Genomic DNA, 107,217 nt, shown 5'->3' on the forward strand with positions numbered 1-107,217 from the left:
ACCGCGTCCGGATCGCGCTCCTCGACGGCCGCCAGCAGTTCTTCGGTTGGGTCGCCGTCGCGCACGTCGATCTCGGGCGCCGCGGCGGCGAGCCGCGAGCGGGCGACGTTGGCGGCGTCGTCTGCATCCCTGTTCGGCACGTCGGCCTCGCGAACGCCGACGACCGCCACGCCGTCGTCCGGATCGAGCCGCCCCTGGAGGTAGTCGGCGGCCGCGGCGGTGACGTGGACCGACGAGGTAGCGACGAGGTAGTGCGTCACGGGCGCGAGTCCGGACCGTACCGGAAAACCCGTTTCGAGCGCGGCGAATGCTGCGGGATCTCTGGCTGGCGCTCCGGAGGGCGCCGACCGACTCATTTATGTCCGGTGACCGCCGCAACCCGTAGCGTGCGCGTCGAGAACAGCTTCATTCCGGTCCGGGGCGTCGGCGAGAAGACGGAGCGGTCCCTGTGGGAGGCGGGCGTCACCCACTGGGACGACTTCCGCCCGGACCCGGTGGGCGAGACGACCGCCGAACGCATCCAGTCGTTCATCGACGAGGGGTACGACCGACTGGCCGACGGCGACGTGACCTACTTCGATCAGGCGTTCCCGAACAGCGAGCAGTGGCGGCTCTACGACACCTTCTCCGAGGACGCCTGCTTCTTCGACATCGAGACGACCGGGCTGGACCACCACCGGGACAGCGTGACGACCGTGAGCTTCCACCAGGGCGGCGAGACGGAGACGCTGGTCCAGGGCGACGACCTCAGCGCCGAGTCGCTGCGGGCGACGCTGGGCGAGGCCGACCTGCTGGTGACGTTCAACGGCAAGCGCTTCGACGTCCCCTTCCTCGAGGAGTCGTTCGGCGTCGACCTCGACTGCCCGCACCTGGACCTGATGTACACCTGCAAGAAGCTGGACCTCTCCGGCGGGCTCAAGGAGATCGAGCAGTCGATCGGGATCGAGCGGGACCGGCCCGACATCTCGGGCCGGGACGCCGTGCGCCTCTGGCGCGAGCACGAGCGGGGCGTCGACGGGTCGCTGGAGACGCTGATCGAGTACAACCGCGAGGACGCCGTCAACCTCCGGACGCTGGCCGACGAGGTGACGGCGGCGCTGGACGAGCGCGTGTTCGTCGGCTGATTCGGACTGTCGTCGGTCAGTGCCGGTACGACTGCCCGACGCCAGGCTGTCGAACCGATCCACAGCGACGCCGGTCCGAATCACCCCTCCGTTTCGGGTGGAAACCGACGCCGTCGGAGCGGCATCGACCACTGGACGCTGGCGGGCGGAGCGACAACGGCGCTGCGACCCCCTCGTTTCGGGTGGAGGCCGCTCGAAACAGCGCCCCGTCAGACCGGGCCGGCCCGGCGGCGGACCGCCGCCGGTCGCAGGACGTGGATCCGACCGGCCAGCATGCCGAGCAGGAAGCCGGAGAAGTGGGCGACCAGCGCCGCCCGCGGGCTGGCGGTGGCGAGTGTGACCGCCACGGCGACGCCGGCCAGCAGCGCCACCTGGGGGCGCGGCCCCAGCGACACGCCGCCGAGGACCTCCTCCGTCACGCCGTTGCTCGCCAGCAGGTAGCCGAACAGCGCGAACACAGCGCCGCTGGCGCCGAGGACGCTCACGCGGGCGTGCATCCCGGGGACGAACGGACCCAGCGTCGCCGAGACGGACACCTGTGCGAGGCCCGCCAGCGCACCGCTCGCGAGGAAGAAGGCGTGGAAGCGCGTCGACGTGGTCCGCCGCTCCAGCAGCAGGCCCGCCAGCGCCAGGCCAGCGGCGTTGGCCACGAGGTGCGAGGGCGAACTGTGGGCGTAGACGGCCGTCACGACCGTCCACGGGCGGACCGTGACGGGCGCCGACAGGGTGAACAGCGACCGGGCCGCGGGCGGGCCGGCGACGAGCGTCACGACCTGCTGGAACGCGAACACGACGACGAGGACGACCAGCGTCGTCACCGTCGGGCTGTCGGCGAGGCGACGACCCATACCGGAACGTGGTCCCGAGACGACAAGAAAGGTCGGGTCAGCCGCGGATGCGGTCGATCCGCAACGCCTACCTGAGCCCTCGCCCAGCCGTCGCACATGAGCTTCGAGGACGCCGTCGCCGACGCGTTCGCGGACGCCAGCGCCGACGACGAGACAGCCGAAGCCGCCGCCGAGCGCATCGCCGCCTTCCGCGAGGACTGCGAGGTCGACCTGCCCGCCGAGGACGTCGCCGACCGCATCGACGCTGCTCCCTACGACGACTTCGCGCACGCCTGCGACTGGCTGGTGGGCCACCTCGCCGCCGGCGTCGACGGCTGCACCGACTCCCGCGAGTACCGCCTGGCGGGCTTCGGCGAACTGGCCGCCGACCCCGAGCAGGGCGCGTGAGCGACGGCGGCACCTACACACTCCTGATCGAGCGGACCGCCGGCGACTCCCTGTCGGTCGGCGCGCTCGGCGAAATCGAGTTCCCCGCCGGCTGGTACGCCTACACCGGGAGCGCCCTCGGTCCGGGCGGCTTCTCGCGGATCGACCGCCACGAGCGCGTCGCCGCGGGCGAGCACGACGCCCGCCACTGGCACGTCGACTACCTGCTGGGCGACCCGGACAGCCGCCTCAACGGCGTCGTCCGGTCGCCCGGCGCCGACGCGGAGTGCACCGTCGCGCGGGCCGTCGACGGCGACGCGATTCCCGAGTTCGGCTGCTCGGACTGCGACTGCGACTCGCACCTCGCGTACCAAGCGGACCGCGCGGCGCTGGTGGAGTCCGTGGAGCGAGCGCACCGCGAGACCACGAGCGAAGCGAGTGGTCTCGGTTAGAGCGAGCGGGAGTGACCGACGGGAACGACACGCGAGCCGCGAGGCCGAGCGCTAGCGAGGCTTCGGAACGAGCGAGCGGCAGGAACGCTAGCGGCCGCGCTTCTCGTCGGCGTCGGCCAGCGCCGCGTCACGGAGCTCCTCCTCTTCGGCCGTCTCGACTTCGAGGTCGGGGACCTCGGTGGGGTCGCCGTCCTCCAGCGCGACGAAGGTGAAGTGGGCGTCGGTAGTCGGTTCGCTCTCGCCGGTCAGCGGGTCCTCGCGCGCGGCGCGGACCCGGACCTTGACGCTCGAGCGGCCGTGGCCGTAGACGTAGGCCTCGATGAGCGCGTTCCCGCCGATCGGAATGGGTCGCTTGAAGTCCAGGCCGTTCATCCCGGCGGTGACGCAGGCCGCGCCGGCGAAGCGCATCGCCGACATGGCGCCGATCTCGTCCATCCACTTCATCACGATGCCGCCGTGGGCGGACTCGTAGTTGTTGGCGTGGTTGGGCTGGACGCGATGGCGGTTCTCGATGTGGGTCTCGGAGAGCGTCGGCATGGTCGGTCTTGGGCCGAGCCGCGAAAAAAGTCGTCGGCGGCCTGACCCGCCACGAGTGACTCGGGTCCTCGCTGAACGCGTCCGGACTCTGCGGGCCCCGTCTGTCCACGTACTGGATAGCCGTCCTATCCGTGGATATCCAGCGTGTCCGGGGGGAGGATCGCTTGCCCCTCCCGTCCCGCTCTCCACGCTGACCGCTTCAGAGGGGCCGCGAAGCGTCCCCTGCTGGGATCGAATCCACGGTAACCGGCCGAACTGCCGCCTGCGGAGAAAAATCGAGTGCGCGCGGTCAGTCAGGCCTCGATCCGTTCGACGCCGGGCTCGACCTCCTCGGTCTGGAGCTCCGTGTCCTCGTCGTCGCTTCCGCCGCGGAACTTCTTGACCGCGACGCCGACCGCGGCGACGACGACCAGCACGGCCAGGAGCTTCGGCAGGCGGCTCTTCAGTCCGCTGGACGAGTCGGACGACTGCTCCTGCTGCTGGGAGTCGGACTTCGACGTGGACTGCTTGCCGCTGCCGGTACTGAACGGGAGGTTGTCGACGTGGACCTCGAAGAGGGTAACGTCCATACGTGACGTGTCGGCCCGCACGGACTTATAGGTCAGTGCCGAGAGGGGTCGTCCCCGTCGACGACGGCGTGCCCGTCCGGCGTCGGCGCCGTCACTCGACCTGGATCGCTGGCCTGCCGGGGCGGGCCTCGCTGGCGACCTCGTCGTCCTCGGCCCGGCGGACGGTCACGTCGGCGTCGAACTCGTCGGCCACCAGCCAGGCGGCCTCCTCCAGCACCGCGAGTTCCCGGTCGCCGTCGAGGACGGGCGCCAGCTCCGCCCCGCGCTCCCGGAGGTCGGCGGCGTAGTCGGCCGCGGCGTCGGTGTCGGGGACGCCCTCGTCGCCCAGCACGGCCTCGACGACGGTGCCCTCGGACGCGTGGCGGCTCGCGGGTCCTTCGTCCCCGCTCGCCCGTTCCGATACCGCCCGCCGGGCGGCCTCGTACGCGTCGTACTGCCACGCCGGCGCGACGGCGAGGTCGATCGCCTCGGGGTCGTCGATGCCGGCCACGTCGACGATGTCGCGGACGTCGTCGAGCGTCCGGCGGACGAGGTCCCGTTCGAGCCGGTAGTCGCCGATGTCCTGCAGCGGCGTCGGCCAGTCGGCGGCGGCCATCAGCCCCTCGCCGTCGAGGGACTGCCACAGCTCCTCGCCGAGGTAGGGCACGACGGGGGCCAGCAGCTTCGCCAGGGCGCGCAGCCCGCGCGAGTAGGCGTAGCGGTAGGGCGTCTCGTACTCGCGGTAGCGCCGCAGCAGGCGGACGAACCGCTGGAGCTCCCCCACCACCTGGTGGAAGCGGAAGCGGTCGTACTCGTCGGTGACGGCGGCGATGGTGCGGTCGATCTCCCGCTCCAGATAGGCGTCGTGGGGACGGCTCTCTAGGCGGGCCTCGCCGGGGTCGAAGCCGGTGACGAGGCCGTACACCTCCTGCTGGAACTCGTAGGCGCCGGAGACGTCCTCGGCGGTCCACTCGAAGTCCTGCCGCGGATGCGCGGCCGAGAGGACGAACAGCCGCGTGGTCTCGGCGCCGTACTCGTGAGGCGCGACGTCGTTGCCCGCGGACTTGGACATCTTCTCGCCGCCGTGGAGGACGGTGCCCTGGTTGACCAGCCGCTCGACGGGTTCGCGGTGCTCGAGCAGGCCGAGGTCGGCGAGAGCGCGGGCGAAGAAGCGGATGTACAGCAGGTGGAGGACGGCGTGTTCCTCGCCGCCGACGTAGACGTCCACGGGGAGCCACTCGTCGGCCCGCTCGGCGTCGAAGGGGGCGGAGTCGAGGTCCGGCGAGAGGAAGCGCAGGAAGTACCACGAGGAGTCGACGAAGGTGTCCATCGTGTCCGTCTCGCGCTCGGCCGGGCCGCCACAGTCCGGGCACGTCGTCTCGACGAACGCCTCGTTCTCCTCGAGGGGATTGCCCGTCGTCTGGACGTACTCGGGCAGTTCGACGGGGAGGTCGTCGTGTGGGACGGGGACGCGGCCGCACTCCTCGCAGTGGACCATCGGGATGGGCGTCCCCCAGTAGCGCTGGCGGGAGACGAGCCAGTCCCGCAGGCGGTAGGTGGTCGCCGCCGCGACGGCCTCGTGGTCGAGCAGACGCTCGCGCGCGTCAGCGGTCTCCTGTCCCTCGTACTCGCCGCCGACGGTGAGCACGCCCTCGCCGGTGTAGGGGAGGGCGGAGCCGTCGCCTTCCGTCGGCTCGACGACCGACTCGACCGGCAGGTCCTGCGCATCGGCGAAGGCGTGGTCGCGCTCGTTGTGCGCGGGCACGCCCATCACCGCGCCGGTGCCCACGTCGTCCAGCACGTAGGCGGCGACGTAGACGGGCACGTCTTCGCCGGTCAGGGGGTTCTCCGCGCGCAGGCCGGTGTCGACGCCGGACATGCCGGCCTCCTCGCTGGCGCCCTCGACGTAGGCGGCGACGGCCTCGTCCTCGGGGGCGGCCCGCTCGGCCAGGTCGTGGCCGGGGGAGACGGCGACGTACGTCGCGCCGAACACCGTGTCGGGCCGCGCGGTGAACACGTCGAGGTCGCCGTAGCCATCGACGGCGAAGGTCACCTCGGCCCCCTCCTCGCGGCCGATCCAGTCGCGCTGGGTCTCACGGACGCCTTCGGGCCACTCGTCGAGGCCGTCCAGTGCGTCCGTCAGCTCTGCGGCGTACTCGGTGATCTTCAGGAACCACTGGTCGCGCTCGCGACGCTCGACGGGCGTCTCACAGCGCCAGCAGACGCCGCGGTGGGCGTGGTCGTCGGCCGCTGTCGCGCCGCTCTCGGCGCTTCCCTCGCCGGCCGCCGGCGAGACGCGCTCCCGGACCTGCGCGTCGGCCAGCACCGTCTCGCAGGAGGGACACCAGTTGACCGCCGCCGACTCGTAGGCGACCAGCCCCGCCTCGTGGAGGCGGGTGAACAGCCACTGGTTCCAGCGGTAGTACTCGGGGTCGCAGGTCGTTATCTCGCGGGACCAGTCGTACCCGAAACCCATCTCCTCCAGCTCTTCGCGCATGCCGGCGATGCAGGCGCGCGTCCAGGACTCGGGGTCGGTGTCGCGCTCCTCGGCGGCGTTCTCCGCGGGCAGGCCGAAGGCGTCCCACCCCATCGGGTGGAGCACGTCGTCGCCCCGCATCCGCCGGTAGCGCGCGTAAGCGTCGGTGATAGCGTAGTTCCGGACGTGGCCCATGTGGAGGGCCCCGGAGGTGTAGGGGAACATTCCCAGAACGTAGGTCGGGTCCGACGCACTGTCGGGGCACTCGTAGACCCCCTCCCGTTCCCAGACGTGCTGCCAGTACTCGCGGACCCGCGCGTGGTCGTACCGCTCCGACATAGGTGAACCGTCGGCGCGCGAGCACATCACTGTTCGGCCGTGCGCCGAGTCCATTGGGACGAGCTTTTTGTTCGCCGGACCGAATGAGTGTTTCATGAGCGAACTGCCGCCCGGGCGAACCCGGGACGCGGACCGCGAGTGGGCCTTCGAGACGGTCCCCTCCGTCTCCCGGACGTTCACCCTGACCATCGACCTGCTCGCGGAGCCGATGGCCACCTGGACCTGTGCCGGATATCTCCTCTGTCGCGCCGCGGACACCATCGAGGACGAGTCGTCGATCCCGCCCCGTCGGCGCGCCGAGCTGCTGGAGACGCTCGACGCGGCGATGGATCCGGACGATCCCACCGAGGTCGCGGAGTTCGCGGACGCCGCCGAGGCGGAGCGACCGGCTGACGCCGGCGCGGACTGGGAGACCGTCGACGAGGTCGAGCGCACGATGCGGCTGTACCGCTCGTTCGACGAACCTGTCCGCGACACGATGCGGTCGGTGGTCCGCGAGATGGCGACCGGGATGGCCGACGTGCTCCGGCGCCACGCGGACCACGGCGGCCTGCGGCTGAAGACCGTCGACGAACTGGAGGAGTACTGCTGGTACGTCGCCGGCACCGTGGGCGAGCTGTTCACCGGGCTGCGGGCCCACCGCGAGAGCGACGCCGACCGGCCGGACCCCGAGGACGCCCGCGCCTTCGCCATGCTCCTCCAGCAGGTCAACGTCGCCAAGGACGTCCGCGCCGACTGGGCCGAGGAGAACAACGTCTACCTCCCGGGCGAGTGGCTGGCCGAGGAGGGCCTCGACCACGAGGACGTCGCCGACCCCGAGGCGGCGCCCGGCGTGGCCCGGGTCGTCGAGCGCGTCGTCGACCGCGCGTCGGGCTACGCCGACGGCGCGCGCCGGTACCTGCGGAGCATTCCCCGGGACGACGCGGGCGCGCTGCCGGCCATGGGGCTCCCGTACCTCCTGGCGCTGGGGACCATCCGCGAACTGCGGAACCGCACGCTCGACGCCGTCGAGCAGCCCGACGCCGTGAAGCTCTCCCGCAGCGAGGTCGAGGCGCTGTTCTCCGAGGTCAGCGGCGGGATCACCCAGGGCGAGGTCGACCACCTCGCCGCGGCCGTCCAGTCTGGTCCCTACGAGGGGTAGGGCCCGTCCCTGCCACGAGGCGGTGCCCGGTCCGCCGGCGGAGGCCCGAACGGTCAAGGCGACGGCCGGCGTACCGCCGGCAATTGCCATGGCGACCGAAACGGGAGCCGACGGCGAGGCGGAACCCGGCGCGCTGGACACCTTCAGGCAGTTCCTCTCGCTGGAGCCGGACGTGCTGGTGCTCTCGCTGGCGATGTTCGCCTTCAGCCTCGGGTTCCAGATGACCAGTCGCTACCTCCCGGAGTACATGGCCGCCCTGGGAGCGACGCCGTTCGTCATCGGCATCTACGGCACCGTGGGCAACGTCGTCAGCGCCGTGTATCCCTACCCGGGCGGCGCCGTCTCCGACCGCGTGGGCTCGCGGTACGCGCTGACCGTCTTCGGCCTGCTGTCGACGCTGGGCTTTCTGGTGTGGCTCGTCGCGCCGCTGGTCGGTCCGATCGACCTCGGCGCCGTCGTCCTCGAACCGTGGGTCTGGATCTTCGTCGGCCTCCTGCTGGCCCAGGCCTGGAAGTCCTTTGGCCTCGGCGCCACCTTCGCCATCGTCAAGCAGGCCGTCCCGGACGACCGGCTGGCTCGTGGGTTCGCCAGCACGGAGACGTTCCGCCGGACGGCGTTCCTGATCGGTCCCGTCGGCGCTGCCGGCCTGCTCTTCCTCGCCGGCGGCGAGATCCGGCCGGGCTTCCTGTACGTCCTCGGCGTCGCCGTCGCCTTCGGCGCCGTCGCCACGGTCGCCCAGCACGTCCTCTACGACGCCAGCGAGGACACCGTCGGCAAGGCGTTCGAGGGCGTCGACCAGATCCTGCGGGACCTCCGGGGCCTGCCCGCCGAGCTCCGGCCGCTGCTGGTCGGCGACACGCTGGTGCGCTTCGCCAACGGCATGGTGTACACCTTCTTCGTCCTCGTCGTCACGCGCTTCCTCGAAGTCGACGCGACGATCGCGGGCTACTACCTCAGTCCGGAGGTGTTCTTCGGCGTCCTGCTCGGCGTCGAGATGGTCGTCGCCCTGCTGGTGATGGCCCCCGCCGCCGCGCTGGCCGAGCGGGTCGGCCTCGTGCCCGTCGTCGGGGCCGGCTTCGCCGTCTACGCCGTCTTCCCCGTCCTGCTCATCTTCACCCCGCAGTTCGCCCCCGCGAACGCCCTCGTCGTCGCGGCGCTCTTCGCCTTCTCCGGCCTGCGCTTCGCCGGCCTGCCCTCGCACAAGGCCCTGATCGTCGGTCCCGCCGAGCGCGACACCGGCGGCCGCGTCACCGGCGCCTACTACCTCCTGCGGAACGCGGTCGTGATCCCTTCGGCCGCCTTGGGCGGCGCGCTGTGGGACTTCGTCAGCCCCGAGGTGGCCTTCTCCGTCGCCACTGTCATCGGCCTGCTCGGGACGGGGTACTTCCTCGTCTTCGGCAGAGAGTTCGAGGCGTACGCCTAGAAGAGGGCCACTTCCCACTCTCTCCGTACCGCCGACACCACGGCAGACAGGAGTGACGGCTGAACGCATTTACGCCCGCACACTGATACTCCGACGTGGCGAAAACGATCCGCGTTTCAGACGGATACTACGCGTGGCTGAAGGCCCACAACAGGGAGGACGAGACGATGTTCGAGACGCTCCGCCGCCTCACTCGCGAACCCGCGCCAGACGAGCGGTCAGGAACTCTCTCTTCGGACGAGATAGACGCAGCCCGGACGGCTTCGGAGCAGTTCGGTGGCCGGGACGTAGAGCGGTTCGAACGAGCCCGCGGGGCCTTCGAGGATGATCCGTGATCCGTCGTACAATCTGAACGGGGGAAACGCGACTGCGAACGCGGAGGACCTTGCGCCCGCAAGCCTACCACTCACCCCGATTGGGCGATTACAGCGGCTAACCACGGCGACACCGAGCCGTCGGGGTAGATTCTCACATGGCCACGGACTACGCGTTCACCCAGCGGGTCGAGGAGCTAGCCGAGTACCGGGCGGGCGACGACCACCTGCTGACGCTCGCGGTCCCGCCCGATGAGCCCGTGGGGGCGACGCTGGAGCACGTCGAGGAGGACGCCGCCGAGGCGGAGTATCTCGACTCCGGGTCGACCGACGAGGCCCGTCGCCGAGCGCTGGAGCGGGCGCGCCACCTCCTCCACGACTACGAGGAGTCGGGCACGCCGGAGCACGGCCTCGTGGCCTACGTGGGCGTCGTCGACGGCGACCTCGTGGAGGAGACCTTCGACGACCTCCCGTCGCCGGTCGACGAGGCCGAGTTCGTGAGCGACAACGAGTTCGACACCGGGCCGCTGGAGCGGACGACCGGCGAGTCCCGGCACTACGGCCTGCTGGTCGTCGAACGCGGCGGCGCGGCGCTGGGCTACCTCGACGGCGACGCCGTCGAGCACGTCGAGACCGTCGAGAGCCAGGTGATGGGCAAGACGAACGCCGGCGGCCAGTCCGCCCAGCGCTTCGAGCGCGAGCGCCGCCGCCAGAAGGAGGAGTTCTTCGACGAGGTCGGCGAGGAGGTCGGGCGGGAGTTCCTCGACGGGCGAAGCGGAGCTGACGAGGCGCGGGGCGATGCGGCGGAGTCCGGCGACGGGGACGGGGACGGACTCCCCATCGACGGCCTCCTCGTGGGCGGCACGACGGTCACCGTCGACGACTTCCTGGACGGCGACCACCTCGACTACCGCTTGGGGGACGCGGTCGCCGGCCAGTACGCCGTCGAGTACGCCAGCGAGCGCGGGCTCCACCAGCTGGTCGAGCGCGCCAGGGACGAACTCGAGGCCGCCGAGGGCCGCCCCGCTCGCGACGCGCTGGACGACTTTTTCAGCGCGCTCGAAGACGACGGCGAGCCCGTCGCTTACGGTCCGGAGGAGACCTGCGAGGCGCTGGAGTACGGCGCCGTCGACACGGTGCTGGTCTCCGAGACGCTCCCCGCCGAGGACGTCCGCGAGTACGAACAGGCCGCCGAGGAGGAGGGCGGCGACCTCGTCGTGATCCCCACCGGGTTCGACCGCGGTGCGCGGTTCGAGTCGGCGTTCGGCGGCGTCGGCGCGCTGCTCCGGTTCAAGATCAAGTAACATCGCCCGCGGTACGACGCGGCGGCCGGCGACGACAGATTCCGACCGTAGCGCGTCGCTACAGCCCGAGCGCGTCGGCGAGTCGGTCGACGAGCCCGCCGCGGCGCTCGAACAGTCGGTGCATCTCGTCGGCGCTCAGCTCGAAGTCGAACACGTCGAAGTTCTCGCGGACGTGCTCGGGACGCGAGGACATCGGGATGGCCGATACCATCGGCTGCTGGAGCAGCCACCGGAGGGCGACCTGCGCCGGAGTCTTGCCGTGGCGCTCGCCGACGTCGGCGAGGGCCTCGTCGTCCAGCAGGCCGCCCACCCCCAGCGGGCTGTAGGCGGTCAGCATCACGTCGTTCTCGACGCAGTAGGCCAGCAGGTCGTCCTGCCGATGCCGGACGTGGTACTCGACCTGGTTGGTGAGGATCGGGGCCTCGGAGAGGTCCTCGGCCTCGCGGGTCTGCTCGACGGAGAAGTTCGAGACGCCGACGTGCCGGACGAGGCCGTCGTCGCGCAGGTCGTTCATGGCGTTCAGCGTCTCCTCGTGGGAGACGCGGTCGTTCGGCGAGTGGATCAGCAGGAGGTCGACGTACTCGGTGCCGAGCCGATCCAGGCTCGCGCGCGTCGACTCGCGGACGCGCTCCCGACTCCGGTTGCCGTTGTCCAGCTTCGTGGTGACGAACACGTCCTCGCGGTCGACGTCGCTGTCGGCGAGGGCGTCCCCGACGGCGCTCTCGCTGCCGTACATCTGCGCCGTGTCGACGTGGCGGTAGCCGACCTCCAGCGCGGTCGAGACGGCTCGGTACCGCTCCTCGTCGGTGTCCATCCGCGCCGTGCCAAACCCGAGCGCGGGCACCTCGACGTCCTTCACGGTCACGTACTCCATGCCCGCTGTACGGGCGAGTCACTGGAAAGTGTTCGGCAGACAGCGGTAAGCCACGTCAGGGAACGCCGTCCGTTGGGGTCGACGGACGGGCGTCGCGAGTGCGTCGTCAGGAGCGGGGCCGACAACGTCGTCCGGGAGTTCTGAGCCGTGTCGCCGCAGGCCCTGACCGCTCTAACCTGAAAGTGTCCTGTCTGATCAGGCGTTCCCGGCACGAGCCGTTCGCCGTCCGGGCAGGAACATACTTTTCAAGTAATACTAGAAACGTATTACTAGACCGATGCCGCGAGTCACCAGCAAGGGGCAGGTCACCATCCCCAAGGAGATCCGCGAGGAACTCGGCATCGACCCGGGAGACGAGGTCGCTTTCGAGCCGACTGACGGGGGGTACGAGATCCGAAAGCGAGCGCCGACGACCGAGGACGGCGAGGACCCCTTCGAAGCGTATCGCGGGAGCGCCGAGAGCGACGAGTCGATGCCCGAGCGGATGCGCCGTCTCCGGGGCGAGTATCCTCGAACGGTGTCCGACGCTGAGACGGAGGACGACGCGTGATCACGGCGGTCGATACGAACGCGCTGCTGGCGCTTCTCTACGACGACGAACACGCCGACGCCAGCGAGCGCGCCCTGCGCGAGGCCTATCGCGAGGGCCGCCTCGTCGTCGCGCCGATCGTCTACGCCGAACTCGCAGCCGACGGTCGTTTCGAGGGCGTCGACGAACTCGACCGGTTCCTGGCGGATTTAAGCATCGCAGTCGCGGACCCCTCTGAAGCGGCGCTCTTCCGGGCCGGCGAGGCGTTCAGACGGTGCGTCGACCGCCGGCCGGACGGCCTGCAGTGTCCCGCCTGCGGGAGTGAGCGGGCAGTAGAGTGCGAGGACTGCGGCGAATCGCTCGCGCCCCGCCAGCACGTCGTGGCCGATTTCGCGATCGGCGGCCACGCGAGCGTCGACGCCGACGCTCTGGTGAGCTTCGACGAGGCGTTTTACGAGACGTACTTCCCGTCACTGGCGGTGTACCCGAGCTGATCAGCCGCACGTGGCGTGCGCTCACTCCGGCGGCGCGTCCCACTCGTCGCCGCTGTCCTGCGGTTCGTAGCCGATGGTCTCGCGTGCGTGTTCGAGGTCGTCAAGCCACCGGCCGTCGTTGGCGCTGAGGCCGTAGAAGTGGCCCCACTCCACCGAGTCGTCCCGTAGACAGCAGTCCACCATGTGCGCCAGGTCGCGCCGGGACTGCCAGTGGCCCTTCATGCGGGCGACCTGCTCCTCGTAGGCGTCGCTCCCGCGCTCCCAGTCGCCGCGGTCGACGCCGCGCTCGGCGTCGCCGTAGGGGTGGTCGTACTCCGGATCCCGGACCGCGCCGATGCGCAGCGCGTAGAACCGGATTCCGTGGGATTCCGCGGCGAGGCGGCCGAGGTCCTCGCCGTAGGTCTTGGTCAGGCCGTACTGGGAGTCCGGTCGGTGCGGCTCGTCGTGGCCGGCGTAGGGTTCGTCGTCGAAGTAGATCCCGGGCGCGTTGCGGGCCTCGACCATGCCGACGGCGTGGTTCGACGAGGCGAAGACGATCGAGTCCAGTCCCGCGTCGACGGCGGCCTCGGTGACGTTGTGGAGCGCTTCGAGGTTGTCCGCGAGGGGTTCGGACCAGCCCAGCGAGCGGTCGTCCAAGCCGCCGGTGCCCGGGACGATGGCGAGGTGGATCACCGCGTCCTGCCCCTCGAAGTGCGGCCGGATCGCGTCGTAGTCCCGGACGTCTGCGACGACGGACTCGCCGGGGCCGTCGCCCGCCTCGACGTCGAGCAGGGTGAACTCGTAGCGGTCGTCGTCGCTCAGATGGTCCGTGATGGCGGTTCCGACGGTGCCGTGCGCTCCGGTGACGAGGACGTCCATACCGTTCCGCGGGGCGTCTACGGCTTAGGTCTGCTGCCCGGGTGAGCGCGGGCCGGTTCACACTGCCTGCCCGCTCGGACCCGACGTAGCCGTTTTGCCCGCCGAGCCCCTAGCCGGGCTGAAATGTCGGTCGCAGTGACCGCCGACGACCGAGAGCCGGGGGGACTCGTCGCGGTGCTTCGGGACCACTCCGACGTGGAGTCCGTCGAGGTCCGTCGGCTGGATTCGGGCGACGTCGTCTCCGGGTCAGTCGCCGTCGAGCGCAAGACGCCCGACGACTATCTCCGGTCGGCGCTGGGCCGCCGCGGATCGGACCTGGAGGCGCAGGTCCGGGCGATGAACGAGGCCTACGAGCACGCGTACGTCCTGATCGAGGGGGACCTCGCCGACGTCGAGGCGCGCTGGCCGGACGTCCCCGGCGCCGCCGTGCGGGGCTCGCTCGCGTCCATCACTGCTCGCCTGGGCGCGCCCGTCGTCCCCTGCGGCGACCGTGCCCGCCTCGTCGACGTGGCGGTCCGCCTGGTCCGCAAGCACACCGAGTCGCCCTCCACGCGGTCGCTCCCGCCCGGCGCGGTGCCCGGCCGGGACGAGCCCACGGCCAAGCGGATGTACGGCTGCATCGACGGGGTCGGACCGGAGACGGCGGCGCGGCTCTACGAGGCGTTCCCGACCGTCGAGTCCCTCCTCTCGGCCTCCCGCGACGACCTGGAGGCCGTCGACGGCGTCGGTCCTGGGCGGGCCGCGGCCATCGACGACGCCCTCCGGAGGGACGGCTGAGGCGACCGTCGCCCCGCCGGACGGCGCTCGCGTCGCGATCAGTCCCGGCGCTCGTCGGCGTCCTCCGCGAGGTAGACGTCGGCCTGCGGGTGCTGGTCGGGGTTCTGCTTGATGTACCCCGCGTCGTCCGCCTCCGCGATGGCGCCGGCCGCCTCGTCCCGGTCGACCCGCCCGAGCACCTGAATCATCTTCGTGAGCGTGTCCTTCGGGATGCCGATCCCCTGTCCGCCCTCCTGGAGGTCGTCGAGGTACTCCGGCGCCACGTCGCGGAAGAACCGGAGGTACCGGACCGGATCGGTTTCCCCGCCGAGTTCCGCGTGCCACGCCGCCGGGTACTGACTGATCCGGTCGCCCTCCAGCTCGTAGAAGTGATCGGTGTCCACCCAGTCCTCCTCGGCCGTGAGCTGTCCCCTGACGTCCCCGAGGAAGCCCTCGACGTCGAGCCGGTAGTCCGGCCTGTCGTCCATCGTCCTGGCGTACTCCTCGACCGCGGCCAGCGGCACCCCGGGCCGATCCTGGTGGTACCGCTCGAAGACGGTCAGCATGTCCCTGACGGACATCGCCTCGCCCTCGTGGACGATCACGTCCACTGCGTCGCTGTCGATCTCGACCATGTCTGTCGTAGGGTCGTCGCGGGGAAAAACACGGTTGCGAGGTCGCTGTGACCTACTTGCTGGGTGGATACGAACCCGCTCGTGGACACGGGTCGGCGCAGACGCTGCTGGACAATCGACGGGAAGCGACGGATGGAACTCACGGGTTCGTTCGTCGCAAAAATAGTCCCACCAGGATTCGAACCTGGGTCGAAGCCCCCAGAAGGCTTCAGGATTGGCCGCTACCCCATGGGACTGCGCGCATCGAACGGTAGAGGGTGGATGTTTGTAAGCGTTGCGCGATGGAGTTCTGCATGCCAGTAACTGACACCCACGGTTAACGACGGGTGCCGCGGGCACTCCGTCCGGAGAAACGCCGGCCTATCACCGCCGCGCAGCGGGTACGACGGCCCTAGAGCGGTGAACGGACGCCGGAGCCATCCGTCTGCGGGACGAGGGGGGCACATGGCAATCGGATCGGCGGTCGCGCAGGCAGCGAACGGCCGCCGGCCGGCGTGGACACGGGGCATCCTCGCCGGCGCGCTCGCGGCGATCCCGGCGGGCGTCCTGCTGGGGGCGGTCGGGCCGCGCGGCGTCGCAGTTCCGGGCGTGACCGGCACCGCCGGGACCCTCGCGGGCTGGGTCGCCGCCCTCGTCCTCGGCGCGGCCGGCGGCGCGGTCTTCGGCGTCTTGGCCGAGCGCGCCGGCGGGTACGCGGACGCACTGCGCGCGCGTGTGATTCTGGGAATCACCTACGGAACGGCGCTGTGGTTCCTGCTGGAGCACGCGGTGCCGCTGGCCGCCGCTGCGACGGACTCCGGTGGCCTCGGACGACCGCGACTGGACGCGTTCCCGCTGGCGGTCCTGCTGGTCTACGGCGTCGTGCTGGCGCTGGCGACGCGACTGCCGGAGTGATGCCGTCGGCCGGCACCGCGGGGCGGGAATCGACACCTACTTTCGACGGACGGGCGCACTGCCGCGCATGTACGTCGGACGATTCGTCGTCGTCGGTCCTGAGGTGGGCGCCTACCGCGTCTCCTCGCGCTCGTTCCCCAACCGGAAAGCCGTCGACCGCGACGGGACGGTCACCATCGCACAGACCGAGGACGCACCGGCGACGGACAACCCCTACGTCGAGTACAACGCCGTGCAGGTCACCGACCGCGGCGTCGTGGTGGGCAACGGCTCCCACGTCGACCCCATCGCCGAGAAGCTGGCGCTGGGCCTGCCCGCGCGCGACGCCCTGGCCGAGCCGCTGCTGGCGATGGACTTCGAGAAGGACGACTACGACACGCCCCGCGTCGCGGGCGTCGTCGGCGTCCCGGGCGACGACCCCACCACGAACGCCCACGGCCGCGGGGGCGTCATCGGCACGGTCCGCCGGGACGCGCTGCTGGTCGAGGAGGTCACCGAGCCGACGCTGGTCGCCACCTACGAGGAGGACAGCCCGACGCCGTTCGACCTCGCCGCGACGGACGCCGGGGCGGCAGCGGAGGAGGCCTACGAACACGAGTTCGAGCACGCGGTCTGCTCGGCCGGCGTGGCCGTCGACGACGACGGCGCGACGACGGCCATCTACAACGGGTAATCGGGCGCGAACTGCGGTTTCCGACTCCCGCGGGAGCCCGGTGCCGCCCGTTCGCCGACAGGCTCGCGGTGCTCGCCTCTCGAGCCCGTACTCGCTGCGCTCGCGCGGACGCCGGCCGTTCCGGAAATTTAGCGAACGGTTCGGCGTGACAAACTTTATCATTATAGATAACGAAGGTCGTGTCGAGTACCATGGGCATCCTTGACACGGTAGAACGATGGTTCGCCCCGCCCGTCGTCGAGCGGACCGCGTACCGGTGTGCCGACTGCGGGAAGCGGGCCGGCGCGGAGGCCGACCTCTGTGCGGACTGCGCCGGCGAGGTCACGGCGGTCCAGGAGCCGGTCGCCTGCGCCTACTGGGGACCGCATCAGTGAGACTGGGCCGGGACCCGGTGGGCTCGACGGCGAGTGGCGACGCCTATCGTAGAAATTGAAACTATTTACACATCGGGGGGCACCCAGAGGTGCCCCTCGAGTGTGCCATCGCATTCAATTTCTACTATAGCTCGACGATCGGCCTAGCTGTCACTCTACTGTCCCGTACCGGCGGCTTTGCAGTTCGATTAAGTCCCGTGGGGTGGTAGCTCCGGGCAATGCGACTGGGCCTCATCTCCGACGTCCACGGGAACAGGGTCGCGCTGGAGGCCGTCCTGACGGACGTGCCGCCGGTCGACGGGCTGCTCTGTGCGGGCGACGTGGTCGGGTACAACCCATGGCACGCCGAGTGCGTCGAGGCGATCCGACACCCGGGCGAGGGCCTCGTGGCGGAGCACGTCGCTGTCGACTCGATCCCGACCGTCGAGGGGAACCACGACCGCGCGGTGGCGACGGGCCACGCGCCCCACTTCAACCATATGGCGACGGCCGGCGTCGAGCAGGCGCGCGAGCAGCTCGACGGGGACCAGCTCGCGTGGCTCGACGACCTCCCGACCGAACTGACCGCTGCTGGCGGACGCGTGAAGGTCGTCCACGGCCACCCCGACGATCCGGACCACTACACCCGGCCCCACGAGTTCGGCCCCGACCTCCTGGACGACGAGGACGTCCTCGTGATGGGCCACACCCACGTCCAGCACCACGAGGTCTACGACGAGGGGATCGTCGTCAACCCCGGTAGCGTCGGTCAGCCCCGCGACGGCGATCCGGAGGCCGCCTACGCCGTCCTCGATCTGAACGAGATGACCGTCGAGGAGCGCCGCGTCGACTACGACGTCGACGCCGTCATCGCGGCCGTCGAGGAGGCCGGGCTGCCGCGCCAGATCGGGTTCCGGCTGCTCGAGGGGCGGTAGTCCCGGCAGTAGAGCGGGAAGCGAGAGCGAAAACGGAACGCGGGCGACCGGTCTTCTCAGAAGACGTCCTGGACCAGTTCCAGCGCCTGTTCGCGGTCCTCCCAGGGGACGAACACGGAGACGGAGGTCGCGGAGGTGATGACGTCGTAGAGGTGGATGTGAGCGTCCTCCAGCGGGTCGACGACGCGCTTGACCATGCTGGGCTGGTTGGGCATCTCGCTGCCGGTCGCCCGGACGACGGCGATGTCCTCCTCGACGGTGACCGACGAGAGGGTGTCGTCCTCGACGATCCGGTCGTGGAGGATGGCCTCGGCCGCCTCGGCGTCCTCCGCGTCGACGTAGAAGGTCAGCGAGTCCATGCCGGAGGAGTTGCCGCTGATGTTGATCCCCTCGTCGGCCAGCGCGCCCGACAGTTCCGCGAGGATGCCGGGACTGTTGCGGATCGCGCGACCGGCGACCGTGACGCAGGCCAGCGCGTTCTCCTGGAGGTCGATGAGGTTCTCGAACTCGCCCTGAATGGAGGTGCCGCCGGCCAGGAGGTCGCCGTGCTGGTAGTGGACGACCCGGACCCCGAGGTCGGCGTCCTTGTACGACAGCGCCGAGGGCGCGACGACCTCTGCGCCGCGGAAGGACAGCGAGCGCAGTTCGTCGACGGTGATCTCGCCGACGTTCCGGGCACCCTCGACGACGCGCGGGTCGCCCGTCATGACGCCCTCGACGTCGGTCACGATGACGACGTCGTCGGCGTCCATGTACTTGCCGAGCATGACGGCGGTGGTGTCGGAGCCGCCCCGGCCCAGCGTCGTCACGTTGCCCTGGTGGTCCTCCGCGAGGAAGCCGGTGATGACCGGCACGACGTCGGTGAGCTGGCCGGCCAGCGCCTTCGCCCGGCGGCTGGTCTCGTCGACGTCGACCTCGCCGTACTCGTCGGTGATGATCGGCCACTCTTCGCTGCCGGGCTCGAGGAACATCGCGTCGATCCCGCGGGCCGCCAGCGCGCCCTTGAGCATGCGGACGGAGGTCCGCTCGCCCATGCTGACGATCTCGGCGCGGTCGGCGTCGTCGGCCTCGTACTCGATCTCGTCGAGCAGCTCGTCCGTCGTGTTGCCCATCGCGCTCGCGACGACGGTCACCTCGTGGCCGTGCTCGACGGCTTCGGCGATGTTGTCCGCCGCCCGGTTGATCCGGTCGCCGTTGCCCAGGCTGGTCCCACCGAACTTCGCGACTACGCGCATGGCATCACCTGCCCCGTGCGTGCGTGAGTCATTACCCCCCGGTTGCCAGCCTGCCGGGATAACTGCTTTCATCTTTCACGCCGCGCTCCGGGAAACGTCACGGTACACCGGCAGCGGGAGCGGCGGGGCCCCGCGGATCGACGGCGGCACACGGTTTATTTAGCTCCGCGCCGAGAGTGCGGACATGGAAATTCGGGAGGCCGTCGAGGCGGACGCTGAGCGGATGGCGGAACTGGCCGACAGTCCCCCCGACGTGATGCGGAACCTCGTCCACGACCGCACGGTACGGATCGCGTACGAAGCGGTGGACGGCGACGAGGACGACGAGGACGTCGTCGGCCTCGTGAGCTTCGACGCGCGGGACAGCACCGTCCACGTCACGCAGATCGCCGGGACGCCCGAGGCCTGCCGGCGCCTGCTGGAGGAGCCCGTGGGCTTCGCCCGCCGCGAGGGAATGAGCGTCGAGGTCCTCCTCCCCGAGGGCGACGAGAGCGTCCAGACGGCCATCGAGGAGACCGGCTTCGAGGCGCGCGGGTCCGGGCCCCGGTTCGAGGGCCGGGAGACGACGCGCTACCGCCTCGAACCGGGCCGAGCCGAGCAGTAACTGTTCACCGGCGCGGTCGGTGCGTCCGCGGCGGCCGGCCGGCTTCGAGACGACCGCTGTTGCTCGGCCTCGTCACTCGTCTCGATCGCTCTCTGCGGGCAGCCTGACCGAGAACGTCGAGCCCTCACCTAGCTCTGAGTCGACCGAGATGCCGCCGCAGTGGTTCTCGGCGATCTCCTGGCACAGCGAGAGACCGATGCCGGTCCCCGTGTACTCGTCGTCGTGGTGTAACCGCTTGAACACCTCGAAGATGCGGTCGGCCTTCTCGGGGTCGATGCCGATGCCGTTGTCCGAGACGGCCAGCTCCCAGTAGTCGCCGCGCCGTTCGGCCGTGACTTCGACGCGGGGCCGATCGCTCTCGTTGTACTTGACGGCGTTCGCCACGAGGTTGCTGAACAGTTGCTCCAGTTGCTCCGCGTCGCCGCGCACCCTGGGAAGGGAGTCGACGACGACGTCGGCGTCGTTCTCCTCGATGCGGACCTGCAGGTCGTCGGTGACCCGGTCGAGGACGGCCTCGCAGTCGACGGGCTCGAACTCGCCGCCGGCCTGCTCGACGCGCGAGTACGCCAGCAGGTCCTCGACCATCGCGCGCATGCGGTCGGCGCCGTCGACCGCGAAGTCGACGTACTCGCGGGCCGTCCCGTCGAGGTCGTCGCCGTACTCGGACTCCAGCAGCTGGAGGTAGCTGGAGACCATCCGCAGCGGCTCCTGCAGGTCGTGGGAGGCGGCGTAGGCGAACTGCTTGAGCCGGTCGTTGGACTGTTCCAGCCGTTCGATCGTCTCCTCGAGGTCGATCTCGTGTTCCCGCCGTTCGATCTCGTAGCTCACGCACTGACCCAGGAGGTCGAGAAACGCCTGCTCGGCGTCGGTGAAGCCGCCACGCGGCTCCGTGTCGGCGAAGCAGACGGTGCCGTGGACGTCGCCGCCGACGGTCACCTGCGTCCCGGCGTAGCACTGCAGGTCGAACTCGTCGTAGAGGGCGTCCCCGTCCCAGCCGGCCGCCCCGGCGTCGCCGACGCTGACCGACTCGCCCGTCTCGACGACGCGCCGGCAGTAGTTGTCCGTCAGCGGCGGGGTGCGCGTCCCCTCGTCGAGGTCGGGGTGGCTCCCGTGCATGTGCTGGATCTCGAACGCCCGCTCGCGCTCGCTGGTCAGCATCCCGACGGAGAGGTCCAGCCGTTCACAGCCCGCCTCCAGCAGCCGATCGATCTTCTCTCCCGTCCCGAGGTCGGGGTCGGCCGTGATCTCGTACAGTTCCCGCTGGGCATCGCCGTACTCCCGGCGTTCGAGCTCGTAACTGACCCACTGGCCGATCAGCTCGAGGAACGTCCGCTCGGTCTCGGAGAACGGCCGTTCGCGGGGCTCCGCGCTCCCGACCCACAGGGTGCCGTACGGCGTCGATCCGCTGGTCACCTTCGTGCCGAGGTAACAGCTTAGGCCGTGCTCCCGGTGGATCTCGTCGTCCTCCCAGTCCGTGCCGCGGACGTCGGCCATCCCGACCGGCCCGTCCGAGACGACTGCCTGCCGGCAGTAACACCCTTCGCCGGGGTCGGTCCACACGCCGTCCGACGCGTCGACCACCCCGTCGCCGTCGCCGTACCCGATGGCGTACTCGTTGCGGAACGCGCCGTCCCAGTCCGGCAAGTGGGTCAGTCCGGCCGCGTCGAGGCCCATCTGATCGCGGGCGAGGTCGAGCAGTCGGTGGAGCTTCTCCTCGAAGTCGAGCGCGGGGTCCGACGTGATCTCGTAGCAGTCGCGGATGAACTGCTCGCGCCGGCGGCGGTTGAGCTCGTAGCCGATCCACTGCCCCATCAGCTCGATGTACGCCCGATCCTGCTCGCAGAACTCCTGCTCGCAGGACTCATCGGGGACGAACGCGAGCGTCCGGTCGGCGCCGCCCGCGACCGGGACGTACGTCCCGATGTACCCGTCGACGCCGAACTCCTCGTAGACGAAGCAGTCGTCGTAACCCTCGTCGACGGGGCTCACGACGTCGACGGCCGCCTCGATGTCGACGGCCGCCTCGCAGTACGTCTCAGACAGCGGGAGCTCGTCGCCGACCTCGTAGTGGGGATGGTCGCCGCTTGCGTACTCGATCTCCAGGCGGTCGGCGGCGGGGTCGACGCGGTTCAGGAAGCCGAATCCGACGTCGAACTGCTCGCACCCGAGCTCGAACGTGGCGTCGAGCTTCTCATCGAAGGTGCGGTCCTGGCTGGCCGTGATCTCGTACAGCTCTCGGAGGAATCGCCTGTGGTCGGCCATCTCCGCTTTCGTCTCGGTCCGGTCGCGAAGCGTCCGGAGCATCCGATCGTTCTCGCGGGCGGGCGCGTCCCCGCCGAAGAACTCCTCCGGCGGCGTGTAGTAGACGTTGTGGCAGGCCGCGCCGTCGTAGATGAGGTGCGGGTGGGTCCGGACGACGTTCCGGACGACTTCCGGCTCGAACAGCTCGCGGTCGTACTGGCAGATCGCCAGCACGTCCTCGTGGTCGAACAGCTCGTTGATCTTCGACTCGTAGGCCATGAGTTGCTCGACCGTCGCGTCGGCGGTCTCGATCCAGGACATCTCGGCGACGAGGCGCAGCGCCTCGAACTCCCGGGTCGCCTCCTCAGTGGCGTCGGCGTAGAACTGGATCATCTCGTCGGCGTCGAACTCGCCGCCCCGGAGGTAGGTCTCCTGCACGCTGTAGAACGTCAGCGCTCCGGAGGCGAGCGCGTCGTCGACGTCGATGCCGGCCTCGCGCATCGCGGCTTTCACGTCGCTCTCGCTGCTCTGGTCGACGACGTACGCGACGCGTTCCCCGGCCTCGAGGCCGTGGCGGACGAACGGGACGGCGGCCTCGAACTTCTCCTCGGGCGTCTCGTAGATGTGCGCAAAGTGGTCGTTACAGTCGTGTCCGTCGACCGGTTCGACCGGACCCCGGAACTCGGACCCCATCTGGAGCGCCTCGAGCCCGCTTTCGAGGCCCAGCGCTTCGCGGTGGTCGCGCTGTCCAGCGGCTTGATTCATCGATCCCGGTTACTCTCCTGACACGGTTAAATCTGAGCCTCGTCGGCGATGGGACGTTCCGGTTCGGGCGACGGCCGATCGCGCGCCACCGCGCTGCTCCGGACCGTACGGGCAGTAGCCTTTTCTTCGCCGGCCGACAGCCCCGGCCATGCGGACTGCCATCACGCTCGACTACGAGCGGCCGGGTGCGCTGCCGGCGCCCTTCACCGACGACGACGTGCGCACGCCGCCCGCCCTCGTCGAGCGGTTCCTCGGCGAGTACAGCGACCCCGGCGACGTCGTCCTCGACCCCTTCGCCGGGTTCGGCACGACGCTCCGCGTGGCGACGGAGATGGACCGCCGCGCCTACGGCGTTGAGTTCGAGGAGCGGCGCGTCGAGTACGTCCGCGAGCAGGGCGGCCACGGCACCGTGATTCACGGCGACGCCCGCGACCTGGCGGCCCTGGACCTGCCCGCCGTCGACTGCGCGTACACCTCCCCGCCGTTCATGGTCGAGGGGATGCCCGCCGATCCCCTGCAGAACTACGACGGCGACACCGGCTACGCCAGTTACCTCGACGACGTCCGGGACGTCTTCGCGCAGGTCGGGGAGTTGCTCCGGTCGGCCGGGACCGTTCTGGTGGAGGTGTCCAATATGAAGTACGACGGTCAAGTGACGACGCTCGCCTGGGACCTCGCCGACGCGATCCGCGGGGAGCTCCGGTTCGAGGGCGAGGTCGTCGTCTCGTGGGAGCCCGGCGACGGGATGAACGAGTACGCCGAGGCGCAGGAGGGCGTGTTCGGCTACGGGTACGACCACAGCTACGTGCTGGTGTTCAGCGCCGAGGACTGAGGCCGTCGCCTGAAGGATCCGGCGCGGATCGGCTGCAGACGGTCGCTCGCCGGCCGGAACCGCTCCGCTTCCCGAGGCGGGACGTATACAACGTCGCTCCCCATAGGACCGATCAGACAATGGGTGTCCTCCGGAGCAAGTGGTTCTGGGCGTCTGCGCTGGGCCTGCTGGTCTCGGGCGGACTGCTACTCGTCGCCGTCGGCTCCCTCGCGCTGGTCGTGCTCACCGGCCTGGCGGGCGGGGCGTCGCCCGTCGCGCTGCTGGTCGAGGCCGCCGTCCCCGCGCTCGCGGCCGCCGTGATCCTGGTCCCGCTGCTGGCGCTGTCGGTCGTCGGCCTGCTGTGGTCGCTGGCCAGGAACGCGTCGCTGCCCCGCAGCGACCTCGTGGCGAACGCCGCCGAGCGCCTGGAGCGGGAGTACCCGCCGCTGCGGACCGTCGGGCTGTCGGACCTGCTCGCCCCGCCGGAACCGTCGCCGGCGGAGCGCGAGGAGCGGGCCCTCGACGACCTGAAGCGCCGGTACGTGAACGGCGACCTCACCGAGGCGGAGTTCGAGCGGAAGGTCGACCGCCTCGTCGAGAACGAGACGGTCGACGAGGCCCGCGCCGCCCGCGAGCGACGGGAGGTACTCGACGAGGGGGCCGGGCGGTACTGAGCGCGTACAGGTGAACGCCGTTAGTCTCGACCGTCTCGTATTCGACCGACCCCAGAGCGTCGCAGACGTGCGGCCCGCCTCCGATGGTGACACGGCGGAGCCCCGACAGTGGCGAGGCTCGCACATCGTAGCTTCACAGGCGCTTATCGGCGCCTCTTCGCGGCCGGCGGCCGCCGGGAGGAGGGCATTGAGGGCTGGCCGGGACCTGCGTGGACGTCTGCGGTCAGTCCTCTGGCGAACCGGGCAGGTCCGGGTTCGTCGGCGCGAACACGCCAGCCGGGTTCTCGGTGTGGGCCCAGGCGTGCAGCGTCCAGAGGTCCGGGTGGACGGACGACTCGACGACGACCCGCTGGTCCATCTCTGCACCGTCCTCGAAGTCCGCCATCAGTGCCGTTCCGGGCTCGAACATCGGCGATCCTGGTTCGCCGCCGGGCGCCACCTCGATCCAGTTGGTCGTGCGGAAGAGGGTCGACGTCGACGCGTCGACGGCGCTGTCCGGGACGTCCTCCGCTCCCGCCGCCGGCACGGCGAAGGCGTGCTCGGCCGCGTGGTGGACGTGCCACGCGCCACCGTCGCCGTCGAAGATGCTCGGGGGCGACTCCTCGTCGAATCCCCGGGCCCCGACCGGGATGGCGTACTCCACGGCACCGAGGACGAGGTCGCCGTCGCAGGCGGCGCCGGTGTCCCCGTACGTGAGCAACTGGGGCTGCTCCGGGTCGAACCCGTTCTCGACCGCCGACTGGACGTGTCCCTGGTTGAGGAAGTGCCAGCCCATCCCCGGCACGAACGGGCCGAGCGGGATGTAGCCGTCGTCCATCGCCGCCTGCGGGTCGGCGTACTGCTCGGTGGCCGCCGTGACAGCGGATAGTTGGTCGTCGTTCGAGTGATCGCCGCCCGAGTGGTCGCCGTCCGAGTCCCCGTCTTCGCCCTCGTGTGCGGCGACCGGGCCGACCACGAGCGAGTGCGCCGCGGTGCCTACTGCCGCCGCGATCAGGCGCCGTCGCGTGATTCTGGGTGGTGAGTCGGTCATGGTTGTCGGATGGTAGTCACTCGACGGCCTCCCGGTCGAGCTGGTCGTCCAGTCGGGTGAGCTTCGTCACCGGGAGCCCAGCGCGCTCCGAGTGCTCCTCGATGGCGTCCTGGCTCGGGGCCCGGTAGTGACAGTACGCGCAGTCGACGTCACCGTCGGGATCCTCGAGCACGTCGGTGCGCACCCACTCCACGTCGACGTCCTCCTCCTCCGCCAGTTCCGCGATGGCCTCCTGCGAGGCCTCGAGCGCCGCCTGCTTCTCCTGCTCGTCGGTGATGTCCTCGTCCATCTCCCGCCAGACGCTGAAGTCGATCAGGTCTCGATCTGACATGGCCGGCTAATCGTTGCGTGGGAGAGCACTTTGGTGTTAGGAGAATTACACTTCACTAGAGAAAACTAGTGAAGTCTCGTTCACCCCCTCCCCGGAACGGTGCCAGCGGCTCGTTCCACCGGCGAGGCACTGCGATCAGTACGCGACCTCCACCGGCGTCGCCGCCTCGTCGAAGGTCACCGACACCGTCTCCGTCCCGCCCCGGACCGTGACGATCACGCGCAGCGGGTCCCTGTCGACGGTCGTCTCGATCCGGGAGCCGACGACCTCGACCATGTCCTCGATCGACGGCGGCAGTACGTCGACCGACCCTTCGGCGAGGTGACCGACCACGGTCGGGACGCCCATCACGCAGAACTCGATCGGCAGGTGCTTGCCGAACCGGCACGTCTCGCACTGCAGTTCGGCCCACACCGGGAACGGCGCTCCGCACGCGTCGCAGACGCCCCCGTCGCCGGTGTCGTGGTCCTCGCAGATCGACACCGAGCCGGCAACGTCGCCGGCGCACTCGCGACAGACCCCCTGCAACAGGTACGTCAGGTCCATGATGCACCGGTACAGGCTGACCGTGAGGGCTTCCCGCGGGTCCCGGCCGGCTATCCCGGCGGCCGGGAACGCCGTGTTCATGATCGCTCCCTCCGGGGCCGCGTCGCCGAACAGCCCCTCGCACTCGGTACACCGGTACCTGAGCCACTGGTCCTCGTAGGCGGCCGCGACGGGGGCGCCACAGATCGGACACGCCAGGTCGAGGTCCGTCGTGAACTCCGACGCCGGCCCGCCCGAGATGGCGACGACCGTCCGCGCGATCTTCTTGCCCGCCCCGCTCAGGCGGTAGCCGTCCTCGGTCTGACGGACGAAGTGGGGACGCAGCTTCGTGAGGTGGTAGTTGAACCGGCCGTTGTCCTTGAGGTCGACGGCGCGGCGGAGGTCAGAGAACGTCATCGTCCCCTCCGAGTCGTCGACGTCGTCGTACTCCCGCGCCGCCCCGGCCTCCCACAGCACCCGGACGATGGCCAGTCGCGTCTCGTCCCCCAGGACGGAGAACGCCTCCTCCGGGGAGAGCCCGTCGAGGTCGACCGACGGCGTGAGTCGAGTCTGATCCATGCTATCTCCTCCCACAGTCCGGTCGATAAATCCCCCCGATAACAAGGCCAGTCGCCTGCCAACAGGCGAGTATCGAGATGCAAGTCCCGCTTTCCGAACGACTACGCGACAGTGGCCCAGACGGTCAGCGCGCCGCCCCGACGGGGCGAGTACCGCCCGCCGCGGATGCTCACATGAAGTCCGCGATCCCGCTCTGCTTGTTGGTGTCGTCCTCGAAGATCCGCTCGATGGACCGCTCGAGGATCTCCAGGCGCTGTTTGGTGTACTCCCGGCAGCCGAACTCCTCGGCGACGTGGGTGGCGGTGTCGATGTACTTCGAGACCGACCCCTCGTGGACCGTGAGGTTGACCCGGCCGCCGCATTCCCGGCAGTCGCCCGAGAGGGGCATCCGGCGGTACTTCTCGCCGCAGTCCAGACAGCGCACCTCCTGTCGGGAGAACGCCCGGAGGTTCCCGATCAGGTCCGGCAGGAAGTGGTACTCGATGATACGCTCGGCGACGTCCGTCTCGTCGACGGCCCGGAGCTTCCGCGAGAGGGCCAGCTGGGCGTCCATCTTGTCCTCCATCGACCCCAGCGTCTTGTACGCGGAGAGGTCCGGCCCCAGCGCGATGTCGGTGGTGTCGTGGCTGTGGTCGAAGCCCGTGTACTCGCGGTCGGTCCCCAGGTTCTCCTCGGCGATGGTCATGATCTCCTCAACCTCGCCGGGGTCGGCCATCTCCCGGGTGGCCTCGTAGAACTCCAGCGGGTACTCGCGCATGACGTCCACGTTGTGCGCCTCGTCGTCAATCTCCGAGGGATCGATCCGCGAGGACATCACGAGCGGCGCGTCCATCCGGCCGCCGCGCTGGTCGGGCAGGTACTTCCGAGAGAAGTTCAGCAGGCCGTCGAGCAAAAGCATCACGCAGTCCTCATCACCATCGCAGTTACGCCGCTTAGCGGCGTGGAAATAGGGGTGAGCGTACCCAACTGCAGCTGTCGTAAATCCTATAACTCGACCCACCGTCGCCGCGCTGGTGTGGGGCGCCATCCCGAAGACCAGTTCGCCGACGAGGTCCTCGCGGTCGTCGAAGTCGTAGAAGGAGTCCAGCCCGTAGTACTGCTCGAGCAGGTCGTCGACGAAGTCGGCCGTCTTGAGCATGTGCTCGGCGGCGCCGTCGGAGAGCACGACGTCCTGCACCTTCAGCTCGACCAGCTGGTCCTCGTGGCGCAGCGGGTCGCCGTGTATGTCCTCCTCGTAGCCCAGCGCCCGGAGCTGGTCGACGGTGACGTCCAGTTCCGACGCTCGCACGGAGGTGACGGGCAGGTCCGTCATGTCGTAGCGGACGGTGCCGTCCTTGAACGCGGAGACGTCGTGCTTGGCCCGGAGGATCCCCTTCTCCATCGGCTCGGGGATCTTCTCCTCCGAGGAGAGCCCCTGGACGCCTTTCAGCACGTCGAAGGCGGTCTCGCGCTCGCCGACGGACTCCAGCGCGTCGCGGAACTCCTCGCCGACGTCCATCCGCTCGTACTGGGTCGGGTAGGCCAGCGTCTCGCAGTGGGCGCACTCGGCGCGACCGGACTCGTCGGGCTCGACTTCGCTCTCACAGTCCGGGCAGACGTAGACGGCCTCGGCGACGCCGTTGCAGTCGGGACAGCGGCCGCGCCACGTCTCGGTGCCGCAGTCGCGACAGCGCCGGCGGGCCACCTCCAGTTCGACGACGCCCTGCGCGTCGTTCATCTCCTCGGCGTGGGAAGCGGCGTCGGAGACGTCGCGCTGGCTGCCGCCGGCCTCGCCGATGGGAAAGAGGGTGTGGACCGCCGGCGACAGTTCGCGCTCCTCCGATTTCTCCGGACGACCCATCCGGTTGCCGATGCGGGTCGGCGCCCGCTCGCGGACGGCGAACGGGGCCACCTCGTTGACCGCCTCGACGGCGTTCTCGCCGTCGTCGTACGTGCGGGCGCGCTCCGAGAGGTCCTCGGGGGTCCACTCGCGCACCAGGTTCGAATCGAAGCCCAGCGAGCGGACCAGCGGCTCCCAGTCCGGGACGACGAGGGTGTCCTCGCGCTGGGTGTGCTCGACCAGCAGTCTCTCCAGGGCCTCGCGGACCGTGTCGGTGCGGTCGAGGACGAGATCGCCGGCCTCGCTCGTCGACGGCTCCACTGCAACGGCGCCGTCCGTCTGCGCGACCTGCGCCCCCTCGACGGCGTCGGCCAGCGCCGTCATCTCGTCGACGCTCACGTCGTGCCAGCAGTAGGTGTACGTCGGGTGCAGCGGCGCGTCGTACGCCTCGGCCCACTCGAGGGCCTGCTCGGCGTCCGGGTCCGCCAGATCCGTGTGGACGTCGTCCTGCATCGCCCGGACGTCCGCCCCGGTCTCGGCGAACTCCTGGCGCCACCACTCGACGGTGTAGGAGGCCGGCGCCAGCGGGTGGTTGTTCTCGACGAACTCGCCGTAGTTGACGAGGTACTCGCCGAGGTCGATGATCTTCTCGACGCCGTTCCTGACTTCGAGGGCCTCCTCGGGGTCGTCGATGTGCCGGACGTCGCCGTTGGCCAGGCGGACCGTCGGCCCCTCGATGGAGTCGACGGGGACGACGCCGGCGGCCTTGCCGGGCCGCTCGGTCTTGATCTGGGTCCCCGTCGCGAGGAAGTCGTCGACGAGGTGCATCGTGGCGGGGTGGACGCCCGCGGTCGCGAAGCCGTGGTTGCGGGCGCGGCCGTAGCGCAGGCGGAAGCCGCCGGCCTCGGAGGGGTGGCCGAACACCGGCCGCCCGGCGATCAGGTCCCGCAGGTACTTCTTGGCGGGATCGAGGCGGGGCGGACCGGACGGGTCCTGGGTCTCCTCGCCCTCGTCGTCGGCCTCGTCCTCCCCGTCTTCAGCGTCCGCGTCCTCGTCGCCGTCGTCTTCGGCGGACTCGCCGTCGCCGTCTTCGTCCTTCCCGATGGTCCCGTCGATGAGGTCCTGGAGCCACGGCCAGTCGACCTCGTCGAGATTGCGGGTGTAGCGCTGGATCTTCGGGGCCTTCAGCGCGATGCCCTCGGCGAAGACCAGGCACATCCCGCCCCGGGCGGAGTTAGTGTCGACCCGCTCGAGGTCGCGGTAGCCGGAGACCTCCTCGTCGCCGGTGGCCTCCCCGTCGAGCATGATCGGCATGTGCTCGGCGATGAACTTCGACTCCTTCTCCTTCGGGGAGTACTGGAGGCCGGTCTCCTGATCGTAGAGGTCGACCTCCTCGGCGTAGCGGCCGACCTCGTCGTCGCGGGCCTGGAACTCGTCGATGCCCAGAAGCGCCCGGGCGTAGTCGGCCACGAGGACGGACAGCGCCTGCGCGGTGCCCCCCGCGGAGCGGATCGGCCCGGCGTAGTAGATGTTGATGAACTCCGAGCCGTCGTCGTTCTCGAGGATCTCGACGCGGTCGATCCCCTCGATGGGCGCCGCGACGACGCCCTCGGTCAGCAGGGCGACGGCGGTCCGGACCGCGCCCTCGACCTTGCCGGCCTTCGAATCGTAGTCGCCGACCTCGCCCTCGACGAAGTCGTCGACGAGTTCGAGGGCGGCCTCTTCCCTGCTCATCTCGCCCTCCAGCTCGCGGACGCGCTCGGCGACGCCGTCGATGCCGAGGATGTTCTCGACGCGGTCGGCCATGTCCCGCGCGGTGGGGATCTCGACCTCCGGCCTGGGGTCACCGCCGACCTGGCGGGCCCGCTCGGCGACGTCGAACGCGTCCTCGAGGTCGGCCTCCAGCCGCTCGAAGTAGCGCTCGTCCGCCTCTCGCATCTATAGTCCCCAGAGGTCCAGATCGGTGGTCTCGTCGTGTTCGCGCTCCAGCGTCTCGTCGAACGCCTGCACGTGCAGCTCGCCGGCGAACGTCGTCGCGGCGTTCAGGTGGCCCGCCAGCGCCTCGCCGTCGCGCCGGGAGAGCACGGCGTGCGTGTGCGCGAACGGCTCTCCCTCCAGCAGCGAAATGTTCCCGACGGCCGCGGCGACCTCCAGCGGCTCGTTGAACGTGACGCCCTCGTACTCCTGGGTGTCCTGGTCGTAGAAGTAGACCTCGGCGTCCTGGACGGCCCCCAGGCCGCGGAAGAAGGCGGCGTCGATCCCCTCGTCGGCGGCGAACTCCTCGATCTGCGCGCGCCAGTCGCGGCCGTGCTCCAGGCGACAGACGAACTCGCGAGTGGCCTCGACTTCCCGGTAATCCATGTTCGACACGCACGGCCGGTCCGCTCAAAAGGATTGCTACCACGGTCGGTGCGGGCCGGCGCTCGTACTGCCGGCTGTACGTTCGTGACGACACTCGCCGTCCCGGGCGGCGGATCCCTCTCGTTCGGTACAGCCGGCAGTATCACCCCAGCGCGACGCGGCCGGCCTCGTTGCCGTGCTCGGCGTCGAGGAAGGACAGTTCGTCGACGACCCACTCGATCGGCTCCACGTCGCGCTCGCAGAGGCGCTTCGCGGCGGCCATGTCGCCGTCGCGGGCGAGCGTGACGTGGGGCGTGTAGTCGTCGCCCTCGATCTTCGGAATCGGATCGAAGTACTCGCAGAGGTGCTCGTGCAGGTCGAACAGTCCGGGGCTCTCGACGGAGAGGTAGACCACCGGCGAGGAGCCGTTCGTGGCCTCCTCGAACATGTCGATCCCGTCGATGCGGACGGCGAAGGGGGGCCGGTCGGCCAGCACCTCGCGGGCGCGCGCCTCCATGACTGCCGGGGGATCCCCGTCGCCGAGGCGCTTGACGACGAGGGTGTGCTCGCCGCGGCGGCGGTCGTGAGCGCCGGGTAGCTCGCGCGCCAGGTCGGCGGCCAGCGCGGCGACCCGACCGGGAACGGGAACGTTCAGGCTGTACACGCGCGGGGATAGCGGGCTGGATGCCAAAAGCGCCCGGATCCGCGACGGCGCCGGCCCGAAAGCCCTATACGCCCCAATCGTAAGGCACGGGTGAATGCCGGACGTCGGACGAGCCGTCGCGGTTGTCGCCGCTCTCTGCCTGCTGACGGTACCGGCGGGGGCGGCCGGCCTGGGCGGACTGACACAGGAGAGCGTCGATCCGGACGCCGTCGTGATGGACGTCGCCCTCCAGGAGAACGGGGACGCCGAGTGGACGGTGACCTACCGCGTGCGCCTCGCGGACGACAACGAGACGGCCGCCTTCGAGGACCTGCGGGACGACGTCCGCGCCAACGAGTCGGCCTACGCCGACCGCTTCGCCGACCGGATGGGCGGGACGGTCGCCGCGGCGGAGAACGCCACCGGCCGCGAGATGGCCGTCGAGAACGTCTCCGTCGACGCGGAAGTCACGGCTCTGCCCCAGGAGTACGGCGTACTCACCTACCGCTTCCGGTGGACGAACTTCTCGCGGGTCGCGGGCGACGAGCTCCGCGCCGGGGACGCACTGGCCGGGCTGTTCCTCGACGGGGAGAGCCGGCTCCGGGTGAGCTGGCCCGAGGGCTACGAGCGGGCGAGCGCGACGCCGTCGCCCGACGCGACCGGGGAGCGGGAGGTCGCCTGGCAGGGCCCGCGGGACTTCGACGCCGACGAGCCGCGACTGGTCGTCGCCAGCGGCGGCGCGGGGACGCCGACCGAGGCGGGCCCGGGCGAGAGCGACGCCGGCGGGGCCTGGATCGTCGCCCTCTCGGCGCTCCTCGGACTGGCCGGCGTCGCGGTCGTCCTCTGGGCGAACCGGCGGTACGGGTGGACCGACTGGACGCTCGCCGGGGCCGACGGCGACCGGAGGGACGACGACACGGCGGGCGGCGCCGCGGACGGCGACGCCGGTGTGGGAGCGGACGCCCCGCCCGTCTCGCCCGAGGGCGACGGCCCGCCGCCGGAGCTACTGAGCAACGAGGAGCGGGTCCTGACGCTGCTGGAGCGAAACGGCGGGCGGATGAAGCAACAGCAGGTCGCCGAGGACCTCGACTGGACCGCGGCCAAGACCAGTCAGGTGATCGGCGGTCTCCGGGACGACGACGAAGTGGAGACGTTCCGCATCGGTCGGGAGAACGTCGTGACGCTACCCGACGTCGACGTCGCCGGCGGCTCCGACGACTCGTGATATAGCTTTCGACGGTTCAGTCGTCGCCTTCGGTTCTGACATCCGGGAGGCCGCTGCAGTCGGGCGGTTTTAATCCGGTTTAATCGGGCTTGACCGTCCGTAATTCGGAGCCAGTACTGGGGGTTTATATGGGGATCACGGTGCAAGGGAGAGGTACGATGCGACGCACTCCAGCTATCGTGGCGGTCCTGCTGGTCGTGAGCGCCCTCGCGGCGCTCCCGATGGCCGGCGTGGCCCAGAGCACCGATACGTCGACCGAAACCGCGACCCCGACGCCGACCGAGACGCCCGACGAGAACGCGAGTAACGCGTCCGTCGCGCCCGGCGCGCAGCTCGCCGGCGTGGTGGGCGTTCAGGGGGCCGAGATCGAGGGCGACGTCCAGTCGCGCTCGTTCGGCATCCGCGTGACGCAGGCGGCGAGCAACGAGTCGCGCGCCGCCGTGGTCGCCGAGCAGCTCGGCGACGTCGAGCAGCGCCTGAGCGAACTCGAAGCGGAGCGCGAGGAGCTCCGCGAGGCGCGCGAGAACGGCTCGCTCAGCGAGGGCGAGTACCGGGCCCGCGCGGCGCGGCTCCACGCGGAGAGCCGGACGGTCCAGCGGCTCGCCAACCAGAGCGCGGACGCCGCGGCCGGCATCCCCACCGATACTCTCACGCAGAACGGCATCAACGCCACCGCGATCCAGACGCTCCGCGAGCGCGCGGGGAACCTGAGCGGGCAGGAGACCGCGGCCATCGCGCGGTCGATCGCCGGCGATCGAGTCGGCCAGCCCGCCGGTGACCGCAGTTCGGCCGGCAACGAGACGCGCGGTCAGGGCGCCGACGCCGGCGAGACCGAGCGGCCGGCCGGCAACGAGTCCGCCCCGAGCGACGGTCGGGGCGACGGGCGCGATAGCGCCGGCCAGTCCGGCGACGGTGCGGCGGCGACGACCACCGCGACCGACGGGAGCGACGGTGACACCGACGCCGACCAGTCCGGCAGCCAGGGCGGTGCCTGACGCCGCATGCCCAGGACAGGACGCACCCTGCTGATCGGCGCGGTCGCGCTCCTGGCCGTCGCTGCGGCCGTTCCCGCCCCCGCGACCGCACAGGACTCCGAACCGGCGTTCGTCGTCGACCTCGCGGAGAGCGGCGACGCCGTCGTGTCGGTCACGTACACGTTCGACCTGGACGGCGACGCCGAGCGACAGGCGTTCCGCGAGCTGCGGGACAACGAGAGCGCTCGCGAGGCGTTCGCGACGCGGTTCGGCGACCGACTGCGGAGCGTCGCCGCGAACGCCGCGGACGCGAGCGGCCGCGAGATGGCCATCGAGGACGTGACGATCGACGTCCAGACGGACGACCGGACCGGCGTCGTGACGCTGTCGGCCGACTGGCGCGGGCTGGCCGCGACGATCGACGAGGGGCTCGTCGTCACCGAACCCTTCGCCAGCGGTTTCACCCCGGACCGGCAGTTCGTGGTCGTACTGCCGGACGGCTACGAGGCCGGCGAGGTCACGCCCGAGCCCGACGGCACCGGCGACGGCCGGCTGACGTGGTCGGCCGGCGCGGACCTCGACGGGTTCGAGCTGGTCGCCGGCGAGAGCGGCGGAAGCGGCGCTGCATCCGCGACCACCGAGGCTGCGGCCGACGGCGACCAGTCGACCGCGGCCGACGGGCCCGGATTCGACGTCGCGGGGGGACTGGCGGCCATCGTCGCCGCCGCGCTGCTGGCGCGCCGGCAGGCGTAGCCGACGGACGACCTCACCACTTCTCCGTCTGCTCCGGCGACGAGCCGCCGGTGAATCGTGTGCTAACCTGTTCCATCCCCGTGCCAATCTCGGAAACTATTAATACGGGACTGTAGATAGGTTCTTCCACATGAGCCGGACCCGGACCGCTGGCGCGTTCGACGCGGACAGCGACGGGTCCGTCCGACCGCTTTTCGGCGACCTCCGACGACGACGACCGGGCCGTCCCTAGGCCCACCTACACACAAACTCCTCTCCACGGTCCGTCTCGATTTCAGGTCGCCGCTCGCCGTCTGTCGGGCGGTCACTACCCCACAGACACCAGTCAACACCACACATGCCAGACGGAAACGGAACGGTCGCGCTCGCCTTCTCCGGCGGGCTCGACACGACGGTCTGCGTACCGCTGCTGAAAGAAGAGTACGGCTACGACGAGGTCATCGGCGTCACGGTCGACGTCGGTCAGCCCGACTACGAGTTCGACGAGGCCGAGGAGACCGCCGAGGCGCTGGGGCTCGACCACTACGTCGTCGACGCCCAGGCGGAGTTCGCGGACCTCTGTCTCCAGGCCGTCAAGGCCAACGCCGACTACCAGGGCTACCCCCTGGGCACCGCGCTCGCGCGCCCGGTCATCGCCGAAGCGATCCTCGAGGTCGCCGTCGAACAGGGCTGTGACGCCGTCGCCCACGGCTGTACGGGCAAGGGCAACGACCAGCTGCGCTTCGAGGCCGTCTGGCGCGACTCCGACCTCGAAGTGATCGCGCCGGTCCGCGAACTCGGGCTCACCCGCGAGTGGGAGAACGAGTACGCCGAAGAGAAGGGCCTGCCCGTCGAGGGCGGCGACGGCGGCCGCTACTCCATCGACACGAACCTCTGGAGCCGCTCCATCGAGGGCTCCGAACTCGAGGACCCCTCGACGATCCCCGAGGACGACATCTACCTCTGGACGGAGAACCCCTCCGGCAAGGAGGCCGAACTCGTCGAGATCGAGTTCGAGCAGGGCGAGGCCGTCGCCGTCGACGGCGAGGACCTGGGCTCGGTCGAACTCATCGAGCAACTCAACGAGCGCGCGGGCGCCCACGGCGTCGGCCGCACGGACATGATGGAGGACCGCATGCTCGGACTGAAGGTCCGCGAGAACTACGAGCACCCCGCCGCGACGGTGCTTTTGACGGCCCACGAGGCGCTCGAGGGTCTGGTCCTCACGGCCGAGGAGCGCGAGTTCAAGCAGCAGGTCGACCAGCAGTGGTCCCAGAAGGGCTATCAGGGCCTCGTCGATGCACCCCTCACTGGCGCGCTGGAGGCCTTCATCGACGAGACTAACGAGCGCGTGACCGGCACGGTCACGGTCAAGATGGAGGGCGGCCACTGCCGCGCCGTCTCCCGCGAGTCCGACTACGCCGTCTACAGCGAGTCGGCCGCCTCCTTCAACGAGGAGGACGTCACCGGCGGCATCACCCAGGAGGACGCCACGGGCGTCGCCAAGTACCACGGCTTCCAGTCGCGCCTGGCCAACCGCGTGCTCGAGGAGGCGAAGAGGGAGGAAGTCGCCACTGACGGCAGCGGCGAGGCCGCAGCGACCGACGGGAGCGAGGCCTCGGAAAGCGCGAGCGGCATCTCCGCCGCGGACGCCGACCGGGAGGAGTGATCCGATGAGCGAGGACGAACTCGGCGCGGGAGCGGGCGAGAGCACGGACGGCAGCGACGGCACCGCCGTCCGCCGCGACCGCTTCAGCGGCGGTCCCGCCCGCGGGTTCATGTCCTCGCTCGCCGACGACGAGCGCATCTTCGCCGCCGACCTCGCGGTCGACCGCGCCCACGTCGTGATGCTGGCCGAGCAGGAGATCATCGACGACGACACCGCCGGCGAGATCCTGGCGGCGCTGGACGAGGTCGAGGACGCCGGTCACGGCGCGCTGTCCGACGGCGAGGACGTCCACGAGGCCATCGAGACGGCCGTCATCGAGCGCGTCGGGCCGGACGGCGGCCGGATGCACACGGCCCGCTCGCGCAACGACGAGGTGGCGGCCTGCATCCGCTATCGCCTGCGCGAGGACCTGCTGGAGCTGATCGAGACGGTGATCGAGGCGCGCGAGCAACTGCTGGAGGTGGCCGCCGAGCACACCGAGACGGTGATGCCGGGCTACACGCACCTCCAGCCGGCCCAGCCGACGACGGTGGCCCACTGGATCGCCTCCTACGAGCAGGCGCTTCAGCGCGATACGGCGCGGCTGCTTTCCGCCTACGAGCGGGTCGACCGCAACCCCCTCGGCGCGGCGGCGTTCGCCGGGACGCCGTTCGACGTGGACCGCGAGCGGACGGCCGAACTGCTCGGGTTCGGGGGAATCGTGGAAAATTCGATGGACGCAGCGGCCGCCCGCGACGCGCTGGTCGAGACGACCGCCGCGGCGGCGACGCTAGCGACGACTCTCTCCGGACTGGCCGAGGACGTCGTGGTCTTCGCCAATCGCGGGTTCGTGGAGCTGTCGGACGACTACGCGTCGACGTCGTCGATCATGCCCCAGAAGAAGAACCCGGACACGATGGAGCTCGTCCGGGGCCGGACCGGCGACGCGACGGCGGGCCTCCAGGGCCTGCTCACGACGCTGAAGGGGCTGCCCCGGGCGTACAACCGCGACCTGCAGCGCGCGGGCCGCCACGCCTGGGACGCGATCGACAGCGTGACCGAGAGCGTCGCGGTGGCGACCGGCGCGGTGGCGACGGCCGACTGGCCCGTCGACGACCTCGAAGCGGCGGCGGGCGAGGGCTTCTCGACGGCGACCGGCGTCGCCGACCGCCTGGCGATGGCCGGCGTCCCGTTCCGGACGGCCCACGAGGTGGTCGCGGCGGCCGCCGGCGAGGCGTACGAGGGCGACGCGCCCGACGTCGGCGCGCTGGAAGCGACAGCCGAGGACGTGCTGGGCGAGCCCCTGACCGAGTACGTCGACCGCGAGACGCTGGCGGCGACGCTCGATCCCGCGGAGAGCGTCGCGACGCGCGACTCGCGCGGCGGGCCCGCTCCGGGGGCGGTCGAGGCGCAACTGGCGACGGCCGGCGAGGCGCTGGCCGCCGACCGCGACGCGCTGACAGAGCGCCGCGAGGCCGTCGAGTCGGCCGCCGAGCGACGGAGGACGGAGGTGGACGGCTATGTCTGAGCCGCGAGGACTGCGACCATCCCCGCGAGGGGAGAAGCTACCACAATTCTGATACAGAAAACGTCGCGGTGCTTGTTTCGGGCGTTTCGTGCCGTTAGCTGCTGGTATTCTATACAAACTCGTTCTGATAGGTCCGAAGGGTTTAAGTGCGTACGGGCGCGAGGACGAGGTACAATGGCAGAATGCGTCGAGTGCGGGGCCGAGGTGTCCCTGCACGACAACCTGGAAGTTGGAGAGATCGTCGACTGTGCGACCTGCGGCGCCGAGCTCGAGGTCGTCGACACCGACCCCGTCGAGCTCGACTCGGCCCCCGAGCTGGAAGAGGACTGGGGCGAGTAATGCGCTCCCACGGGCGGGACGCGCCTGCGCCCACACTCGGGATTCGGTGATACAATGAACGTAGGAATACTCTACTCGCGCATCCGCCGGGACGAGAAGCTGCTTCTCTCGGAGCTGCGCGAGCGCGACCACGAGGTCACCAAGATCGACGTCCGCAAGGAGCAGTTCAACATCGAGGACCCGCCGGAGGTCTTCGAGGACGTCGACGTCGTCGTCGACCGGTGTCTGGCGACGAGCCGATCGGTGTACGCGACCAAGTTCGTCGACGCCTACGGGATCCCGGTCGTCAACGGCCCGGAGACCGCGGAGATCTGCTCCGACAAGGTCAAGAACAGCCTGGCGCTGGTCGAGCACGGCGTCCCGACGCCGAACACGGAGGTGGCGTTCACCAAGGACGCCGCCATGGAGGCCATCGAGGAGTTCGGCTATCCATGTGTCCTCAAGCCGGTCGTCGGCTCCTGGGGCCGCCTGATGGCCAAGATCGACTCCCGCTCAGCGGCGGAGGCCATCCTCGAGCACAAGGAGACGCTGGGCCACTACGAGCACAAGGTCTTCTACGTCCAGGAGTTCGTCGACAAGCCTGGCCGGGACATCCGCGTCGTGGCGCTGGACGGCGAACCGGTCGCCGCGATGGTCCGCGAGTCGGACCACTGGCTCACCAACGCGGCGAAGGGCGCCGAGACGGACACCTTCGAGCTGGACGACCGCGCGCTCGAACTGGTCGAGAAGGCCAGCGACGCCGTCGGCGGCGGCCTGCTGGGCATCGACCTGATGGAAGTGGGCGTAGATGAGGATTCGGACGACCCCGAGCCCGACGACTACACCGTCCACGAGGTCAACCACACGGTGGAGTTCAAGGCGCTCAACGAGGTGACCGGCGTGGACGTGCCCGCCCGCGTCGTCGACTGGCTGGAGACGAAGGTCGACCAGGAGTCGGAGGTGACGGCATGACGTACTCGGCCAGCGTCGTCGGCGCCTCCGGATTCACCGGCGGCGAGCTGTTGCGCATCCTCGACGGCCATCCCGAGTTCCGCACGATACAGGCCACCAGCCGCTCGAAGGAGAACAAGACGATCGGTCACGTCCACCCGAACCTGCGGCACACGGACCTGCGCTTCTCGGACCCGCAGGACCTGGAGAGCGTGGACGTGCTGTTCGCGGCGACGCCCCACGGCGTCACCATGGAGCGCATCGACGCGTTCCGGGAGGTCGCCGACACGGTCGTCGACCTCTCTGCGGACTTCCGCCTCGACAGCGAGGAGCAGTACGACGAGTGGTACGACGGGCACGTCCGCCCCGACCTCCTCGCGGAGTCGGAGTACGCGCTCCCCGAACTCAACCGGGAGAACCTGCCCGGCGCGGACCTGATCGCCTCCGGCGGCTGCAACGCCACGGCGACGATCATGGGTCTGCTGCCCCTCTTCGAGCACGATATCCTCTCCGGCGACGAGCAGGTCGTCGTCGACGTGAAGGTCGGCTCCTCCGAGGGCGGGGCCGGCGGCGGGGAGGCTTCCTCCCATCCCGAGCGCTCGGGCGTCGTCCGCCCGTACGCCCCGACGGGCCACCGCCACGAGGCCGAGATCCAGCAGTTCCTTGGTCTGGACGTCTCCTTCACTGTCCACGCGGTGGACATGATCCGCGGGGCGTCGGCGACGTGTCACGTCTTCCCCGACGGCCCCGTCTCCAAGGGCGACCTGTGGGGGGCCTACCGCGGGAGCTACGAGGACGAGCCGTTCGTCCGCATGGCCTCGGGCGGTGGCGGCGTCTACCGCTACCCCGAGCCCAAGGCCGTCGCGGGCACGAACTACGCCGAGGTCGGCTTCGAGGTCGACCCCGCGAACGAGCGCCTCGTGGTCTTCTCGGCCATCGACAACATGATGAAGGGCTCGGCCGGCCAGGCGGTCCACGCCGCCAACGTCGCGCTGGGCATCGAGGAGACCGCGGGGCTGGAGTCGACCGGGTACCACCCGGTCGGCGCGCCGTAACCGGAGGCTGTCTTCTATGACCACGGTCATCAAAGTTGGTGGCGCCCGCGCCGTCGATCCCGCGGGCGCTCTGTCCGACGTCGCATCGCTGTACGAGGACGGCGAGGACCTCGTCCTCGTCCACGGCGGCTCGACCGCCGTCGACGACACCCTGGAGCGACTGGGGATGGAGCCGGAGTACGTCGAGACGCCGTCGGGCGTCGTCGGACGCTTCACCGACGAGGAGACGATGGAGGTGTTCGAGATGGTCTTCGGCCACCTCAACACCCAGCTCGTCGCCGGCCTCCAGAGCCAGGGCGTCGACGCGGTGGGGCTGAACGGTGTGGACGGGAAGCTCCTGCACGGTCCACGGAAGTCAGCCGTCCGGGTCGTCGAGGACGGCACGAAGAAGATCAGGCGGGGCGACCACAGCGGGACGATCAAGGAGGTCAACGCCGACCTGCTGGAGTCGCTGCTGGACGGCAGCTACGTCCCCGTCGCGAGCCCGCCGATGGCCGGCGCGGACGATGGTGACGTCACTCCCGTCAACACGGACGCCGACCGGACGGCGGCCGCGATCGCCGCGGCGCTGGACGCTCGCCTCGTCCTGCTGACCGACGTCGAGGGCGTCTACGAGGATCCCGACGACCCCGGGACGCTCATCGAGTCCGTCGAGACGCCCGAGGAGTGGCAGGACCTCGAGGACGCCGCCGAGGGCTTCATGGGTCGCAAGGTCATGGCGGCCGAGGAAGCGCTGGACGGCGGGGCGACCGAGGTGGTCGTCGCCGACGCCAACGCCGACGAGCCCGTGCTCGCCGCGCTGGACGGAAGCGGAACGCACGTGTACGCCGATGCCCTGGAGGGTACCCAATGAGCGGCTTCGTCTTCAACGAGAAACCGATCCAGATCGAGCGCGGGGACGGCCCGTGGCTGTACGACACCGACGGCGATGAGTACCTCGACATGGGCGCGTCCTACGCCTGCGTCCCGCTGGGCCACGGCCACGAGGCGGTCGACGGGGCCGCCAAGGAGCAGATTGACAAGCTCACCTACGTACAGGCGTCCTACCCCAACGAGGCCCGGACGCGCCTCTACGAGCGCCTGGCCGACAGCGCGCCCGATCCCATCGACAAGACGTGGCTCTGCAACTCCGGCACGGAGGCCAACGAGGCGGCCCTGAAGTTCGCCCGGTCGGCCACCGGAAACTCGAAGCTGATCGCGACGATGCAGGGCTTCCACGGCCGCACCATGGGGTCGCTGGCGACCACTTGGAAGGACAAGTACAAGAAGCCCTACGAGCCGCTGGCCGGCGACGTGGAGTTCGTCCCCTACGACGACCCCGACGCGATCCGCGAGGCCGTCGACGACGAGACGGCTGGCGTCATCGTCGAACCCGTGCAGGGCGAGGGCGGGATCAACCCCGCCTCGACCGAGTTCCTGCAGGCCGCCCGCGAGGCGACCGAGGACGCCGGTGCGGCGCTGATCTTCGACGAGGTCCAGACCGGCATGGGTCGGACCGGCACGCTGTGGGCCGCCGAGCAGAGCGGCGTGGTGCCCGACGTGATCACCGCGGCGAAGGGGCTGGGCAACGGCTTCCCCGTCGGCGCGACGCTGTGCCGGGAGTGGATCGCCGAGAACTACGGCTCTCACGCCTCGACGTTCTCCGGCGGTCCGGTCATCTCTGCCGCCGCGGACGCCACCGTCTCGACCATCGTCGAGGAGGACGTCCCCGCCCACGCTGCAGAGGTCGGCGAGTACCTCCAGTCGGAACTGGAGGACGCGCTGGGCGACGAGGTCCGCGAGGTCCGCGGCGAGGGCCTGATGGTCGGGATCGAGGTCAAGCGTGGCGCCATGCGCTACCTCAAGCAGCTGGCGATGGACCAGGGCGTGCTGGCGCTGCCCGCCGGTCGGACCGTCGTGCGCCTGCTCCCGCCGCTGACCATCGAGGAGGAGCACGCCGACCACGTGGTCGACGCCGTGGCCGAGGTGATAGGATGAGCCAGGGCGCCGCGGCCACGGTCTCCGACCAGGCGGCCCGCGACCTGCTGGAGGAGACGGTCCGCATCCCCTCCGTCACGCGCGAAGAGGGCGAGGCGGCCGAGCACCTGGTCGACTTTTTCGAGGAACACGGCCGCGAGGCCTGGATCGACGAGGTCGGTAACGTCCGCGCGCCCGCCGACGACGGCGTCCTGCTGACCTCCCACATCGACACCGTGCCGGGCGACATCCCGGTCCGGATCGAGGAGAACGACGAGGGTGAGGCGGAGCTGTGGGGCCGCGGTGCCGTCGACGCGAAGGGGCCGCTGTGCGCCATGGCCGTCGCGGCCGTCCGGACCGGCGCCTCCTTCGTCGGCGTCGTCGGCGAGGAGGTCGACTCCCGCGGCGGGCGCTACCTCGTCGAGGACCGCGACAGCGAGCCCGGCGCCGTCGTCAACGGCGAGCCCTCCGGCTGGGAGGGCATCACGCTGGGCTACCGCGGCCTGCTGGCGGGCACCTACGTCGCCACCTCCGAGTCCGGTCACTCCTCTCGCCCGGAGAACAACGCCATCCAGGACGCCATCGACTGGTGGAGCGCCGTCGACGAGGAGTTCGAGCCCGACGAGTGGATGCCCGTCTTCGAGCGGGTCACCTGCAAGCCCGTCTCGATGGACGGCGGCATCTCCGACGACGGCCTCTCCGTCGAGGCCACTATGGACGTCCAGTTGCGCGTCCCGCCGGAGCACACGACCGAGGAGATCCGCGAGATCGCCGACGGTCACCTGGAGAACGGCACCGTCCACTGGGACGATCAGGTCGAGCCGGTGATGCAGAACCCCCGGACGGAGGTGGCCCGCGCGTTCCGCGCCGCCATCCGTCGGGCCGGCGGCGACCCCAGCCTGCTGCGCAAGACCGGTACGAGCGACATGAACGTCTACGCGCAGGAGTGGGACTGCCCGATGGTCACTTACGGTCCCGGCGACTCCGACCTCGACCACGCGCCCGACGAACACATCGTCCTCGCGGAGTACGACCGCTCGGTCGCGGTCCTCGAGGACGTCACCGAACGCCTGCTGTAACCATGCCCACGCACCTGCTCGACGTCGACGACCTCACGCCCGACGAACTGGCGACCGTCCTCGACCGCGCCGCGACGATCAAGGCCGACGGGGACGACAGCGACCGCCTCGCCGACCAGACGCTCGGCATGATCTTCGAGAAGCCCTCGACGCGGACTCGAATCTCCTTCGAGACGGGCATGACCCAGCTGGGCGGCCACGCCATCTTCCTGGGGCCCGACGACATCCAGCTCGGCCACGGCGAGCCCATCAAGGACACCTCCCGGGCCGTCTCCCGGTACGTCGACTTCCTGATGGCCCGCATGTTCGACCACGGCGACGTGGCGGAACTGGCCGAGTACGCCGACGTGCCCGTCGTCAACGGGCTCACCGACGACGCCCACCCCTGCCAGACGCTGGCCGACCTGCTGACCATCCGCGAGGAGTTCGGCGGGTTCGACGTCGACGTCGCGTGGGTCGGCGACGGCAACAACGTCTGCCAGTCGTTCGTCCTCGGCGCGGCGATGACCGGCATCGACCTCACGGTCGCCACGCCGCCCGACTACGGCGTCGACGGCGAGGTCATCGAGCGCGCCGAGGCGGTGGGCGACGCGCCCGAGACGACCACCGACCCCGAGGCGGCCGTCGCGGACGCCGACGTCGTCTACACCGACGTCTGGGTCAGCATGGGCCAGGAGGACGAGCGCGAGCAGAAGCTCCGGGCCTTCGAGGGGTTCCAGGTCACGCCCGAGTTCCTCGGCGACCGCACGCTGATGCACTGCCTGCCAGCCCACCGCGGCGAGGAGGTCACTGACGCCGCCATCGAGAGCGAGAATGCCGTCGTCTGGCAGCAGGCCGAGAACCGCCTGCACGCCCAGAAAGGATTGCTGGCGTGGCTGGACGAGCAGGAGTGATAGCGTCCGCCGAGCGGAGCGAGGCGGTTCACGTCTCGCGAACGCAGTGAGCGAGAAGCGGCTTTTTCGCCACCGGGAGAGCGAAGCTCTCCCGAGCCCTCCTTCGCTTCGCTCAGGAGGACCACGTTTTTCGACGAGCGGTACCGACCGAAGAGAGGTACCCGAGGAGCAAAAGGTGGATCACGGAGGGGCTGCTGGCGTGGCTAGACGAGCGGGAGTAGCACGGATCACAACTCGACGTCTACGTCTCCCGAGAGGTATTCGACGCTTCGGCGGACGACTCGCCGGGAAAACGCGTCAGTCACACGCCCTTGCGCTCCGGCGACCACATCGTGTTTGACTGTCGCCAGCACCCAGGGCGAACAGTAAGACGTCTCGGTCGGGTCGTTCCCGACGACCCAGTCCTCGTCTCGTAGTTCTACGTTGTTCGGGTGGTCGCTGAGCGTCAGGCCCGCGCAGAGATACTCCTCGCCGGCGTAGGGGAGGGCATCGGCGGCCAATACGAGCCACGGGCGAGGATGGTTGCCGGCGTTGTACGGGTCCGGCGCCCAGAACACGTCGCCGGCTTCGAACCGATCACTGCTCGTCGCGATGCTCTCTCGGATCGACCGCGTGTTCCTGCCAGTCTGCCATCGACGGCATCTCGTCGTCGGCCGCGTGCCCGACGGCGTCGTTGACGCTCCGGTCGTGATCGCTGACCCGCCAGTACTTCCCACGGTGATCTACTCGCCCCCGCTCCCGCAACCGGACGAGCGTCGGTCCGACAGAGCCCGATTTCACTCCGGTCTCGTCGGCGATCTCGCTCTGCGTGAACGCCTTGTCCGGATGTTGACGGAGGAACTCGATGATTCTGTCCGCGTTGGTCCCCGGTGTCGGCCCGTCCCTGTCGTCCCCTAACTCCTCGAATCGATCAGCGCTGATCGGCATGTCTCCCGATTCGTACTAGACTGTATTGGATGTATCGTCGTATCGAATACATCGCCTGTATCACGAGCCTGACGAAGAAAGCTGAAGCAGCGTTGCCTCCCCTTCGTTACCGCAGCGCGGGGTACACCAGCCCCAGCGCCAGGCCGAACACGAGGTGGCCCAGCAGGCTCGTCGTGTCGAAGTTCGGGAGCGCCGGCGCCGCGGGGAACCCGACGGCGCTCAGCCACAGGGGCATCACGACGGCGGCGGCGACGACCCACACGAGGACGCCGTAAGCCAGTCCGAGGCCGGCGCTGCCGGCGTAGCCGTCGGCCCACTTGCCCAGCGCGTCCGTCGAGAGGACGGCGGCGAAGACGACGCCGAACACCGCGCCGTGGACGAGGTGCATCCCGAAGCCGACGGCCGGCGCGGGACCGCTGACGCCGTACATCGCGGGGATCGCCTGTTCGATGACCGGCCCCATCTGCGCGAGCATCGGGATCGCCATGACGGCGCTGGCGACGATGCCGCCGATCGCACCGCTCTGTATCTCCGTAGTGCCGTCGCGCACGGGGACGGCCGTCGTGGTTTCGGATGACATACGAGTGGAAGCTCGGGCGGCGGGAGTGATGGTACTACCTCGGCCGGGTTCGTTCCGCTCACTAACACGATACAGTAAAGTGGATCGGTCGGCAGCTTCGCTCCACTCGGTTACCACTCGACGGAGGGCGACTGCCAACACTGAAGCAGAGGGCGTCGGTATGGCCCGTCATGGACCCGCTCGTCATCGAGGCCGGGGAGCGCGACGCGGAGGAGATCATCGCCGCGCTGGAGTCCGGCCGCCGCGTCGTCGTGCGCACGGAGTTCCTCGACTCCGAGCACGAGGTGACGCTTCGGTACGACGACGGCACGTTCTACTGCGACACGCCGACGCGACTGCACCGCCACCAGGAGCGTGCCGAGATGCTGGAGTGTCTCAGGAAGCAGGGCTACGCCGCCGAGTAGACCGCTCGCGACCGCCCTGGCCGCCGAATCGTTGCCCTTTATCGGCGCCGCTAACCTTGTCGAGGGTATGGACGCCGATCCGTCCCCGGAGCGGTTTCGGGAACTCATGCTCGACGACGAACCCGGGCTCGACGAGGTGATGGCCTGCGTGTTCGGTATCCAGGCCCACGAGGTGCGCACCTACGAGGCGCTACTGGACTACCCCGAGAGCACCGTCGAGGAGCTGGCGTCGGAACTGGATCGGGACCGCTCGAACGTGAATCGATCGCTGACGACGCTGCGGGACAAGGGGCTGGCCTCCCGCCGTCGCCGTCTGCTCGACGGCGGCGGTCACGTCTACCAGTACTCCGCCACGCCGGTCGAGGAGGCCAAGGACCTCATGCACGAGACGCTCGACGAGTGGGCCGCATACGTCCACGAGCGCGTCGACGAGTTCGGGGAGTAGCGAGATTCCGACCGGGGCCTTTTGCCGCGGGCGCGCGAATCGGACACATGCACGTCGCAGTCGCCGGCACGTTCGGCCCCGTCCACGACGGCCACCGGGAACTGTTCAGGACCGCGCTGGAGTGGGGCGACGAGGGCGTCATCGTCGCGGTCACGAGCGACGCGCTCGCCAGGGGCCCGCGCACGCGGCCAGTGCCGTCCATCGACGAGCGGATGCGGCGGGTCCGCGAGGAGATCGAGGTCATCGACGAGTGGGATCGCGAGGTCGAGTTCCGGTCCCTCCACGACGAGCACGGCATCGCGTCCTCGGACCCGGACCTTGACGCGCTGGTCACCTCGCCGGAGACGGCCCACGAGCTGGCCGACATCAACGAGCACCGCCGCGACCGGGGACTCGATCCGATCCGCGGGATCATCGCGCCGTACGTGGTCGCCGAGGACGGCGAGCGAATCTCCTCGACCCGGATCGTCGCCGGCGAGATCGACGAGCACGGGACCGTGCTGGACGAGGGCGAGAGCGTGTAGCTACTTCTCCACCGTCAGCAGCGCCACGCGCTCCCGGACCAGGTCGGCGAGGTCGCCGTCCGTGGCCTCGAGTTCCCGCTCGGAGACGTCGAAGAAGTCCAGCACCGTCGCGCGGTCGTAGTCGCCGAGCGTGTCGGCGGAGGTGAGGAGGCCGGCCACGGCCTCGGCCGCGGCGGTCTCGTCTCCCTCGCCGTCGTAGTCGTGCACGACGGCGACCACCGGCGTCTCGCCCTCGCCGACGCCCATCTCGAGGGCGCGGTTGATCTGGCGGCGACCAGCGGCGTACAGCAGGATCTCGACGGCGCGGTCGCGGGCGATGGCGTCCTCGCGCTCGAAGGCGCGGTCGGCGAGTTCGACGGCTCGCTCGAGGTGCGCGCGGTCGACGACGTAGCGGGCGTCGAACGCCTGCACCGCGACGCCGTGCTCGTCGCCGATCTCGCCGAGCCGTTCGACGAAGGCGTCGACGTCCTCGTGAGCCTGCGAACGAGGGCTCGTCGAACTGTGTTCGACGGCGTCCCCGACGTCGGCGATCCCCTCGACGACCTCCATCAGAAGTCACCCAGGCTGGACTGGTCGTCGTTCTCGGCGGCCGCTTCGACCGCGCCGTCGGTGCCGTCGTCTCGGTCGCCGGTCCCGCCGCTCCCGTCGCCGCCGACGTCCTCGGCCGGTTCCACGCCCTCCATCGAGGGGTCGCGGTGGCCGGCGTTCTCCAGGACGTTCTCGGCGGTCTTCTCCCGCCCCCTGAGGGCGGCGAGGACGACGGACTTGTCGGCGTCCCGGAGGTCCGCGCGGGTCTCGATGCCGGCGTCGAACAGCCGGCGGGCGCGCTTGCGGCCGACGCCGCGGACGCCCGCGAGGTCGACCAGTTCCTCCCGGACGCCGTGCTCGACGCGGGTGCGGGCCCTGCGGACCGCCGGTGCGGTTTCGAGGCCGAGTTCGCTGGCCAGCGACTCCGCCGCGCCGAGCAGCCACTCGGCGGTCTCGACCTTGCCGCGGATGTCGCCCGGCCCGACGCCGTAGCGCTCGGTGATGGCGTCCTCGTCGACCTCGCCGGCCCAGTCCTCCAGCAGGCGGGCGGTCTTCAGCGCCGAGAGCCAGTCCTCCCAGCGGCTGTCCTCGTACTCGGAGGGCATCGGTCCGAGGAACTCCGCCTCGCGCTCGTAGGCCTCCTCCTCGTAGCGCTCGCGGTCGCCCGATCGGAGGTACAGCTCGTACATGTCCGGCGTGCGGCAGACGAGGTGGTAGAGGCCCAGCGCCGTGGGCTCGGGGACCGGTTCGTCGGTGTCGCCCTCGTCGCCTTCACCGTCCGCGAGGTCGCTGGCGGTGGTGAACCCCTCGGGCTCGGCGGCCGGCTGGCCGCTCCCGTCCTCCTGGTCCGTGGCCGCGTGCTTTTCCCAGTGCCTGAGCCCGTCCACGATCTCCGCGGCGCTCATCGGGTCGAGGTACAGGCGCGAGACGGTGTGGCCCAGCGAGGTGGCCGACAGTTCGTCGCCGTCGCGCTCGAGGAAGTCGTTCCGTTGCAGGTACCCCAGCACCTCGTCGACGACCCGCTCCAGCCGGCCGCTCTCGGTCGTCTGGAAGGCGTACAGCGTCCGCTCGAGGAACTCCAGCAGCCCCTCCCGCGAGCGTGCGAACCCGCTGGCGACGGTGGCGAGCAGGTGCGTCCGCAGCGCGGGCTCGGCGGCGAGCTTCGATCGGACCGGCTCGGGGTCGGCCCAGACGTACCGCTCGAACAGCTCGTCCAGTTCGTCGTGGCTGGAGGCGATCAGCACGGCCTCGCCGTAGGGGTCGAGCCCGGGCCGACCGGCGCGCCCCATCATCTGGTGGACCTCCAGCACGGACAGCGGCGTCATGCCGCCGGCGCTGCCGTCGTAGCGCCGCCAGTCGCGGACCACGACGCGGCGGGCGGGCGTGTTGACCCCCGCCGCGAGCGTGGGCGTCGCGCTGACGACCTTGATGAGGCGGTCGCGGAAGGCGTCCTCGACGAGTTCGCGGTGGTTGGGGTCGAGACCAGCGTGGTGAAACGCGGCACCGCACTCGACCGCCTCCGCGAGGTCGTCGCTCGTCTCCGTGTCGCTGACGTCCCGTATCTCGTCGGCGATCTCGGCGAGCTGGGATTCCTCCTCGTCGGTCAAATGCTTGCGCGTCGTCTGGGCCAGCCGTCGGGCCGCGGCCTCGGCGTTCCGCCGGGAGTTGACGAACACGAGCGTCGACCCGCCGGCCTGTAGCGTGTCGCGGACGACCGCGGCGGTCGGCTTCTCGTCGTTGCGGACGGGCAACTCGGACTGATTCCCGTCCTCCAGGTGCAGCGCCTGTCCGTAGTGGACGCCCTTCTGGAGCTCGATCGGCCGCCAGTCCGAGTCGACCAGTTCGGCGTCGAGCCACCCCGCAAGCTCGTCGGCGTTGCCGATGGTCGCGGAGAGGGCCACCGTCTGGAGGTCCGGGTTGATCCGCCGGAGCTTGGCCAGCGTGACCTCGAGCGTCGGCCCGCGCTCGCCGTCGTCGACGAGGTGGACCTCGTCGGCGACGACGCAGGCGAGGTCCTCCAGCCACGGCGCGTCGTTGCGGACCAGCGAGTCGACTTTCTCGCTGGTGGCGACGACGACGTCCTTCGACGCGAGCCAGCCCCCGTCTGACTCGTAGTTGCCCGTCGAGACGCCGACGTCGAGCCCGTACTGCTCGAACTGCTCGAACTCCGCCTGCTTCTCGCTGGCCAGCGCGCGCAGCGGGACGATGTAGAGGGCCTTCCCGCCGTTCTCGATTGCAGACAACATGGCCAGTTCGGCGATGAGGGTCTTTCCGCTGGCCGTGGGGATGCTCGCAACCAGGTTCTCGCCCCGCGTGACGCCGGCCTCGACGGCCTCGCCCTGCGGGGGGTACAGTTCCTCGATGCCCTGGTCGCGCAAGTGGTCCGGCAACCAGTCGGGCACGCCCTGCAAGTCCGCGACGTCCATTACGCGCCCCTTTGCTCCTCCCGCCGTTTAAACTGTCGCCAGGCGTCGGAGGTGGTAGTGGCCCTCGCAGAATCGCCGTACAGGGCCAGAACGGCCAGAAAGCCCCCGCCCGCTCGACGGCTGTGACTCGCTGTGCTCCTCGCTTCGCTGCGGTGCTTGCTTCGTCTCGCTCGTCGAGCGGGCGGCCCCTTTCAGTCCCGCCCGTTCGGCTTTCCAGGTTGGGCGGGACTGAAAGGGGCGACCGGTTCGACGAAGGCGGCTGACGCAAGGACCGCAGCCGACCGGAGGGAGGCGAGGACCGCAGCGAGTCCCCCGAGTCGAATCGGTCGGGGCTTTCTGGCTGTTCATGGCGGTCGCAGTTGCGGTTCCAGCGACAGTTGATCCAGTGTCTATCGCCCCTAGTCCCGGAACCATAAGGAGGGCACCCGACCAAGCCCCGGATATGAAGATCGAGTACGATCGGGACACGTGCATCGGGATGTTCCAGTGCGTCGCGGAGTGGGACGCCTTCGAGAAGGACGAGGACGCGGGCAAGGCGGTCCTGGCCGACAGCGAGGAGCAAGTGGAGGACGTCTTCGTCCGGGAGGTACCTGAGGACGCGGAACTGGACGCGAAGTTCGCGGCGCGGGCCTGTCCGGTCGAGGCGATCACCGTCTACGACGACGACGGCGAGCAACTGGTGCCCTGAGAAGCGGGCGAGCGGACGCGAGACCGCCGCTGACGCCCCGTATTCGAAACGCTCTTCCCCGGATAGACCTATTGCTGTCGTGACGGATACTGGGATAGTTCCGATTAAGTAGCTCAGGTAGTCAGGTATACCTGAGTCGACTGCGACACACTCACAACCACACTATCTATGGTTAACGAATACGACCTCGTCATCGTCGGCGGAGGCATCAGCGGCGCGTCGCTCCTGTACACGGTCGCGAAGTTCACGGACGTCGAGAGCGTCGCGCTGGTGGAGAAAGAGGAGGAGATTGCGGCGATCAACTCCCATCACACGAACAACTCCCAGACGCTGCACTTCGGGGACATCGAGACCAACTACACCCTGGAGAAGGCCGAGGAGGTCAAGGAAGGCGCCGAGATGCTGGCGGGGTACTTAGAGGACGTCGACCCCGACCGCGAGATGCACAGCAAGCGCTCGAAGATGGTGCTCGCGGTCGGCGAGGAGGAGGTCGCCGAACTCGAGGAGCGCTACTACGAGGAGGGCTTCGGCGACCTGTTCCCGAAGCTCGAACCGATCGGTCGGGAGGAGATCGCCGAGATCGAGCCCAAGGTCGTCGAGGGCCGCGAGCCCGGCGTCGAGATGATGGCCCTGCAGACGACGGACGGCTACGTCGTCGACTACGGTATGGTCTCGAACTCGCTGGTCGAGGCCGCGAAGGAGGAGGAGGACAGCGTCGACGTCTACACCGGCACCGAGGTCCACACGATCAGGGAGACGCCCGAGGGCTTCACCTTCGACACGGACGCCGGCCTGTTCGAGTCCGACGCCGCCGTGGTCGCCGCGGGCTCGCACAGCCTCCAGATCGCCCAGGAGATGGGCTACGGCGAGGACCTGTCGCTGCTGCCCGTCGCGGGGAGCTTCTTCCTGGCCGACGACTTCCTGAACGGCAAGGTCTACACCCTCCAGATGAAGAAGCTGCCCTTCGCGGCGGTCCACGGCGACGCCGACGTCCACGACGGGTCGATCACCCGGTTCGGGCCGACGGCGAAGGTCGTTCCGACGCTGGAGCGGGGCCGGTTCGAGACGATCTCGGACTTCACGGACGTGTTCGGGTTCAACCTGGACTCGTTCCTCAGCTACGCCAACATCCTCGCCGACCGGATCCTGCTGCCCTACGTTGTCCGGAACCTGGTCTACGACCTGCCGGAGGTCGGCAAGCGCGCGTTCCTGCCGAACGTCCAGAAGGTCGTCCCGACGGCGGACGTCGACGACATCGAGCGCGCGAAGGGCTACGGCGGCGTCCGGCCCCAGATCGTCGACACCAGCGAGAAGTCCCTGGACATGGGCGAGGCCAAGCTCACCGGCGACGGCGTCATCTTCAACATCACGCCCTCGCCGGGCGCCTCGACCTGCCTGAAGAACGCCATGCGGGACACCCACGAGGTCGTGGAATACCTCGAGGACTACGAGTTCGACGAGGCGGCCTTCCGCGAGGCCACTATCGACAACTTCCCGCGCGGCGACGCGGACGACGCCGGCGAGGCCGAACCCGCGCCCGCGCAGGACGACTGATCGCCGGCTGTACCCCGTTCGAACACCCCTTCGTTTCAACTGGAACTTCGAACAGGTAGCGGTTCGAACAGCCGCTCTGGTGGTCGCGCGTTCGTCTACCGTCGCCGAAAGTGACAGGTACCGGGGGGCCGCAGGACCGCTAGATGCTGGGCGAGTGGCCGCGCCGGATCATCGAGGGGTTCCCCGCGCTGCTGGCGCGGCTGGGGCTGGTCGACCGGGCGAAGGCGACGGACGCGCTGGACCTGGCGGCGCCCGTGATGGTGACCGGCGCCCTGCGGATTCTGCTGCGCATCGCCGACTTCGCGATGGTCGGGCTGGCGCTGGGCGACGACGCCGCCATCGCCGGCCTCGAGTTCGGCTTCCAGTACTACTTTCTGGGCTTCGGTCTGTCGCTGGCGGTCACCTCGGGGACGATCAGTGTCGTCTCGCGGCTGCAGGGCGCGGGCGAGCCCGGGCGGGCGAACCTCGCGGTCAAGCAGTCGCTGTGGATCGCGTTGCTCGTCTCGCTGCCGCTGACGGCGCTGTCGTGGGTCTACGCCGAGCCGATGGTCGCGCTGTTGACGAACGACGACGCGGTCGTCGACTTCGGCGCGACGTACCTCTCGATCGTGATGCTCGCGCTGACGCCGCGGTTCTGGAGCATGATCGCCGCCCGGGCGCTGGCGGGCAGCGCGGACACCCGAACCCCCATGTACGTCCGCCTGATCACGCTGCCGACCAACGTCGCCCTCAACGCGGTGCTGATCTTCGGACTCGGACCGTTTCCGCGACTGGGCATCGCCGGCGCGGCCATCGGGACGGTCGTCGCCAACGCCCTGGCGGCGGCCGTCTTCTTCGGCCTGCTCGTCTCGGGCCGGTACGCCGTCACGTTGTCCCTGCGCGGCCGCCAGGTCGACTTCGACCTGCTGACCGAGATCGTCCGAGTCGCGCTGCCGCTGGCGGGGATGCGCCTGCTGCAGACGTTCGGTCGGTTCCCCTTCCTGTTCGTGCTGGGAATCCTCGGGACGCCGGTGGTTGCCGCGTTCGCCATCGGTCGGCGGGTCATGCTGCTGGCGCTGATGCCCGCCTGGGGGTACTCGACGGCGGCGAGCACGCTCGTCGGCCAGCACGTCGGCGCCGGCGAGGCCGACGACGCGGGCGCCTACGGCTGGCAGACGCTGCGGATCGCGCTCGTGACGCAGCTGCTGATCGCCGCCGTACTCGTGGTCTTCGCCCGACCGATCGCCGCGCTGTTCGGCACCGAGTACCCCGGCCTCGCAGTCGAGTTCATCCGCGTCTTCGCGCTCGCGGTGGCCGGCTTCTCGATCTCACGGACGATGCGCGGGAGCCTGCGGGGCGCCGGCGACACGCGCTGGCCGCTGTACGGTTCTCTCCTCGGCGCCTACTGCTACCGCATCCCCGTCGCCTTCCTCGCGCTTCCGGCGAGCGCCGTCGTGACCGTCCCCCTCGTCGGCGTCTCGCTGACGCCCGGATTAGGGTGGGGCCTGCCCGCGATCTTCGCGGCCATCGTCGGCGACTACTACCTCAAGGCCGCGGTCAACACCGGCCGCTTCTGGACCGGCGGCTGGCGAGCGGTCGCCCGGGCGTCCGGAGTCGGCGCCGACGACTGAGAACTTTTAATGTGCGACACCGCTCATCCCCGTCCATGAGCAAGGCCACCAAGATCGTGCTCGGGACGCTCGGCGTGTCGGCGGTGCTCGCGGTCGCACTCGTCGCCAACCTGATCCTCACCGCGGTCTGATGTTCGAGGAGCGGGCCCTCGACGGCGAGGTCGACAGCGTCCGCGACCGCCACGCGCCCGACGCCGTGGTACTCGACTGCCAGCGGGACTTCGAGACGCTGGACCCCGCCGTCGCCGAGGACCTCCTCCTGCTGACCGAGGGCCTCGACCCGCTCTCGTACCCCGACGAGTGGGTCCCGGCCGACGCGCCCGACGAGCTGCACCGCTTCGCCGGGTCGGACTTCACGATCGGCATGCCCGGCGACGGCGGCGTCGCCTGGACCCGCCAGACCGACCCCGCCGTCGTCCTCGTCAAGCCGCGACTGGCGGGGTCGCCCGACGACTTCGTCGACTTCCTGCTCGCCGAGGCGCTCGTCCAAGTCGGACTGGACCTTCCCGAACACTTCCTGGGCTTCTTCGAGGACCGCTATCCCGACTTCTCACGCGCCGTCGCCGGCCGCCTGGATCCGGCCGGGACGTATCAACTGGCCGCCGCCGCCTTCGACGCCTACGTCGGCCTGCACAGCCGCGAGGTCTTCGCCGACTGGGACGGCGACCTGCCCCGCCTGTTCGACGCCTGGCACGACGCCGGCGAACGTCTCGAACCTCGGCTCGGCGACCTCTCCGAGGAAATCGCGCTCGGACGGACCGAGTTCTCCGCCGCCGCGGAACTGGCCTGTTCGGCCGTCAAGCACGCCCTCGAACCGCCCGCCCCCTTCGCCGCGCTGGATACCAGCGCGTACCGGGAGTACGGCGCCGAGTACGCCGTCCGGTGGGCCGAGAAGACGCTGCAGGAGTCGGACTAGGGATGCATAGCGGCTCGTTCTTCTGAATCAGTGGCAACGCCCAGAAAGCCCTCGGGCCGCGCGAGCCACGCTGCGCGCTTCGCTCACTGCGTTCGCTGTAGTGCTTACGGGCTCGTGCTTCCCCGACCGGCTCTCGCCCTTTCATCCGCCGAAAGACTCGCTTCGCTCGTCTTTCGAGCCCTGTGCTCGAAAATCGAAGATTTTCGGCATGACGAGAGAGCGAAGCTCTCTCGAACCACCTCGCTCCGCTCGGCAGGACGCCAGGTCGCAACCGCAGCCCTGCCCTTCCCCGGTCGCGGCACGGAGGCCGCTCCCGGCCGCGGTACGGTAGGAAGCGTGTCGCGCCGCTAGGCGCGACCGGGGAGGAGTGGTGGTCTCATTCGCTCGCGCCCTCGTGGCGCGAGCAATTCCCTGGCGGATGAAAGGGCGAGGCCCGCTCGCGGTCGCTGGGCGACATATCCTCGCTACGCTCGGATAGGGGTCGCCCAGCGACCGCGAGCGGGCCGAGGGCTTTCTGGGTGTTTGCGATGCTCACGTCGACTGCAGAGAGCGGGCCGAGGGCTGTCTGGCCGTCAGCAGTCATTCCGGTGGTTCCTCTCGCCATTCGTCCGCCAGCAAGCCAAAGAGGACGGCGTCGACGCGCTCGCCTTCCACTTTGTAGTGCCGGCGCAGGCGGCCCTCGCGCTGGAAGCCCACCTTCTCGAGGACGCGCATCGAAGCGTCGTTACCGTCGAACACTCGCGCGAGGAGCTTCTCCAGCTGTCGATCGAGGAAGGCCCACTCACAGAGGAGGTCGACGGCCTCGGTGGCGTAGCCCTGGCCGCGCTCCTCGGCGGCGATCTAGTAGCCGATCTCGCCGTTGCCGGCGACGTCGTTCACGTTCGGAAGACGACTTTGTCGTCTTCCGCAGCCCATCAGAACGCCGAAGGCGTTCTGAGGACGTCGAACGCCCAGGCGAAGCCGACGGGCTCGTCGTCCCGACAGATCCGGGTCCCGAAGTCGAAGGTCTCGTCGTCGGACTCGCTCAGCTCGGCCTCCGTGATCGGGTCGTGGCTGTGCGCGTACCGGCGGACCGTCGGCCGGTTCCAGTGTTCGGCGAGGAAGGAGTGATCGTCTTCGGTGACGGTACGCAGGGTCACGCGGTCGCTGCTGCGGAAGGCGTGGCCGGGCATGGGTTCGAGTGCAGCGACCAGCAGGAAAACGGTTGCCGTCGCGTGCGAACCGTCCACACACTTCTCTCCGCTACTCCTCCTCAAGCCGGTCGAGGACGGCGTCGGCGTCGTACTGCAGGGTCAGCTCCCGCGACCGGCCGCGGCCGTCGACGTCGGTGTAGGTGGCCTCGACGATGCCGAGCTGGTCGAGCTTGTTGACGATCTCGGAGTAGCGGGTGTAGCCGAGGTCGGTGCGCTCGTTGAAGGCCTCGTAGATGTCGCCGGCGGTCTCGCCCTCGTGCTCGGCGACGACGCCGACGAGGGCGCTCTCGGAGTCGGACAGCTCCTGGAGGCGCCGCGAGAGGTGGACGTACTTGGACTTGTCGTAGGCCGCCTCGACGTCCGCCAGTTCGACGGTGCGGGAGGCGCGCATCTCGGCGTTCATGCCGGCCCGTCGCAGGAGGTCGATGCCCACCCGGAGGTCGCCGCCCTGCTCCTCGGTGCACTCGGCCACGCGGTCGAGCACGGGCGCGTCGACGACGCCGTCGTGGAACCCGCGGTCGACCCGCTCGCGGAGGATGTCCACGATCTCGCCCTGGTCGTACTTGTTGAAGTAGATCTCCTCGGGGCGGAAGACGCTCTGGACGCGGGTGTCCAGCGAGTCGATGACGTCGAGGTCGAGGTCCGAGGAGATGCAGATGACGCCGATCTTGGCGCCGGAGTGGGCCTCGTGGGCGCGCAGCAGCGAGTATAGCGTGTCGGAGGCCTCCGACTCGTAGAAGAGGTAGTTGACGTCGTCGAGGGCGACCACGAGCACCTCCTCCCGATCCACGAGGCGGTCGGTGATCTGCGAGAACAGCTTCTTGAAGGAGATCCCGGAGGAGGGCGGCTCGTACTCGAAGATCTCCGCGAACAGCCGCGAGAACACGGAGTAGCGGGTCGAGTCCACCTGGCAGTTGACCCGGACGGCCTGGACGTCGGTCTGGGCCGTCAGCTCGTCGAAGAGGATCTGGGTGGCCGTGGTCTTCCCCGTTCCGGGCGGGCCGCGGGCGATGACGTTCAGCGGGCGCGAGCCCCGGACGGCCGGCCTGAGCGCGTACTTCAGGTTCTCCATCTGGGTCTCGCGGTGTTTGAACGTCTCCGGGACGTAGTCGATCTCGAAGACGTGCTCGTCCCTGAAGACGGACTCGTCCCAGGAGAGCATGCCCTCCTCGGGATCGTCGCTCATCACTTTCACCGCGGTGCTGACGGCACTTAACGATTCCCCAGCCCCGCGGCGGAAGTGTAACTGGGACGCATCTGGACCGGAAACGAGGGGTGCGAATAGCTGTCCGGCCGCAGTCGAGCGGTTTCCGACCGGACGCGGGCGCCGGGATCCGCCCGGGCGTCCCCGCTACACCTCCACCTCGTCGACGCGCTGCTCGAAGAGTCGCTCGCCGGTATCGGCACACGTCGCGGCTACCACGTCGTAGGACCGACAGCAGGACTCGACGGTCTCGGTGCCGAACTCGACCGCGCCGTCGCCGGTCGGACAGGTCTCGAGGAACAGGCGCAAGCCGTTCAGCAGCTGGCCCTTCTGCCGGGCCGGCAGGTCCGACCAGCCGGGGAGCCCCTCGTCCTCGAAGACGCGCGCGGCGGCGACGTCGGCCACGAGCGCGGCCTCGGAGGGCCACTGGCCGAGCCGGCGGTCGTCCCGCCAGAGGACGCGCGCCTCGTCGTACTCCTTGATCTCGTACTCGCCGTCCTCCAGGCCGAAGGCCGCGGCGGCGTCGGGCGCCTCGACGGACTCGGCCGCGACCGACTCCATCTCGTCGGTCCACCGGTCCTCGAAGTCGTCGGTCAGACAGAGGTCGTCGCGGTCGTCACACGGCTCGAGCAGGCCCGCCTCCACGAGGAAGCGCTCGGCGTCCGGTTTCCCGTCGGCCGCCGCTGCGTCCGCCTCGGCGTCCGCGGACTCCCCGTCGGAGTGGCCCGCGTCGTCGCCGGTCGCGGTTCCGTCGCCGTTCCGGTCCGCCGCGGTGCCGTTCTGCCCCGGTGCAGCGCCGTTCCCCGTCGGTCCACCCGTGTCGAGTTCGCCGGTGGCACCCGTGGGCTCGCTTCGCTCGCCCACGCTGCCCAGCCCCGTGTACGTGGGCGGATCCGGGTCCTTGCCGAACCAGGCCAGGACCTCCCGCGGGAGGTACCGTTTCGTCAGCGTCGGCGTCCCCGGGACCAGGTAGCCCCGCAGGTAGATCAGGACCGCAGCGGCGGCGAACGCGAGCGCCCCCTTCGCTTTCGACCGCCGTCCTACCGCGACGGCGACCCCGGCCGCGATGACCAGGTTCACTACCGTGCAGGGGAGACAGCGGTTCTCCCCGATGTACTCCGGCTGCCTGAGCGCGTCGAGTGCGTCTGAACTCATCACGTATGTAATTGGAGTGTAACGAAATAAAACGTGCCGCTCCGGACGGCCCGGTCAGAATCGACGATCAGCACCGCCCTCCGTCGTCAGCCCCCGTCTTCGACCTCGATCGTCCCCGTCATGCCGCTCGTGACGTGAGGGACGCAGACGTAGTCGTAGCTCCCGGGCACCTCGAAGGTGTGCTCGAACGTCGCGCCGACCGCCTCCGTCTCGTAGGTGCTGTCGCCCTCGTAGGACGTGAAGGGATCGGCGCCCTCGGGCAGCGCCGTCCGGGCGAGCTCGTCCGGGTCGCAGGCGACGTTGTGGTTCCGGCTCTCGAAGGACCACGTCACGGTCGTCCCCGCCGGGACGGTCAGCGTCTCCGGCCGGAAGGCGAGGCTGTCCCGCGGGCCCGCGAGCACCTCGTTCTGCTCGCGGTCGAGTTCGGCCTCGCTACCGCTACCGAGACACCCCGCGAGGCTCCCGACGACCGTCGCCCCCGCCGCCAGTGCCCCGCGTCGGAGCAGGTCACGCCGTCGCATAGCGGGGCCAGGGCCGCGCGACACAGATAGGTTTCCGTTCGGCGCGACCGGCGGAACGATCGCGACGCGGCGGCGTCTCGCTCCGGTCCGTGGAGCGCGAGCGACCCCGCTCGACGGTCCGCGCCAGCGCGGCGAGCGTCGCCGGACTGCTCGCCGCTGGCGGTGCCGTCGCCGTCCTCCCCGCCCGCTCTGCTCTCGCCGGCGGTAACCCGCGCTACTGCGCGGGCGGGCCGGGATCCTCCGGCGCGATCACACTGGGGCTGGTCGCCCTCGTGGTCCGGTGGCTCACCGCTCGGCTTCTGCTTCGGCAGCGGTGATCGGGCGGTCGACGGCACCGGTGCCCGCGCCCGACGACGGCGGCGAGCGATTTCCGCTCGTGAAACTGACGGGTATATTTAACGACGGGACTCGATATTTCCACGACGGACTATAGCGGAAAGCGGGTCGCGGGGAGCGGGCGAGCGGGCGGTCTCGTCGATCGTCGGCGTCGTCCTCCTGATAGCCATCGCCGTCGTTCTGGCTGCGGTCGTGGCGACGGTGGCGCTGGGATTCGAGTCCGAGCTCCGGGAGCCGCCACCCAGCGGGACCTTCGAGACCGACTACGTTCCGAGCGGCGAGGACAACACTGACCACAGGCCCTACGTCACGATCACCTACCGGAGCGGGGAGACGGCAGACGCGACGAACATCTACATCGTCGACGAGGACGGCAACTCGGTCACGTGGCGGGACGTCTGGACCGGCGGGCCCGAGGTCCGCGCCGGCGAGTACGTCCACGTCGACGGCAACCAGAGCGACGGGGCGCTGAACGACCTCTGCGCGGCCGGCCAGGCCTATCGGGTCGTCTACCGCGAGGACGGGCAGTCGAACCTCGCCCTCGAGTGGACCGCACCCAGTGATCCGTCGCTCCCGTCGAGTTCCTCGTCCGACGACGACGGCGACGGGGTCCCCGACTGGTGCTGACGGCTGCTGGTGCGGCGTCCGTCGCCGGCTTGCCTCGACCGACGGTCTAATCGGGGACCGCTCCTAGCACCGTTCGTGAACGGCAACGACCGAGCGATCGTCGCGCTCGTGATGGTGGGCCACGCGCTGGTGCACACCTACGAGCTGGCCGTCCCGATCTTCCTGCCGATCTGGCTGGCCGAGTTCTCGGTGATCGACCTCGGGGTCGCGCAGGTCGCGGTGACGACGGCGACGCTGGGAGCCGTGGTGACGCTCGGCTACGGCCTGTTCGGCGTCGGCGCCCTGCCGGCGGGCGTGCTCGTCGACCGGTACGGGTCGCGGCGGCTCATCGCCGGCTGTCTGGCCGGCATGGCCGTGGCGTTCGTCCTGCTCGGCCTCGCGCCGAACGTCGTCGCCATCGCCGTGGCGCTGGTGGTCTGGGGCGTCGCGGCCTCGGTCTACCACCCCGCCGGGCTGGCGCTCGTCTCCAAGGGCGTCCAGGAGCGCGGCACCGGGTTCGCGTACCACGGCGTCGCCGGCAACCTCGGCACCGGCCTCGGGCCGCTGGCGGCCGCCGTCCTCCTGCTCGTCCTCGAGTGGCGCACCGTGGCGCTGCTGCTGGCCGCGCCCGCCCTCGTCGGCGCCGCTTACGCCGTCCGCGCCAGGTTCGACGAGACGGCGGCCGTCGAACCGGAGACCGTGACCGACGGGGGCGACGACCCGGAGGCGGGCGACGCCGGCGACCACGGCCCGGGCGGTGAGGCGAGCGACGTCTCCGCGAGCCGATCCTCGTCAGAGCGGCGCTCTGACGGCGGCGTGGACTCGCTCACCGCCTTCCTCGGCGAGTCGCGGCGGCTGTTCGCCAGCGCGTTCGCGCTCGTGTTCGTCGTCGTCGCGTGCTCCGGGCTGTACTACCGCGGCATCCTGACCTTCCTGCCGGAACTGCTGGGCGACCTGCCCGGGTTCGAGCCCGTCGCCGTCGCCGCCGTGCTGCCCGACGCCCTGTCGACCGCCGTCGGCGTCGAGGCGGGCGACGGCCGCACCCTGGAGCCGGGGCGGTACTTCTACTCGGCGCTGCTGCTGGTCGGCGTGGTCGGGCAGTACGCCGGCGGCAAACTCACCGACCGCGTCCCCGTCGAGTACGGCGTCGTCGGCGGCTTCGGCGTCCTCGCGGTCCTGGCGCTGCTGTTTGTCCCCGTCGCGAACCTCGGCGTCGGCCCGCTGCTGGCCTTCGGCGCGGTGCTCGGCGTCGCCCTGTTCGGCGTCCAGCCCGTCGAGCAGGCCACCGTCGCCGAGTACACCCCCGCGGACACCCGCGGGCTCTCCTACGGGTTCACCTACCTCGGCGTCTTCGGCGTCGGCGCGCTGGGCGCGACCGTCGCCGGGACCGCCCTCGCCGTCGCCGGGCCGCCGGCGCTGTTCGGGGTGCTGGCCGTCCTCGCCGCCGCCGCGGCGACGGTGGGCGTGGTTCTCCTTCGGCGGTGACCGGGAGACGACCTCAGGCGACGGACCGCCGCGTCCGCCGCACCAGCAGCCAGTTCGCGCCGGCGGCCGAGAGCAGACCGACCGCGAGCGCTAGCGTTCCCCGTACGCGGCCGAGATCGAACGTGACGTGCGCGTAGACCACCGTACCGAAGAGCGCTTCCAGAACCCCGATCAGGGCCGCCTCGCCGTCGCGATCGGCGACGTACGAGTCGGTCGCGATCAGGAGGCAGCCGGCGGCGCTGAGAACGAGCAGACTGCCGCCGAGACCGGCCGTCGCCATGTGCTCACGTCGTAACAGCTCAGCGAACAGTCTCGGACCTGGGTTCAGAACTTCTCCAGCAGGTCCCCGTAGAACGCGGCGTCCTCGTCGCTCGCGGCGTCGCCGTCGGCGAGCTTCTCGACGATCAGCTCCGGCGTCGAGCGGGCGAGCGTCCCCTTGACGGGCGAGCGGTTCACGCGCAGTTCGCCGTCCTCCAGCCCCTCGGCCTGGATGCCGTCCACGGTGAGGTCGGCGTCGGCGGCGTCGATGACGTCGCCGGCGAGGTGGGAGACGAAGACGGCGGTGGCGTCGCGCTCGGCCAGCGCCTCCAGGATGCCCGCGATGATGGTCGCCGCGGCGCCGGGCTCGGTGATGCTCTCCAGCTCGTCTACCAGCACCATCACGCCCGCGTCGCTCGCCTCCCCGCCGTCTGCCGCCGCGACGTCGCCGCCACCCTCGCCGGCGTCGTCCACACCCGTCACCAGGTCGCCGAACTGCCGCAGCGTCGACTCGAAGGCGCCGGCGTCCAGCGTCCCCTGTGTCTTGGCGTGGTAGTGCAGCTCGCGGACGCGCTCGATGCGTGCGTCCTCGGCGGGGACGGGCAGGCCCATGTGCGCGAGCGTGGTCACCAGCCCCACCAGGTCCAGCGTGGAGGTCTTGCCGCCGCTGTTGACGCCCGAGAGCAGCGCGACCCCGTCGACGCGGTAGTCGACGGGCTCGACCTCGTCGAAGGGGACGTCCAGCAGGGGCGAGCGGCCGCCCTCGACGGCGAAGCCCTCGACGGGCTCGGCCGCCGCCTCGTCGTCGCTCACTCCGCTCACCGCCGGCATCGCGCACTCGAAGTCGCGGGCGAACCGCGAGATCGCCAGCTCCACGTCCAGTTCCAGCGCCGCGTCGACCAGCGCCTCGGCGTCCTCGCGCAGCCCGGCGAGGTCGTCGGCCAGGTCGCGTTTGAGCCGGGCCGCGCGTCGGTCGCGGGCCGTCGTCAGTTCCTCGCGGAGCCGCGAGACGACGTCTTCCTCGCGCTCGACGGGGTAGGTCGGTTCGTCGGGGAACGCCCGCCGGGCGATCGACTCCGTGTCCTCGAGTTCGAGCGCGTCGACGAGGTGGTCGCGGGCCTTCCCGACGGCGGCGGCGTACTCGTCGGACAGCTCCCGCGAGAGCAGCGAGTCGACGCCCGCGCCCCGTTCGACCAGCGACAGCAGGTCCGTCCCCTCGATGGTGACGTCCCGCTCCTCGATGGCCTCCCGGAGGTGGTCGTTGGCGACCGACTCCGCCGTGGAGACGGCCGCGTCGAGGTCGTCGACGGCCGTCGTCAGCCGGTCCAGTTCGTCGTCGTCGCGGACGCCGCCCTCCTCGTCCAGCCGCTCTAAGGCGCCCTCGAGCGTGTCGAGGTCGCAGGGCGGTTCGAGGTCGGCCGCACGATGCACTCGCGCCGCCGCCCGCAGGCGGTCACGGTTGCGCGCGAAGAAGGCCAGCGGCCGCTCCGGGACGACGTCGGCGGGGTTCTCGAGGGCGTCGGGCTCGACGCGGACGTCGCCCTCGACGTCGACCCCGGAGAACGCCTCGTCGAGGACGACCACGGTCGCGTAGCTGCGGGCCAGCTCGCCCACCTGACGCGCGTCGTCGACCACCTCGACGCTGACCTCCGGGATGGCCTCCTTCGCCTCGGCGTAGCGCTCGGCGTCGCTGGTGGCCAGACACCGGTCGCGCACGCGCACGTCGCCCGGCTCGGTCAGGGGCTCGACGTCTCCCAGCGCGTCGAGCACCGCCTCGGTGGGCTCGCGGTCCATCGCCTCGCGGGCGAACGCCCGCACCTCGCGGATGCGGCCGGGCTCGCCGCTGGGGTACAGCGTCTCCAGGCGCTTCGCGGCGTAGTCCGTGACGGTCCGCTCCTCGAGCAGGTCCAGCGCCGACCGGTATATCTCCCGGGCCCGGTCCGTGGCCGGGAAGCCGCCGGGGTCGTCGTGCTCGGCCCGGATGGCCGCCCGGGCGATGCGCGCCGCTCGCCCCTCGCTGACGCCCGGGGCCTTCGCCAGCGTCGCCACGTCGCCCTCCCGCAGGGCCCGCTCGGGCTCCTCCAGCTCCCTGAGTGCGGCGGCGGTCTTGGCTCCCACGCCCGGGACCGATTCCAACTCCATCGACCCCCCTTTCGTCGTCGTTCAGGAAAAACCCTCCCGCTCGCCTCGCGGCCCGCGGGCATCGCCCGGGTGTGATCCGACGGCAGGGCGACAGATTCTTCCCCGTTCGCGCCCGCATTCCACGTCTGATGGACGAGAAGACCGAGGAGCTCCGTGACATCTTCGTGGACGTCTCCGGGGAGGAGACCGTCACGGAGTCCCAGGAGGACGATCGAGGCACGCTGGCGGGCGACGAGGAGGGGGTCGAACAGCGCCTGTCCGACGCGATCGATGGGCTCCGCGAGCGCTTCCCGTTCGAGGTCGACCTCGGCGAGGAGGCCCTCGTGACGGTCGTTCGACGGTTCTACGACGGCGACGACGACGCGGCCATCGCCGAGGAGGTCGGTGCCGACCCGGCCGACGTCTTCGCCGCGCGGATGGACCTGCACCTGTTCCGCGAGGACGAGGCCGACCTGCCGGTGGACTTCGGCGAGCTGCGCGACCTGCTGGACGCGGGCGCGGACGACGAGGCAGTCGCCGACGAGTTCGGCGTCTCGACCGACGAGGCGGGCCGCTACCGCCGGGTCGTTCGCGCTCGCGACGAGGCCCGCTCGGTCAGCTATCGCTTCCAGAGCGAGTACGAGGACGCGCTCACCGACGCCGGCCTCGCCGCGACGATGACGGAGACCATCCGCGACGACGGCCTCCGCGAAGCGACGGAGGACATCGGCTCGCTGGAGGAGGACGCCGACGTCGACTTCTGACGGAGCTTCGAATCGCTTACGGCCGCCCGCCCGCTCCCCGCAGGTATGCGCGTCGAGGAGGGCCAGGTGACCGTCGAGGCGCCCGAGCAGGCCGACGCCGGGAAGGGCGAGAACGTCTTCTTCAACCCGGTGCAGGAGCTGAACCGCGATCTGACCGTCGCGGCGCTGCGAGCGTACCGCGAGCGCGAGCCGCGCGCCGAGTCCTACCTCGACGCGACGGCCGCCACCGGCGTCCGGGGCGTCCGCGCCGCCGCGGACGGCTGGCAGGCGACGCTCTGTGACGTCGACCCGGAGGCGGTCGACCTCTGCGAGCGCAACCTCGAGCGGAACGGGCTGGCCGCCGAGGTCCGCCACGAGGACGCCAACGTGACGATGCACCGGGACGCCTTCGACGTGGTCGACGTCGACCCGTTCGGGACGCCAATCCCGTTCGCCGACGCCGCCTTCAGGGGGACCCGGGACCTCGTCTGCGTCACCGCGACCGACACCGCGCCGCTCTGCGGCGCCCACTTCGAGAGCGGCGTCCGATCCTACAGTGCCGTCCCCCGGAACACGGAGTACCACGCCGAGATGGGCGTCCGGATCCTGCTGGGTGCGATGGCCCGCACGGCGGCCCGCTACGACCTGGCCGCCCGGCCGCTGCTCACGCACGCGACCAAGCACTACGTCCGCACCTACCTGGAACTGGACCGCGGTGCCGGCGTCGCCAACGACGCGATCGACGAACTGGGGCACGTCTACCACTGTCAGCACTGCCTCTGGCGGGACTCCGACCGCGGCCTGCTGGCCGACGCGCCCGAGGCGTGTCCGAACTGCGGGCGGCACCTCCAGACGGCCGGCCCGCTCTGGCTCACCCGGACCTGTGAGCCCGACTTCGCCGAGGCGGTCGAGCCCCACCTCTCCGAGGACATGGGCACCGCCGCCGAGGCAGCAAACCTGCTGGGGACGCTCGCCGCCGAGCTACCGACGCCGACCCACTACGACCAGCACCGGCTCTGCAAGCGGTGGGGTCGGGGCGCCTCATCGATGGACGACTTCCTCGAGAAACTGCGGGCCGCCGGCTTCGAGGCCTCCCGAACGCACTACGGCGGGACGACGTTCAAGACGGACGCGGACGTGGCGGCGATCCGCGACGCGACCGCCGAGTAAGCTCGTCTTACGCCGTCCGCGTACGTCGTTCGTGCCCGATAGCTACGCCGCACTCGACCCGCGGATCCACGCGACCAGATCGGCGGCCAGTGCGTAGAACGGCCGCAGGAAGTGATTCGCCATGGCCGCCAGGCCGACCAGGCCGCCGGCCGCCTGGAGTTCGCCGGGCGTCGCGCCCAGCAGCACCAGTGCGGTCACGGCCGCGGCCGCGGCGCCCGTCCACAGGTCCGCGAGGTACCGGTCGATGTCGTGGCCGACGACGACCCCCACGTCGGGCAGTCGGTCGCGGACCGCGAAGAGGGCGACGCTCGCGGCGGCGAACGCGACCACCACGGGGAGGTCGGCCCCGGTACCGACCAGGCTCGCTCCGACGAGGAGGGCGCTCGCCACGAGCAGCTGGACAGTCAGGGCGGCCGTCGTCCGGACCAAGGCGCGTCGTCGCACGTGTCGCCGGTGGGCGCCGCCGCTCATAGACTTTCTCCTCTCGGATCGCCTGTCGGGCCGCTGACGCCACGCCGGCGGTTCCGGCATCCGGTTGGGGCGGTGCCTAACGCCGTTCACACCGGAAACGACCGGCACTTACAACAGGCTACCGGTCGCAATAGACACACGATGACAGCCGTGGACGACGGCGACGGCGAGACGCCGCCGCCCGGCACCCAGGCCGAGCCGATCCAGTCGGACGGAACCGAGACCGACGACCGCCGTGGGGTCTCGGAGATCGACGCCAGCGACGTCGCACAGCTGCGTGCCGACTTCGAGGCGTTCCGCGAGGACGTCGAGGAGCGGACGCTCCCCCGTGACGAGGTCGAATCCGACCTCCGGAAGTACGTCCGCAAGCGGATGCGACGGGGGCACGCCCGCGGCTGGGGGCCGTACCTCGTGTTGCTGTACGGGACCGCGATGACCCTCGGCGCTTTCTACTTCCTCGGCGGCGGCTGGGCCATCCTCGCGATGGTCGTGGTCTGGCTGTCGACGCTCGGGCTGTACGCGCTGATGCTCATCGTGGGCATCGGAATCGAAGTCGTCGGTCTCCCCGGGAAGGTGATGGACCGGGTCAGATGATCCGCGCGGTCGGCGTCGGCGACCTGCTCGCCGGTCTCGGCGACCCGTTCGTCCTGCTGGCGGCGCTGCTCACCCAGCTGGGTGACGCGTGGTTCCTCACGCTCGTCGCCGCCGTGACCTACTGGTACGGCCCGACTACCGGCGTGCTCGACCGGCGGCGAGCGGCCGTCGTCGTCGCCTGCCTGTTCGGCGGCCTCGCAGCGCTGGTTGTCCTCAAGCCGCTCGTGGGCCTGCCCCGGCCGCCCGGAGCGGGGGTGCCCCCGGAGACGGCCCTCGTGCCGCCCGCCCTCGACCCGGTGTACGCCTGGATGGCCACCGGCGAGGGCCACGGCGTTCCCAGCGGCCACGCCCTCGGGACCACCGTCGTCTACGGCGCGCTCGCGTGGGCGCTCGACTGGGGCCGCAGGCGGACGCGAATCGCCGCGGCGGCGACGCTCGTGGTCGTCGTCTCACTCACCCGCCTCGTCCTCGGCGTCCACTACCTCGTGGACGTGATCGCCGGGACCGCGGCCGGACTGGCCGTCGTCGCCCTCGTCGTGGGCGTCCTGGGGACGACGGGACGCGCGTTCGCGGCGGCGACCGGCGTCGCCGCCCTCGGACTCGCGCTGGTCGGCCCGCTCCACGACGTCGTCGCCACCGTCGGGGTCTGTGCCGGCGCGGCGGCGGCGTGGTTCGCCGTCGGCGACCGGCGGCCGGTCCCGACCCGTCGCGGCGCGGCCGCGACGGTCCTGTTCGGCTCGGTCACGGCCCTGCCGCTCCTGACCGTCGCGAGCCTGTGGTCCGAGGCCGGGTCGCTCGCCGCGGTGCTCGGGGCGGCCGGCGGGACCCTGCTCGTGGCGGCGCCGCTGGCCGGCGAGTGGTTGGCGGGCGCGGTCGGCTCCTCGCGGCCGGTCGGCAACTGATCGAGTGCGGTCGGACGGCCGTCGTATCCGAGTAGCCCCGCCGCTCGCGACCTGGCGTGGAGCGCGGAGAGAGCCCGAGAAGCGGGCCGCGAGAAGCGAACGGTGAGAGACGAGCGAAAGCCGCAGAACGCACCGACGAGAGCCGAGACGCGAATCTAGAACTTCTCGAGGTAGCGGTCGATCTCCCAGTCGGAGACCTCGACGATGTACTCCTCGTACTCCTGGGTCTTGGCCTCGACGAAGTTGTCGTAGACGTGCTCGCCGAGGGCGTCCTGGACGACCTCGTCCTGCTGCAGGGCCTCGACGGCCTCGCCGAGGTTCGACGGCAGCGTGGTGATGCCGTACTCCTCGCGCTTGGCCTCGTCGAACTCGTAGATGTTCTCGCGGACCGGGTCGTCGCAGTCGAGGTCGCGCTCGATGCCGTCGAGGCCGGCGTGGATGAGCGCGGCGAAGGCGAGATAGGGGTTACACGACGGGTCCGGGAAGCGGGCCTCGATGCGCGAGGCGGCCGGAGTGCGGGCGGCGGGCTTGCGGATCAGCGCCGAGCGGTTGCGGTCGGACCAGGCGACGTAGACGGGCGCCTCGTAGCCCGGCACCAGGCGCTTGTAGGAGTTCACGGTCGGGTTCGTGACGGCGGCCAGCGCCTCGGCGTGGTCGAGGATGCCGGCGGTGAACTGCTTGGCCTCCTCGCTCAGGTTGAACTCGTCGTCCTCGTCGTGGAACGCGTTCTCGCCGTCCTCGAACAGCGAGAAGTGCGTGTGCATGCCCGAACCGTTGATGCGGGCGATGGGCTTGGGCATGAACGTCGCGTGCAGGTCGTGCTCGGCCGCGATGGCGCGGACGACGGCGCGGAAGGTGGCGACGTTGTCGGCCGTGCTGAGGGCGTCGTCGTAGGTGAAGTTGATCTCGTGTTGCCCCTCGGCGACCTCGTGGTGACTGGCCTCGATGTCGAAGCCCATGTCCTCCAGGCCGTAGATGATGTCGCGGCGGACGTCCTGCGCGAGGTCCTTGGGCGCGAGGTCGAAGTAGCCGCCGGCGTCGTTGGTCTTCGTCGTCGCGCGCCCCTCCTCGTCCTCCTCGAACAGGAAGAACTCGGGCTCGGGAGCGGCGTTGACCGTGTAGCCCATGTCCTCGGCGCGCTGGATGGCGCGCTTGAGGACGCCGCGCGGGTCACCGGCGAAGGGCTGGCCGGTCGAGGTGTCGATCACGTCGCAGATGAGCCGTGCGGCGGCGCTCTCCTCGTCGTTGCGCCACGGGAGCACGGCGAACGTCGACGGGTCCGGGTCCAGGCGCATGTCGGACTCCTGGATGCGGACGAAGCCGTTGATGGAGGAGCCGTCGAAGTAGATGCCCTCCGTGAACGCCTTCTCGGCCTGCTCGGCCGGCACGGAGACGTTCTTGACCGTCCCCAGGATGTCCGTGAACTGCAGGCGCAGGAAGTCTACGTTCTTCTCCTCGATTTCGTCGAGTACCGCTTGTGCCTCGTCGGAGAGTTCGCTTGTCATCTTTGGACACCGGAGAAGACTGTCGCTATTACTAAAGGGCTGCCCTTTTGCGCAAACATTACGCACTCGTCTATCGGAATTGGATATTCGTAAAATTCTAATCCCCGGGGTACGTTTCGGCGTGTAATGACGTATGAAAATCTGGATCGGAAGCTAGTGAATGAACTCCTCGGCGACGGCCGCGCCAGCCTGCGGAGCCTCGGCGAGGAGCTGGACGTCTCCGTGACCACGGTCTCGAACCACCTCTCAGAGCTCGAAGAGGAGGGGATCATCGACGGGTACACCCCGAAGGTCGATTACGACGCGCTGGGGTACGACGTCACCGCGATCGTCCAGCTCAAGGTCGAGGGCTCCTCGCTGCCGGAGGTCACCGAGACCCTCAGACAGCACAAGCAGATGATCTCCGTCTACGAGGTCACCGGCGACTACGACATCATCGCCGTCGGCAAGTTCACCGACACCGACGGGATGAACGCCCAGATCAAGGAGCTCCTGACCGACCCCGAGATCAAGGAGTCCAACACCAGCGTCGTCCTCAACGCCGCCAGCGAGAACGAGCAGTTCGAACTGGACGTTGAGTAGCCGGCGGGAAGACCCGTCGTAGCCGCGGTGCGGTCCGACCAGCCTCGGCACCCTTTCCAAAGGTTCTTGACTGACCGGTTAGTCAAATACCGTCAATGAGCGAGCCCTCCGAAGACATCATGCAGGCCGCCTTCCGGGCTCTCTGCGAACACGGCTACGCCGACCTCACGATGCGCGACATCGCGGCGGAGGCCGACCGGAGCAAGGCGTCGCTGCACTACCACTACGAGAGCAAGCACGGGCTCATGCTGGCGTTCCTCGACCACCTCTTCGAGCACTTCACGGACCGCGTCGGGACGGTGGACCCCGACGGCGACCCGGACGAGCAGCTGCGCACGTTCGTCGACGAGGTGCTGCACCCGCCCGGGGACGGCATCCGCGAGTTCCGGACCGCGCTGCTGGAGATCAAGGCCCAAGCCCCCTACGACGAGGCCTTCCGCGAGCGACTGGCCGCGTTCGACGAGCACATCCGCGAGAACGTGTCCGCGGCCGTCGCCGCCGGCGTCGATCAGGGCGTCTACCGCGAGGACGCCGTTCCCGACGCTGTCGCCCGTTTCGTCCTGACGCTGGCCGACGGCGCCCAGTCCCGTCACGTCGTCGCGGGCGCCGACCCGGACGACGCGATGGCCGTCTTCGAGTCGTACGTCGAGAGCCGCCTGCTGGCCGACCGGGAGGTGCACGCGTGAGCGCGCGACGGGCGCTCCGGCGCGTAGCCGACCGGCTCGACGGCCTGTTCAAGGGCCAGGACGATCTGGAGCTCACCAGCGGCGACATCGGCCGGCCCCTCTTCTTCCTCTCCCTGCCGATCATCGTCACGAACCTCCTGCAGGTCGCCTACAACCTCGCGGACACCTTCTGGCTGGGCCAGTACAGCACCGAGGCGCTGGCTGCGATCAGCTTCGGCTTCCCGCTCGTGTTCTTCCTCATCTCGCTGGGGATGGGCGTCTCCGTCGCCGGCAGCGTCCTCGTCGCCCAGCACACCGGAGCCGACGAGCCCGAGAAGGCCCAGTACGCGGCCTCACAGACCGTCACCTTCGCCGTGATCGTCTCGCTGGTGCTCGGCGTGGTCGGCTACTTCTTCGTCGAGGAGTTCCTCGCACTGCTGGGGGCGTCCCCGGCGGTCCTCCCGGGAGCGACGGCCTACCTCGAGGTGATGTCGCTGGGGCTGTCGGCCATGTTCGGGTTCCTCGTGTTCATCGCGCTGATGCGCGGCGCGGGCGACACCATCACGCCGATGCTCGTGATGTTCGGGACGGTCGTACTCAACGTCATCCTCGACCCGTTTCTCATCTTCGGGTGGACCGTCGCCGAGGGGCTCCCGCTGGTCGGGACGATCGGCTTCCCCGAACTCGGCGTCGAGGGCGCGGCCATCGCGACCATCTTCTCGCGTGCGGTGGCGCTCGTCGTCGGCCTGGGGATCATGCTCCGCGGTCACCGCGGCGTGAAGATCCGACCCAGACACATGGTGCCCGATCCCGAGTACGTCCCCCGGCTCGTGCGCATCGGCGTGCCCGCCTCCATCGAGGGGACCGGTCGATCCATCTCGGTCAACCTCATGCTGGTCGTCGTGAGCACCTTCTCCACGCCCGTCGTGGCCGCGTTCGGCGTCGGCACCCGGATCTTCTCGCTGATCTTCATGCCCGCTATCGCCGTCGACCGCGGCGTCGAGACGATGACCGGGCAGAACATCGGCGCCGGCGAGCCCGACCGCGCCGAGACGGCCAACCACTTCGCCGCGAAGGCCTCCTTCCTCATCCTCGCGGCCGTCGGCGTGGTCGTGTTCTTCGTCGCCCCGGCCGTCGTCCAGCTGTTCAGCGACGACCCCGAAGTGGTCCGGGTCGGCGCCGAGTTCCTCCGCTGGGTCGCTCCGACCTTCGGCTTCATCGGCGTCGTCCGCGCCTACTCCGGCGGCTTCCGCGGGTCCGGCAAGGTGCTGATCTCCGCCGCGCTGGCCATCCTGATGCTCGGGTTCATCCGCCTGCCCGTCGCCTGGGTCGCCTCCCGCGTCGTCGACGTCTCCGTGGTCTCGGTTCCGATTCCGGGCTTCGGCACGTTCCAGACCGACGTCCTCGCCGGGACGTTCGTGGCCGACGCCTTCGCCCACTCGCTCGGCTCGCGGGGCATCTGGCTCGGCTTCGCCGTCTCGAACGCCCTCGCCGCCCTGCTCGCCTACGCCTGGTTCAAGCGGGGCACCTGGCGCGAGGCCGACCTCACCGACGACCCGACGGTCGCCGCGGCCGCGGACGACTGACCGGTCCCCGCTCGCGCCGGCCCGTCGTCTCTTCCGCCGCGACCTGAACGCACTTTGCCGAGGCGGACGAGCAACCGCGTGATGGCATCCAAAGTCAACTACGAGGATGTCGACCCGGTCAGTGAGGGACTGCACTTCCTGCGCGACCCGCTGGAGGCGGAGAACCTGGGCGTGTCGGTGCTGGACGTGCCCGCGGACTGGTCCGGCATGGCCCACGACCACGCCGACGAGGGCCAAGAAGAAATCTACGTCCTCGTCGAGGGGTCGGCCACGGTCACCGTCGAGGGCGAGGCGATCGAGATGGAGCCGGGCGACGCGCTCCGGCTCGCACCGGACGAGGAGCGGCAGGTCGAGACGGACGAGGACACCGTCTTCGTCCTCGCCGGCGCGCCGTAGCGACCGCGGCCCGTCGTCTCTACCGAGACGAGCGACCGGAACGGACCGGCCGCTCAGTCCGCGCCGTGGCGCGGCAGGAAGCCACAGCTCGCGCAGCCGTTGTGCTTCGTAGTCTGGTAGCTCAACTCCCGGCCGCAGTTCAGACAGGTGTAGGTGTTGTGTTCCATCGCGTGACTGTCGGCGACGGGCACAAAAGAACATTCCGTGAGTCTCGTTCACGCGGAGCGCGAGCCCTCGCTCCGCGACGCGTCCGGCGAGAAACGAGGGCTCGCCCGCGGTCCTACGCCCTGCGCTTCGCGATCAGGCTGCCGGCCACGAGCGCGAAGAGAGCGACGATCTTGGTGAACCCGGGTCCGGAGCCGCTGGTCGTGGTTGACCCGGCCGTCTCGTCCGACGTCTGCACGTCCCCGACGGTCACGGAGCCGTTCTCGACGGCGGGTTCGACGTCGCCCCCGTCGTCGTTGTCGACGCCGTCGACGGTCGCTTCGATGGCCGTCGAGCCGTCCGCCTCGCCGCGCACCGTGACCGTCGCGAAGGTCACGTCCGAGGCGTCGGACTGGACGCTCTCCCCGAGGTCGGCGACGAGCAGGACCGCGGTCGATCCGTCCGAGGTGACCCCGCTGCTGCCGCCGGGCGAATCGAAGGGTTCACCCAGCGAGACGTTCGTCACCGTCGCCACCGACGGGTCGGCGACGCTCACGTTCACGTCGAACCCGGCGACGCCCTTCGGCGCGCTGTCGAGCGTGACGGCGACGGCGGACGTCTCGCCGGGATCGACCGACGCGTCACCGACGCTGAGAACGGGCCCGTCGGACTGCGCGCCGACGACCGCCGTCCCGGCGACTGTCGCGCCGAACGCGACTACTGCGACGATCGCGGCCGTCGTGAGCGCGCGCCGTGCGTTCGTTCCCCCAACCGTTCGTGTCGGTAGTCCCCCAACCATATCTGTGCGACTTGATAGACTAGTATATAAGTCGTCGGTAGTTGAAAGATGACGAACCGGAGAGCGACGACCGGATAGCGGGCGAGTGACGAGTATTCGGGGCCGGACTTCGAAGGGTCGTCGCGGACAGCGGTCGCTGTGGCAGTCGGCGACGAGAAAAACCGCAGTCGGTTCGGTCGCGGGCCGATTCGGTCAGGCGGTGTGGCGGACGGTGTCGACGGCCGAGTTCACTGCTCGCGGGCCGGAGGCCCGCTCGCCTTTCTGAGGTCTTCGCGTTGCTCAGACCTCGCTGTTCCTCACGGGTCGCTCCCAGAGGCCGCGACCGCTCCTACATCATGCCGCCCATGCCACCGCCCATGCCGCCCATGCCGCCGCCCATGCCGCCGGGCGCGCCGCCGGGGCCGCCAGCGCCTTCGTCCTCGTCGTCGTCGCCGGCGCCGCCCTTCAGGTCGCCCGCGGCGATGACGTCGTCGATGCGGAGGATCATCACGGCGGCCTCCGTCGCGGACTCGACGGCCTGCGTCTTGACGCGCAGGGGCTCGACGACGCCGTCCTCGTTCATGTCGACGACCTCGCCGGTGTAGGCGTCGAGGCCGGCGGACGTGTCGCCGCCGTCGTGCTTGCTGCGCAGGTCGACCAGCGAGTCGATGGGGTCGAGACCGGCGTTCTCGGCGAGCGTGCGCGGGACGACGTCGATGGCGTCCGCGAAGGCCTCGATGGCCAGCTGCTCGCGGCCGCCGACGGAGTCAGCGTGGTCGCGCAGGCCCAGCGCGAGCTGGGTCTCGGGCGCGCCGCCACCGGGCAGGACCTTGCCGTCCTCCAGCGTGGCGGCCACGACGCCCAGCGAGTCCTCGATGGCGCGCTCGACCTCGTCGGCGACGTGCTCGGTGCCGCCGCGGAGGATGAGCGTGACGGACTTCGCGTCCTCGATCTCCTCGACGAAGATGCGCTCGTCGCCGCCGACGTCCTTCTGGGCGACGGAGCCGGCGTAGCCGAGGTCCTCCTCGGTGATGTCGTCGACGTTGGAGACGATGCGAGCGTCCGTGGCCCGCGAGAGCGCCTCGATGTCGGACTTCTTGGCCCGGCGCACCGCCAGGATGCCCTCCTGAGCGAGGTAGTGCTGGGCCATGTCGTCGATGCCCTTCTGCGTGATGACGACGTCGGCGCCGCTCTCGGCTATCTGGTCGACCATCTCCTGGAGCTGCTGCTCCTCCTGGTCGAGGAACTGCTGGAGCTGGTCGGGGTCGGTGACGTTGACCTCGGTGTCCAGCTCGGTCTCGGGCACCTCGATGGCGGTGTTGAGCAGCGCCACGTCGGCGTCCTCGACGGCGTAGGGCATGTTCTCGTGGACGCGCTCCTTGTCGATGATGACGCCCTCGACGAGCTCGGACTCGTCGATGGAGCCGCCGACGACCGTCTCGATCTGGATGTTGTCGGTGTCGACGACGCCGTCGTCGGCGACGGACTGGGCGGCGCGGACGACGAGCTCGGCGAGGACGTCCTTCGCGGACTCTGCGCCCTTGCCGGTCATCGCCGTGGCGGCGACCTTCTCGAGTTGCTCGGTGTCCTCGGGCGTGACCTCGATGGCCTGCTCCTCGAGGATCTCCTTGGCCTTCTCGGCGGCCTGGCGGTACCCCTGCGCAAGGATTGTGGCGTGGATGTCCTGGTCGAGGAGCTCCTCGGCCTTCGAGAGGAGTTCACCGGCGATGACGACCGCCGTCGTCGTGCCGTCGCCCACCTCGTCCTCCTGGGTCTGGGCGACCTCGACGATCATGTTGGCGGCCGGGTGCTCGATGTCCATCTCGTCGAGGATGGTGACGCCGTCGTTCGTGACGACGACGGAGCCCATGTCGTCGACGAGCATCTTGTCCATGCCCTTCGGACCGAGCGTGGTCCGAACGGCCTCGGCGACGGCTTGGGAGGCCGTGATGTTCATCGACTGCGCGTCCTTGCCGGAGGTCCGCTGGGACTCCTCCGACAGTACAAGCATGGGCTGATTACCCATCTGGCGCTGACTCATAGTCACTCGAAGGATTGAATGTGATTCTATATAAAAATACCGGTCCCGGAACGATCATCCACCCACAGGACGTCGGACGCGCCCCCCGCTCGGCGGCCGGTACGAGCTGTTTAAGTGGTATCTCTCCCCGTCTCCCCCACCGCCGCGCTCACCCCACCGGCCGCGGTGCGGGCGCCGTCCCATGCCACCCGCGACGGTGCTATCGCTCCATGCCGAACCGGCCGTGGCGGAGTTCCGGCGTCACGTTGATCCGCTCGACGTCCCGGCCGGTGCGGTACCAGACGAACGCCGCACGCGTGAACAGCTCCCGGCACTCGAGGCGGACCTCGCGGGGATTGCCCCCGGTCCGCTCGTGGACGTCGGCGATCGCCGCCGACGTGAACAGGTCCTGCGAGCCGCCGCCGTACTCCTCCCCCCGGAAGTACGCCAGCGACCGGGCGACGTACTCGTCGACGTCCTCGAGCCCGAATGGCTCGATCCCCTCGTAGTAGCGCAGCCGCGAGTCCAGCGTCGCCTTCACGTCCGAGAGCCGCTCCTTGCCGGCCGGCGTCCCGCTGACGAACAGCCTGACGCCGGCGTCACCGGTCACCTGCAGCGCCGACAGCAGGTCCTCCAGCTCGTCGATCAGCACGAGCAGCGTCACGCCGTCCTCGCGGGCGGCATCGGCCACTTCCCCCACCGCGCGCTTGGCCTCCCCCGTGGCCCACGGGATGCCGTCGCGGACCTGCCAGTAGTCGTCCGGGTCGATCTCGTAGCCTGCCTCGGCCGCGGTCCGGAGCACCCGTTCGTACAGTGCCCGCGGCGTCGTCTCGAGCGGGTTGGTCACGCTCGCGACGGCGAATTCCTCCCACTGGCCGAGGTCGCGCTCGAGGATCTCCCGCAGCGCCGTCTTGCCCGTGCCGTAGGGGCTGATCTGGCCGATGTGCTGGTCCTGCAGCAGCCAGCTCGTGATCTGGTTGAGCAGGGTCCGGTCGTGGCGGACGTACAGCGGCTCGGGCATCCCGTCCCGGCCCGCCTCCTCGGTGAAGGGCAGGTCGCTCGCGTCGTCGGGATCGCCCCCCAGCGCCCGACCGAACGCGAGCAGCCGCTCCTCGACCTCCGCCATCTGGTCGAGGAGGACGCCCTCCTCGGTGGACCGGCGTCGCCGCTCGTCGTCGGTCCTGAGCTCCCGGAGCCTGTCGACGACCGCCTCGACGCGCTCGCCGTCCCCACCCCCGGGCTCTCCCTGTAGCTCAGTCGACGCGCTGTCCCCGCCCCGTCGTCTACCGGCGTCGTCCCCACTCATTGTGACCCCCGGCGATTGGGTACCATGGACTGATCCCCGTTAATACTTTGCGACCGTTCACGGCGGAATCGAAGGCGGGCAGCCGGTCGGCCGACAGGGTATCCGACGCCGACCCGCTTCCGGCGGGCGATTTAAGCGCGTCTCGGCCCTCGTATCGAACATGTCCTCCGCGACCCACTCCTGCACCTGCGGCGCGACCCTCCGGTACCGGCAGGACCTCGTCCGCGAGCAGTCCGGCCGCTACCCGACCTGGAAGTGCAAGGACTGCCTGACGCCCGTCCCGGGGACCGTCGCGGAGAAGATCAAACACCAGCACCCGTCTTGACGTCGACCGGAAGCGAAAAGCGAGCCGCTACCCGGGGAACTGGTGGTAGTTCAGATCGTTGGCCTTCATCTCGTTGTGGCGGCGCTCGAGGAACGAGTAGACGGAGCCGTGGGGCGCGCCGTCGAGGATCATCTCGGCGGCCTCGCGGACGGCGTCGACCTGCTCGGGCCCGCCGATGATGCCCAGCGTCGAGCCGTAGATGACGACGTCGGCGCCGGTCAGCTCCTCCATCAGCTCCCGGGTGCGCCCGCCCTCGCCGATGAGCCGGCCCTTCTGGCGGGTGAAGTCGTTGCGGTTACGGGTGGCGGCGTCGATGTCGACGACGTCGAGCATCATCATCTCGTCGTCCAGCAGGCGGAGGGCGTCCTCGGGGTTGAAGCCGCGGCCGATGGCCTTCACGACGTCCGGCCCCTTCAGCCCCTTGACGGGGTCGCCCACGGACTCGACCTTGACCGACCCGGTCTCCGAATCGATGTCGAGGCGGACCTCAGCGCGCTCCTCGATCTCGCGCATGGTCTCACCCCCCTCACCGATCAGCGCACCGATGCGGTCCTGCGGAATCTTCACGTGTTGCATAATATATTCGTCAGTAACGCGTGTGGGAAGTTAAGCCTTCGTCTGTGGGCTGGCCGGCCGTCGCGCGGTCCGTGAACGCCCCTCTGCGGGTTCGCGGCGGGCGGGTCTAGACCACCGTCGCGCCCAGCCGCGCCCGCTCCTCGTCGGTCAGTCGGTAGGGTGCCAGCTCCTCGGCCAGCGGCCCGAGCGCCGCGCGCCGCCGCTGGTGGTCCCGGAGGAACTCGCCGAGCCGCTCGGCGGCGATCTCTTTCAGTTCGCCGCTGAGTAGCTCGCCGTCGCGGTACTCCCTCGCGAGCCGTTCGACGCGCTCGTCGTCGGGCTCCAGGAAGTAATAGAGGAGCTGGTAGGCCACGTCGACTTCGGGGTCGCCGCCGTGCTCGCGGTGCTCGTCGACGTCGACGCGACCGCCGGAGTAGGTGTACTGCGCGATCTTGTCCCGCGCATCGTCGGGGTCGTCGGTCAACTCAATGCCCGGCGCGTCGTCCGAGGCACTCATCTTGCCCGGCCCGTCGAGGCTCGGCAGGAACTTGCCCAGGAGGGCACCCGGCTTCTGCACGTCGAAGGCCTCCTTGCCGGCGACGTCCCGGCACACCCGCACGTGGGGGTCCTGGTCGATGGCCACGGGGACCAGCGTCGGATGGGACCCGTGGAGCAACTGGGGCAGCAGCAGGTGGGTGGCCTGGACGGCGGGGTAGAACGACAGACCGACGTTCGGCGGCTCCCCGTAGGTCGCGTCGACCGTCGACTGCGTGACGCGCTTCGCGACGCGCGTCGCCGTCGGGTAGACGGCGTCCGCGTCGGGGCCGTCGATCACGAAGCGCGTCCGCTCCGGGTCGAAGCCCACCGCGAGCAGGTCCTTCAGGTTGTCCCGCGCGTGCTCGCGGATCTCGTCGCTTGACTGCTCCTTCAGGAGGTACTTCTCGTCGTCCGAGAGCGGGACGAACACGCGCGCGCCCGTCTCGTCCTGGATCCGCTTCGCGAGGTAGAACGGCATCACGTGGCCCAGGTGCATCGGTCCCGAGGGGCCGCGCCCCGTGACGATCGAGTGGGTCTCGCCCGCCTCGGCGGCGTCGAGGAACTGATCGACGTCCCGGCCGGCGTAGTAGATCCGCCGCCGGAGCAGCGGGTGGTCCGGGAAGCGCTCGACCTGTTCGTCGGTGAGGCGGTCCGCCCCGAACCGCTCCAGGAGCCTCCCGTAGTCGACCTCTCCCTCGACCGCGTAGGGCGTGACGGTGAAGTCGTCGTCCGCGGCGCTCGCTTCCGTGCCGGTCGGTCCGTTCGGGCCCCCGGCGCTGGCGTTCGCGTCGGTCGCGCTGGCTGTGCTGTCTGCGTCGTCGGCGTCTGTCATGCTGTCGTAACTGGTGGCTGTCGCTCGTGGATCGATACGCGCGAGGAAGCGAGTGAGCGCCGCGGCCGGCCGGCGCGGTTAGGCCGCGCCACCGCGACCGGCGACACTGTCCGCTCCCGGTGCCTGCCAGCGCCACGGCCACGCGGGAGCGGACGTCATCGATCCGTAGTAGTCGACCGGTCGACAAAACGCTGTCGCCTCGGCTCCTGCGGGGTCGACGCGCGCTGTGCTGTCGGAACGGGTCGGAAGCGACGTGCCAGGACAGGGAGCGCGCCCGGCCACAGGAAGATAACGGTTTTCCACAACCGCTATGGTTGTGTAGAGTTAACAACCAACAGAGGTGTCATGCATGTCCGTCCCCCGCGACAGCGGAGGGGAGCACCCGCGCGAGCCAGTGCGTTCCGAGACCACCTGGACGAATGCGGTCGGGCACTGTTCCTGCTGCCTGATCGGACTCGCCGTCGCAGCGGTCGTCGCCGCTTCGACGTACCCCGCTCTCGTCTCGCTCACCCGGCCGCTCGGGATGCTGTCGTCGACCGCGCTGCTCGTCGTCCTGATCGCTATCTGGCTCGCGATCTGGTCGTCCACCGAGATAGCGTGGGCGTGGCGAACGCAGCGAGCCGAGCGTGCTAACGGCTGATCCGCGGACGAACGCGGCTGGCCGCGACGGGATTCACTCCTCCCCGTCCTCGTCGGCGCGGGTGACGAAGTCGTAGAGGTCGTCGGCGGAGACGTCCATCCCCTGGCGGGCGAAGAAGCTCGCCACGTTCTCGCAGTCCCGCTCTAAGAACTCGTCGGCGTTGCCGTGGTGGACGGTGACGGCCTGGCCGAGGTCGATGACGTACAGCTCGCCGTCCTCGATGACGACGTTGTACTCCGAGAGGTCTCCGTGGACGAGGCCGGCGTCGTAGAGACGGCGCATGTACTCTCGGACGACCTCGAAGGCGGTCTCTGGATTTTCGATCTGGACCTCGCTGAGCCGGCGGGCGCGGTCGCCGTCGGTCTCGATGTACTCCATCACGAGGACGTTCCGCTCGACGGCGATGGGTTCGGGGGCGCGCACGCCGGCCCCGCGGGCGCGCTGGAGGTTGGCGAACTCCTTGCGGACCCACGCCGTCACCACTTGCTTCTTGTCGCTCCCGATGCCCTCGAAGCGGGGGTCGCCGTCGAGGTAGCCCCGCATGTCGGTGAAGTCGGAGGCGTTGATGCGGTAGACCTTGACGGCGACCTCGTGGTCGCCCGAGAGGGCGGTGTAGACGTTAGCCTCCTTGCCCGTCGAGATGGGGCCGCCGAAGGCGTCGATGTATCCGTCCTGGACTAGTTTGTAGAGGGCGCCGTAGGTGGCGTCGTCGAAGACGCTGGCCTCGACCTTGAACTGGTCGGCGTCCTTGATGCGCTTGCGGAACTCGCTGAACTCGCGGTCCCGCTTGCGGGCGATGCGGTCGGCCTCCGTGTCGCTGACGTCGATCTCCTCCCACTCGTCGCCGACGCCCTCGGCTTCCTCCTCGTCGAGGAGGCCGAACTCCGCCTCGTCGGTCATCGCTGTCCCCGGGCGAACGTGGCGATCATGCGGTGGCTACTCCTGGATGTGACCCTCCTCGCGCAACTGATCGGCCTCCTGCTTGTCGTAGCGCCAGGTGATGTCGGCCTTCTCGTCCTGCCAGTCCCACGGTTCGACGAGGACGACGTCGTCCTCCCGGATCCAGATGCGCTTCTGCATCTTGCCCGGGATGCGCGCAGTCCGTTCCGTCCCGTCCATGCACCGGACCTTCACGCGGTTGGCGCCGAGCATGTCCGTTACCACTGCGAACACCTCGTCGTCCTCCGGCATGCGGAGGTTCTTCCGTCCCTCGTTGTCGCTCATACCCGTGGGTTCGTCGGGGAGAGGTTTAAGGTTTGCAAACTCCGGAACCGGTCGGCACACCTCGCCGTCGGTCACCGGTTGCCGGCCGGGGACGTCGAGATGGCAAGTTCCAAGGCCCGGTCGGGCAAACGCCCGGCCGTGCCCCCGACGCTGCCCGACGAGGCCGACGCCTGGATCGCCGAGTGGCGCGACCGACTGGCCGACCGCGACACCTTCGCCGACGCCGCCGACGGCTTCACCGCGACGTTCCGCTTCGAGATCCGTCCCGACGACGCGTACGACGGCGACGTGGTCGTCCTCGCCCTCGACGTCGAGGGCGGGGTCCCCGTCGACGCCGGCGCGGATCTGTCGGTGGACGCCGACTTCACGCTCGCGGGGCCCTACGGGGCCTGGAAGGAACTGCTCCGCGACGAGCTCGACGTGACGGCGGCCGTCATGGGCGGCCCCTTCGACGTCGAGGGGCCCACTGCGACGCTCCTGACCCGCCGCGAGGCGGTCGCCGAGCTGGTCCGCGCCGCGCAGGCGACACCGGTCGAGTTTGCCGTCTAACGCCGCTCCACCGGTTCCGCGCACGTGCGGCCCGCGACCAGTTGCTCGGGGAGCCCGCCGGTCTCCTCGACGAGGCACTCGACGGCTGACCCGACCTCCGCGAAGGCCGGTCCGCGCCGCACCCGCAGCGGATCGGCCTCCCACTCGACGTAATCGCGCTCGGCCAGCACCGGCAGGTGAATGTGATGGAGCTGGACGCGAACGCTCTCCTCGCCGGGCACGTCGGCACGCTTCGCGATCGCCTCCGGTAGCTGTACCCATTCCTCCGGCGACGCCTCATTCAGGGCCAGTACTACGTGCCGTCGCAGCCCGGCGGACAGCGCGTGGAAGACGTCGTCCCACGCGTCGGCGGTCAGGCACAAACTGGTAGTCGACATGTGTGGTTATCACATGCATCCTGACGTTAAATCAGTTAGGCAATTGTTTACCGACATACATACAAAATAAAATACCAGTTTCGCGTCGGTGCCGTAGTCACGGGCGGACGTCGAGCACGGTCGCTCACCGGCGGCGGCAGCGCGTCGCGCGGTCCGTGACCGCAGTACTTACCTCGGTCCCGCCGCCGTCTCGTAGTATGCTGGACAAACTCGGAATCGCCGGCATCGCCGGCGTCCTGGTGATGCTCGCCGGTATCGCGCTCGTCGCGTGGCAGAACCTGATCCTGGCCGCGGGCCTGGCCTTCGTCGTGGCCGGCCTGGGCCTGATCGTCTACGGCATGGTGACCAACCTCCTCTCGGCGTTCGGCCTCGGCGGTGGCGGCATGGGCGGCATGCCCTGACTTCGGCCGACGGAACCGTACGGACTGGCGTCGTTCCTACCGAGACGACCGCCCGATTGAGGCCGGCCGACCCGAAAAGAGCTACACCAGTCCGTATCAGTCGCCGTGGGCCTGCTCGAACGGCCGCGGCGGCAGCAACAGGTCCTCCAGGTCGGGCAGGTGCTTGACGTTGTACAGCACCCGCAGTTCGTCGGTCGTCGGCTCGCCGTTACAGGAGAGGCTAAACCCCGCTTCGACCATCTCCTCCGGGAGGACGTGGTCGACTCGCATCGACAGGTCCCCCTCGACGACCAGCACGGCGCAGTTCGCGCAGGCGCCGCCCCGGCAGGCGAAGGGCCAGGCGTATCCGTGTCGCTCGGCCGCCTCCAGCAGCGACTCGTCGAACTCGGCCTCGAACTCGCCGTAGTCCTCCGCATCGAGGTCGGTCGCCGCGGCCGTCTCGAAGAGGTCCGGGTCGTCGATGGACCAGCCGTAGTCGTCCAGCACCGCGTAGTTGAGGTACTCCACCGTCGCCGCGTCCGGCTCGTCCGATTCCGGCTCCGCCGGCTCGGTTCCGTTCCGCCGGACCGCCTCGACTATCTCCTCGCCGCTCCCGTCGCCGTTCACGAGCGCCTCGTAAGCGCTCCTGACGCGCTGGAACTCCTCGGCAGTGCCGCCGTGGTCCGGGTGGGCCTCCTTGACCTGCTCACGGTAGGCGTCTCTGACCGTCTGCTCGTCGGCGCCGGGGTCGACGTCGAGAATCTCGTGCGGGGACGCCACGGGTGCGTGTAGTCGAATCGAGCGGTTAAGTATTCGCTTGGCGATCGCTCAATTGACGCGTCTCCCGTCAGTCACTCTCCCCGCGCTCGCGTGTCGCTCCCTGCGGTCGCTCCCGCTCGCGCGTTCGTGACCTAATGGCTCGCGGTTCACTGCGTTCACCGCTCGCCCAGTCGGAGGACTCCCTTCGGTCGTCCTCCCGTCAGTCGCTTTCACCGCGCTCCCCCGCGCGGTGCTCGGAGATGATCTTGTCGACCATCTCGGCGTTGCGCTCGCGGAGGCGCTCCTCGGCGCGCTCCTCCCAGTCCTCGATCGCCGCCTCGACCTCGCGCTCGCGGGCGACGGCGAGTTCGTCGACCTCCTGGACGGTCACCATGTCGGCGGAGGCGACGGGGATCTCGTGCTCGAAGAGGATCTCGTCGGCCGCGTCGGAGAGGCCGCCCGTCCGCAACACCAGCCGCGGGTTCACGTCTGCGAGCCGCTGTGCGGTCGATCGGCCGGCGCCCGAGGCGTCACGGAACATGACGATGTCGTCCTCGATCAGGCCGAACCGCTCGTCGGCGTCACGGAGGTCGTCCGTGGTGAACTGGTCGACCACCTTCACGGGGACCAGTCCCTCCTTCTTCTCGGAGACGTCGGCGAAGTTGGAGTGGTCGAGCTTCCACAGCGCCTTCAGCCGCTCGAGCTTGCCCTCCAGGTCCTCGCGGGCCCCACGCTCGGCCTCGAGCTTCTCCCCGAGCTCCTCCTTTTTCCGCCGGAGCTTCGTGACCTCGCGGTCCTTGCGGACCTCGCGGCGCTGGTCGCTGCGGGCGCGGGCGAGTTCGGTCTCCTGCTCCTCGATGCGGCGGTCCTTCTCCTCGATGGTCTCCTCCAGCGTCTCGACGTGGTTCTGGAGCCGCTCGACCTGCGTCCGGAGGCGCTTGATCTCCTTCTCCTCGTCGGTGAGCTCGCGGGGCTCGTGCTCGCCCGCGTCGTCGGCCTCGTCGTCGTCGCCGTCGTCGGCGAGGTCGGCCAGCACCGCCTCGACGGACTCCTCGCCGGCGACGACGCGGGCGGTCACCTCGCCGGTGTCGATCCGGGCGGGGACCTTGGCCGCGATCCGGTCGAACTGGTCCTCGTGGTCGTCGTAGGCCGACAGCGCCGCCGCCATGGCGTCGCGCTCGTGGTCGTTGTCGTAGGCCTCCTCGCGGGTCCGGTGTTGCTTCTCGTCGACCGGCAGATCCGAGGCGGGGACCCAGCCGGCGGCGTCGAACGACCGGCGCAGCTTCTCGACGGTCTCGGGCATCGGCGTCACGTCCGCGGCGACGACGACGGGGCGGCCGTGCTCGACGATCCACTCCGTCACGCCGGCGGTGTCCACGGTCCTGGAGGAGTAGACGTCGAGCACGGCGCCGTCCAGGCCCACGAGCGCGACCGCCGTCGTGGTGCCCGGATCGACGCCGACGATGACGTGATCCCGGCGCTTGGCCAGCGGGCGGAACTCGATGCCGTCCCGGCGCTCGCGCTCGATCTCCACGCGGACGTCGCCGTGGCGCCCGCGCGAGACGGGGATGTCCTCGGGGCGGGCCTCGACGGCGAAGACGGCGTTCGAGAAGCCGCCGTACTTCTCGGTCACGTCCGTCTCGTACTCCAGGCCGGCGTCGTCGAGTTCCGACTCGACCTCGCGGGCGCGGCGCTTGACCGCGCCGTGAATCCGGCGGGTGTAGCGGTCCTCGGACCAGCCCCCGCCGCCGCCCGTCGAGCGGCCCCGGGCGACCTTCACCGTCGTCGTGTCCGTGAAGGCCGAGACGACCTGCCCCACGTTCGCGGCGGCCAGCCGGGCCGACGCCTCGGCCTCTTTCATGGGATCCTTGCCGTAGGGCACGCCGTGGCGCGAGGCCACCCGCGAGAGCGGCTCCGGCCGCTCCGCGCCGGTCACCTGCACGAGCCGCGTTCCGTCCGGTAGCCCGCCGAGGAAGTGAATCAGGGCGTCCTTGTCCTCGGCCAGTTCGTACATGTTGTCCGTCGCGACGAGGCCCGGCCGCTCGTCCTCGATGCGCCGGCGGAGCTTCCGGTGGCTGACCACGTCCCGCTCGATCTCGTCCCCCTCGAAGACGACCAGCGCGTAGGACGGAGCCTCACCCCGGACGTCGCCGCTCTGGACGTCCACCCCGAAGACGACGTCGTCGAGTGCGCCGGTGCGTGCGTTCACGCGTCCCCCTTGATGGGCAGCGACTATAACCCCAACGCCGCCCGGGATAACCGAGTCACCGCGCGGTTTCAGTCCCCGAACGTCGTGACCGAGATCCCGCGCTCCCGGGCTTCCTCGACGACTGCCGCGACGCGCTCTGGCGGCACGGAGTCCCAGGCGCTGTGCCCAGCGAGGATCCCGACGCCCGCGAGCCCGGCGACCGCGTCGAGGTACGTCTCTATCTCCGGCATCGTCGCGTGCGTCGTCTGGAGGTAATACCGCCGCAGGTTCGTCCCCGGTGTCCCCGGCGGGTTCGGGAGCGACCGGACGCCGGCGTTGGGCAGCGCGTCGTAGTGCTCGGCGGCGATCTCCCAGGCCCGCGGGTCGGCGGCGTCGTAGGGGAACACGAACGTCGTCGGGTCGTAGCCCAGTTCTCGGAACTCCTCGCGCACGCCGACGATCTCGTCCCGCAGGAGCGCCTCGGCCGGCCGGAGGACGCTCTCGTCCGCGGCGTAGCGTCCGTCGATCAGTTCCTCGACCACGACGACGGGATCGCCGCTCCCGTCATCGACGGTGTCCGCGACGCGGACCTCCTCGCGGCTCGCGTGTCGCTCCCCGCGGTCGCTCCCGCTCGCCCGGTCCGAGGCGTTCCGCTGGTCGCCCTCGCTCTCGCCGACCAGTTCCATCTCGTCGCCCGCGACGACGGCGTGGGCCTCGCCGGGGAACACGTGGTCGTCGACGGGAATCTCGGTCTCGCCCGGCGCGACGTCCGCCCGCAGGCGACGGGCCTGCAGGAACCGGTGCTTCCGACCGTGGGCCGCTACCTCCCAGCCGTCGTCGGCGAGTTCCGCCAGCCGGTTGGCGTCGAGGTGGCCCTCCTCGCCGAGCCAGTCGGGCACGATGGCGAGGCAGGCCGGGACGCCGGCCTCGTCGAGCACGGGTCTGATCTGCTCGTAGTCGGCCGCGAACCCGTCGTCGAAGACGAGTACCAGCGCTGGTCCGTCCATGGGCGGCCGTCCGACGGGTCCGTCAAAAGCGTTGCTCAGGTCGCGGACGGCTCACAGTGGCTCGACGAACTCCACCGTGTACCCCTCGGGGTCCTCGACGAACGCCACGTAGGCGTCGGCCTCGTCGATGACGGTGGGCTCGGTCACCACCGAGCCGCCGAGGTCGACTGCCCGCTCGACGGTCTCCTCGACGTCGTCGACGGTCAGCGCGACGTGGTCGACGTCGGCGCGAGAGGGCGCGATGGGCGTCGTCCGGTCGGGGTCGTGCTTGAACTGGAGTTCCCCGTGCTCGCCGCCGACGTAGACGTTCTCGACGCCGTCCAGCGTGAACTCCCACTGCCGCTCGAGGCCGATGCCGGTGTAGAAGTCGACCGCGCGGTCCACGTCCGATACCCACAGCGCGACGTGTGCGACGTCCATGTGACGGCGTTCTCGTTCCCCTCTCATCACGCTACCGGATCGGCGGAGTGCTGTCGGTCCGTCCCGGTTTGACCGCCCGTAGTCGGGGCGATCGTACCGGAACGCGGCTCCAACCGCCCTCTCTGTTCAGCCGAGTCGTATAAGAAAACTGACGTCGGTATTATCTAACCCTCCCCCGATGGTCTGTGCGCATGGAGTACACCACCCTCGGCTCGACCGGCATCGAGGTCTCGAAGATCTGTCTGGGATGCATGAGCTTCGGCAGCGGTAACGAGTGGATGCTCGACCGCGACGAGAGCGAGGAGCTGATCGAGCGGGCCCTGGAACTGGGGATCAACTTCTTCGACACGGCGAACGTCTACTCGACGGGCGAGAGCGAGGAGATCCTCGGCGAGGTCCTCGCTGAGTACGATCGCGACGAGCAGGTCGTCGCGACCAAGGTCTACGGGGAGATGGGCGACGACCCGAACAAGCAGGGGCTCTCGCGGAAGGCCATCGAGCAGGAACTGGACCACTCGCTGGATCGCCTCGGCATGGACACGGTCGACCTCTACCAGATCCACCGCTGGGACTACGACACGCCCATCGAGACGACGCTGCGGGCGCTCGACGACGCCGTCCGCCGCGGCGAGGTCCGCCACGTCGGGGCCTCCTCGATGTACGCCCACCAGTTCCAGGAGGCGCTGCACGTCAGCGAGCGCGAGAACCTCGCCTCCTTCGAGACGATGCAGAGCCTCTACCACCTCACCTACCGCGAGGAGGAGCGCGAGATGTACCCCGTCTGTGAGAAGGAGGACGTGGGGATCATCCCGTGGAGCCCCCTGGGTGCCGGGTACCTCACCCGTCCCCACGAGGAGTTCGAGCGTACGACGCGGGGAGAGCACGAGAAGGGGGAGATCGGTCTGCCCTACGACGAAGGTCCCGGGAGCCAGGAGATCAACGAGCGCGTCCAGGAACTCGCTGCCGACAAGGGCGTCTCGATGGCCCAGATCGCGCTCGCCTGGCACTTCCACAACGACTACACCGACGCGCCGATCCTCGGCACCTCGAGCGTCGAGCACCTCGAAGACGCCGTCGAGGCGCTGGAGATCGACCTCTCAGAGTCGGACATGGAGTACCTCGCAGAGCCGTACCATCCCGTGGAGATCTACGGGTTCGAGTAGCGAGGTTCTGAGCGAAGCGAAGAACCTCGTAATAGCGAGCGGGAGCGACGCGCTAGGAACGAGGGGCGACCGTCACCCCGGCCGCGCCTCGATGCCCGTGATGATGCCCAGCGCCGCCGACCAGGCGCGCTCCACCTGCAGGTCGGACTCGGCGACGACCGCGAGCGGTTCCTGATTCCACCGGCAGGCGTGTTTCTCGAAGTGCGCGTCGGCGCGCCAGTCCTGGTAGCGCGCGACGAGGTCGACGTCGCTGCGCCCGTGTTCGAGCAGGAGGACGCGACCGTCGGGGTCGCAGACGCGGTTCATCTCGTTCAGGGCGGCGACGGGGCCGGGGAACGTGCACGTCGACAGCGACGAGATCACGGTGTCGAAGCTGTCGTCCGGGAAGTCGAGGTCCTGTGCGTCCATCTCGCGCACCTCGCCGTCGCGGCCGATCCGGTCGAGTTCGGCCCTCGCCTCGCGCAGCATGTCCGGGCTGACGTCGATCCCGACGTACTCCGCTGTCGGGGGGACGTAGCGCGCGTTCGTCCCCATCCCGCAGGCGACGTCGAGCACGCGGCCGGTGGCCCGCGCGAACGCCCGGCGGCGGTAGCGGCCGCTGAACAGCCGGTTGAGCCAGTCCGTCCGCGCCAGCAGGTCGATCTGGTCGGCGTAGACGTCCCTGATCTCCTCGACCGTCTTCGCTCGGCCGGACGCCCCCGGCCGCAACGGAGGATCCGGGGACGCGCCGGCGGCGTCGGTTTCGTGGTCGGATCTCGCCATCACGAGGGAGACGTCGTCCCGGAGGCCCCAATCAGTACCGCCGGCGATAGTGGGCTCCTTTAAATGGCATCGAGTGGTTGCGACGCGGCTGCTCGCCGTTTCGTCGCCGGAAAAATGCGTGGGAACCCGTCCGCGGCGACGTCCGCCCGTCGCTTGCCGCTACGCGGGTGACGGCTCGGCTCCGAGCGGGGTCTGTGCGGATCGTTGGACCGGCCCGCTCCGTCAGCGTCGGTCTACCGCTGCTGTCAGTACTGTTGGCTCTGCTGACCGCCCTGTTGACCGAGTTGCTGCTGACCGCTCCGCTGGCGGTACTGCAGGCCGCCGGACTGCTGGCCGCCGCTCTGCTGGCTGCCAGACTGCTGGCTCTGCTGCTGGCCGCCCTGGGACCCCTCCGGCAGGAATCGGCCGGTCTGGGGGTCGCGCGGGCGCTGCTCGGCGATGTCGTGCATGCGCTGGCGGAACTGCTGGGAGTGACGCCGGTCCTGCGTGCCCTGGTCGGCACCGCGACCCTGCTGGCCGAACTGCTGCTGCGAGGGCTGCTGTTGGGTCTGGGGCTGCTGTTGCATCTGCTGGCCGCCCTGTCGACTCTGCTGACCGTACTGCTGGCTCGGCTGCTGGCGACTCTGCGGTCCGCCGCCGAACTGCTGCTGGCTCGGCTGCTGGCTCGGCTGCTGGCGACTCTGCGGTCCGCCGCCGAACTGCTGCTGGCTCGGCTGCTGGCTCGGCTGCTGGCGACTCTGCGGTCCGCCGCCGAACTGCTGTTGGCTCGGCTGCTGGCGGCTCTGCTGCTGTCCGCCCTGCGATCCGCCGATCGGCAGGAACTGGCCGGTCTGGGGGTCGCGGGGCTGCTGGCGGGCCTGCTGGCTCCGCTGCTGGCGGAACTGCTGGGAATGACGCCGGTCCTGCGTGCCTTGGTCGGCACCGCGGCCCTGCTGGCCGGGGAAGCCCGCCTGCTGGCCCGCGGGCTGCTGGCTTTCGGGGACATAGCCCTGTTGCTGCTGGGGCTGCTGGTTCTGCTGGCTCTGCTGCTGTCTGCCTCGACCGAAGTTCTGGTTGCCGTGGGACATGGGTGGGTGATAACGTGCTGTCGGTGTACTCGTCGCCCGGTGCGAACCGGAGGTCTCAGCGAGACCTGTTAGTGCATAATTAACATGTGGACGAGTTTCTAGGCCTTGCACACGCAGTACAGTCATACGTCAATCGACCGGGCAGCGGGTAATCGCCAGAGGGGAGCGGTCCGATTCCGCCCTGCCAGCCGACCGCTGGCCGTTTGAGTCCCACGCGACTCCCGGTCGCGCGGTCCGTCGGGTCGCCCGACCGTCGCGGCGGGGCCGGGACGACCGGGTCGAAGGGCGACTGGAACCGGCCGCCGCTGGGCTGCGCGAATCGGGGCTATCCGTCAGCGCCGTCGCCGCTGCCCTGACTGGTCTCCGTTTCCTGTCCCGAACCGCCTCCGCCGTCCGGCCGCGACGGCTTGACGACGATCGGGTTGATCGGCGAGCCGTCCCCGCCGACGATCTTCAGCGGCGCGCCGGCGAACAGCATCCCGTAGACGCCGTCCTCGTCACAGCTCTCGGCCAGGTCGTCCAGCAGGAAGATCTCGTGGACCGGTATGCCGAGGTTCGTGATCAGCGCCGGGTGGTTTGGGTTGGTGACGAGGAACGGCTCGTCGAGCGTGACGCCGAGCGCGTCCTCGACGTCCCCGCGGAGCCCGTCGCTCAGGTCTTCCTGGGGGTCGACGTCCTCCGCGAGCACCTCGACGGCCAGGTTGTCCGCCGCGACGATCGGAATCTCGTTCTCGTGGATCCACTCGATGAGGTCCTCGCTGAAGCTGAGACCGGGCTCTTCGGTCGTCCACTCGGCCTCCGGGTCCAGCGTCTTCTCGGTGCCGCCCATACGGACGAGCAGGATGTCCCGCTGCTCGACGCTCACGCCCTGCGCCTCTGCCGTCGCCTGGAGGTGTTCGAGCTCGACGCCGACGCCCTGCGCCAGGCGCGTCCCGTCGACGTCCGACCGCTCGAGGTCGTCGGGCCCGTTCCGGCCGACGTCGAGCAGGACGGCGCGCCCGACGGCGCCGTGCTCGGCCTGCTTGGCAGCGCCGACCCGTCCCGCTTCCCACGTCCTGATGACGGGATGTTCGACCAGATCCGTCGAGAACGGGTCGTAGTCTTCGGGGACGGCCTCGAGGTCGTTCTCCGGATCGTCGGCCGGCCGGAGACCGCTCACGGGCGCGTCGTATTCGTGGGGCGTCGAGAGCGTGCTCGCCTCGAACCCGTTGTACAGGAGCCCCTGGCGCTCGTCGGCGAGCTCGTCCTGTCCGGGCCGTTTCTTCGTGTCGTACCAGACGTGCGCGAGAGCGTCGAGCTGTGCCGACCCCTGAAGGAACAGCCGCGTGATGAACGCGTCGTCGGAGAACTTCATCCCGCCCTCGAGGGGTTCGACGAACCCCTGCTCGTAGTGGCGGTCGTCCACGATCTGGTCGCGCCGCGCCGGTTCGCGCGTCGGAAAGAGCGGGTCGCCCGTCTCCGTCGGGTCACCCTCGTCCGGCGTCGGGATGGCCTCGCCCCTGTACGGGGGCTGAAGGGTGAATACCTCGATCTCGCCGGGGGACCCCTGCATCGCGGTCTGCATCCCGCGGAACGCCTGCTCCCCGTCGAGGTAGTTCAGCGTCCCGATCTCGTCGTCCTCGCCCCAGCGGCCCCAGTTGTCCGGTAGCCGCGAGAGGACCTCCGTCCAGATCTCGTTGACCGTCACGCCGGAGTCCTTGTACTCCTGGGCGGCGACCTGCTCGGGGAGGGTGACGCCCGCGACGCCGATCGACGCGGCGGCGGCCCACGCCCGGAGGACGCGCCGGCGGGTGGCGGCGGTGGCTATACTGCTGTCGTCCGAGTCGCTCGGTCGGTGGTCGCTCATGCTGCCTCGGTGAGTTCCAGTCCCGTTGACTGGGAGCCTCATCGTTCACGGCAGCCGACATTATCCCTAACTATTAATTGGGTTGTAATCGCGGCTCGATCGTTGCCAGATGCGTTCCTGTCGAGTGCGAGAACCGGGCCCGTACGGGGTCTGAGCGGCTGGTCAGTGCACGTGGCGAAGGTCCTGATAGAACGGTGGCACCACGCTCACAGCAACTCGCCGCGCGCGACGTCGACCACGCTCCCGCCGACCTCGACGTGGACGGGATCGTCCGCCTCGGCACGGAGGTGCAGTAGCGACGGCCGGCCCATCTCGTAGCCCTGCTCGACGCGGACGTCGACGGCGTCGCCGTCGCCGTGCCTGGCCAGGTAGGCGGCCAGACAGCCGTTCGAGGAGCCGGTGGCGGGGTCCTCGAGGACGCCGTAGTAGGGCGCGAACATGCGGTCGGCGACGTCGTTGGCGTCGTCGCGGGGATCGAAGCTGAACGCCAGCACGTTCTTCGCGTCGCGGTCGCCCGTGACCGCGTCGTAGGCCGCCCGATCGACGTCGATGCGTTCGAGGGCGGTGCGGTCGATCAGCGGGACGACGATCGTCGGCAGCCCCGTCGAGACGACCTGGGCTGGCCACCCGCGCTCGAGGTCGTCCGGTGACAGCCCCAGCACCTCGGCGAGGTCGTCGTGGTCGAGGCGGTCGCGGAACTCGGGCGGCCGCTGGGTCATCCACAGCGTCTCGGTCCCGTCTCGTTCCCTGACCTCGACGGGGACCTCGCCGACCTCGAGGTCCAGCACGACCTCGTCTGGTCGGTCGTCGGCGAGGTGCTCCCGGATAACGTCGGCCGTGCCCAGCGTCGGGTGGCCGGCGAAGGGGACCTCGGCCTCGGGCGTGAAGATGCGCACCGACCACGCGCCGTCGGTCGGCTCGCCGGTGACGAACGTCGTCTCGGAGAAGCCGATCTCGGCGGCGAAGTCCTGCATCTCGTCGTCGTCCAGACCGTCGGCGTCGGTCACGACGGCGAGCTGGTTGCCGGCGTACCGCTCGCGGGCGAACACGTCGACCAGGTGGAGGGGCGAGGACATGGCCCGCAGTGCGTTCGCGTGGCTGAAAACCGTTACCAAGCCGTGCGGGTGAATCACGCACCCTCGGCGTATCGATCGAGGACGGCGGCGCGGCTCCGCAGCAGCGCAGTCAGGTGGTCGTCGCCCTCCTGGACCGTGAGGTCGGCCTCGGGAAGGCGGTCACGGAGGTTCCGCGCGCTCGCGACGGGGACGTTCGCGTCGTCCGCGCCGTGGTGCAGGGACACCGGCGTCGAGACGCCGCCGAGCGACACGTCCCAGTCGGCGCCCATCAGGCGGGACTCCCGGACTGCGCCCGCTCGCTGACGCCCGACCGCCGCGACGAAGTCCCGCGCCACGACGTCGGCCACGGCGTCCGTGACGGCGTCTCCGGGGTCGCCGGTGGTGTACTGCGAGACGACGATTCCGGGCCGCCCGCGGTCGGCGATCCACGCCTGTGCGGCGAGCGCGCCCGCGAGCAGACGCGGCGTGGTCCGCGCCGTCGCACCGAGCAGGCGCTCGACGGCCGGCGTCGCCTCGTGTAGCGACGCGGGAGCCGCCCCCGAGACCAGGTCCACGCCGGCGACCCGGTCCGGCCGGTCCGCCGCCATCGCCAGCGCGTACGGGGCGCCGCCCGAGAACGCGATGACGCCCGCGGCCGCGACGCCGGCGTCGTCCAGCACCGGGATCAGGAACGCGGGGGCGTCCGCCGGCGACCGGCCCGGACGCGGGGCGGACTCGCCGTAGCCCGGCCGGTCGGGCGCGAGCACCCGGACCCCGCGGCGGCGCGCCTCGTCGTCGTAGAGGCGCCCGAGGACCCGCGACCCGGGCGTCCCGTGGAGGAACAGGACCGGAGCGCCGTCCGGGTCCCCGTACTCGGCGTACGCTATCGGACCGGCGGTAGTGTCGACCGTCAGCGGCCGCCCGCCGGCGGTTTCTGACGCGTCGGCATCCCGGCCGGCCGGCGCGTCGGCACCGCTCGCTCGCGACCCCGCTGCTCGCTCCCGGTCGGCTCGCCGCTGCGCACCGTCGCTCATGACCGGGGGTTCGACCGCGGCGCCGACGGTCGTTGCTCCGGATACATCCGGGGGTTTAAGTTAGATCGCTCGCTCCGCAGACGCGTGCAGCAGGTCACCTTCGCCGTCGAGTTCACTGGCGAGCGGGCGCAGCCGACCCACCGCCGGCTCATGGGCGAGACGCCCGCTTCGCGGGCCGACCTGCTGGTCTGGGGCCCGCTGGGTAGTCCGACGTCCCTGTCTTGGTTCGACGCGGGCGCCGGCGCGGTCGAGCGGTTGCTCGACGGCGTCGAGTCCGTCCGCGAGACTCGCCTCGTTCCCGGCGACGGCGGGACGTACGCCTTCGCCGAGCGGCGGGACTACGAGTTCGACCCGGCGCTGCGGGCACTGGTGGCCGACGCGGGCGTCGCGTTCGTCCCGCCGGTGACGTTCCGCGAGTCGGGACGGATGCAGTTCGAGGCCGTCGGCGACGGGACCGCGCTGGGGGAACTCCGCGCGGCGGTGCCCGACGACCTGCGTCCGAGCGTCGAGGCGGTCCGGCCGTTCCGGCGCCGCTCGTCGACGGCGCCGCTCACCGACCGCCAGCGCGAGGCCGTCGAGGCGGCGGTCGCGGCGGGCTACTACGAGGTGCCCCGGACCGGGAGCGTCGCCGACGTGGCCGCGGCGCTGGACTGCGCTCACAGCACGGCGGGCGAGCTCCTGCGGCGGGCGGAGTCGCGGCTGGTCGCCGGGTTCGTCGACGGGGACCCGCCGGCTCACTCGTCGGGGTAGGGAACCTCTATCTGCTGGCCGTCGTCGGGGACGAGGACCTCGCCGTCGAAGGTCTCGCGTGCCTCCTCGGCCAGCGGCGAGGGGTCGCCGGCGTAGCGCGTGGAGACGTGGACCAGCGCCAGTCGCTCGGCGCCGGCCTGTCGGGCGACGTCGGCGGCCTCCCGCGCGGTGGAGTGGGCGGTCGCCTTCGCCCGCTCCTTCCGGTCCTCGGCGAAGGTGGCGTCGTGGATCAGCAAATCGGCGTCCTCGCTGGCCTCGACGACGGGCCGTGTCGGCATGGTGTCGCCGGTGTAGACGAACCGCCGGCCCGGCCGCGGCGGGCCGACGACCTCCTCGGGCTGGATCGTCCGGCCGTCGTGCTCGACGGGCTCCCCGCTGTGGAGCTTCGAGTACTTCGGGCCGGGCGGAATCCCGAGCTCCTCCTCGGCCTTCCGGCGATCGAAGCGGCCCTTGCGGTCCTCCTCGACCAGCGCGTAGCCGACGGAGCGACAGCGGTGTTCGGTCTCGATAGCTCGGACCTCGTACTCGTCGCGTTCCAGCACGACGTCGCCCGGCGACACCTGGTTGATCCGGACCGGGAACGAGGGCTCGTTGCCGATGCAGGTCACGAGCTCCTCGACGTCGCTCCGCGTCCCGGCCGGCGCGTGGATGGCGACGGGTGCCTCTCGGTCGTTGAAGTCCCACGTCTGAACCAGCCCCGGCAGCCCGAGCACGTGGTCGCCGTGCGTGTGAGTGATGAACACGTGGTCGACGGCGAAGCCGGTCCCGAAGCGCATCATCTGGCGCTGGGTCCCCTCCCCGCAGTCGAACAGCAACTGGTCGCCCTCTCGGTTGACGAACACGGCGCTGGTGTTGCGCTGGGTGGTCGGCACTGCCCCGCTCGTCCCGAGGAAGGTGACGCGCATGCGTCACGGGTCTGCGGGCGACGGGTAAACCCGTGTCGGAAGGCGACGACCGCACCGGTCGTCGTCGACCCGTCCGGCACCGCCGCCGGGCCTAGTGTTTTGAGTGATGGGACCGTATCGCACGGTATGCGATTCGTCATCGTCGGGTACGGGCGCGTCGGCATCCGGACCGCTCGCATCCTGCAGAGCGAGGCCCACGAGGTCGTCGTCGTCGACGACGACCGCGAGAAAGTCGAGCGGGCGGAGGAGGAGGGATTCGAGGTCTACCACGGCGACGGGAACGACGAGTCCGTCCTCGAGCAGGCGGACCTGGAGACGGCCGACGCGATCGGCGGGCTGACGGGCGACCTGAACACGAACTTCACGGCCTGCATGATCGGCAAGGAGTACGGCTGCCGGGCCGTCCTCCGCATCGACGAGGACTACCGCGAGGAGATCTACGAGAACTACGCCGAGGACGTCGACGAGATCATCTACCCCGAGCGCCTCGGTGCGGCCGGGGCCAAGACGGCGCTGCTGGGCGGGAACTTCAACGTCCTCGCCGATCTGACCGAACGGCTCTCCGTCGCCAGCGTCACGGTTCCCGAGCACTCGCCGGTGATCGGCGAGCGCGTCATCGAGGTCGACCTGCCCGGCGACGCCCGCATCTACGCCCACGGCAAGGCACACGAAGCGATGACTATCCCGCTGCCGCGCACGACCGTCGAGGCCGGCGACAGCGTCGCCGTGATGGCCAGTCCCGAGACGCTGGACGACGTCCGAGCGGCGCTCAAGGGCGCCTGACGGACGAACGCAGAGACGCGGTGTTCGGGCGCGCGGCGAGAGGATGGGATACCGAGTGCAGTGCGCGCGCCCGTCGGAAACCGGCCCCGGGCCACACTTAAACACCCGTCAGACGCGCGTTCGACGGCCTCGTCGCCGCGCTTTTGTCCGGCTGTCCCCTCCCATCGACTATGACCTGGGCAGACCTGTTCGAGCGCGCCGAGGGGTACGAGGCGACCGTCGAGGACGTCCGGTCGGCGCTGGCGGAGCGTCGTGACGGCGATGGAAACGGAGACGCCGATGAGTGACGCCGCCCGCGTCGTCGCCGACGCCGACGTCCTCGCCGCCGACCTGCTCGTCGGCGGGGCCGCCCGGGAGGCGCTGGACCGCGTCCGCGAGCACTCCTGGGTGACGCTGATCGCCAGCGACGCTCTGCTGGACGACGCCGAGGCCACGATCGCGACGCTGGCCGACGACGAACTGGCCGGCGACTGGCGCGAGCGGATCGAGCGCGAGCGCGAGACCGTCGAGCACCCGGAGGGCGACCACCCCGGGCTGGCCTCCGCCTATCGCGGCGACGCCGCGCACCTGCTCTCCTACGACGACTCGCTCCGGTCGTCGGCGGCCGGCCTGTCGATCCAGCCCCACGCCGACCTCAGCGTCCGTCTGCCCGACGCCTTCGCCCGCCTGTTCGACGCCGCGTCGCTGTACGAGGCGACTCACGACGGCGACTACCCCGGTCCGGATCGGGACCCGCGGGAGTGATTCGCGCTCCGATTACGTGCCCGTCGACTCCCGCTCCGCCCGGAACACTCGGTACAGGACGACCGGCTGGACGACGGCGCCGACCACGGCGACGCCGATCGCCGCCAGCCTGACGGTGCGGGACTCGAGGAAGGCGAAGGCCACGAAGACGACGACGAACGCGCTTCCCACGCCCAGCAGGAGGCTCAGCTGTTTCAGTCTATAGTCGCTTAGCTCGCTCATAGTCGCCGGTTCGCCGCCGGACCGATACCGGTTTCGGCCGACTCAGCGGCCGCCGTTGACCAGCCGGCCGCCCCACCGCCGGAGCGAGCGCGGCACGACCCGCAGGAGCGCGCTCAGGGCGCGCATGCCACGCCCGGGGATCACGACCGTCTCGCCCCGACGGAGGCCGTCGTAGGCGGTCCGGGCCACGAAGTCGGGGTCGTAGGAGAGCCACCGGCCGATCGACGAGTGGTCGACGCCGGCGCGGTCGTGGAACTCGGTGTCGACCGGGCCGGGACAGACCACCGTCACGCGTACGTCGTCGTCGTCGCAGTGCTCGGCGGCCAGCGCCTCGGAGAAGCTGTTCACGTAGGCCTTGCTCGCGTAGTAGCCCGCCATGTACGGGCCGGGCGTGAACCCGGCCACGGAGCCGACGTTGAGCACGGCGCCCCGGTCGCGCCCGTCGAGGAACCGGCGGGTGAGCTCGACGGGGAGTTCCACGTTGAGCCGTAACTGCGTCCGTTCGCGGTCAAGGTCGCTCTCGGCGAACCGGCCGTGGGTCCCGACGCCGACGTTGTTGACGAGGGCCCCCGGATCGATCCCTCGCTCGTCGAGGGCGTCCCAGAGCCGCGCGGGCGCGCCGTCGGCGGCGAGGTCCATCGGGACGGCGGTGGCCTCGACCCCTGGCCGCTCCAGGTCGTCGGCCAGGTCCCGCAGCCGTTCCGCGCGGCGGGCCACGAGGACTACGTCGTAGTGGTGCCGGGCGAACTCACCGGCCAGCGACCGGCCGATGCCGGCGCTCGCGCCCGTGATCAGCGCCGGCCCCGAGACGGGCGACGCTCCACCGTCGTCCCCCGAGCCGCTCATTCGAGCCGGTCGCTCGTCTCCAGCCACTCGGCCAGTTTCGCCAGCGCCCGGCCGCGGTGGCTGACGGCGTTCTTCTCGTCGGTGTCCATCTCTGCGAAGGTGGTCCCGTCGTGCTCGAAGATGGGGTCGAACCCGAAGCCCTGGTCGCCCCGCGGTGCGACGATCTCGCCTGGAACGGCCCCCTCGAACAGCTTCACGGGCAGGTCCTCGCCGGCGACCTGCTCGTCGGTCGTCGCGGCGCCGCGCTCGTCGGCGGCGAGGTCCTGCCCTCGTCGTTCTCGGTCCACGGGCTCGGGCGTCGCCTCGAAGCCCTCGCCGTCGCAGTAGGCGATCACGGTCTTGAACGCCGCGCCGCGGTCGTCCTCCGGTTCGGTCATCCGCCAGACGCGCTCGACGCCGACGGTGTCCTCGACGTAGGAGGAGTAGGGACCGGGGAAGCCGTCGAAGGCGTCGACGAACAGGCCGGCGTCGTCGACGATGACCGGGTCACCGGTCGCCCGGTAGGCCTGGCGGGCGCCGTGGGCGGCCACCTCGCCGAGCGTGTCTGCCTGCACCTCGGTGTAGTCGAAGTCGAACTGCTCGACCTCGCCCAGGTACTCCTCGGCCTCGGCGGCCTTCCCGGGGTTGGTCGTGACGAACGTGAGCATACCACCGCTCGGGCGAGGGCGGGAAAATAGCCGTCGGTTCTCTCGAACCAGTCGCCGTTCAGTCCCGGTACGACGGCCTGCAGTCGGGCGGTCGACCAGAAACAGCGACGGCGGTCCTGTCAATCGACGACGACTTCGACCGGTTCGCCGTCGTCGTCGCGGTCGCCCTCGGCACCGCCGCCGCTGCCCTGCTCGAGCCACAGCATGGCGCCGGCCACCGCGAGCACGACCCAGGAGCGCCAGTTGGCGAGGTTCAGCGTGTAGCCGATGCCGAAGGGCTTCTCGACGAGCATGTTGTCGCCGGGCTGCCAGTAGGAAGAGAGGAGCCGGCGGATGCTCGGTCGCTCGAAGTTGTACGGCACGCCGAATAGCTCGCCTGACTGCGGTCGATCAGCCATGCGGGTATATAGGGCAGGGTTCGTTAAGTCGTTTTTCCTCCGGTCAGCCCCCGTAACGACCGTGACGGCCGTGACGGCCGCGGCGACGCCTCGACGGCGCCGATCACGCGCGACAGCGGGCCGCTTCCCCGTGGATTCGCCTACTCCAGCAGCGACGTGACGGGCCCGTCGAAGTTGAGGACGATCGACTGCGCGCGGTCGCCGAAGACGGCCTTGCCCGTCGGCGAACGCTTGCGCCCGGCGACGAACACGTGGTCGACGTTCCGCTCGCCGGCAGTCTCGAGGATGCGGTCGGACTCGTTCTCGGCCTCGCCGACGCGTCCGGGGACGACCTCGTAGTCCAGGTCCAGGTCCCCGACCGTCTCGCCGATGATCTCCTCCGCGTCCTGGCGGGCCCGGTCGAGGACCACGCTGTCGTCGTAGCTCGTCTGCTCCCCGCGCTCGACGGCGTCCAGCGCGTCGCGCTTCTCACCGAACTCCTCCGGCGTCAGCAGCGTCAGCACGTGCAGCTTGGCGTCGACCCCGGATGCGAGTTCGGCCGCCTCTTCGAGGAGGCGGCGGCCCTGTTCGTCCTGGTCGAGGACGACGAGTGCTCGTTCCATATCGGATACTCCGCGAGCGCGTACTTAATAGTTCACTGGTACGTCGTCGCTCGGTTACTCACTGGTACGTCGTCGCTCGGTTACTGGTAGCGGCCGCGCCCCTCCACCTCGCGGAGGCGGTCGAGCACGGCGTCGGCCCGTTCGCTCTCGGCGCGATAGGCGTCCTCGGCGGCGTCCCACAGCGGTCCGGGGTCGTCGGCCGTCCCCGTCAGCGACTGGGCGAACACGTGGAGGTCCATCGCGTGGTCCTCCTCGTCGCGGGTGTAGTAGCCGAGGCCGAAGTCGATGAGGAACGTTCGCGGGTCGTTCGCTGCACGTACTCTGACGTTCCGCGTCGTCGGATCGCCGTGGACGAACCCGGCGTCGTGGATGCGGGCGAGGTACCGGCCGACGTCCCGGACGGCGTCCACCGAGAGGCGGTCCCGCAGCTCGGCCTCGCCGACGTACTGGAACTCGATGCGGGCCTCGTGCGGGTCCACGTCGTAGACCACCGGCGTCGGGACGCCGTGGCGGCGCGCCTCGCTGGTGAGACGGGCCTCACTGCGGGTCCGCTCTGTCCGGAGGCGCTCGTCCAGCTCTGGGTGACGGTAGGTCCGCGGTAGTCGCCGCTTGATCACCCGGTCGCCCTCTATTTCCACTGCGGCCTCGGCCCCCTGAACCGGCTGCCCGTCGGTCGCTTCCACGCGCTCGAACCGGCGCGCCGCACCGACGGCCTCGCCGGTGCGCCACGTGACGTCCACCTCGTCGGGCCGGAAGTCGGGGTCGACGGCCGACTCCGCGACCGGAGTCGCGTCCCCGGCGGCGTACATCTTCGCGCCGAGAACGGCGATCATGCCGGCGTTGTCCCGCAGGAACCGGGCCTCCGGCGCGAAGAAGTCGGCCCCGCGCTCCTCGCACATCTCCGCCAGCATCCCCCGGAGGCGGTCGTTCTGGCCGACGCCGCCGCCGAGGACGAGCTCGTCCGCGCCGGTCAGCGCCAGCGCCCGCTCGGAAACCTCCGTCAGCATGGCGAAGACGGTCTCCTCCAGGCCGCGGCAGACGTCCTCGACGGGCGTTCCCCGGTCGGAGGCCTGCTTCGCCGCGGACATGATCCCCGAGAACGAGAAGTCCATCCCCTTGACGACGTAGGGCAGCTCGACGTACTCGCCCTCTCTGGCGTGCTCCTCGACCTTCGGGCCGCCGGGGTGGGACCAGCCGACGTGTCGGGTGAACTTGTCGATGGCGTTGCCGACGCCGGTGTCCATCGTCTCCCCGAGCACGCGGTAGCGCCCGTTGCGATAGCCCAGCAGGTGCGCGTTCGCGCCGGAGGCGTTCAGGCAGACCGGCGCGTCGAACCCGGCGTAGTGGCGGCCCACCTCCAGGTGAGCGACCATGTGGTTGACGCCCACGAGGGACACGTCGAACCGCTGGGCGACGGCGCGGGCCGCCGTGCCGACGATGCGCAGGCACGGGCCCAGCCCGGGTCCGCGGGAGAATGCTACCGCGTCGATCGGATTCGCGGGGTCCTCGCCGGCCTCCTCGGCACGCTCCTCGGCGTGCTCGATCGCCGTCTCGACGACTTCGGGAATCGCCTCGCCCATGTGCTCGGCGGCCTCGCGCGGGTGGATGCCGCCGCTCTCGGGCTGGTAGGGATCGCTCTCGATGAAGACGCGCTCGTCGTCGGTGGCGCTGCTCGTTGGATCGTTCGTCTCGTATACGGCCGCACTCGCAGCCCACGCGGTCCCCTCGATGCCGAGCACGCGCAGGCGGTCCTCCGACGGCGCCGAGTCGCTCATCTGGTTGCCACAGGGTCGGGCACCGAACGAAAAGACCACTTCGGTCTCCGCGGCGGCCGACGAGCGGGTCGTAGCAGCCGCTGTCGAGTCTCGAGCGCGTCGAAAACGAGCGCGACGGATCGCGCTACGCTACTTCCACTCGGTATAACCGCACTTGCCGCAGTGCTGGCGGTCGTCGTGGTCCGCCAGGAAGCTGTCGCCACAGCGGGGACACTGCTCCTTGGTCGCGTCGCCGTCGTCGTCGTAGTACTCGTTGCGGGCCATCTATGCCTCCTCCGCCTCCTCTTCGGCGTCGCCGTCGGCGACGATCTTGTTGCGCTCGAGCATGTGGTCCTGCTCGACGTCGCGGGCCTGGTCGGCGTCGTCGTAGACCTTGGCGTGACCGACGGTCTTGCGCATGCCGAACTTCGTGTCGAGTTCCCGGACGACGACTTCGCCGGCGTCCTTGTTCAGCTTGGCGGCGAGCGAGTCGCGCACGGAGAGACGAGAGGGAGTCGCGTCCTCGTGAGAGACCTCGAACCGGACGTCCGTCCGGTGCAACATGGGATTCTCGTCCTCCGCGATGATGTCGATTTCCATAGTTCGTTGTCCCTATATACCCCGTGAGCGGCGTAAAAGGATTTCGAAGGCCGGAACGCCGGTCCACGGCGTCTCGCTGGCGTCCGCCTGTGATTCACTCACGGTCTCCTGCGATTTCGCCCAGCTCTGCGAGCAAGTGCGAGACGTGCAAACGGTCGTTCGTCCCCTCCACCAGGTCGGCGTCGATCTCGCCGGCCAGGCGGTGTATCTCGGCGACGACGTCGCCGGAGTACTTCGAGCGGACGACCGCCAGCACGTCCTCCAGCACGTCGACGCCGCTGTGACCCTCGTCGACGAGCAGGTTGTCCAGCGTCGAGCGGGCGTCGGTGAACTCGCCGGCCGCGGCGGCCTCGACCATCGTCTCGACCTGGTCGTCGGCCTCGACCTCGTTGAGCGCCTCGTAGGCGGCGTTCATGGTGATCTCGCCCTGCTGCTCGTAGGTGGTCTGGGCGCCCAGCGTGGCCGTCCGGAGGTCGCCGTCGGCGTAGCCCGCGACGTACTCCAGGCCCTCCGCCTCGTAGTCGACGCCCTCGCGCTCGACGATGCGCTCCAGTGCACCGACCGTCTCGGCGTGGGTGGGCGCCCGCATCACGATCGGGAAGCAGCGCGACCGGATCGGCGCGATCAGCGCCGAGGGCTGGCGCGTGGCGATGACGAACTGCGTCGCCTCGTAGTACTGCTCCATCACGCGGCGCAGCGCCTGCTGGAAGTCCTCGCGCATCCCCTCGGCGTTGTCCAGCAGGATCGTCTTGTACGACCCCGACATCGGCGTGTAGCTGGCGGACTCCTTGAGGACGTGGTTGATCAGGTCCGCCTTGGACGACTCCCGCCGGCGCTTGCTGTCGATGAAGGATCGGAAGCGCGGGTCCTGCGAGATCTCCTTCTTCGTCATGTCGAAGACGTCGGCGACGTTGATCTCGATGAGGTCCGCGTCCGGGTTCTCGTGGGTCGCCTCGGCCAGCGCCCGCACCGCGGCGGTCTTGCCGCTCCCCTTCGGCCCGTGGACGATCAGGTTCATCGGCTCCTCGACCGCCCGCTGCAGGTGCTCCCGGGCCTGTTCCTGGGGGATATCCGCCAGCGACGGGGCGTGTTCCTCCGTCCACAGCGGCGGTTCCATTGGTGCTGTCTTTCGCGCCGGCGGGTATCAATCCCGCGGAAGCGTCTCGGAGTGGCGTCGACATCTGGTTGAGCTGTTGAGACGGTCGAGAACCAGACAGCCCCAGCGTACTCCGCCACCGGAAGACTCGCTCCGCTCACGAGACTCCCGCGGCCCGCTGCGCGCTTCGTCACTCACTGCGTTCGTTCCTGCAGTGCTTACTTCGCCGGGGTTCGCGGAGCGCGCTGCCCCTTTCAGTCCCGCCCAGACTGGATTGACCAGCCGGCATGGGCGGGGCTTTCCGGTCGTTCTACTCCACGAGGACGTCAGCGAACGCCAGTCGGGATACTGATCCCTACTCCGGCCGCGTCTCCAGAATCTCGACGGGATCGCCCGCTTCGACCTGCGCCCCGGCGGAGCCGTCGGGGACGCGGGTGTTGACCATGAGCCGGTAGTCGTGGTCGAAGCGGTCGCAGTCGGTCCACTCGGGGCGGGTCTCCCGCCGGCGCTGGACGAAGGTCTCCCGGAAGTCTGGGGTCTCCGCGCCGGTGTCGGGGTCGCGGCCGGGGACGACGCAGCGCTGGCAGGGGTGGATCCCCTTGACGACGCCGTCGCCGACGCGGAACGCCACCGCCTCGCCCTCGTCGACGAAAAGCCGGTCCTCCCAGAACGGCGGGACGCCGCCGATCTCCAGGTTGGCGCGGAAGCGCCGCCGGGCGGAGTCGAGGTCGACGTCGAACCACGCCGCCACCTCGCGGAGCGTCGCGGTGGAGACCACGGTCGGGCCGTGGCGCTGGCGGTCGTCCTGCTGGCCGGTGCCGTTCCAGCGGACGCTGACGGGGCGGCCGAAGTGGTCCGAGAGCCAGTCGTTCAGTTCCGCGTGGATCGAGCGCTCGCGCTCGGCGTCGATCGGCCTGCCCGCGTCGCCATCGTCGGTGCCTCCGCCGCTCCCGTCGGCCCACCCGTCGTAGAGCGGGAACCGGCGGGCGGCGTCCGCCGCTTCGCCGTTGCGGCGGAGCGTTACCGCTGGACCGCCCTCCGACCGCGGGTGGAACGTCGACCGAATGCGATGGACGGCGTCGGTCTTCTTGCCGTTGACGTAGTCGCCGGTGCCGGTCACGGCGGCGGCGTCCGGATCGTACGGCTCGCCGGCGGGGCGGTCGAGCATCGCCCACTCTCGGTCCCCATCGAGGGCACCGGCGGTAACCAGCGTCGCCGTCTCGCGGTCCTCGGGATCCAGCGACTTCACGGGGAATCGCTGGACGTGCGCGAGGTGCGGGTCGGCGGCGGCGGGATCCAGGACGTCGTGGTCGGCGTGCAACGCCTGCTCCTGCATGGTCTCGGGGTCGCGAGCCGGTCGAAAAAGGCTGCCGCTCGCCGAGAGGACCACCCCCGCGCCGGCGTCGGCCCGGGTGGCCGCAGTCCCCCAGTTCCACGTCGACCGCAGTACACATTTCCGCGACGTGAACGCCTTTCCGGCCCGGTATGCGGTAGGGAAACGATGACACGCAGTGCGATCCAGCTGTACACGCTCCGGAACGTCGACCGACCGTTTACCGAGGTACTCGAACTCGTTGCCGACGCCGGCTTCGACGGCGTCGAGTTCGCGTACCGCGTGCCCGACGCGGATGTCGACGCGGTCGTCGCCACGCTCGAGGAGACCGGCCTCTCGGTCGCCGGCGCCCACGTGGGCATCGACGACCTCGAGGACGACTTCGAGGACACCGTCGCGCTATACGAGGCGCTGGGCGTGGAGAACGTCGTGATCCCCTGGCTCGACGCCGAACACTTCGAGTCGCGGGAGGCCGCCTCGGCGGCCGCGGAGCGCCTCGAAGCGCTCGCCGACCGCCTCGCCGACCGCGGGATGACGCTCCACTACCACAACCACGACCACGAGTACGTCGACCTGGACGGCGAGACGGGCTTCGACGCCTTCGTCGACGCGACCGACTTCGGTATCGAACTCGACCTGGGACTCGCGCTACACGCGGGCGACGACCCCGTGGCGCGCCTCCGGCCGCTGGGCGACCGCTCGGAACTGATTCACCTGAAGGACTTCGACCGCGACGCCGGGGAGTCCGTCCCGGTCGGCGAGGGCGACCTGGACCTGGACGGCGTCGCCGACGCGGCAGCGACGAACGACAGCGACTGGATCGTCTACGAGTACGAGGGCGAGGACCCGGTCGAGACGCTCGAGGCGGCCGCTGACACTGTCCGCGACCTCTGCTGACGGGGAATCAGTCGTGCGCGCCCCGGACCGCGGCCTTTAGCACGGGCCGGCCCCGAGGGGCCACCGATGGAGGTCACCCTGCTGGGCACGGGCGATACGACCGGGACGCCGACGCCGAACTGCGACTGCGACACCTGCGAGCGCGCCCGCGAGGAGGGCGTCGAGCGGACGCGCTTCTCCGTCCACGTCCGCAACGGGCGCACCGGCGAGGTCCTGCTCGTCGACGCGAGCCCGGACTTCCGCCGCCAGTTCCTCCGCGAGGACGTCGCGCTGCCGGACGCCGCGGTGATCACGCACGTCCACTTCGACCACCTCGACGGCCTCGGCAACGCCTACCGGCTGGTCGACGACCTGCCCGTTTACGCCGCCGACGAGACCGACCCCGCGCTGGGCCACAGCGTCGCCGAGCACGTGGCCGACCGCTACGACTACCTCGACGAGGTGACCGTCCGCGGCCGCACCCCGTTCGAGCCCTTCGAGGCCGCCGGTTTCGAGGTGACGCTGGTCCCGTCGGTCCACCCGCCGCTCGTCTGCTACGGCCTCCGCGTGGAGGACCCCGAGACCGGCGCGTCGCTTTCCATCTCCGGGGACACGACCTACGGCATCGGTCAGGACTCCCGGGACGTCCTCCGGGACGCGGACCTGGCGCTGGTCGAGGGCATCGTCCACCCGGGGCTGTGCGAGCACCACCCCGCCGGCGGAGACCACTACGACGAGGGCGGCGTCCCGCGGACTTTCGGTACCAAGCACATGACGCTGACCGGCGCGCGGGCGCTGGCCGACGACGTCGACGCCGACGCGTACCGCATCGTCCACGCCGCTCACTTCGTCCCGCCGGAGCAGGCCTTCGCCGACGACGTCGCCGTGGACGGTGAACGCTTCGTATTGTAGGAGGAAAGACATTTCACGAAGCGCAGTTAACTGCCCAGTCGATGACAGACGGTCCCACGGTCCCTGCCTTCCTCCTGATCGTCACGGGCGTCGCCGTGGCGGTCGGCGGGTTCGCCCACTTCGCGCCGGGGCAGGTCGGGTACCACCACGCCGTCGAACCGGTCGACGACGTGCCGCCCGACGCCCGCGTCATCGCTTACGACGACCTCTCGCCCGAGGCCCAGTCCGTCGTCGAGGCGGCCGTCGAGGGGGACGGCGAGGTGACCGTGGGCGCCGACGCCAGGCCGTCGGAGTGGTCCTACGGGACCGACGTCGCCGAGTCGCGGATCGTCCGCTACATGGGGGTCCACTACGCCGTCGCGACCACGCGCCCGCGCCACCCCGGACTGGCGTGGTTCGGCGGCGTCGCCTCGCTCGTGGTCGGTCTGGCCGTCGCCGTCCCCGGGCTCTGGCTGTACCGGACGAGCGGTGCCAGCGCTGAACTGGTGTGAGCAGTGCGCGCCGCTCGCAGCCACAGCGTATATGCCCGCCGGCGACGACCGCCCGCGCATGGACCGACGCGAGGCGTTGGAGGCGGGCGGGGCAGCGCTCGCCTGCATGGTCGCCGCTACCGGCACGTTCTACGCCGTCGCCGGGGTCGTCGACTGGGCGCTGGTGCTGGGAATCGGCGTGTCCGCCGCCATCGCCGCGGCCGCGAACTACCGGGCGCGGGTGGGCCATGCGGAGCAGGTCGCCGACGAGGCGCCGGCGTCTCCGATCGAAGACTGAGAACGCGCTGACCGCTCATCTCCACCGATCCAGTCCGGCCTGCCGCCGCGCGCGCCCGTCGGGATTCGGCTCCCAGGGCGTCCGCTCGGCGCGCAGGCCATCGACGTCGACGTCGGCCGGATCGCTCGCCTCGTATCCCTCGCAGTCCGCACCGCACTCGTCGCTCGCCCGCACGGAGCGGCCCTTCCACTCGCAGTGGGGCAGGCCGTCGCCGTCGGGCGCGCAGCGCGCGCAGGGCGGCTGGTCGAAGGTCCGCCAGCCCTTGCCGTAGGCCCGCTCGGCCAGCCGCCGTCGGGCGCGCGCCTTCCGCTCGGCCGAGATCACGCGCACGTCAGTCCGGCCGGGGTACTCCTCGATTATCTCGACTCCGGGCTCGTCGACGGCGAGGGATTCGGCCTCGCGAAGCACCTCGCGCTCGCCGGTCTCGGGGTCGAACCGCCAGACGCCGACCTCGTCGGGGACGCGGTTGCGGTGGGCGCCGGTGACGTGCGAGGCGGTGGCCAGCACGACGCGGTCGGCCAGGCCCAGCGCGACGTCGGTCCGGAGCTGCCGTTCGAGGTCGCCGGGTCGGCCGAGGTCGGGCTTGTTCTCGACGGCGACGAGGTCGCCGAACCACTCGTCGGGGTAGCGGGTCGACTGGCGGACGTAGGTGCGCCCGCCGCGGCGCTCGCGCTCGAAGAAGCCGCGCTCGCAGGCGGCCTCCATCGCGCGCTCCGCGCGCTCGGGGTGGCAGTCGAAGGCGTCTTTCCAGTAGCGGGCCCGGCCGGGGCCGACGTCTGCCTCGATCGCCGCGGCCGGGATCGGCTCGGGCGTGATCGCGGCCCGCCCGTCGAAGTCGGGGCCGGGCTCGACCAGCAGGACGTCGACGACGCGGCGGCCGTGGACGGCGGCGCCGAGCTGGCGGCTCAGGACGGCCTCTCGATCGCCCTCCAGCCGGGCGCACAGCGACAGCTCGAACGCGAACTCGCGCACGTCGTGGGGGAAGCGGCCAAGGGACAAAAGCGGCGCGGCGTGCGGTAGAGCGGACGCGCGGCGGCGCTCCGCCCCCTGGGCCGCCCGAGACGGCCCGAGAGCGCCCGACGACGCCGC

119 protein-coding genes and 1 tRNA gene (1 of these 120 running past the window's edge) are annotated in these 107,217 nt (G+C 70.2%); 61 read left to right on the forward strand and 59 right to left on the reverse strand.

All coding sequences use genetic code 11. The annotated features are described in order from the left end of the window. On the reverse strand, nt 1-260 hold the 5' portion of the coding sequence (locus tag LCY71_RS08100; RefSeq protein ID WP_225335854.1) for a universal stress protein. 115 nt of this gene lie to the left of the window's left edge; the window shows 260 of its 375 coding nt (coding positions 1-260); its start codon is at nt 258-260; its stop codon lies beyond the left edge, outside the window. Between the two features lie 126 nt (nt 261-386). On the opposite strand from LCY71_RS08100, the gene LCY71_RS08105 reads away from it, so the two are divergent. Then, entirely contained in the window at nt 387-1,124 is a 738-nt protein-coding gene (locus tag LCY71_RS08105; RefSeq protein ID WP_225335855.1) for a ribonuclease H-like domain-containing protein, read from the forward strand. A 209-nt stretch (nt 1,125-1,333) separates the two neighbouring features. Here LCY71_RS08105 and LCY71_RS08110 read toward each other — a convergent pair whose 3' ends face one another. Next, the gene (locus LCY71_RS08110; protein WP_225335856.1) at nt 1,334-1,972 is read right to left on the reverse strand and encodes a rhomboid family intramembrane serine protease; all 639 of its coding nucleotides are present in this window, start codon (nt 1,970-1,972) and stop codon (nt 1,334-1,336) included. 96 nt (nt 1,973-2,068) lie between these two features. Between LCY71_RS08110 and LCY71_RS08115 the strand changes: the two genes are divergently transcribed. Beyond that, nucleotides 2,069-2,359 (forward strand): hypothetical protein, encoded by a 291-nt coding sequence (locus LCY71_RS08115; protein ID WP_225335857.1) that lies wholly within the window; start codon nt 2,069-2,071, stop codon nt 2,357-2,359. After that, nucleotides 2,356-2,790, forward strand: a complete 435-nt coding sequence (locus LCY71_RS08120; RefSeq protein ID WP_225335858.1) for a GIY-YIG nuclease family protein — start codon at nt 2,356-2,358, stop codon at nt 2,788-2,790. The genes LCY71_RS08115 and LCY71_RS08120 overlap by 4 nt, the downstream gene beginning before the upstream one ends. Nucleotides 2,791-2,877: 87 nt before the next feature. Here the strand turns inward: LCY71_RS08120 and LCY71_RS08125 are convergent, their stop codons facing one another. The 3 genes from LCY71_RS08125 to leuS form a co-directional block, all read right to left on the reverse strand. Next, nucleotides 2,878-3,327 (reverse strand): acyl-CoA thioesterase, encoded by a 450-nt coding sequence (locus tag LCY71_RS08125; RefSeq protein ID WP_225335859.1) that lies wholly within the window; start codon nt 3,325-3,327, stop codon nt 2,878-2,880. 293 nt (nt 3,328-3,620) lie between these two features. Further along, entirely contained in the window at nt 3,621-3,896 is a 276-nt protein-coding gene (locus LCY71_RS08130; RefSeq protein ID WP_225332660.1) for a hypothetical protein, read from the reverse strand. A gap of 91 nt (nt 3,897-3,987) precedes the next feature. Next, a complete protein-coding gene (gene leuS / locus LCY71_RS08135; protein WP_225332661.1) occupies nt 3,988-6,690 on the reverse strand; it encodes a leucine--tRNA ligase in 2,703 nt (900 codons plus the stop codon). 94 nt (nt 6,691-6,784) lie between these two features. On the opposite strand from leuS, the gene LCY71_RS08140 reads away from it, so the two are divergent. The 4 genes from LCY71_RS08140 (at nt 6,785) to LCY71_RS08155 (ending at nt 10,872) form a co-directional block, all read left to right on the forward strand. After that, entirely contained in the window at nt 6,785-7,831 is a 1,047-nt protein-coding gene (locus LCY71_RS08140; protein WP_225332662.1) for a phytoene/squalene synthase family protein, read from the forward strand. A gap of 88 nt (nt 7,832-7,919) precedes the next feature. Then, the gene (locus LCY71_RS08145) at nt 7,920-9,254 is read left to right on the forward strand and encodes an MFS transporter (RefSeq protein WP_225332663.1); all 1,335 of its coding nucleotides are present in this window, start codon (nt 7,920-7,922) and stop codon (nt 9,252-9,254) included. A gap of 95 nt (nt 9,255-9,349) precedes the next feature. After that, complete coding sequence (locus tag LCY71_RS08150; protein ID WP_225332664.1) at nt 9,350-9,589, forward strand: hypothetical protein; 240 nt, start codon at nt 9,350-9,352, stop codon at nt 9,587-9,589. A 137-nt stretch (nt 9,590-9,726) separates the two neighbouring features. Next, on the forward strand, nt 9,727-10,872 hold the full coding sequence (locus tag LCY71_RS08155) for a Vms1/Ankzf1 family peptidyl-tRNA hydrolase (RefSeq protein WP_225332665.1): 1,146 nt from the start codon (nt 9,727-9,729) through the stop codon (nt 10,870-10,872). Nucleotides 10,873-10,930: 58 nt separating this feature from the next. On the opposite strand, the gene LCY71_RS08160 is transcribed toward LCY71_RS08155, so the two are convergent. Beyond that, a complete protein-coding gene (locus LCY71_RS08160; RefSeq protein ID WP_225332666.1) occupies nt 10,931-11,746 on the reverse strand; it encodes an aldo/keto reductase in 816 nt (271 codons plus the stop codon). A 277-nt stretch (nt 11,747-12,023) separates the two neighbouring features. On the opposite strand from LCY71_RS08160, the gene LCY71_RS08165 reads away from it, so the two are divergent. Then, the gene (locus LCY71_RS08165) at nt 12,024-12,296 is read left to right on the forward strand and encodes an AbrB/MazE/SpoVT family DNA-binding domain-containing protein (RefSeq protein WP_225332667.1); all 273 of its coding nucleotides are present in this window, start codon (nt 12,024-12,026) and stop codon (nt 12,294-12,296) included. Continuing rightward, complete coding sequence (locus LCY71_RS08170) at nt 12,293-12,769, forward strand: type II toxin-antitoxin system VapC family toxin (RefSeq protein ID WP_225332668.1); 477 nt, start codon at nt 12,293-12,295, stop codon at nt 12,767-12,769. The genes LCY71_RS08165 and LCY71_RS08170 overlap by 4 nt, the downstream gene beginning before the upstream one ends. 21 nt (nt 12,770-12,790) lie before the next feature. Here the strand turns inward: LCY71_RS08170 and LCY71_RS08175 are convergent, their stop codons facing one another. After that, a complete protein-coding gene (locus LCY71_RS08175) occupies nt 12,791-13,627 on the reverse strand; it encodes an NAD-dependent epimerase/dehydratase family protein (protein WP_225332669.1) in 837 nt (278 codons plus the stop codon). 123 nt (nt 13,628-13,750) lie between these two features. On the opposite strand from LCY71_RS08175, the gene LCY71_RS08180 reads away from it, so the two are divergent. After that, a complete protein-coding gene (locus tag LCY71_RS08180) occupies nt 13,751-14,404 on the forward strand; it encodes an ERCC4 domain-containing protein (protein ID WP_225332670.1) in 654 nt (217 codons plus the stop codon). Between the two features lie 38 nt (nt 14,405-14,442). Here LCY71_RS08180 and LCY71_RS08185 read toward each other — a convergent pair whose 3' ends face one another. Next, complete coding sequence (locus LCY71_RS08185) at nt 14,443-15,018, reverse strand: hypothetical protein (RefSeq protein ID WP_225332671.1); 576 nt, start codon at nt 15,016-15,018, stop codon at nt 14,443-14,445. Nucleotides 15,019-15,181: 163 nt separating this feature from the next. Continuing rightward, nucleotides 15,182-15,254, reverse strand: a tRNA-Gln gene (locus LCY71_RS08190). A gap of 208 nt (nt 15,255-15,462) precedes the next feature. Between LCY71_RS08190 and LCY71_RS08195 the strand changes: the two genes are divergently transcribed. The 4 genes from LCY71_RS08195 (at nt 15,463) to LCY71_RS08210 (ending at nt 17,873) form a co-directional block, all read left to right on the forward strand. Further along, the gene (locus LCY71_RS08195) at nt 15,463-15,912 is read left to right on the forward strand and encodes a hypothetical protein (protein ID WP_225332672.1); all 450 of its coding nucleotides are present in this window, start codon (nt 15,463-15,465) and stop codon (nt 15,910-15,912) included. 67 nt (nt 15,913-15,979) lie between these two features. Beyond that, complete coding sequence (locus tag LCY71_RS08200) at nt 15,980-16,585, forward strand: IMP cyclohydrolase (RefSeq protein WP_225332673.1); 606 nt, start codon at nt 15,980-15,982, stop codon at nt 16,583-16,585. 191 nt (nt 16,586-16,776) lie between these two features. Further along, nucleotides 16,777-16,959, forward strand: a complete 183-nt coding sequence (locus LCY71_RS08205; protein ID WP_225332674.1) for a hypothetical protein — start codon at nt 16,777-16,779, stop codon at nt 16,957-16,959. A gap of 218 nt (nt 16,960-17,177) precedes the next feature. Beyond that, nucleotides 17,178-17,873 (forward strand): metallophosphoesterase family protein, encoded by a 696-nt coding sequence (locus tag LCY71_RS08210; protein WP_225332675.1) that lies wholly within the window; start codon nt 17,178-17,180, stop codon nt 17,871-17,873. Nucleotides 17,874-17,929: 56 nt separating this feature from the next. Here the strand turns inward: LCY71_RS08210 and LCY71_RS08215 are convergent, their stop codons facing one another. Continuing rightward, nucleotides 17,930-19,108, reverse strand: a complete 1,179-nt coding sequence (locus LCY71_RS08215; protein ID WP_225332676.1) for an aspartate kinase — start codon at nt 19,106-19,108, stop codon at nt 17,930-17,932. Between the two features lie 184 nt (nt 19,109-19,292). Between LCY71_RS08215 and LCY71_RS08220 the strand changes: the two genes are divergently transcribed. Continuing rightward, a complete protein-coding gene (locus LCY71_RS08220; RefSeq protein ID WP_225332677.1) occupies nt 19,293-19,712 on the forward strand; it encodes a hypothetical protein in 420 nt (139 codons plus the stop codon). A 72-nt stretch (nt 19,713-19,784) separates the two neighbouring features. Here LCY71_RS08220 and LCY71_RS08225 read toward each other — a convergent pair whose 3' ends face one another. Next, the gene (locus LCY71_RS08225) at nt 19,785-22,718 is read right to left on the reverse strand and encodes an MEDS domain-containing protein (protein ID WP_225332678.1); all 2,934 of its coding nucleotides are present in this window, start codon (nt 22,716-22,718) and stop codon (nt 19,785-19,787) included. 148 nt (nt 22,719-22,866) lie between these two features. Between LCY71_RS08225 and LCY71_RS08230 the strand changes: the two genes are divergently transcribed. Both LCY71_RS08230 and LCY71_RS08235 read left to right on the forward strand, forming a co-directional pair. Further along, nucleotides 22,867-23,550, forward strand: coding sequence for a DNA methyltransferase (locus LCY71_RS08230; RefSeq protein ID WP_225332679.1), 684 nt, complete (start codon nt 22,867-22,869; stop codon nt 23,548-23,550). A gap of 119 nt (nt 23,551-23,669) precedes the next feature. After that, on the forward strand, nt 23,670-24,203 hold the full coding sequence (locus LCY71_RS08235) for an SHOCT domain-containing protein (protein WP_225332680.1): 534 nt from the start codon (nt 23,670-23,672) through the stop codon (nt 24,201-24,203). Nucleotides 24,204-24,426: 223 nt separating this feature from the next. On the opposite strand, the gene LCY71_RS08240 is transcribed toward LCY71_RS08235, so the two are convergent. The 6 genes from LCY71_RS08240 to LCY71_RS08265 all read right to left on the reverse strand — a co-directional run bounded on the left by LCY71_RS08240 (nt 24,427) and on the right by LCY71_RS08265 (nt 31,491). Beyond that, nucleotides 24,427-25,233, reverse strand: coding sequence for a hypothetical protein (locus LCY71_RS08240; protein ID WP_225332681.1), 807 nt, complete (start codon nt 25,231-25,233; stop codon nt 24,427-24,429). Between the two features lie 16 nt (nt 25,234-25,249). Then, nucleotides 25,250-25,564: a nickel-binding protein gene (locus LCY71_RS08245; RefSeq protein WP_225332682.1), complete on the reverse strand. Its 315-nt coding sequence runs from the start codon at nt 25,562-25,564 to the stop codon at nt 25,250-25,252. A gap of 135 nt (nt 25,565-25,699) precedes the next feature. After that, nucleotides 25,700-26,668 carry a winged helix-turn-helix domain-containing protein gene (locus tag LCY71_RS08250; RefSeq protein WP_225332683.1) on the reverse strand — a complete coding sequence of 323 codons (969 nt, stop codon included), beginning with the start codon at nt 26,666-26,668 and terminating at the stop codon, nt 25,700-25,702. A gap of 169 nt (nt 26,669-26,837) precedes the next feature. Then, on the reverse strand, nt 26,838-30,425 hold the full coding sequence (locus LCY71_RS08255) for a DNA polymerase II large subunit (protein WP_225332684.1): 3,588 nt from the start codon (nt 30,423-30,425) through the stop codon (nt 26,838-26,840). Next, entirely contained in the window at nt 30,426-30,848 is a 423-nt protein-coding gene (locus tag LCY71_RS08260) for a PPC domain-containing DNA-binding protein (protein WP_225332685.1), read from the reverse strand. It lies immediately after the preceding gene. Nucleotides 30,849-30,990: 142 nt separating this feature from the next. Then, a complete protein-coding gene (locus tag LCY71_RS08265; protein ID WP_225332686.1) occupies nt 30,991-31,491 on the reverse strand; it encodes a 2'-5' RNA ligase family protein in 501 nt (166 codons plus the stop codon). A gap of 94 nt (nt 31,492-31,585) precedes the next feature. On the opposite strand from LCY71_RS08265, the gene LCY71_RS08270 reads away from it, so the two are divergent. The 12 genes from LCY71_RS08270 to argF all read left to right on the forward strand — a co-directional run bounded on the left by LCY71_RS08270 (nt 31,586) and on the right by argF (nt 43,829). After that, entirely contained in the window at nt 31,586-32,695 is a 1,110-nt protein-coding gene (locus LCY71_RS08270; RefSeq protein WP_225332687.1) for a helix-turn-helix transcriptional regulator, read from the forward strand. 158 nt (nt 32,696-32,853) lie between these two features. After that, nucleotides 32,854-33,690 (forward strand): hypothetical protein, encoded by an 837-nt coding sequence (locus LCY71_RS08275; protein ID WP_225332688.1) that lies wholly within the window; start codon nt 32,854-32,856, stop codon nt 33,688-33,690. Nucleotides 33,691-33,696: 6 nt separating this feature from the next. Further along, on the forward strand, nt 33,697-34,422 hold the full coding sequence (locus LCY71_RS08280; protein WP_225332689.1) for a DUF7345 domain-containing protein: 726 nt from the start codon (nt 33,697-33,699) through the stop codon (nt 34,420-34,422). Nucleotides 34,423-34,759: 337 nt separating this feature from the next. Next, nucleotides 34,760-36,070: an argininosuccinate synthase gene (locus LCY71_RS08285; RefSeq protein ID WP_225332690.1), complete on the forward strand. Its 1,311-nt coding sequence runs from the start codon at nt 34,760-34,762 to the stop codon at nt 36,068-36,070. A gap of 4 nt (nt 36,071-36,074) precedes the next feature. Further along, on the forward strand, nt 36,075-37,577 hold the full coding sequence (gene argH, locus LCY71_RS08290) for an argininosuccinate lyase (protein ID WP_225332691.1): 1,503 nt from the start codon (nt 36,075-36,077) through the stop codon (nt 37,575-37,577). Between the two features lie 174 nt (nt 37,578-37,751). Continuing rightward, entirely contained in the window at nt 37,752-37,916 is a 165-nt protein-coding gene (lysW, locus tag LCY71_RS08295) for a lysine biosynthesis protein LysW (RefSeq protein WP_225332692.1), read from the forward strand. A 54-nt stretch (nt 37,917-37,970) separates the two neighbouring features. Beyond that, nucleotides 37,971-38,867, forward strand: coding sequence for a lysine biosynthesis protein LysX (gene lysX, locus LCY71_RS08300; protein ID WP_225332693.1), 897 nt, complete (start codon nt 37,971-37,973; stop codon nt 38,865-38,867). After that, a complete protein-coding gene (argC, locus tag LCY71_RS08305; RefSeq protein WP_225332694.1) occupies nt 38,864-39,901 on the forward strand; it encodes an N-acetyl-gamma-glutamyl-phosphate reductase in 1,038 nt (345 codons plus the stop codon). The genes lysX and argC overlap by 4 nt, the downstream gene beginning before the upstream one ends. 16 nt (nt 39,902-39,917) lie before the next feature. Beyond that, entirely contained in the window at nt 39,918-40,754 is an 837-nt protein-coding gene (locus LCY71_RS08310; RefSeq protein ID WP_225332695.1) for an acetylglutamate/acetylaminoadipate kinase, read from the forward strand. After that, on the forward strand, nt 40,751-41,878 hold the full coding sequence (locus tag LCY71_RS08315) for an aspartate aminotransferase family protein (protein ID WP_225332696.1): 1,128 nt from the start codon (nt 40,751-40,753) through the stop codon (nt 41,876-41,878). Before LCY71_RS08310 ends, LCY71_RS08315 begins: the two co-directional genes overlap by 4 nt. Further along, on the forward strand, nt 41,875-42,936 hold the full coding sequence (locus LCY71_RS08320) for a [LysW]-lysine hydrolase (RefSeq protein WP_225332697.1): 1,062 nt from the start codon (nt 41,875-41,877) through the stop codon (nt 42,934-42,936). The genes LCY71_RS08315 and LCY71_RS08320 overlap by 4 nt, the downstream gene beginning before the upstream one ends. Nucleotides 42,937-42,938: 2 nt before the next feature. Further along, nucleotides 42,939-43,829 carry an ornithine carbamoyltransferase gene (gene argF, locus LCY71_RS08325; RefSeq protein ID WP_225332698.1) on the forward strand — a complete coding sequence of 297 codons (891 nt, stop codon included), beginning with the start codon at nt 42,939-42,941 and terminating at the stop codon, nt 43,827-43,829. Between the two features lie 227 nt (nt 43,830-44,056). Here the strand turns inward: argF and LCY71_RS08330 are convergent, their stop codons facing one another. From LCY71_RS08330 to LCY71_RS08340, 3 genes are all read right to left on the reverse strand, one after another. Continuing rightward, complete coding sequence (locus LCY71_RS08330; RefSeq protein ID WP_225332699.1) at nt 44,057-44,329, reverse strand: hypothetical protein; 273 nt, start codon at nt 44,327-44,329, stop codon at nt 44,057-44,059. A gap of 76 nt (nt 44,330-44,405) precedes the next feature. Next, entirely contained in the window at nt 44,406-44,756 is a 351-nt protein-coding gene (locus tag LCY71_RS08335) for a helix-turn-helix transcriptional regulator (protein WP_225332700.1), read from the reverse strand. Between the two features lie 106 nt (nt 44,757-44,862). Continuing rightward, on the reverse strand, nt 44,863-45,336 hold the full coding sequence (locus tag LCY71_RS08340; protein ID WP_225332701.1) for a histidine kinase: 474 nt from the start codon (nt 45,334-45,336) through the stop codon (nt 44,863-44,865). A 170-nt stretch (nt 45,337-45,506) separates the two neighbouring features. On the opposite strand from LCY71_RS08340, the gene LCY71_RS08345 reads away from it, so the two are divergent. The 3 genes from LCY71_RS08345 to LCY71_RS08355 all read left to right on the forward strand — a co-directional run bounded on the left by LCY71_RS08345 (nt 45,507) and on the right by LCY71_RS08355 (nt 46,709). Beyond that, complete coding sequence (locus LCY71_RS08345; RefSeq protein ID WP_225332702.1) at nt 45,507-45,740, forward strand: DUF8001 family protein; 234 nt, start codon at nt 45,507-45,509, stop codon at nt 45,738-45,740. Nucleotides 45,741-45,807: 67 nt separating this feature from the next. After that, nucleotides 45,808-46,185 (forward strand): helix-turn-helix domain-containing protein, encoded by a 378-nt coding sequence (locus LCY71_RS08350; RefSeq protein ID WP_225332703.1) that lies wholly within the window; start codon nt 45,808-45,810, stop codon nt 46,183-46,185. Nucleotides 46,186-46,232: 47 nt separating this feature from the next. After that, nucleotides 46,233-46,709 carry a phosphopantetheine adenylyltransferase gene (locus LCY71_RS08355; RefSeq protein ID WP_225332704.1) on the forward strand — a complete coding sequence of 159 codons (477 nt, stop codon included), beginning with the start codon at nt 46,233-46,235 and terminating at the stop codon, nt 46,707-46,709. On the opposite strand, the gene cgi121 is transcribed toward LCY71_RS08355, so the two are convergent. Both cgi121 and LCY71_RS08365 read right to left on the reverse strand, forming a co-directional pair. After that, the gene (gene cgi121 / locus LCY71_RS08360; RefSeq protein WP_225332705.1) at nt 46,710-47,258 is read right to left on the reverse strand and encodes a KEOPS complex subunit Cgi121; all 549 of its coding nucleotides are present in this window, start codon (nt 47,256-47,258) and stop codon (nt 46,710-46,712) included. After that, nucleotides 47,258-49,663, reverse strand: a complete 2,406-nt coding sequence (locus tag LCY71_RS08365; protein ID WP_225332706.1) for an ATP-dependent DNA helicase — start codon at nt 49,661-49,663, stop codon at nt 47,258-47,260. The genes cgi121 and LCY71_RS08365 overlap by 1 nt, the downstream gene beginning before the upstream one ends. 442 nt (nt 49,664-50,105) lie before the next feature. On the opposite strand from LCY71_RS08365, the gene LCY71_RS08370 reads away from it, so the two are divergent. The 5 genes from LCY71_RS08370 (at nt 50,106) to LCY71_RS08385 (ending at nt 54,431) form a co-directional block, all read left to right on the forward strand. After that, on the forward strand, nt 50,106-50,351 hold the full coding sequence (locus tag LCY71_RS08370) for a ferredoxin (protein ID WP_225332707.1): 246 nt from the start codon (nt 50,106-50,108) through the stop codon (nt 50,349-50,351). A 168-nt stretch (nt 50,352-50,519) separates the two neighbouring features. Continuing rightward, nucleotides 50,520-51,905, forward strand: coding sequence for an FAD-dependent oxidoreductase (locus tag LCY71_RS08375; protein WP_225332708.1), 1,386 nt, complete (start codon nt 50,520-50,522; stop codon nt 51,903-51,905). A gap of 143 nt (nt 51,906-52,048) precedes the next feature. Next, complete coding sequence (locus LCY71_RS08380) at nt 52,049-53,515, forward strand: MATE family efflux transporter (protein ID WP_225332709.1); 1,467 nt, start codon at nt 52,049-52,051, stop codon at nt 53,513-53,515. 35 nt (nt 53,516-53,550) lie between these two features. Continuing rightward, on the forward strand, nt 53,551-53,646 hold the full coding sequence (locus tag LCY71_RS21820) for a hypothetical protein (protein WP_444542720.1): 96 nt from the start codon (nt 53,551-53,553) through the stop codon (nt 53,644-53,646). Beyond that, a complete protein-coding gene (locus LCY71_RS08385) occupies nt 53,646-54,431 on the forward strand; it encodes a DUF7089 family protein (RefSeq protein WP_225332710.1) in 786 nt (261 codons plus the stop codon). Before LCY71_RS21820 ends, LCY71_RS08385 begins: the two co-directional genes overlap by 1 nt. Nucleotides 54,432-55,010: 579 nt before the next feature. Here the strand turns inward: LCY71_RS08385 and LCY71_RS08390 are convergent. The 5 genes from LCY71_RS08390 to LCY71_RS08410 form a co-directional block, all read right to left on the reverse strand. Beyond that, the gene (locus tag LCY71_RS08390; protein ID WP_225335893.1) at nt 55,011-55,271 is read right to left on the reverse strand and encodes a GNAT family N-acetyltransferase; all 261 of its coding nucleotides are present in this window, start codon (nt 55,269-55,271) and stop codon (nt 55,011-55,013) included. A 74-nt stretch (nt 55,272-55,345) separates the two neighbouring features. Beyond that, nucleotides 55,346-55,660 (reverse strand): GNAT family N-acetyltransferase, encoded by a 315-nt coding sequence (locus tag LCY71_RS08395; RefSeq protein ID WP_225332711.1) that lies wholly within the window; start codon nt 55,658-55,660, stop codon nt 55,346-55,348. A 13-nt stretch (nt 55,661-55,673) separates the two neighbouring features. Then, on the reverse strand, nt 55,674-56,810 hold the full coding sequence (locus LCY71_RS08400; protein WP_225332712.1) for an ORC1-type DNA replication protein: 1,137 nt from the start codon (nt 56,808-56,810) through the stop codon (nt 55,674-55,676). A gap of 165 nt (nt 56,811-56,975) precedes the next feature. Beyond that, nucleotides 56,976-57,983, reverse strand: a complete 1,008-nt coding sequence (locus tag LCY71_RS08405; protein WP_225332713.1) for a DUF8054 domain-containing protein — start codon at nt 57,981-57,983, stop codon at nt 56,976-56,978. An 86-nt stretch (nt 57,984-58,069) separates the two neighbouring features. After that, nucleotides 58,070-58,504, reverse strand: coding sequence for a plastocyanin/azurin family copper-binding protein (locus LCY71_RS08410; protein ID WP_225332714.1), 435 nt, complete (start codon nt 58,502-58,504; stop codon nt 58,070-58,072). 89 nt (nt 58,505-58,593) lie between these two features. Between LCY71_RS08410 and LCY71_RS08415 the strand changes: the two genes are divergently transcribed. From LCY71_RS08415 to LCY71_RS08425, 3 genes are all read left to right on the forward strand, one after another. Continuing rightward, complete coding sequence (locus LCY71_RS08415; RefSeq protein WP_225332715.1) at nt 58,594-58,821, forward strand: hypothetical protein; 228 nt, start codon at nt 58,594-58,596, stop codon at nt 58,819-58,821. A 112-nt stretch (nt 58,822-58,933) separates the two neighbouring features. Next, nucleotides 58,934-59,467 (forward strand): type IV pilin domain-containing protein, encoded by a 534-nt coding sequence (locus LCY71_RS08420; RefSeq protein WP_263654250.1) that lies wholly within the window; start codon nt 58,934-58,936, stop codon nt 59,465-59,467. 111 nt (nt 59,468-59,578) lie between these two features. After that, nucleotides 59,579-60,931 (forward strand): MFS transporter, encoded by a 1,353-nt coding sequence (locus LCY71_RS08425; protein ID WP_373325162.1) that lies wholly within the window; start codon nt 59,579-59,581, stop codon nt 60,929-60,931. A gap of 13 nt (nt 60,932-60,944) precedes the next feature. On the opposite strand, the gene LCY71_RS08430 is transcribed toward LCY71_RS08425, so the two are convergent. Continuing rightward, nucleotides 60,945-61,211, reverse strand: coding sequence for a hypothetical protein (locus tag LCY71_RS08430; RefSeq protein ID WP_225332717.1), 267 nt, complete (start codon nt 61,209-61,211; stop codon nt 60,945-60,947). Between the two features lie 44 nt (nt 61,212-61,255). After that, nucleotides 61,256-63,331, reverse strand: a complete 2,076-nt coding sequence (locus LCY71_RS08435; RefSeq protein ID WP_225332718.1) for a helix-hairpin-helix domain-containing protein — start codon at nt 63,329-63,331, stop codon at nt 61,256-61,258. 128 nt (nt 63,332-63,459) lie between these two features. Between LCY71_RS08435 and LCY71_RS08440 the strand changes: the two genes are divergently transcribed. Next, nucleotides 63,460-64,074 (forward strand): conditioned medium-induced protein 4, encoded by a 615-nt coding sequence (locus tag LCY71_RS08440; protein ID WP_225332719.1) that lies wholly within the window; start codon nt 63,460-63,462, stop codon nt 64,072-64,074. Between the two features lie 45 nt (nt 64,075-64,119). Beyond that, entirely contained in the window at nt 64,120-65,223 is a 1,104-nt protein-coding gene (locus LCY71_RS08445; RefSeq protein ID WP_225332720.1) for a tRNA (guanine(26)-N(2))-dimethyltransferase, read from the forward strand. Nucleotides 65,224-65,265: 42 nt separating this feature from the next. Here LCY71_RS08445 and LCY71_RS08450 read toward each other — a convergent pair whose 3' ends face one another. Beyond that, nucleotides 65,266-65,667 carry a hypothetical protein gene (locus LCY71_RS08450; protein ID WP_225332721.1) on the reverse strand — a complete coding sequence of 134 codons (402 nt, stop codon included), beginning with the start codon at nt 65,665-65,667 and terminating at the stop codon, nt 65,266-65,268. Between the two features lie 168 nt (nt 65,668-65,835). Here LCY71_RS08450 and LCY71_RS08455 point away from each other — a divergent pair, with 168 nt between their 5' ends. After that, the gene (locus LCY71_RS08455) at nt 65,836-66,288 is read left to right on the forward strand and encodes a ribonuclease BN (RefSeq protein WP_373325123.1); all 453 of its coding nucleotides are present in this window, start codon (nt 65,836-65,838) and stop codon (nt 66,286-66,288) included. After that, complete coding sequence (locus tag LCY71_RS08460; protein ID WP_225332722.1) at nt 66,285-67,190, forward strand: phosphatase PAP2 family protein; 906 nt, start codon at nt 66,285-66,287, stop codon at nt 67,188-67,190. Before LCY71_RS08455 ends, LCY71_RS08460 begins: the two co-directional genes overlap by 4 nt. 155 nt (nt 67,191-67,345) lie before the next feature. On the opposite strand, the gene glnA is transcribed toward LCY71_RS08460, so the two are convergent. Next, nucleotides 67,346-68,695, reverse strand: a complete 1,350-nt coding sequence (glnA, locus tag LCY71_RS08465; protein WP_225332723.1) for a type I glutamate--ammonia ligase — start codon at nt 68,693-68,695, stop codon at nt 67,346-67,348. A gap of 126 nt (nt 68,696-68,821) precedes the next feature. On the opposite strand from glnA, the gene lrp reads away from it, so the two are divergent. From lrp to LCY71_RS08485, 4 genes are all read left to right on the forward strand, one after another. Continuing rightward, entirely contained in the window at nt 68,822-69,277 is a 456-nt protein-coding gene (gene lrp / locus LCY71_RS08470; protein ID WP_225332724.1) for an HTH-type transcriptional regulator Lrp, read from the forward strand. 95 nt (nt 69,278-69,372) lie between these two features. Next, nucleotides 69,373-69,963, forward strand: a complete 591-nt coding sequence (locus LCY71_RS08475; RefSeq protein ID WP_225332725.1) for a TetR/AcrR family transcriptional regulator — start codon at nt 69,373-69,375, stop codon at nt 69,961-69,963. Further along, nucleotides 69,960-71,528, forward strand: coding sequence for an MATE family efflux transporter (locus tag LCY71_RS08480; protein WP_225332726.1), 1,569 nt, complete (start codon nt 69,960-69,962; stop codon nt 71,526-71,528). The genes LCY71_RS08475 and LCY71_RS08480 overlap by 4 nt, the downstream gene beginning before the upstream one ends. 81 nt (nt 71,529-71,609) lie before the next feature. Next, the gene (locus tag LCY71_RS08485; protein ID WP_373325124.1) at nt 71,610-71,924 is read left to right on the forward strand and encodes a cupin domain-containing protein; all 315 of its coding nucleotides are present in this window, start codon (nt 71,610-71,612) and stop codon (nt 71,922-71,924) included. A 280-nt stretch (nt 71,925-72,204) separates the two neighbouring features. Here the strand turns inward: LCY71_RS08485 and LCY71_RS08490 are convergent, their stop codons facing one another. The 3 genes from LCY71_RS08490 to LCY71_RS08500 form a co-directional block, all read right to left on the reverse strand. After that, nucleotides 72,205-72,867 carry a cohesin domain-containing protein gene (locus tag LCY71_RS08490; RefSeq protein WP_225332728.1) on the reverse strand — a complete coding sequence of 221 codons (663 nt, stop codon included), beginning with the start codon at nt 72,865-72,867 and terminating at the stop codon, nt 72,205-72,207. Between the two features lie 328 nt (nt 72,868-73,195). After that, the gene (gene thsA, locus LCY71_RS08495; protein WP_225335895.1) at nt 73,196-74,872 is read right to left on the reverse strand and encodes a thermosome subunit alpha; all 1,677 of its coding nucleotides are present in this window, start codon (nt 74,870-74,872) and stop codon (nt 73,196-73,198) included. 214 nt (nt 74,873-75,086) lie between these two features. Then, nucleotides 75,087-76,172, reverse strand: coding sequence for an ATP-binding protein (locus LCY71_RS08500; protein ID WP_225332729.1), 1,086 nt, complete (start codon nt 76,170-76,172; stop codon nt 75,087-75,089). A gap of 160 nt (nt 76,173-76,332) precedes the next feature. Between LCY71_RS08500 and LCY71_RS08505 the strand changes: the two genes are divergently transcribed. Beyond that, the gene (locus LCY71_RS08505) at nt 76,333-76,497 is read left to right on the forward strand and encodes a hypothetical protein (protein WP_225332730.1); all 165 of its coding nucleotides are present in this window, start codon (nt 76,333-76,335) and stop codon (nt 76,495-76,497) included. Between the two features lie 27 nt (nt 76,498-76,524). Here the strand turns inward: LCY71_RS08505 and LCY71_RS08510 are convergent, their stop codons facing one another. Both LCY71_RS08510 and LCY71_RS08515 read right to left on the reverse strand, forming a co-directional pair. Beyond that, nucleotides 76,525-77,073, reverse strand: a complete 549-nt coding sequence (locus LCY71_RS08510) for a KH domain-containing protein (RefSeq protein WP_225332731.1) — start codon at nt 77,071-77,073, stop codon at nt 76,525-76,527. A gap of 106 nt (nt 77,074-77,179) precedes the next feature. After that, nucleotides 77,180-78,421: a tryptophan--tRNA ligase gene (locus LCY71_RS08515; protein ID WP_225332732.1), complete on the reverse strand. Its 1,242-nt coding sequence runs from the start codon at nt 78,419-78,421 to the stop codon at nt 77,180-77,182. 349 nt (nt 78,422-78,770) lie between these two features. Between LCY71_RS08515 and LCY71_RS08520 the strand changes: the two genes are divergently transcribed. After that, nucleotides 78,771-79,061, forward strand: a complete 291-nt coding sequence (locus LCY71_RS08520) for a hypothetical protein (RefSeq protein ID WP_225332733.1) — start codon at nt 78,771-78,773, stop codon at nt 79,059-79,061. Between the two features lie 33 nt (nt 79,062-79,094). On the opposite strand, the gene rio1 is transcribed toward LCY71_RS08520, so the two are convergent. Continuing rightward, a complete protein-coding gene (rio1, locus tag LCY71_RS08525; protein ID WP_225332734.1) occupies nt 79,095-79,961 on the reverse strand; it encodes a serine/threonine-protein kinase Rio1 in 867 nt (288 codons plus the stop codon). A 36-nt stretch (nt 79,962-79,997) separates the two neighbouring features. Continuing rightward, nucleotides 79,998-80,285: a translation initiation factor eIF-1A gene (gene eif1A, locus LCY71_RS08530; RefSeq protein ID WP_225332735.1), complete on the reverse strand. Its 288-nt coding sequence runs from the start codon at nt 80,283-80,285 to the stop codon at nt 79,998-80,000. A gap of 99 nt (nt 80,286-80,384) precedes the next feature. Between eif1A and LCY71_RS08535 the strand changes: the two genes are divergently transcribed. Continuing rightward, complete coding sequence (locus LCY71_RS08535) at nt 80,385-80,834, forward strand: SCP2 sterol-binding domain-containing protein (RefSeq protein WP_225332736.1); 450 nt, start codon at nt 80,385-80,387, stop codon at nt 80,832-80,834. Here the strand turns inward: LCY71_RS08535 and LCY71_RS08540 are convergent. Then, nucleotides 80,831-81,211: a DUF7344 domain-containing protein gene (locus tag LCY71_RS08540; protein ID WP_225332737.1), complete on the reverse strand. Its 381-nt coding sequence runs from the start codon at nt 81,209-81,211 to the stop codon at nt 80,831-80,833. The genes LCY71_RS08535 and LCY71_RS08540 overlap by 4 nt on opposite strands. Before the next feature lie 197 nt (nt 81,212-81,408). Between LCY71_RS08540 and LCY71_RS08545 the strand changes: the two genes are divergently transcribed. Next, entirely contained in the window at nt 81,409-81,612 is a 204-nt protein-coding gene (locus LCY71_RS08545) for a DUF7470 family protein (RefSeq protein ID WP_225332738.1), read from the forward strand. 96 nt (nt 81,613-81,708) lie between these two features. On the opposite strand, the gene fer is transcribed toward LCY71_RS08545, so the two are convergent. From fer to LCY71_RS08565, 4 genes are all read right to left on the reverse strand, one after another. Further along, complete coding sequence (gene fer / locus LCY71_RS08550) at nt 81,709-82,371, reverse strand: ferredoxin Fer (protein ID WP_225332739.1); 663 nt, start codon at nt 82,369-82,371, stop codon at nt 81,709-81,711. Nucleotides 82,372-82,570: 199 nt separating this feature from the next. Beyond that, the gene (locus LCY71_RS08555) at nt 82,571-84,559 is read right to left on the reverse strand and encodes a DUF460 domain-containing protein (protein WP_225332740.1); all 1,989 of its coding nucleotides are present in this window, start codon (nt 84,557-84,559) and stop codon (nt 82,571-82,573) included. Between the two features lie 68 nt (nt 84,560-84,627). Next, nucleotides 84,628-85,545: a polysaccharide deacetylase family protein gene (locus LCY71_RS08560; RefSeq protein ID WP_225332741.1), complete on the reverse strand. Its 918-nt coding sequence runs from the start codon at nt 85,543-85,545 to the stop codon at nt 84,628-84,630. Nucleotides 85,546-85,596: 51 nt separating this feature from the next. Then, nucleotides 85,597-85,965: a VOC family protein gene (locus LCY71_RS08565; RefSeq protein ID WP_225332742.1), complete on the reverse strand. Its 369-nt coding sequence runs from the start codon at nt 85,963-85,965 to the stop codon at nt 85,597-85,599. Nucleotides 85,966-86,156: 191 nt separating this feature from the next. Here LCY71_RS08565 and LCY71_RS08570 point away from each other — a divergent pair, with 191 nt between their 5' ends. Beyond that, nucleotides 86,157-87,128, forward strand: coding sequence for an aldo/keto reductase (locus LCY71_RS08570; RefSeq protein ID WP_225332743.1), 972 nt, complete (start codon nt 86,157-86,159; stop codon nt 87,126-87,128). Between the two features lie 72 nt (nt 87,129-87,200). On the opposite strand, the gene LCY71_RS08575 is transcribed toward LCY71_RS08570, so the two are convergent. Then, complete coding sequence (locus tag LCY71_RS08575; protein ID WP_225332744.1) at nt 87,201-87,890, reverse strand: class I SAM-dependent methyltransferase; 690 nt, start codon at nt 87,888-87,890, stop codon at nt 87,201-87,203. A 254-nt stretch (nt 87,891-88,144) separates the two neighbouring features. Between LCY71_RS08575 and LCY71_RS08580 the strand changes: the two genes are divergently transcribed. Then, nucleotides 88,145-89,029: a hypothetical protein gene (locus LCY71_RS08580; RefSeq protein WP_225332745.1), complete on the forward strand. Its 885-nt coding sequence runs from the start codon at nt 88,145-88,147 to the stop codon at nt 89,027-89,029. Between the two features lie 253 nt (nt 89,030-89,282). Here LCY71_RS08580 and LCY71_RS08585 read toward each other — a convergent pair whose 3' ends face one another. The 3 genes from LCY71_RS08585 to LCY71_RS08595 all read right to left on the reverse strand — a co-directional run bounded on the left by LCY71_RS08585 (nt 89,283) and on the right by LCY71_RS08595 (nt 92,892). After that, nucleotides 89,283-90,803, reverse strand: a complete 1,521-nt coding sequence (locus LCY71_RS08585; protein ID WP_225332746.1) for a cyclase family protein — start codon at nt 90,801-90,803, stop codon at nt 89,283-89,285. 206 nt (nt 90,804-91,009) lie between these two features. Then, a complete protein-coding gene (locus LCY71_RS08590; RefSeq protein ID WP_225332747.1) occupies nt 91,010-91,879 on the reverse strand; it encodes a PhzF family phenazine biosynthesis protein in 870 nt (289 codons plus the stop codon). 53 nt (nt 91,880-91,932) lie between these two features. After that, entirely contained in the window at nt 91,933-92,892 is a 960-nt protein-coding gene (locus LCY71_RS08595) for an alpha/beta fold hydrolase (RefSeq protein WP_225332748.1), read from the reverse strand. An 84-nt stretch (nt 92,893-92,976) separates the two neighbouring features. Here LCY71_RS08595 and LCY71_RS21595 point away from each other — a divergent pair, with 84 nt between their 5' ends. Further along, nucleotides 92,977-93,642: a helix-turn-helix domain-containing protein gene (locus tag LCY71_RS21595; RefSeq protein WP_308444669.1), complete on the forward strand. Its 666-nt coding sequence runs from the start codon at nt 92,977-92,979 to the stop codon at nt 93,640-93,642. Here the strand turns inward: LCY71_RS21595 and rnz are convergent. Beyond that, complete coding sequence (gene rnz, locus LCY71_RS08605) at nt 93,627-94,547, reverse strand: ribonuclease Z (protein WP_225332749.1); 921 nt, start codon at nt 94,545-94,547, stop codon at nt 93,627-93,629. The two genes, LCY71_RS21595 and rnz, sit on opposite strands and share 16 nt — an antisense overlap. 126 nt (nt 94,548-94,673) lie before the next feature. On the opposite strand from rnz, the gene LCY71_RS08610 reads away from it, so the two are divergent. Both LCY71_RS08610 and LCY71_RS08615 read left to right on the forward strand, forming a co-directional pair. Then, entirely contained in the window at nt 94,674-95,330 is a 657-nt protein-coding gene (locus LCY71_RS08610) for a potassium channel family protein (RefSeq protein ID WP_225332750.1), read from the forward strand. 279 nt (nt 95,331-95,609) lie between these two features. Beyond that, the gene (locus LCY71_RS08615; protein WP_225332751.1) at nt 95,610-96,074 is read left to right on the forward strand and encodes a DUF7384 family protein; all 465 of its coding nucleotides are present in this window, start codon (nt 95,610-95,612) and stop codon (nt 96,072-96,074) included. A 12-nt stretch (nt 96,075-96,086) separates the two neighbouring features. Here LCY71_RS08615 and LCY71_RS08620 read toward each other — a convergent pair whose 3' ends face one another. The 10 genes from LCY71_RS08620 to LCY71_RS08665 form a co-directional block, all read right to left on the reverse strand. Then, a complete protein-coding gene (locus LCY71_RS08620) occupies nt 96,087-96,296 on the reverse strand; it encodes a hypothetical protein (RefSeq protein WP_225332752.1) in 210 nt (69 codons plus the stop codon). A 42-nt stretch (nt 96,297-96,338) separates the two neighbouring features. Then, nucleotides 96,339-97,142: an SDR family NAD(P)-dependent oxidoreductase gene (locus LCY71_RS08625; protein WP_225332753.1), complete on the reverse strand. Its 804-nt coding sequence runs from the start codon at nt 97,140-97,142 to the stop codon at nt 96,339-96,341. Next, the gene (locus LCY71_RS08630) at nt 97,139-97,789 is read right to left on the reverse strand and encodes a non-canonical purine NTP pyrophosphatase (protein WP_225332754.1); all 651 of its coding nucleotides are present in this window, start codon (nt 97,787-97,789) and stop codon (nt 97,139-97,141) included. Before LCY71_RS08630 ends, LCY71_RS08625 begins: the two co-directional genes overlap by 4 nt. Nucleotides 97,790-97,908: 119 nt before the next feature. Next, nucleotides 97,909-98,187 (reverse strand): DUF5808 domain-containing protein, encoded by a 279-nt coding sequence (locus LCY71_RS08635; RefSeq protein ID WP_225332755.1) that lies wholly within the window; start codon nt 98,185-98,187, stop codon nt 97,909-97,911. 140 nt (nt 98,188-98,327) lie between these two features. Next, on the reverse strand, nt 98,328-98,789 hold the full coding sequence (locus LCY71_RS08640) for a universal stress protein (protein ID WP_225332756.1): 462 nt from the start codon (nt 98,787-98,789) through the stop codon (nt 98,328-98,330). 80 nt (nt 98,790-98,869) lie between these two features. Continuing rightward, entirely contained in the window at nt 98,870-100,534 is a 1,665-nt protein-coding gene (locus tag LCY71_RS08645; protein WP_225335896.1) for a bifunctional N(6)-L-threonylcarbamoyladenine synthase/serine/threonine protein kinase, read from the reverse strand. A 159-nt stretch (nt 100,535-100,693) separates the two neighbouring features. Next, nucleotides 100,694-100,828 carry a 30S ribosomal protein S27ae gene (locus LCY71_RS08650; RefSeq protein WP_225332757.1) on the reverse strand — a complete coding sequence of 45 codons (135 nt, stop codon included), beginning with the start codon at nt 100,826-100,828 and terminating at the stop codon, nt 100,694-100,696. After that, nucleotides 100,829-101,143, reverse strand: a complete 315-nt coding sequence (locus tag LCY71_RS08655; protein ID WP_225332758.1) for a 30S ribosomal protein S24e — start codon at nt 101,141-101,143, stop codon at nt 100,829-100,831. A 94-nt stretch (nt 101,144-101,237) separates the two neighbouring features. Then, the gene (locus tag LCY71_RS08660; protein WP_225332759.1) at nt 101,238-102,260 is read right to left on the reverse strand and encodes an AAA family ATPase; all 1,023 of its coding nucleotides are present in this window, start codon (nt 102,258-102,260) and stop codon (nt 101,238-101,240) included. A 334-nt stretch (nt 102,261-102,594) separates the two neighbouring features. Further along, nucleotides 102,595-103,575 (reverse strand): MOSC domain-containing protein, encoded by a 981-nt coding sequence (locus tag LCY71_RS08665; RefSeq protein ID WP_225332760.1) that lies wholly within the window; start codon nt 103,573-103,575, stop codon nt 102,595-102,597. Nucleotides 103,576-103,740: 165 nt separating this feature from the next. Here LCY71_RS08665 and LCY71_RS08670 point away from each other — a divergent pair, with 165 nt between their 5' ends. The 4 genes from LCY71_RS08670 (at nt 103,741) to LCY71_RS08685 (ending at nt 106,128) form a co-directional block, all read left to right on the forward strand. Continuing rightward, complete coding sequence (locus tag LCY71_RS08670; protein ID WP_225332761.1) at nt 103,741-104,469, forward strand: sugar phosphate isomerase/epimerase family protein; 729 nt, start codon at nt 103,741-103,743, stop codon at nt 104,467-104,469. A gap of 66 nt (nt 104,470-104,535) precedes the next feature. After that, the gene (locus tag LCY71_RS08675) at nt 104,536-105,360 is read left to right on the forward strand and encodes an MBL fold metallo-hydrolase (protein ID WP_225332762.1); all 825 of its coding nucleotides are present in this window, start codon (nt 104,536-104,538) and stop codon (nt 105,358-105,360) included. 41 nt (nt 105,361-105,401) lie between these two features. Next, the gene (locus LCY71_RS08680) at nt 105,402-105,851 is read left to right on the forward strand and encodes a DUF7979 domain-containing protein (RefSeq protein WP_225332763.1); all 450 of its coding nucleotides are present in this window, start codon (nt 105,402-105,404) and stop codon (nt 105,849-105,851) included. Between the two features lie 58 nt (nt 105,852-105,909). Next, nucleotides 105,910-106,128, forward strand: coding sequence for a hypothetical protein (locus LCY71_RS08685; RefSeq protein WP_225332764.1), 219 nt, complete (start codon nt 105,910-105,912; stop codon nt 106,126-106,128). 15 nt (nt 106,129-106,143) lie between these two features. On the opposite strand, the gene LCY71_RS08690 is transcribed toward LCY71_RS08685, so the two are convergent. Beyond that, on the reverse strand, nt 106,144-107,100 hold the full coding sequence (locus LCY71_RS08690) for a DUF5787 family protein (protein ID WP_225332765.1): 957 nt from the start codon (nt 107,098-107,100) through the stop codon (nt 106,144-106,146). Between the last annotated feature and the right edge of the window lie 117 nt (nt 107,101-107,217).

This window comes from Halomicrobium urmianum (assembly GCF_020217425.1).
Lineage (GTDB): Archaea > Halobacteriota > Halobacteria > Halobacteriales > Haloarculaceae > Halomicrobium > Halomicrobium urmianum.

Excerpts from the sequence above, each read along its gene's own strand:
- LCY71_RS08235 (WP_225332680.1), top strand. The coding sequence starts at position 23,670 with ATGGGTGTCCTCCGGAGCAAGTGGTTCTGGGCGTCTGCGCTGGGCCTG.
- LCY71_RS08335 (WP_225332700.1), bottom strand. The coding sequence starts at position 44,756 with ATGCCGATCAGCGCTGATCGATTCGAGGAGTTAGGGGACGACAGGGAC.
- LCY71_RS08250 (WP_225332683.1), bottom strand. The coding sequence starts at position 26,668 with ATGGATCAGACTCGACTCACGCCGTCGGTCGACCTCGACGGGCTCTCC.
- LCY71_RS08385 (WP_225332710.1), top strand. The coding sequence starts at position 53,646 with ATGTTCGAGGAGCGGGCCCTCGACGGCGAGGTCGACAGCGTCCGCGAC.
- LCY71_RS08680 (WP_225332763.1), top strand. The coding sequence starts at position 105,402 with ATGACAGACGGTCCCACGGTCCCTGCCTTCCTCCTGATCGTCACGGGC.
- LCY71_RS08165 (WP_225332667.1), top strand. The coding sequence starts at position 12,024 with ATGCCGCGAGTCACCAGCAAGGGGCAGGTCACCATCCCCAAGGAGATC.
- argC (WP_225332694.1), top strand. The coding sequence starts at position 38,864 with ATGACGTACTCGGCCAGCGTCGTCGGCGCCTCCGGATTCACCGGCGGC.
- LCY71_RS08210 (WP_225332675.1), top strand. The coding sequence starts at position 17,178 with ATGCGACTGGGCCTCATCTCCGACGTCCACGGGAACAGGGTCGCGCTG.
- LCY71_RS08110 (WP_225335856.1), bottom strand. The coding sequence starts at position 1,972 with ATGGGTCGTCGCCTCGCCGACAGCCCGACGGTGACGACGCTGGTCGTC.
- LCY71_RS08375 (WP_225332708.1), top strand. The coding sequence starts at position 50,520 with ATGGTTAACGAATACGACCTCGTCATCGTCGGCGGAGGCATCAGCGGC.
- LCY71_RS08260 (WP_225332685.1), bottom strand. The coding sequence starts at position 30,848 with ATGGATTACCGGGAAGTCGAGGCCACTCGCGAGTTCGTCTGTCGCCTG.
- LCY71_RS08345 (WP_225332702.1), top strand. The coding sequence starts at position 45,507 with ATGGACCCGCTCGTCATCGAGGCCGGGGAGCGCGACGCGGAGGAGATC.
- argH (WP_225332691.1), top strand. The coding sequence starts at position 36,075 with ATGAGCGAGGACGAACTCGGCGCGGGAGCGGGCGAGAGCACGGACGGC.
- LCY71_RS08460 (WP_225332722.1), top strand. The coding sequence starts at position 66,285 with ATGATCCGCGCGGTCGGCGTCGGCGACCTGCTCGCCGGTCTCGGCGAC.
- LCY71_RS08255 (WP_225332684.1), bottom strand. The coding sequence starts at position 30,425 with ATGCGAGAGGCGGACGAGCGCTACTTCGAGCGGCTGGAGGCCGACCTC.
- LCY71_RS08665 (WP_225332760.1), bottom strand. The coding sequence starts at position 103,575 with ATGCAGGAGCAGGCGTTGCACGCCGACCACGACGTCCTGGATCCCGCC.
- LCY71_RS08310 (WP_225332695.1), top strand. The coding sequence starts at position 39,918 with ATGACCACGGTCATCAAAGTTGGTGGCGCCCGCGCCGTCGATCCCGCG.
- LCY71_RS08355 (WP_225332704.1), top strand. The coding sequence starts at position 46,233 with ATGCACGTCGCAGTCGCCGGCACGTTCGGCCCCGTCCACGACGGCCAC.
- LCY71_RS08185 (WP_225332671.1), bottom strand. The coding sequence starts at position 15,018 with ATGGTCGAGATCGACAGCGACGCAGTGGACGTGATCGTCCACGAGGGC.
- LCY71_RS08655 (WP_225332758.1), bottom strand. The coding sequence starts at position 101,143 with ATGGAAATCGACATCATCGCGGAGGACGAGAATCCCATGTTGCACCGG.
- LCY71_RS08245 (WP_225332682.1), bottom strand. The coding sequence starts at position 25,564 with ATGTCAGATCGAGACCTGATCGACTTCAGCGTCTGGCGGGAGATGGAC.
- rnz (WP_225332749.1), bottom strand. The coding sequence starts at position 94,547 with ATGCGCGTCACCTTCCTCGGGACGAGCGGGGCAGTGCCGACCACCCAG.
- LCY71_RS08575 (WP_225332744.1), bottom strand. The coding sequence starts at position 87,890 with ATGGCGAGATCCGACCACGAAACCGACGCCGCCGGCGCGTCCCCGGAT.
- LCY71_RS08285 (WP_225332690.1), top strand. The coding sequence starts at position 34,760 with ATGCCAGACGGAAACGGAACGGTCGCGCTCGCCTTCTCCGGCGGGCTC.
- LCY71_RS08155 (WP_225332665.1), top strand. The coding sequence starts at position 9,727 with ATGGCCACGGACTACGCGTTCACCCAGCGGGTCGAGGAGCTAGCCGAG.
- LCY71_RS08510 (WP_225332731.1), bottom strand. The coding sequence starts at position 77,073 with ATGCAACACGTGAAGATTCCGCAGGACCGCATCGGTGCGCTGATCGGT.
- lrp (WP_225332724.1), top strand. The coding sequence starts at position 68,822 with ATGACGTATGAAAATCTGGATCGGAAGCTAGTGAATGAACTCCTCGGC.
- LCY71_RS08125 (WP_225335859.1), bottom strand. The coding sequence starts at position 3,327 with ATGCCGACGCTCTCCGAGACCCACATCGAGAACCGCCATCGCGTCCAG.
- LCY71_RS21820 (WP_444542720.1), top strand. The coding sequence starts at position 53,551 with ATGAGCAAGGCCACCAAGATCGTGCTCGGGACGCTCGGCGTGTCGGCG.
- LCY71_RS08175 (WP_225332669.1), bottom strand. The coding sequence starts at position 13,627 with ATGGACGTCCTCGTCACCGGAGCGCACGGCACCGTCGGAACCGCCATC.
- LCY71_RS08670 (WP_225332761.1), top strand. The coding sequence starts at position 103,741 with ATGACACGCAGTGCGATCCAGCTGTACACGCTCCGGAACGTCGACCGA.
- LCY71_RS08350 (WP_225332703.1), top strand. The coding sequence starts at position 45,808 with ATGGACGCCGATCCGTCCCCGGAGCGGTTTCGGGAACTCATGCTCGAC.
- LCY71_RS08675 (WP_225332762.1), top strand. The coding sequence starts at position 104,536 with ATGGAGGTCACCCTGCTGGGCACGGGCGATACGACCGGGACGCCGACG.
- thsA (WP_225335895.1), bottom strand. The coding sequence starts at position 74,872 with ATGGGTAATCAGCCCATGCTTGTACTGTCGGAGGAGTCCCAGCGGACC.
- LCY71_RS08115 (WP_225335857.1), top strand. The coding sequence starts at position 2,069 with ATGAGCTTCGAGGACGCCGTCGCCGACGCGTTCGCGGACGCCAGCGCC.
- LCY71_RS08140 (WP_225332662.1), top strand. The coding sequence starts at position 6,785 with ATGAGCGAACTGCCGCCCGGGCGAACCCGGGACGCGGACCGCGAGTGG.
- LCY71_RS08195 (WP_225332672.1), top strand. The coding sequence starts at position 15,463 with ATGGCAATCGGATCGGCGGTCGCGCAGGCAGCGAACGGCCGCCGGCCG.
- LCY71_RS08640 (WP_225332756.1), bottom strand. The coding sequence starts at position 98,789 with ATGGAACGAGCACTCGTCGTCCTCGACCAGGACGAACAGGGCCGCCGC.
- LCY71_RS08625 (WP_225332753.1), bottom strand. The coding sequence starts at position 97,142 with ATGAGCGGCTCGGGGGACGACGGTGGAGCGTCGCCCGTCTCGGGGCCG.
- LCY71_RS08490 (WP_225332728.1), bottom strand. The coding sequence starts at position 72,867 with ATGGTTGGGGGACTACCGACACGAACGGTTGGGGGAACGAACGCACGG.
- LCY71_RS08220 (WP_225332677.1), top strand. The coding sequence starts at position 19,293 with ATGGAAATTCGGGAGGCCGTCGAGGCGGACGCTGAGCGGATGGCGGAA.
- LCY71_RS08615 (WP_225332751.1), top strand. The coding sequence starts at position 95,610 with ATGAGTGACGCCGCCCGCGTCGTCGCCGACGCCGACGTCCTCGCCGCC.
- LCY71_RS08270 (WP_225332687.1), top strand. The coding sequence starts at position 31,586 with ATGCCGGACGTCGGACGAGCCGTCGCGGTTGTCGCCGCTCTCTGCCTG.
- LCY71_RS08230 (WP_225332679.1), top strand. The coding sequence starts at position 22,867 with ATGCGGACTGCCATCACGCTCGACTACGAGCGGCCGGGTGCGCTGCCG.
- cgi121 (WP_225332705.1), bottom strand. The coding sequence starts at position 47,258 with ATGGAGGTCGTCGAGGGGATCGCCGACGTCGGGGACGCCGTCGAACAC.
- LCY71_RS08215 (WP_225332676.1), bottom strand. The coding sequence starts at position 19,108 with ATGCGCGTAGTCGCGAAGTTCGGTGGGACCAGCCTGGGCAACGGCGAC.
- LCY71_RS08225 (WP_225332678.1), bottom strand. The coding sequence starts at position 22,718 with ATGAATCAAGCCGCTGGACAGCGCGACCACCGCGAAGCGCTGGGCCTC.
- LCY71_RS08595 (WP_225332748.1), bottom strand. The coding sequence starts at position 92,892 with ATGAGCGACGGTGCGCAGCGGCGAGCCGACCGGGAGCGAGCAGCGGGG.
- LCY71_RS08180 (WP_225332670.1), top strand. The coding sequence starts at position 13,751 with ATGTCGGTCGCAGTGACCGCCGACGACCGAGAGCCGGGGGGACTCGTC.
- LCY71_RS08280 (WP_225332689.1), top strand. The coding sequence starts at position 33,697 with ATGCCCAGGACAGGACGCACCCTGCTGATCGGCGCGGTCGCGCTCCTG.
- LCY71_RS08320 (WP_225332697.1), top strand. The coding sequence starts at position 41,875 with ATGAGCCAGGGCGCCGCGGCCACGGTCTCCGACCAGGCGGCCCGCGAC.
- LCY71_RS08365 (WP_225332706.1), bottom strand. The coding sequence starts at position 49,663 with ATGGACGTCGCGGACTTGCAGGGCGTGCCCGACTGGTTGCCGGACCAC.
- LCY71_RS08405 (WP_225332713.1), bottom strand. The coding sequence starts at position 57,983 with ATGAGTTCAGACGCACTCGACGCGCTCAGGCAGCCGGAGTACATCGGG.
- LCY71_RS08515 (WP_225332732.1), bottom strand. The coding sequence starts at position 78,421 with ATGACAGACGCCGACGACGCAGACAGCACAGCCAGCGCGACCGACGCG.
- LCY71_RS08685 (WP_225332764.1), top strand. The coding sequence starts at position 105,910 with ATGGACCGACGCGAGGCGTTGGAGGCGGGCGGGGCAGCGCTCGCCTGC.
- LCY71_RS08380 (WP_225332709.1), top strand. The coding sequence starts at position 52,049 with ATGCTGGGCGAGTGGCCGCGCCGGATCATCGAGGGGTTCCCCGCGCTG.
- LCY71_RS08635 (WP_225332755.1), bottom strand. The coding sequence starts at position 98,187 with ATGGCTGATCGACCGCAGTCAGGCGAGCTATTCGGCGTGCCGTACAAC.
- LCY71_RS08540 (WP_225332737.1), bottom strand. The coding sequence starts at position 81,211 with ATGTCGACTACCAGTTTGTGCCTGACCGCCGACGCGTGGGACGACGTC.
- LCY71_RS08590 (WP_225332747.1), bottom strand. The coding sequence starts at position 91,879 with ATGTCCTCGCCCCTCCACCTGGTCGACGTGTTCGCCCGCGAGCGGTAC.
- LCY71_RS08425 (WP_373325162.1), top strand. The coding sequence starts at position 59,579 with ATGGTGGGCCACGCGCTGGTGCACACCTACGAGCTGGCCGTCCCGATC.
- lysX (WP_225332693.1), top strand. The coding sequence starts at position 37,971 with ATGAACGTAGGAATACTCTACTCGCGCATCCGCCGGGACGAGAAGCTG.
- LCY71_RS08440 (WP_225332719.1), top strand. The coding sequence starts at position 63,460 with ATGGACGAGAAGACCGAGGAGCTCCGTGACATCTTCGTGGACGTCTCC.
- LCY71_RS08130 (WP_225332660.1), bottom strand. The coding sequence starts at position 3,896 with ATGGACGTTACCCTCTTCGAGGTCCACGTCGACAACCTCCCGTTCAGT.
- argF (WP_225332698.1), top strand. The coding sequence starts at position 42,939 with ATGCCCACGCACCTGCTCGACGTCGACGACCTCACGCCCGACGAACTG.
- LCY71_RS08620 (WP_225332752.1), bottom strand. The coding sequence starts at position 96,296 with ATGAGCGAGCTAAGCGACTATAGACTGAAACAGCTGAGCCTCCTGCTG.
- LCY71_RS08370 (WP_225332707.1), top strand. The coding sequence starts at position 50,106 with ATGAAGATCGAGTACGATCGGGACACGTGCATCGGGATGTTCCAGTGC.
- rio1 (WP_225332734.1), bottom strand. The coding sequence starts at position 79,961 with ATGACCGACGAGGCGGAGTTCGGCCTCCTCGACGAGGAGGAAGCCGAG.
- LCY71_RS08570 (WP_225332743.1), top strand. The coding sequence starts at position 86,157 with ATGGAGTACACCACCCTCGGCTCGACCGGCATCGAGGTCTCGAAGATC.
- LCY71_RS08315 (WP_225332696.1), top strand. The coding sequence starts at position 40,751 with ATGAGCGGCTTCGTCTTCAACGAGAAACCGATCCAGATCGAGCGCGGG.
- LCY71_RS08560 (WP_225332741.1), bottom strand. The coding sequence starts at position 85,545 with ATGGACGGACCAGCGCTGGTACTCGTCTTCGACGACGGGTTCGCGGCC.
- eif1A (WP_225332735.1), bottom strand. The coding sequence starts at position 80,285 with ATGAGCGACAACGAGGGACGGAAGAACCTCCGCATGCCGGAGGACGAC.
- LCY71_RS08660 (WP_225332759.1), bottom strand. The coding sequence starts at position 102,260 with ATGGAACCGCCGCTGTGGACGGAGGAACACGCCCCGTCGCTGGCGGAT.
- LCY71_RS08630 (WP_225332754.1), bottom strand. The coding sequence starts at position 97,789 with ATGCTCACGTTCGTCACGACCAACCCCGGGAAGGCCGCCGAGGCCGAG.
- LCY71_RS08565 (WP_225332742.1), bottom strand. The coding sequence starts at position 85,965 with ATGGACGTCGCACACGTCGCGCTGTGGGTATCGGACGTGGACCGCGCG.
- LCY71_RS08275 (WP_225332688.1), top strand. The coding sequence starts at position 32,854 with ATGCGACGCACTCCAGCTATCGTGGCGGTCCTGCTGGTCGTGAGCGCC.
- LCY71_RS08340 (WP_225332701.1), bottom strand. The coding sequence starts at position 45,336 with ATGTCATCCGAAACCACGACGGCCGTCCCCGTGCGCGACGGCACTACG.
- LCY71_RS08445 (WP_225332720.1), top strand. The coding sequence starts at position 64,120 with ATGCGCGTCGAGGAGGGCCAGGTGACCGTCGAGGCGCCCGAGCAGGCC.
- LCY71_RS08545 (WP_225332738.1), top strand. The coding sequence starts at position 81,409 with ATGCTGGACAAACTCGGAATCGCCGGCATCGCCGGCGTCCTGGTGATG.
- LCY71_RS08585 (WP_225332746.1), bottom strand. The coding sequence starts at position 90,803 with ATGAGCGACCACCGACCGAGCGACTCGGACGACAGCAGTATAGCCACC.
- LCY71_RS08240 (WP_225332681.1), bottom strand. The coding sequence starts at position 25,233 with ATGACCGACTCACCACCCAGAATCACGCGACGGCGCCTGATCGCGGCG.
- LCY71_RS08505 (WP_225332730.1), top strand. The coding sequence starts at position 76,333 with ATGTCCTCCGCGACCCACTCCTGCACCTGCGGCGCGACCCTCCGGTAC.
- LCY71_RS08430 (WP_225332717.1), bottom strand. The coding sequence starts at position 61,211 with ATGGCGACGGCCGGTCTCGGCGGCAGTCTGCTCGTTCTCAGCGCCGCC.
- LCY71_RS08485 (WP_373325124.1), top strand. The coding sequence starts at position 71,610 with ATGGCATCCAAAGTCAACTACGAGGATGTCGACCCGGTCAGTGAGGGA.
- LCY71_RS08455 (WP_373325123.1), top strand. The coding sequence starts at position 65,836 with ATGACAGCCGTGGACGACGGCGACGGCGAGACGCCGCCGCCCGGCACC.
- LCY71_RS08145 (WP_225332663.1), top strand. The coding sequence starts at position 7,920 with ATGGCGACCGAAACGGGAGCCGACGGCGAGGCGGAACCCGGCGCGCTG.
- lysW (WP_225332692.1), top strand. The coding sequence starts at position 37,752 with ATGGCAGAATGCGTCGAGTGCGGGGCCGAGGTGTCCCTGCACGACAAC.
- LCY71_RS08475 (WP_225332725.1), top strand. The coding sequence starts at position 69,373 with ATGAGCGAGCCCTCCGAAGACATCATGCAGGCCGCCTTCCGGGCTCTC.
- LCY71_RS08520 (WP_225332733.1), top strand. The coding sequence starts at position 78,771 with ATGTCCGTCCCCCGCGACAGCGGAGGGGAGCACCCGCGCGAGCCAGTG.
- LCY71_RS08205 (WP_225332674.1), top strand. The coding sequence starts at position 16,777 with ATGGGCATCCTTGACACGGTAGAACGATGGTTCGCCCCGCCCGTCGTC.
- glnA (WP_225332723.1), bottom strand. The coding sequence starts at position 68,695 with ATGACAAGCGAACTCTCCGACGAGGCACAAGCGGTACTCGACGAAATC.
- LCY71_RS08200 (WP_225332673.1), top strand. The coding sequence starts at position 15,980 with ATGTACGTCGGACGATTCGTCGTCGTCGGTCCTGAGGTGGGCGCCTAC.
- leuS (WP_225332661.1), bottom strand. The coding sequence starts at position 6,690 with ATGTCGGAGCGGTACGACCACGCGCGGGTCCGCGAGTACTGGCAGCAC.
- LCY71_RS08535 (WP_225332736.1), top strand. The coding sequence starts at position 80,385 with ATGGCAAGTTCCAAGGCCCGGTCGGGCAAACGCCCGGCCGTGCCCCCG.
- LCY71_RS08410 (WP_225332714.1), bottom strand. The coding sequence starts at position 58,504 with ATGCGACGGCGTGACCTGCTCCGACGCGGGGCACTGGCGGCGGGGGCG.
- LCY71_RS08160 (WP_225332666.1), bottom strand. The coding sequence starts at position 11,746 with ATGGAGTACGTGACCGTGAAGGACGTCGAGGTGCCCGCGCTCGGGTTT.
- LCY71_RS08400 (WP_225332712.1), bottom strand. The coding sequence starts at position 56,810 with ATGAGCGACGATCCCGAGGAGGGCATGCTCTCCTGGGACGAGTCCGTC.
- LCY71_RS08500 (WP_225332729.1), bottom strand. The coding sequence starts at position 76,172 with ATGAGTGGGGACGACGCCGGTAGACGACGGGGCGGGGACAGCGCGTCG.
- LCY71_RS08435 (WP_225332718.1), bottom strand. The coding sequence starts at position 63,331 with ATGGAGTTGGAATCGGTCCCGGGCGTGGGAGCCAAGACCGCCGCCGCA.
- LCY71_RS08610 (WP_225332750.1), top strand. The coding sequence starts at position 94,674 with ATGCGATTCGTCATCGTCGGGTACGGGCGCGTCGGCATCCGGACCGCT.
- LCY71_RS08650 (WP_225332757.1), bottom strand. The coding sequence starts at position 100,828 with ATGGCCCGCAACGAGTACTACGACGACGACGGCGACGCGACCAAGGAG.